This is a genomic window from Enterococcus sp. LJL90, from assembly GCF_056924355.1.
In genome coordinates, this window is the sequence record NZ_JBXPBQ010000011.1 from 1 (window position 1) to 85,242 (window position 85,242).

At 39.7% G+C, this 85,242-nt stretch carries 78 protein-coding genes, 12 tRNA genes, 1 rRNA gene, 2 pseudogenes and 1 riboswitch; of the genes and pseudogenes, 19 read left to right on the forward strand and 74 right to left on the reverse strand.

From position 1 onward, the window contains the following. Positions 1-143 precede the first annotated feature (143 nt). From AC1Z3S_RS17525 to AC1Z3S_RS17600, 16 genes are all read right to left on the reverse strand, one after another. On the reverse strand, positions 144-548 hold the full coding sequence (locus tag AC1Z3S_RS17525; protein ID WP_461741430.1) for an acetyl-CoA carboxylase biotin carboxyl carrier protein subunit: 405 nt from the start codon (positions 546-548) through the stop codon (positions 144-146). A gap of 16 nt (positions 549-564) precedes the next feature. After that, positions 565-900, reverse strand: coding sequence for a hypothetical protein (locus AC1Z3S_RS17530; RefSeq protein WP_461741431.1), 336 nt, complete (start codon positions 898-900; stop codon positions 565-567). Positions 901-1,099: 199 nt separating this feature from the next. Next, positions 1,100-2,464, reverse strand: coding sequence for a citrate:proton symporter (locus AC1Z3S_RS17535; RefSeq protein WP_461741432.1), 1,365 nt, complete (start codon positions 2,462-2,464; stop codon positions 1,100-1,102). 23 nt (positions 2,465-2,487) lie between these two features. Further along, positions 2,488-3,099, reverse strand: a complete 612-nt coding sequence (ttdB, locus tag AC1Z3S_RS17540; RefSeq protein ID WP_461737257.1) for a L(+)-tartrate dehydratase subunit beta — start codon at positions 3,097-3,099, stop codon at positions 2,488-2,490. Further along, positions 3,096-4,022, reverse strand: coding sequence for a L(+)-tartrate dehydratase subunit alpha (gene ttdA, locus AC1Z3S_RS17545; RefSeq protein WP_265460117.1), 927 nt, complete (start codon positions 4,020-4,022; stop codon positions 3,096-3,098). Before ttdA ends, ttdB begins: the two co-directional genes overlap by 4 nt. 324 nt (positions 4,023-4,346) lie before the next feature. After that, positions 4,347-5,369, reverse strand: a complete 1,023-nt coding sequence (locus AC1Z3S_RS17550) for a helix-turn-helix domain-containing protein (protein ID WP_461741433.1) — start codon at positions 5,367-5,369, stop codon at positions 4,347-4,349. A 227-nt stretch (positions 5,370-5,596) separates the two neighbouring features. Next, positions 5,597-5,980, reverse strand: coding sequence for a hypothetical protein (locus AC1Z3S_RS17555; RefSeq protein WP_461741434.1), 384 nt, complete (start codon positions 5,978-5,980; stop codon positions 5,597-5,599). A 25-nt stretch (positions 5,981-6,005) separates the two neighbouring features. Beyond that, on the reverse strand, positions 6,006-6,800 hold the full coding sequence (gene lepB, locus AC1Z3S_RS17560; RefSeq protein ID WP_461741435.1) for a signal peptidase I: 795 nt from the start codon (positions 6,798-6,800) through the stop codon (positions 6,006-6,008). Continuing rightward, entirely contained in the window at positions 6,769-7,458 is a 690-nt protein-coding gene (locus AC1Z3S_RS17565; RefSeq protein ID WP_461741436.1) for a hypothetical protein, read from the reverse strand. The genes lepB and AC1Z3S_RS17565 overlap by 32 nt, the downstream gene beginning before the upstream one ends. 38 nt (positions 7,459-7,496) lie before the next feature. After that, a complete protein-coding gene (locus tag AC1Z3S_RS17570) occupies positions 7,497-8,591 on the reverse strand; it encodes a WxLIP family cell surface protein (protein WP_461741437.1) in 1,095 nt (364 codons plus the stop codon). 119 nt (positions 8,592-8,710) lie between these two features. After that, positions 8,711-9,532 (reverse strand): WxL domain-containing protein, encoded by an 822-nt coding sequence (locus AC1Z3S_RS17575; RefSeq protein WP_461741438.1) that lies wholly within the window; start codon positions 9,530-9,532, stop codon positions 8,711-8,713. Between the two features lie 66 nt (positions 9,533-9,598). Then, positions 9,599-10,414 (reverse strand): WxL domain-containing protein, encoded by an 816-nt coding sequence (locus AC1Z3S_RS17580; protein WP_461741439.1) that lies wholly within the window; start codon positions 10,412-10,414, stop codon positions 9,599-9,601. Continuing rightward, positions 10,407-10,733 (reverse strand): LPXTG cell wall anchor domain-containing protein, encoded by a 327-nt coding sequence (locus tag AC1Z3S_RS17585; protein WP_461741440.1) that lies wholly within the window; start codon positions 10,731-10,733, stop codon positions 10,407-10,409. The genes AC1Z3S_RS17580 and AC1Z3S_RS17585 overlap by 8 nt, the downstream gene beginning before the upstream one ends. A 14-nt stretch (positions 10,734-10,747) precedes the next feature. Further along, entirely contained in the window at positions 10,748-13,969 is a 3,222-nt protein-coding gene (locus tag AC1Z3S_RS17590) for a pectate lyase-like adhesive domain-containing protein (RefSeq protein WP_461741441.1), read from the reverse strand. Between the two features lie 119 nt (positions 13,970-14,088). Further along, entirely contained in the window at positions 14,089-14,835 is a 747-nt protein-coding gene (locus AC1Z3S_RS17595; protein ID WP_461741442.1) for a winged helix-turn-helix domain-containing protein, read from the reverse strand. Between the two features lie 310 nt (positions 14,836-15,145). Then, positions 15,146-16,267, reverse strand: a complete 1,122-nt coding sequence (locus tag AC1Z3S_RS17600; RefSeq protein WP_461741443.1) for a tyrosine-type recombinase/integrase — start codon at positions 16,265-16,267, stop codon at positions 15,146-15,148. A 789-nt stretch (positions 16,268-17,056) separates the two neighbouring features. Between AC1Z3S_RS17600 and AC1Z3S_RS17605 the strand changes: the two genes are divergently transcribed. From AC1Z3S_RS17605 to AC1Z3S_RS17625, 5 genes are all read left to right on the forward strand, one after another. Beyond that, complete coding sequence (locus AC1Z3S_RS17605) at positions 17,057-17,596, forward strand: response regulator (protein ID WP_461741444.1); 540 nt, start codon at positions 17,057-17,059, stop codon at positions 17,594-17,596. Continuing rightward, positions 17,593-17,826, forward strand: coding sequence for a LytTR family transcriptional regulator DNA-binding domain-containing protein (locus AC1Z3S_RS17610; RefSeq protein ID WP_461741445.1), 234 nt, complete (start codon positions 17,593-17,595; stop codon positions 17,824-17,826). Before AC1Z3S_RS17605 ends, AC1Z3S_RS17610 begins: the two co-directional genes overlap by 4 nt. A 16-nt stretch (positions 17,827-17,842) precedes the next feature. Next, positions 17,843-19,117 carry a sensor histidine kinase gene (locus AC1Z3S_RS17615; protein WP_461741446.1) on the forward strand — a complete coding sequence of 425 codons (1,275 nt, stop codon included), beginning with the start codon at positions 17,843-17,845 and terminating at the stop codon, positions 19,115-19,117. A 430-nt stretch (positions 19,118-19,547) separates the two neighbouring features. After that, positions 19,548-19,826, forward strand: a complete 279-nt coding sequence (locus AC1Z3S_RS17620) for a hypothetical protein (protein WP_461741447.1) — start codon at positions 19,548-19,550, stop codon at positions 19,824-19,826. A 230-nt stretch (positions 19,827-20,056) separates the two neighbouring features. After that, positions 20,057-21,037, forward strand: a complete 981-nt coding sequence (locus tag AC1Z3S_RS17625; RefSeq protein ID WP_461741448.1) for a tRNA dihydrouridine synthase — start codon at positions 20,057-20,059, stop codon at positions 21,035-21,037. A 76-nt stretch (positions 21,038-21,113) separates the two neighbouring features. On the opposite strand, the gene AC1Z3S_RS17630 is transcribed toward AC1Z3S_RS17625, so the two are convergent. Beyond that, positions 21,114-21,887 (reverse strand): MerR family transcriptional regulator, encoded by a 774-nt coding sequence (locus AC1Z3S_RS17630; protein WP_461741449.1) that lies wholly within the window; start codon positions 21,885-21,887, stop codon positions 21,114-21,116. A 228-nt stretch (positions 21,888-22,115) separates the two neighbouring features. Here AC1Z3S_RS17630 and AC1Z3S_RS17635 point away from each other — a divergent pair, with 228 nt between their 5' ends. The 3 genes from AC1Z3S_RS17635 to AC1Z3S_RS17645 all read left to right on the forward strand — a co-directional run bounded on the left by AC1Z3S_RS17635 (position 22,116) and on the right by AC1Z3S_RS17645 (position 26,276). Next, positions 22,116-23,882, forward strand: coding sequence for an ABC transporter ATP-binding protein (locus tag AC1Z3S_RS17635; RefSeq protein WP_461741450.1), 1,767 nt, complete (start codon positions 22,116-22,118; stop codon positions 23,880-23,882). After that, positions 23,872-25,692, forward strand: a complete 1,821-nt coding sequence (locus tag AC1Z3S_RS17640; protein WP_461741451.1) for an ABC transporter ATP-binding protein — start codon at positions 23,872-23,874, stop codon at positions 25,690-25,692. The genes AC1Z3S_RS17635 and AC1Z3S_RS17640 overlap by 11 nt, the downstream gene beginning before the upstream one ends. A 200-nt stretch (positions 25,693-25,892) precedes the next feature. Further along, entirely contained in the window at positions 25,893-26,276 is a 384-nt protein-coding gene (locus AC1Z3S_RS17645) for an MmcQ/YjbR family DNA-binding protein (protein ID WP_461741452.1), read from the forward strand. 40 nt (positions 26,277-26,316) lie between these two features. Here the strand turns inward: AC1Z3S_RS17645 and AC1Z3S_RS17650 are convergent, their stop codons facing one another. The 7 genes from AC1Z3S_RS17650 to AC1Z3S_RS17680 form a co-directional block, all read right to left on the reverse strand. After that, entirely contained in the window at positions 26,317-26,787 is a 471-nt protein-coding gene (locus AC1Z3S_RS17650) for an N-acetylmuramoyl-L-alanine amidase (RefSeq protein WP_461741453.1), read from the reverse strand. 76 nt (positions 26,788-26,863) lie between these two features. Further along, positions 26,864-27,601: a tRNA (guanosine(37)-N1)-methyltransferase TrmD gene (trmD, locus tag AC1Z3S_RS17655; protein WP_461741454.1), complete on the reverse strand. Its 738-nt coding sequence runs from the start codon at positions 27,599-27,601 to the stop codon at positions 26,864-26,866. Beyond that, positions 27,591-28,115 (reverse strand): ribosome maturation factor RimM, encoded by a 525-nt coding sequence (rimM, locus tag AC1Z3S_RS17660; protein WP_461741455.1) that lies wholly within the window; start codon positions 28,113-28,115, stop codon positions 27,591-27,593. The genes trmD and rimM overlap by 11 nt, the downstream gene beginning before the upstream one ends. Positions 28,116-28,318: 203 nt before the next feature. Continuing rightward, complete coding sequence (locus AC1Z3S_RS17665; protein WP_461741456.1) at positions 28,319-29,092, reverse strand: hypothetical protein; 774 nt, start codon at positions 29,090-29,092, stop codon at positions 28,319-28,321. 137 nt (positions 29,093-29,229) lie between these two features. Beyond that, positions 29,230-29,475, reverse strand: a complete 246-nt coding sequence (locus AC1Z3S_RS17670) for a KH domain-containing protein (RefSeq protein WP_461741457.1) — start codon at positions 29,473-29,475, stop codon at positions 29,230-29,232. 11 nt (positions 29,476-29,486) lie between these two features. Continuing rightward, entirely contained in the window at positions 29,487-29,762 is a 276-nt protein-coding gene (gene rpsP / locus AC1Z3S_RS17675) for a 30S ribosomal protein S16 (RefSeq protein ID WP_265460143.1), read from the reverse strand. A gap of 203 nt (positions 29,763-29,965) precedes the next feature. Then, positions 29,966-30,793 (reverse strand): GNAT family N-acetyltransferase, encoded by an 828-nt coding sequence (locus AC1Z3S_RS17680; RefSeq protein ID WP_461741458.1) that lies wholly within the window; start codon positions 30,791-30,793, stop codon positions 29,966-29,968. A gap of 209 nt (positions 30,794-31,002) precedes the next feature. Here AC1Z3S_RS17680 and AC1Z3S_RS17685 point away from each other — a divergent pair, with 209 nt between their 5' ends. Next, a complete protein-coding gene (locus AC1Z3S_RS17685) occupies positions 31,003-31,557 on the forward strand; it encodes an NADPH-dependent FMN reductase (protein ID WP_461741459.1) in 555 nt (184 codons plus the stop codon). Between the two features lie 154 nt (positions 31,558-31,711). On the opposite strand, the gene AC1Z3S_RS17690 is transcribed toward AC1Z3S_RS17685, so the two are convergent. Together AC1Z3S_RS17690 and AC1Z3S_RS17695 are read right to left on the reverse strand one after the other, a co-directional pair. After that, a complete protein-coding gene (locus AC1Z3S_RS17690; protein ID WP_461741460.1) occupies positions 31,712-32,692 on the reverse strand; it encodes a dipeptidase in 981 nt (326 codons plus the stop codon). A 119-nt stretch (positions 32,693-32,811) separates the two neighbouring features. Continuing rightward, complete coding sequence (locus AC1Z3S_RS17695) at positions 32,812-33,366, reverse strand: DNA-3-methyladenine glycosylase I (protein ID WP_461741461.1); 555 nt, start codon at positions 33,364-33,366, stop codon at positions 32,812-32,814. Positions 33,367-33,504: 138 nt separating this feature from the next. Between AC1Z3S_RS17695 and AC1Z3S_RS17700 the strand changes: the two genes are divergently transcribed. From AC1Z3S_RS17700 to AC1Z3S_RS17710, 3 genes are read left to right on the forward strand one after another with little or no spacing between them, the layout of a single operon-like run. Continuing rightward, positions 33,505-33,897: a GntR family transcriptional regulator gene (locus AC1Z3S_RS17700; RefSeq protein ID WP_265460148.1), complete on the forward strand. Its 393-nt coding sequence runs from the start codon at positions 33,505-33,507 to the stop codon at positions 33,895-33,897. Next, positions 33,887-34,774, forward strand: a complete 888-nt coding sequence (locus AC1Z3S_RS17705) for an ATP-binding cassette domain-containing protein (protein ID WP_461741462.1) — start codon at positions 33,887-33,889, stop codon at positions 34,772-34,774. The genes AC1Z3S_RS17700 and AC1Z3S_RS17705 overlap by 11 nt, the downstream gene beginning before the upstream one ends. Before the next feature lie 11 nt (positions 34,775-34,785). Further along, a complete protein-coding gene (locus AC1Z3S_RS17710) occupies positions 34,786-36,000 on the forward strand; it encodes a hypothetical protein (RefSeq protein WP_461741463.1) in 1,215 nt (404 codons plus the stop codon). 150 nt (positions 36,001-36,150) lie between these two features. On the opposite strand, the gene AC1Z3S_RS17715 is transcribed toward AC1Z3S_RS17710, so the two are convergent. From AC1Z3S_RS17715 to AC1Z3S_RS17755, 9 genes are all read right to left on the reverse strand, one after another. Beyond that, the gene (locus tag AC1Z3S_RS17715) at positions 36,151-37,305 is read right to left on the reverse strand and encodes an ABC transporter permease (protein ID WP_461741464.1); all 1,155 of its coding nucleotides are present in this window, start codon (positions 37,303-37,305) and stop codon (positions 36,151-36,153) included. Beyond that, on the reverse strand, positions 37,286-38,182 hold the full coding sequence (locus tag AC1Z3S_RS17720) for an ABC transporter ATP-binding protein (protein ID WP_461741465.1): 897 nt from the start codon (positions 38,180-38,182) through the stop codon (positions 37,286-37,288). Before AC1Z3S_RS17720 ends, AC1Z3S_RS17715 begins: the two co-directional genes overlap by 20 nt. Positions 38,183-38,226: 44 nt before the next feature. After that, positions 38,227-39,522 (reverse strand): hypothetical protein, encoded by a 1,296-nt coding sequence (locus AC1Z3S_RS17725; RefSeq protein WP_461741466.1) that lies wholly within the window; start codon positions 39,520-39,522, stop codon positions 38,227-38,229. Positions 39,523-39,537: 15 nt separating this feature from the next. Further along, positions 39,538-40,845: a hypothetical protein gene (locus tag AC1Z3S_RS17730; protein ID WP_461741467.1), complete on the reverse strand. Its 1,308-nt coding sequence runs from the start codon at positions 40,843-40,845 to the stop codon at positions 39,538-39,540. A 14-nt stretch (positions 40,846-40,859) separates the two neighbouring features. Then, the gene (locus AC1Z3S_RS17735) at positions 40,860-41,462 is read right to left on the reverse strand and encodes a hypothetical protein (protein WP_461741468.1); all 603 of its coding nucleotides are present in this window, start codon (positions 41,460-41,462) and stop codon (positions 40,860-40,862) included. 29 nt (positions 41,463-41,491) lie between these two features. After that, positions 41,492-42,169, reverse strand: coding sequence for a hypothetical protein (locus AC1Z3S_RS17740; RefSeq protein ID WP_461741469.1), 678 nt, complete (start codon positions 42,167-42,169; stop codon positions 41,492-41,494). A 293-nt stretch (positions 42,170-42,462) separates the two neighbouring features. Then, complete coding sequence (locus AC1Z3S_RS17745; RefSeq protein ID WP_461741470.1) at positions 42,463-42,816, reverse strand: hypothetical protein; 354 nt, start codon at positions 42,814-42,816, stop codon at positions 42,463-42,465. 721 nt (positions 42,817-43,537) lie between these two features. Next, the gene (locus AC1Z3S_RS17750; protein WP_461741471.1) at positions 43,538-43,864 is read right to left on the reverse strand and encodes a hypothetical protein; all 327 of its coding nucleotides are present in this window, start codon (positions 43,862-43,864) and stop codon (positions 43,538-43,540) included. Between the two features lie 14 nt (positions 43,865-43,878). Further along, entirely contained in the window at positions 43,879-44,442 is a 564-nt protein-coding gene (locus AC1Z3S_RS17755) for a sugar O-acetyltransferase (protein WP_461741472.1), read from the reverse strand. A 166-nt stretch (positions 44,443-44,608) separates the two neighbouring features. Between AC1Z3S_RS17755 and AC1Z3S_RS17760 the strand changes: the two genes are divergently transcribed. After that, positions 44,609-45,487 carry a MurR/RpiR family transcriptional regulator gene (locus AC1Z3S_RS17760; protein ID WP_461741473.1) on the forward strand — a complete coding sequence of 293 codons (879 nt, stop codon included), beginning with the start codon at positions 44,609-44,611 and terminating at the stop codon, positions 45,485-45,487. A 129-nt stretch (positions 45,488-45,616) separates the two neighbouring features. On the opposite strand, the gene AC1Z3S_RS17765 is transcribed toward AC1Z3S_RS17760, so the two are convergent. The 4 genes from AC1Z3S_RS17765 to AC1Z3S_RS17780 form a co-directional block, all read right to left on the reverse strand. Continuing rightward, positions 45,617-46,108, reverse strand: coding sequence for a GNAT family N-acetyltransferase (locus AC1Z3S_RS17765; RefSeq protein ID WP_461741474.1), 492 nt, complete (start codon positions 46,106-46,108; stop codon positions 45,617-45,619). A gap of 136 nt (positions 46,109-46,244) precedes the next feature. Further along, positions 46,245-47,666 carry a signal recognition particle protein gene (gene ffh, locus AC1Z3S_RS17770; RefSeq protein ID WP_461741475.1) on the reverse strand — a complete coding sequence of 474 codons (1,422 nt, stop codon included), beginning with the start codon at positions 47,664-47,666 and terminating at the stop codon, positions 46,245-46,247. Positions 47,667-47,682: 16 nt separating this feature from the next. Continuing rightward, the gene (locus AC1Z3S_RS17775) at positions 47,683-48,021 is read right to left on the reverse strand and encodes a putative DNA-binding protein (RefSeq protein WP_461741476.1); all 339 of its coding nucleotides are present in this window, start codon (positions 48,019-48,021) and stop codon (positions 47,683-47,685) included. After that, positions 48,011-48,493, reverse strand: a complete 483-nt coding sequence (locus AC1Z3S_RS17780; RefSeq protein ID WP_461737487.1) for a 2-thiouracil desulfurase family protein — start codon at positions 48,491-48,493, stop codon at positions 48,011-48,013. Before AC1Z3S_RS17780 ends, AC1Z3S_RS17775 begins: the two co-directional genes overlap by 11 nt. A gap of 199 nt (positions 48,494-48,692) precedes the next feature. Between AC1Z3S_RS17780 and AC1Z3S_RS17785 the strand changes: the two genes are divergently transcribed. The 3 genes and pseudogenes from AC1Z3S_RS17785 (at position 48,693) to AC1Z3S_RS17795 (ending at position 52,630) form a co-directional block, all read left to right on the forward strand. Beyond that, entirely contained in the window at positions 48,693-49,409 is a 717-nt protein-coding gene (locus tag AC1Z3S_RS17785) for a response regulator transcription factor (protein ID WP_461741499.1), read from the forward strand. Beyond that, positions 49,406-51,172 (forward strand): sensor histidine kinase, encoded by a 1,767-nt coding sequence (locus AC1Z3S_RS17790; protein ID WP_461741477.1) that lies wholly within the window; start codon positions 49,406-49,408, stop codon positions 51,170-51,172. Before AC1Z3S_RS17785 ends, AC1Z3S_RS17790 begins: the two co-directional genes overlap by 4 nt. A 162-nt stretch (positions 51,173-51,334) precedes the next feature. Next, positions 51,335-52,630, forward strand: a pseudogene (locus AC1Z3S_RS17795) (ISL3 family transposase). Positions 52,631-52,925: 295 nt separating this feature from the next. Here the strand turns inward: AC1Z3S_RS17795 and AC1Z3S_RS17800 are convergent. After that, positions 52,926-53,822, reverse strand: a complete 897-nt coding sequence (locus AC1Z3S_RS17800; protein WP_461741478.1) for a phosphate ABC transporter substrate-binding protein PstS family protein — start codon at positions 53,820-53,822, stop codon at positions 52,926-52,928. A gap of 378 nt (positions 53,823-54,200) precedes the next feature. On the opposite strand from AC1Z3S_RS17800, the gene AC1Z3S_RS17805 reads away from it, so the two are divergent. Then, positions 54,201-54,401 (forward strand): hypothetical protein, encoded by a 201-nt coding sequence (locus tag AC1Z3S_RS17805; protein ID WP_461741479.1) that lies wholly within the window; start codon positions 54,201-54,203, stop codon positions 54,399-54,401. Positions 54,402-54,450: 49 nt separating this feature from the next. Here the strand turns inward: AC1Z3S_RS17805 and AC1Z3S_RS17810 are convergent, their stop codons facing one another. The 18 genes and pseudogenes from AC1Z3S_RS17810 to AC1Z3S_RS17895 form a co-directional block, all read right to left on the reverse strand. Beyond that, positions 54,451-54,720, reverse strand: coding sequence for a carboxymuconolactone decarboxylase family protein (locus AC1Z3S_RS17810; protein ID WP_461741480.1), 270 nt, complete (start codon positions 54,718-54,720; stop codon positions 54,451-54,453). 190 nt (positions 54,721-54,910) lie between these two features. Beyond that, the gene (locus tag AC1Z3S_RS17815) at positions 54,911-56,380 is read right to left on the reverse strand and encodes a UDP-N-acetylmuramoyl-L-alanyl-D-glutamate--2,6-diaminopimelate ligase (RefSeq protein ID WP_461741481.1); all 1,470 of its coding nucleotides are present in this window, start codon (positions 56,378-56,380) and stop codon (positions 54,911-54,913) included. A 180-nt stretch (positions 56,381-56,560) separates the two neighbouring features. After that, positions 56,561-57,157 carry an ECF transporter S component gene (locus AC1Z3S_RS17820; protein WP_461741482.1) on the reverse strand — a complete coding sequence of 199 codons (597 nt, stop codon included), beginning with the start codon at positions 57,155-57,157 and terminating at the stop codon, positions 56,561-56,563. A gap of 129 nt (positions 57,158-57,286) precedes the next feature. Further along, a riboswitch (FMN riboswitch) is annotated at positions 57,287-57,412 on the reverse strand. A gap of 83 nt (positions 57,413-57,495) precedes the next feature. Then, positions 57,496-58,212: a pseudouridine synthase gene (locus AC1Z3S_RS17825; protein ID WP_461741483.1), complete on the reverse strand. Its 717-nt coding sequence runs from the start codon at positions 58,210-58,212 to the stop codon at positions 57,496-57,498. Positions 58,213-58,491: 279 nt separating this feature from the next. Then, positions 58,492-59,061, reverse strand: a pseudogene (gene scpB, locus AC1Z3S_RS17830) (SMC-Scp complex subunit ScpB); the annotation flags it as partial. Then, a complete protein-coding gene (locus tag AC1Z3S_RS17835) occupies positions 59,054-59,812 on the reverse strand; it encodes a segregation/condensation protein A (RefSeq protein ID WP_461741484.1) in 759 nt (252 codons plus the stop codon). The gene AC1Z3S_RS17835 and the pseudogene scpB, both read right to left, overlap by 8 nt. 36 nt (positions 59,813-59,848) lie before the next feature. Next, positions 59,849-60,739: a site-specific tyrosine recombinase XerD gene (xerD, locus tag AC1Z3S_RS17840; protein ID WP_461741485.1), complete on the reverse strand. Its 891-nt coding sequence runs from the start codon at positions 60,737-60,739 to the stop codon at positions 59,849-59,851. A gap of 97 nt (positions 60,740-60,836) precedes the next feature. Further along, positions 60,837-61,328 (reverse strand): ferric iron uptake transcriptional regulator, encoded by a 492-nt coding sequence (gene fur, locus AC1Z3S_RS17845; protein ID WP_461741486.1) that lies wholly within the window; start codon positions 61,326-61,328, stop codon positions 60,837-60,839. 107 nt (positions 61,329-61,435) lie between these two features. Beyond that, positions 61,436-62,299 (reverse strand): CvfB family protein, encoded by an 864-nt coding sequence (locus AC1Z3S_RS17850; RefSeq protein ID WP_461737206.1) that lies wholly within the window; start codon positions 62,297-62,299, stop codon positions 61,436-61,438. Positions 62,300-62,315: 16 nt separating this feature from the next. Continuing rightward, positions 62,316-62,636, reverse strand: coding sequence for an AzlD domain-containing protein (locus AC1Z3S_RS17855; protein WP_461741487.1), 321 nt, complete (start codon positions 62,634-62,636; stop codon positions 62,316-62,318). After that, entirely contained in the window at positions 62,629-63,336 is a 708-nt protein-coding gene (locus AC1Z3S_RS17860; RefSeq protein ID WP_461741488.1) for an AzlC family ABC transporter permease, read from the reverse strand. The genes AC1Z3S_RS17855 and AC1Z3S_RS17860 overlap by 8 nt, the downstream gene beginning before the upstream one ends. Positions 63,337-63,574: 238 nt before the next feature. After that, on the reverse strand, positions 63,575-67,096 hold the full coding sequence (locus AC1Z3S_RS17865) for a cell division site-positioning protein MapZ family protein (RefSeq protein WP_461741489.1): 3,522 nt from the start codon (positions 67,094-67,096) through the stop codon (positions 63,575-63,577). A gap of 198 nt (positions 67,097-67,294) precedes the next feature. Next, the gene (locus AC1Z3S_RS17870) at positions 67,295-68,731 is read right to left on the reverse strand and encodes a hypothetical protein (RefSeq protein WP_461741490.1); all 1,437 of its coding nucleotides are present in this window, start codon (positions 68,729-68,731) and stop codon (positions 67,295-67,297) included. 145 nt (positions 68,732-68,876) lie between these two features. After that, positions 68,877-69,986, reverse strand: coding sequence for an RNA polymerase sigma factor RpoD (gene rpoD, locus AC1Z3S_RS17875; protein ID WP_461737201.1), 1,110 nt, complete (start codon positions 69,984-69,986; stop codon positions 68,877-68,879). A gap of 25 nt (positions 69,987-70,011) precedes the next feature. Then, positions 70,012-71,859 (reverse strand): DNA primase, encoded by a 1,848-nt coding sequence (gene dnaG / locus AC1Z3S_RS17880; RefSeq protein ID WP_461741491.1) that lies wholly within the window; start codon positions 71,857-71,859, stop codon positions 70,012-70,014. 160 nt (positions 71,860-72,019) lie between these two features. Continuing rightward, complete coding sequence (locus tag AC1Z3S_RS17885; protein WP_461741492.1) at positions 72,020-74,311, reverse strand: cation-translocating P-type ATPase; 2,292 nt, start codon at positions 74,309-74,311, stop codon at positions 72,020-72,022. A gap of 215 nt (positions 74,312-74,526) precedes the next feature. Then, positions 74,527-75,369: a DUF368 domain-containing protein gene (locus AC1Z3S_RS17890; protein WP_461741493.1), complete on the reverse strand. Its 843-nt coding sequence runs from the start codon at positions 75,367-75,369 to the stop codon at positions 74,527-74,529. A gap of 29 nt (positions 75,370-75,398) precedes the next feature. Beyond that, complete coding sequence (locus AC1Z3S_RS17895) at positions 75,399-76,040, reverse strand: lysozyme family protein (protein WP_461737197.1); 642 nt, start codon at positions 76,038-76,040, stop codon at positions 75,399-75,401. Positions 76,041-76,240: 200 nt separating this feature from the next. Here AC1Z3S_RS17895 and AC1Z3S_RS17900 point away from each other — a divergent pair, with 200 nt between their 5' ends. Next, positions 76,241-76,978, forward strand: coding sequence for an alpha/beta fold hydrolase (locus AC1Z3S_RS17900; RefSeq protein ID WP_461741494.1), 738 nt, complete (start codon positions 76,241-76,243; stop codon positions 76,976-76,978). Further along, complete coding sequence (mprF, locus tag AC1Z3S_RS17905) at positions 76,966-79,503, forward strand: bifunctional lysylphosphatidylglycerol flippase/synthetase MprF (RefSeq protein WP_461741495.1); 2,538 nt, start codon at positions 76,966-76,968, stop codon at positions 79,501-79,503. The genes AC1Z3S_RS17900 and mprF overlap by 13 nt, the downstream gene beginning before the upstream one ends. Positions 79,504-79,565: 62 nt before the next feature. Here mprF and AC1Z3S_RS17910 read toward each other — a convergent pair whose 3' ends face one another. The 16 genes from AC1Z3S_RS17910 to rrf all read right to left on the reverse strand — a co-directional run bounded on the left by AC1Z3S_RS17910 (position 79,566) and on the right by rrf (position 85,239). Then, a complete protein-coding gene (locus AC1Z3S_RS17910; protein WP_461741496.1) occupies positions 79,566-81,908 on the reverse strand; it encodes a helicase C-terminal domain-containing protein in 2,343 nt (780 codons plus the stop codon). Between the two features lie 271 nt (positions 81,909-82,179). After that, positions 82,180-82,791 (reverse strand): histidine phosphatase family protein, encoded by a 612-nt coding sequence (locus AC1Z3S_RS17915; protein WP_461741497.1) that lies wholly within the window; start codon positions 82,789-82,791, stop codon positions 82,180-82,182. 502 nt (positions 82,792-83,293) lie between these two features. Next, positions 83,294-83,896 carry a protein adenylyltransferase Fic gene (gene fic, locus AC1Z3S_RS17920; protein WP_461741498.1) on the reverse strand — a complete coding sequence of 201 codons (603 nt, stop codon included), beginning with the start codon at positions 83,894-83,896 and terminating at the stop codon, positions 83,294-83,296. A 130-nt stretch (positions 83,897-84,026) separates the two neighbouring features. Then, a tRNA-Leu gene (locus AC1Z3S_RS17925) sits at positions 84,027-84,110 on the reverse strand. Between the two features lie 21 nt (positions 84,111-84,131). Beyond that, positions 84,132-84,202: transfer RNA gene (locus tag AC1Z3S_RS17930), tRNA-Cys, on the reverse strand. A 27-nt stretch (positions 84,203-84,229) separates the two neighbouring features. Beyond that, positions 84,230-84,301 (reverse strand) — tRNA-Gln (locus tag AC1Z3S_RS17935). Positions 84,302-84,308: 7 nt separating this feature from the next. After that, positions 84,309-84,381, reverse strand: a tRNA-His gene (locus AC1Z3S_RS17940). 27 nt (positions 84,382-84,408) lie between these two features. After that, positions 84,409-84,482 (reverse strand) — tRNA-Trp (locus tag AC1Z3S_RS17945). A 4-nt stretch (positions 84,483-84,486) separates the two neighbouring features. Further along, positions 84,487-84,567: transfer RNA gene (locus tag AC1Z3S_RS17950), tRNA-Tyr, on the reverse strand. A gap of 3 nt (positions 84,568-84,570) precedes the next feature. Continuing rightward, positions 84,571-84,643: transfer RNA gene (locus AC1Z3S_RS17955), tRNA-Phe, on the reverse strand. A 20-nt stretch (positions 84,644-84,663) separates the two neighbouring features. Further along, positions 84,664-84,737, reverse strand: a tRNA-Asp gene (locus tag AC1Z3S_RS17960). Positions 84,738-84,742: 5 nt separating this feature from the next. Then, positions 84,743-84,815 (reverse strand) — tRNA-Val (locus AC1Z3S_RS17965). 12 nt (positions 84,816-84,827) lie between these two features. Beyond that, a tRNA-Glu gene (locus tag AC1Z3S_RS17970) sits at positions 84,828-84,899 on the reverse strand. Between the two features lie 10 nt (positions 84,900-84,909). After that, positions 84,910-84,998 (reverse strand) — tRNA-Ser (locus AC1Z3S_RS17975). Positions 84,999-85,039: 41 nt separating this feature from the next. Further along, positions 85,040-85,113, reverse strand: a tRNA-Asn gene (locus tag AC1Z3S_RS17980). Positions 85,114-85,123: 10 nt separating this feature from the next. Beyond that, positions 85,124-85,239 (reverse strand): 5S ribosomal RNA (gene rrf, locus AC1Z3S_RS17985). Positions 85,240-85,242 lie beyond the last annotated feature (3 nt).

The following is an 85,242-nucleotide window of genomic DNA, read 5'->3' on the forward strand; positions in this document are numbered from 1 at the left end:
ATGACAATCCGGCCGGGCTCTTGTCCCATGCCGATAAACCCTTCAATCAATGTTTCCACAAATTTCACTTCCTCAACTTAATTTCACTTCTACATAGCTTCACTTTTAAATTTCTATATAAATAGAAATTTTTTCAAATTTATTTAGGCAATGGTAATCAATGGATCACCAGGATTCACATTGTCACCAGGTGCTGCATGAATACCCATAACGGTGCCTGCATGTTGTGCCACAATTTCGTTTTCCATCTTCATCGCTTCTAAAATCATGACTGGTTGGTTTTCAGCAACCGTATCACCGACATTTACTAAGACCTTTAAGATAGCGCCAGGCATCGGTGCGGTAATCGCATCGGCACCGGCTGGAGTTGAAGCAACGGGCGTTGGTGCTGGTGCAGCTGCAGCGGGTGCTGCTTCTGGAGTAGGAACTGCGGGCGCAACGGGTGCAGCCGGCGCAACAGGTGCGGCTGGTTGTGGCACGCCACCGATTTCTTCCATTTCTACTAAGTATTCTTGGCCATCGATTGAAATTTTAAATTTACGTAACATTGTGTAACCCTCCGTTTTATTTTTTCTTTTGAATGGACGTGACGACAAGCTGACTGTCTTCTGCGGTGCCTGCGGCAAGACTGGCGGCAACTAAAGCTACCGTGCGAGCTTCTGGATTGCGTTTTAAAATTCGTCTAACCACAAATTGACTGTCGCTGTTTTCGCCAGCCGCAATTGCGGTGGCAATCACACTCACTAACTGATATTCTTTGGGACTTGTTGGAATAAAAGCTGGCAAAGCTTCAAAAGATTTCGTTTCTTCAGCAACTTGTTTGATTGTCTGCTGATAATTCGTTTTGATATCTGCCTGATTTTTCGTTGATTCTCTGCGTTTTAAAAATGGAAACAACATTCTCCCTCCTCTTTTTAAAATTTCAAAAAGAAAAGACGCTGTAGCATAAGTTCCCTCTGTCAAAATTCTGAACACCTTGATGCTTCTACTAAACAGTTTATCTTTGTAATTTCTAAAAATTATTTTTTGAAATTAGACGAGCTGCTGAATAGGTCAGATTTTTGACCGTTCGTTGGACTTATGCCACAGCCTCTTCTGTTTAAAGCGGCAATGACCCGGTTGCTGCGTACACAGCAAGATAAATGATTAAAATTGGCCAGCAATATTTGATATATTTCTTCTGAAAATCAACAAAATTGAGTTCAGTCGAAGCTGTCAGCATAAATAAGGCTGGAATAACTGGCGAAATCAAACGGAAGGATTGTCCTACCATCGATGCAACTGCTGCTTGGGTAGCCGTTAAGCCATAGGATTCCATCACCTCAGCAACAACTTTGGCGATACCGAAGTAAAAGGCATCCTGTGGTAAAAAGGCAATTGCCGGTGCAGAGATGACAGCGTAAATCGATGCCATGTGGGCGCCTAAATTTTCGGGAATAATCATGGTGATGCCTTGAGCTAAAGCATTTGCCATCCCACTGCCGGATAAGACGCCTGAGAAAACACCTGCAGCAAAGGTGGCTAAAGCTGGAGCTAGCGCGTCGGCGGCAATGTCATCAATCCGCTCATTGATGATACTAACTTTGCGATAATTCACCGTCAATACTATAGCGCTCCCAATCATAAATAAAACGGCACCGTGGGCTACATCTTGAATCAGCAAATATAAAATGCCCATCGTCAACAACAGATTAAACCAGAATAATTTAGGCCGTTTTAATTCTGGATCTTTATCTTGAATCGAGGCTAGCATTTTTGCCATCATAATGTCATCAATCGCTGAATCAGAACCATCGCAAAAACCTAAGCGCTTACGTTCTTTTAAGCCCAAACGATAAGCAAGAAAAATGACAAATACTTCAGCTACTAGCATCCCTGGTAGCAGGGCATTAAATAGTTCCGTCACCGGCACACCAATGGCTGTACTGGCAGCAATCGTCGGTCCGCCCCAAGGAAGCTGATTAAAAATTCCAATGGGGGCAACAATTAAAATTGCTAAATAACTGAGTTTCATATTCATAAATTTATACAATTCCAAAAAGGCTGCTACACAGATAATAATCGTCGTGGTAGTGTCCCCGTTCATTGTGACTACCGTGGCCGTTAAAACGGTGGCCATCGTCACTTTTAGCGGGTCCCCCTTGGCTTTTTTTATAAAAAATTCGCACAAGGGGTCAAACAAGCCCACATTTAACATTAAATCAAAATACATCACTGCAAATAAAATTAACAAGCCTGGGGAGATAACGCCCATGGAAACACTGCCGGATTCATCATTGACACTAAAGAACAGCGCATCCGTAATCCATTGAAATAAATCAGCAAAAGTGGCATCTGTTAGAACAACCACAATTAATCCGAAAAACAGTGGCACTAAAACCAGAGCGCCGACAATTGAAAGTTTATTTTTCGCCAATAAAACGACAAATGAAACAATCATTAACAATGCCAAGAATAAAAGCATAAGGCTTCCTCTTTTCTATAAAGCTATTTGATGAAACGTACTTCCTGATAAATTTTTTCTAGTTCTGCATCTTTGCGTCGATTAAATTCAATTTTATTTTTTTCAAATAAATTGTCTCCTAGAGTGTCGATTGAAACGATTAGCGGACCGTATTCTTTTACTTGATTCACCCATAGAGTTTCCGGCATCCCTAAGTCTTTCCACTGCGCATCGATAATTTCTTCGACTTTTTCAGCGGCATAAACGGCATTGCCCGCTGGATAAACGAGATGCAAGGCTTGATATTTTTTACAGCCGGCTTGCGTGCCTGCTCCCATGCCACCTTTGCCGACAATCAAACGAACACCGGTTTCTTTGATAAAATCCTCTTCAAATTTTTCCATCCGCATGCTAGTCGTCGGTCCAACAGAAATCATTTGATAGCTACCATCTTCGTTTTCTTTGACAATTGGGCCAGCGTGTAAAATTGCCTTGTCTTTGACATCCACCGGCAAAGGCAGTCCCTCTTCGACAACTCGTCGATGGGCCACGTCGCGACAAGTGACTAAAATCCCTTCTAAATAAACGATATCCCCTACACGAATATCGGCAATATCTTCAGCGGACACAGGTGTTTTTAAATGAAATTCTCTCATAGTTCTACCTCCTGATGTAACGGTAATGAATAATTTAATTCACTATCAAATAAAATTTTTCCTCGGCGATGGGACCAGCAGCCGACATTAATGGCTACGCCAATAACGGAAGGATGGCGGGCAGTGTTAATAATATTAACCCCCATGACAGATTTTTTTCCGCCAAACCCCTGTGGTCCTAAGCCAATATTGTTGATGCCATCCTCTAGTAAATGTTCCATCTTGCGGGCATTTTCGTTCGGACTTTCACTACTGACTTCCCTCATCAAAGCTAATTTAGAATTCATAGCGGCAACTTCTACAGACGTTCCAATACCGATACCTACTAATAATGGCGGGCAAGCATTAATCCCGTAGCTGGTCATCTGATCCATCACAAATTTTGCGACACCTTCATAGCCTTCGCCTGGCATTAAAACTTTAGCCGCCCCTGGTAAGGAACAACCGCCCCCTGCCATGTAAACATACATTTCCAATTTATCGGAGTCGCCTTCAATTTCTGTGAAAACACTAGGTAAGCCAGAACCAATATTTAATCCTGTATTGTATTCATCAAAGGTTTCCACTGCATTGTGGCGCAGTGGTGCTTTTTGTGTTGCTAAAAAAACGGCTTCTTTTAAAATGTCATTCAATTCGCTTAATAAGGGGAAATGACTGCCACATTTGATAAAAAATTGTAATGCCCCGGTGTCCTGACAACTTGGCCGTTCCAATTTTTCAGCTAGCATTTGATTTTCCCACATGGTGTTATACACCAATTGTTGCAATGGGTCGACTTCAATTTTAGAAAGCTCACTTAATTTTGCTGTCACGTCATCAGGTAGACGCCGGCTAACCACGGCAATGTAGTCAACTAAAATATCCCGCATCTGCTGAGCCTTAGGTGATAAAGTTTTTTCTTGGTAAGTATATTTTGTAGTCATGATACTCCTCCTTGCTGTTATCTGTATTATCTTTGGAAAAGCCTTTTTCAACTAGCCAATAATTATCGAGATGCAGCTTCCTTGTGAAAGTAATAACATTGAATAAAGTCCTTATTTTCTCTCCTCCAACACAAAAAAAGCCACTGCTGTTTGCGACAGCAGCGGCAATTGTTTCCGTTTTCATAATGTTGGATAGCAAAAAAAAGGTATCCCGATTTTTGTGATAGCCTAAAAATAAATCCTCAAAAATCAACACTGAAAACCAAAAATTTGCATAGAATTAAATGCTTTTTGAAAACAGACGATTTTTGAGGAAATGGTTTTTTAATCAGCAGTTGAAGTGATCGCTTTTAACTTGGCTAAAAGCTCATTGTATTTTTCTTGGTAATCATCTCTGGCACAATAGCTGCAGGGATTAACCTGCTGTGTTTCTTGGCTAGCAGCTTGATCCTGCAAAATTGCCAGCGCCGCTTGTTGATCTTCAGGTGATAATTCTTCTTTAAAGGATTGATCAATTATCCGCAAATCAGGGTTTAGTTGCTTTCGATACTCACTAGGAGTCAGGGCAAAATGTTTTTTAAACATTTTATTAAAGGCTTTGATATCACTAAAGCCATTTTCATAAGCAATATCGGCAATTTTCAACTGGGTGTCTGCCAATGCTTTAACTGCATGTTGCAGGCGACAGCGGGTTAGATATTCGTAAAAGTTAATTCCCAACTCGCTTTTAAATAATTTTGACAAATAGGTCGTGGAGTAATTGGTCGCTTGGGCCAACGACTCCAGTGAGACCTCTTTTCTAAAGTTTTCCTCAAGATAGGAAATTGCATCGTCTAATAAAGATTGCCGCTTAGCTAGTGGCGTCTCTTTATTATTCTCAGCGGGAACAAAAAATTCCAATAGCTTTTGGCTAATTGCAAAAAAGAGACTATTTTTTTGAAAAGCGGCACTCGCCTGATGGCCCAACAATTGCAGCTGCGCCATATTTTTTCTAAAAGACGCATAGTGGGGATTGCGCTGGTCACGGCTAGAGTCCAATTTGAAGCTGCCCCCGCCCAGCTCCACCCCTTGATTAATAAAAAAATCTGGCGAAAGATACAGCCGCAAACAGGTGCTATCAGGATCAATCGCAAACGTCGCATGCCCACTATTGGAATTGATTACATATAAATCCCCTGTTTGCAGCTCATGAATGCTGCCGTCCACATTAATTTCAATATGACCTTTTAACAGCCACAATAACTCGATTTCATAATGCCAATTGTAGTGATAGCTGCCAACTCGATACACCAGCTGGTCAAACTGAACACTTAAATTATCAAATTGATACTGCTCTCTTAAATTCATTGTAAAACTCCAAAAATGACACTTTTTTTCTTGATTATAGCATTGTTTTCCTAATAGGAGTACTCACTGTTTAGTGGCTAAATCAGATGTTTCCAGTCATTTTGAAAAAATCCTTATCCAGAGTTTTAAAAATTACTAAAGCGTTAAGGCGGCAATCATATTATATTTACTTCGACAATCTAAGCAGCTTTTCGCTAGAAAGATGTAATTTTTGCTAGTTTTAGGAATTATTGTTTAATTTTCCATCTCAATTTGAAGTACAGATACTCATAGAGTGCCAATTTCCGCTTTTCAAAATTAAATAAAAGAATAGCGACTAGCAATCCTAAAGAGCCTAAGATGAGATATAAAATTAGTGCTGTATAAGGTGAGATGATTCCCACCAATCCAGTTACAATAAAAATTGAACTGATTATTATGGTGTAAATAAGAAATAAGCCCCAGGTTCTTTTTTGATTTTTTAAAGTGAAGTAAGCAAAATAAAACTGTTCCACATCCATTTTGAAAATCTTCTGAACCTCTTTTGCTGGTCCATATTTATTACTTATTATTTGCTTCTTTAAAGATGTCCCCAACATAGTCTCAACTCTTTTTTCTTTAACAGCAGCCATCATATCCTCCATCGGGTAAATCATTTCATGTTTTTAAATCAGAAAAATTGATTGTTATCACGCCTATAATTTGGTTTTTATTCACCAGACCATAATCACGACTATCAGAACTGTACTCTCGATTATCCGTTAAGACGAAATATGCTTCTTCCGGTATCTTCGAAGCCCCAGAGATATCTATGAGACTAAAATCCTTCGTAAAATTTCCACCAGATTGTTGTGCCTCATTAATTTGATTGATTAAAAATCTTTCAACAACCATTTCTCCGTCCACATACAAGCTATCATTTATATATTGAATATCTTCTTTTGGCAGACCTATTACTCTTCTAATCTGATAAGTAGTACCACGTTTTATTAGAACCAAGTCAAAGCGCTGAACACTTTTCTCTTTTTTTATCAGCACCAGATCTCTGTCCCTTAAAGTCGGTACCATACTATACCCGTTAACTCGATAAATTTCAAAAAAGAACGAACTAACAAATATACATGTAATCAAAGTCATACTGAATATAATAAAAAGCACTTTAAAACGCTGTTTTGACCTACTAACCTGCTTTTTCTTTGATAGCGAGTTTTGAGGCTTAAATCTTTTACCTTTTTTTCTTGTTTTTCTTTTAAGGCGTGATAACGGCTCCTCACCTTTTCTTTTAAGAAATTCAGCTTTGCTACTTTTTTTAAGCAAAGCTGATTTCTGTGGGACTGTCTGAGCACTTGATTTCTTTTTTCGTGTTTTGTGCTGCTTAGCTGAATCAACCGTTTTTTTCGGTCTTTTCCTCAGCCTCTTGCTATTCTCCATTGGAATTTTCACTAGCCTCATCTTCTAGTGCCTCTTGATTGACGCTATAATAGTCAAAAGCTTTACTTTCAAGTTCTTTAAGTCGTTTTATATCCCCTTCATAGGTGACAACCAGCTCACTATTATTGTAAAATTCTGTCACCTGACGACTTGCGTTCATTCCAAGTTCTCCTAGTGCTGCGTAATACCTATTTAAAACAGTTTGACCGTCTGCGGTATTTGCCGAACTCGCTGTCTTACTCGCATAGCTTGCTAGATTAGTCGCTAAATACCGAATATCTCTATTCACCGTATCCGCTTCTTCTGTTGCATTTGCGGCATCATTTATTTTCCCTTCAAAATCACGCAGTAACAAATATGACCGTACAACCAAATCGGAATCTTCTGTAGATAAGTTTGTGGCTTGATAATAACTGAGGTAGGCTGTTCCGCCACCAAATAGTAGGGCCAAGAAAGAAAAAAAGACGACCATTTTTACATCTTTTTTTCTTTTTAAATAGATTCTTTTTCTTACTACCCGCCATCTTTTTTTTAGTTTAGAATTTTTTGGGGGAGAACTCGGAATACCTGCCAGCTTTTTTGTTTGTGATAGCATCGCTATAAAAAAATAAATAGTGAAAAAAATCAGAATCAGTGTAATTGAAATTCCAATGATGACACCCCATTCTATGATAGACATCATATCCCCCCTGAATTGTGAATTCTGTTAAATAGTGACTAGGATTTCTTTTTGGATTTTTTAGCCAACTTTTTTTTCTTATTTTTTCTTCTTGTTACAATGAAAAAGATGATTCCAACCAAGGCAATAAACCCTATTACAATCGTAGCAATCAAGCGCCAGTCAATTCCTCTTTCTTGGACCAAGCCTGCATCTCTTTCATTATATTCATTTGCTTCTTTTTCAGAAATCTCAAAATTTTCATGCCATTCCCACTTCTGATCCCCAATATAAGCATTTACGTGGGCAGTGTATTGTCCCGGCTCCATCTGGCTGCCAGCCATGCTGATTGGAAAGTCTATGAAGCTATTGGGAGCCATCCGCATTGTCGTTCTTCGTGTTTCCCACAAGACTTCATTTGAACCCTCTGCAGTAATTTGAGCGTCTACTGTTAAATTATTAACATAGGTTGCAACGACATTTGAAAAACTAACAAAAATCGTATTTCGATAATTTTGCTGACCCGCATAAGCTTTGTTGAATTGTAAATCAGGCTGTAAATCATTATTTCCTTCCCTCAACAAAATGGAGACTGCATATGCATATTTATTATTCACATAGGACCCTGCTTCGGAATCAGAGCCTTCTGTCTCGTCAACAATTCTTTGCATCGTAAGTCCACCCGCAATCACACCATCATAAGCTGTTTCGGGCATTTGAATTGAAATATCTAATTGTTTAGTCTCGCCAGCAGCTAAATCAATCGTCTCTGGTACGGAGACTAGCTGATTAAAATTAAACTGCAGTGAGGGATCATTTTCGATATCTGGGCGATTATACTCAATCACGCCGTTATTGTTGGTCTTTGCAGCATTAAGTTTTAACCCAACTTTTATAGCTTCTTCTCCCGGATTAGTCAGTGTCATCGATATAACCTGCTGTTGGCTTGGATTCATAGCTAAATCATAATAGCCTAAACTCGAATCTATTTGATTTTCTGGAAGCATAACTTGATAATTAAAGCCTGTCGCTGAACTACCATTACCTTGATCAGCAGTGGCCAAAGCTTTCTCATTACCCATTGTTACGCTAATCATTCCTAAAACGAATAGAAAAAAGAGTTTTACAAATTTTTTTATATGTCTAAACATCATTGCTGTCATACCACCTTCAAAATAAATTGTCATGAATATATGTATATGTTTACAAAACTAATGAGCTGATGAGAGATGCTCTCATCAGCTCATAAAATAGTAAAACCAAAGAGCTTAAATTATGCTAATGCACCAATTGTCCAAGTGATATCAGCAGTATAATCTCCTAAGACCATTGATGAAGCAGTTGCTGCTGGTACTGTTAGTGTAACAGCTTTGTCATCAGTCTCTTTAGTACCGGTCATCCCTAATACAGTATTTGCACCTGTGTAGTCTTTACTTTGACCAAATTCTAAAACATAAACCCCTGCACCACTGCCTTGAGCAGCAGACACAACTGTAATCGAATTGCCAGCACTTGCAGTAGAATCATAGCCCAATGCGTCTAATGATGTAGACATTGTGCCTGGTGTTGCCATATTGTCTGCACGAGTTTCCATGATTCCATAGTTGTATTTGATTGTCGCGCCGTCTAATTTTTTAGTAGTATCAGTTTTCAGTTCAAAAGGTCTGGTAATTTGAGCGGTTACTGTGTAACCAGCGTTTGTACCACGAGTATCACCAAATTGAACTAAAGCTCCACGAGTTTCTGTGGTGGCACCAGTGTCATCAGTTTTAGTCACTAAAGCAGCCGCATTTGCAGTCACTGCTTTAGAAGCAGTTTTAATTGTTCCAAAATTTAATTTAGATACGTTTGTAATTCCTAATGTACCTGGATCTGTTCCTGGAGTGATTTCTGGATTATCCGGATCAATATCTTTACCTGGATCTTCTGGGTCAACGATTGGATCTGTAGGATCTAAATCACCCGCTTCAACCGTCACACGGCCTTCAGAGATTGCAGAGTGAGTTTGAGTTGCTGCACTAGCTAATACTGGAGCTGTTGCCCCTACAGCAATGACTGATAATAAAGTTGTTGCACATAAACGTTTGAATTTCATTTTTTATTTCCTCCTAATAGTTCTTCCTTTATTACAAAAGAGGGATTCCTCTATTTGCCAAAAATATTAATTTGTGGGACCAGCAGTAAGAATCCATGTCAATGTCGTGGAATATTTTACTGGCTGAATTTTAGTTGTCTTTGGAACACTCAAAGTAATCGCTGAATTACTGTAAGCTGGTTTATTGAAAACTTCATCAATTACCGGATTTCCTGATTTATCAACTAAAGGTGATAATGTGTTCGGTTGGTTATTTTTATTTCCGCTTGACGCACCAAATTCAATTGTCCAAACTCCAGTGCCTGCCCCTTTAGAAGAAGTCGCTACGGTATACGCCGAGTTCATTTCATTAATCGCGATTGTGTCGCGAGTAACGAGGGGAGCTTCAGCCGTACTGACGGAGTTCGCCCAGCCATGATCAAAGGATAAGCTGGCTCCCTTCAGTTCTTGGCCATCTGTTGATTGAATAATTGAGTTACTAAATTGATGGTCTTGTGAGACCTGCAATTCCCAACCACTGGAGTCTCCGCGGCGATCAGTAACTTGAATGTAATACCCTCTTGCATCTGTTTCATCATGAAACAACTGGGCTAAAGAGGTATATACTCGATTTTCTTTAGATAAATCATTTAAGCCAAATTTTAATTCCGATACGAAATCAATTCTTAAAGGTCCCTCAGTCGAAGGCGATTCTCCTGGATCCACCTCATTTTCAGGATTCTCCGGATCAACTGGATTCGTCTTACCGGTATCCTCAACAGAAACAGACCCCTTTGAAACAGTACTATGGGCCAAGACGGATTGATTCCCTCCCAAAAAGAAAATAAGAAAAGTTAGCAAAGTAGCAAAAGCCATGAATGATTTATGATATTTTTTAACCATTTCCCTCTGCCTCCTTTTTTTTCTTATAACGCAAGAAGACTATCAATAAACTAAACAGTATCAATCCCCCGCCGATGAAACTAAAATTACGTACGGTTTCACCAGTCTGCGGAAGCTTGCCACCAGGTTCTTTTCCCGTTGGCTCTGAAGAAGTGGTACTACTTTCAGAAGTTGTGGTTCCTTCGTAAAACGTAATCCCACCATCTACCGTGACCTGACCACCTGCATCTTTTGCGGCGTGAACACTCGCAACCTGTACTGTAAAGCCCAACAGCAGAACCAAACAACTGAGGAAAACCAAAAATCTTTTATTTTTCATCCTACTAACTCCCCCTATGGTCCTGCTGCAATCGTCCAAGTAATTTCTGCTGAATAACTGCCGATATTAGAAATCGTCGTTTTGGATGGATCGGCTACTAACTTCAACCCTGGTGTGGTCGCAGTCGTCCCCCAAGTACTAGAAACATCGACACTGCCTCCACTAGGATTAACGACAATGTCTGACGCATTGGTATCCAATGTGATATCCGTACCATCTTCGGTAATATAATGGAGCGCCTCATTCATAATCGATTGGGTACTATTATTTTTCATCTCTTTGCTTAGCTTGGCGGTTAATGTCCAACCGCCTTTGCTTCTAGAGCGTGTATCCAAAATTGAAAGACTCTCATTCCCTAAGTTAGGATTGTCTACACGTTTTACAGTCGAGTCATAAATAATATTGCCAAAATCGATAACACTCGGTGCTGATTTAATAATCAGAATCCCATCGAAAACGTAAGTTACTTCATCTCCATTACCTGTAATGGTTACTTGTTCAGAGCTTGGACGTTCCTCTAATTGATAGTTTTGTGTTTCAATTAAAGCAATTGCATCTAATACATCTTGCTCTTTTGTTAAATCAACGACTTGATTCAGGCTTCCAGAAATAACAACCGGCTCATGAATCACTTCACCGTCAAGATTTTTGAAATTAACTGTCAAGGTATTGTCTAAAATAGGATTAGTTTCAGACTTGTTTGAAGCAATCTCGAAGGTTTCATCAGATGCTGTTTTCCCTGATAGATTAGCTGTGTTGACGATGGTACGACCAACTGCTTTTCGGTTCACAGAAACATTAAATGATAAGACTATCTTATTCTCACCGGTACTGGTTACTGGCAAAATATCTCCCAGCGAAACACTCAATTTCCGTGTCTCAGCGTCAAATGTACTAGTCGCACTTACACCGTTGATTTGAACATCGGCACTAGAGCTGTCAAAGTCAAGACCTTCATCTAAAATGTCAGTTAACACCACATCAGACCATAAAATACCGCTGCCTTCCGCTTCATCGTTAGTTACTGCGACAGAATACCGCAAGACTTCACCTGTTGAGACATTGGCTGCCCCGCTCGAAATAGTAAAACTTTTTTTCGCAGATGCAGTATCAATAATCGACTTCTCAACAGTATAGGTGGCAGCCGGATTGAAGGTGGCGTCTCCGTAGTTTAAAGCATTATCCGGATTGATATTTCCTATCGAATCGTTAGTAGCTGGAGCTACATTTTTTAACCCTGTAGGAGCAAGGCCGGCATCGTCTTGTAAGTACACTGTGACTTTATCTCCAATAGTTAGCTTGTTTGGCAGAGTAATTGAAAATTTTCCGTCAGTGCCAACAACAGCAGTCGAACTGAGTAAGCTTCCGTTAACTTTAACGAGAACGTTTGCTCCAGCCTCTGCACCTTCACCCTTCAAATACAAGTCGATATCTGTTACTTTTCCGCCATTGATTTGGACCGGCTCAGGTGGTGTGATATCAAATACTGGCAATGATGCTGTAGTATCAGAAATCAACTTGCCACGTGTGGCTACTGCACTTAAAATCGTACCCGCTGAATAAAAATTATCGACTGTCGTGGAAATATACCCATTCGCATCAGTTACTAAATCTTTTTCATCAGAAGAAACCGAATCCGTTACTTTCACTGGTAAGCCAGAGTTTGCAAACACGTCAATATAATGTAAATCACCGTTCTCATCTAACCCTGTATTATCCGGCACAGAGCCTAGTCGAATACGAGCTAAGTTTGACAGATTTTTATCCGCATCTGTCAATTGATACTGCCAGAGAACATCAGGTTTGGAATTTAATCCTGAAATCCGTGAAACATTACTTCTGGTGTTCGTTTTAATCGCCGAAAGCTTAGTTTGTAACTCTGTTTCACTAGAAGTTGGAACATTTAAATCCTGATAAATAAAACTTGTAACATCCGGATAATCAAACGTTGCGTTACCAAAAATATCTGAGCCAACTTGCCAGAAGGACAAATTACTATTTATTACGTTAAAAGAATTCACTTTGCTTCGATTAACTTGGACGGCATCTTGAGACCCAGTGTTTCTAATGTCAAATTGCAAAGGCGAGTCCAATGTAATCTTGTTATTACTACTATTCGTTGCTTCACCTAAAGTAATCAAAGCATCATTTCTACCGGTACTCCCAATGACAAAGAAGGAAGAACCTGGCTTAAAATTAATCGATAGATTTGTAGCATAGCCACTATTAAATGGAATACGTCCTTCGTTTCTACCAACGATGGTTGAATCGCCACCCATCGTCGAACTATCCCGCAAACTAATGTCAGAAGCCAAGCTGGTTAGTGTAACTACTGAGCCATTTTCAGCGGTCATTGTTTGGCCATTTCCGTGAAATTGTAAAGATGAGCCTGGTACTGTGGCGGTAAATTTACTGTTCTCACCAACATTGATTTTGGAAAAATATTGATAGATAGCTGGATAGGTTGTGTTACTAAGACTCCCAACGTTTCTCAACTTGATATCGCAATTCGCGCCAATATCAAACTCTGAACTACCCGTGTCAGTTGGCTTTGTATTATGTCGATACCAGATTACTGAATAGTTTTGCTTCGTTATATCCCCATAATATTCGGTTCCATCTTCAAATTTCATACCACCGGTGTAGAAATTTTCACCCCATGTACTAACCTTGTTTTTTCCATAAATAGTGACTTGGCCTCTAGTGAAACGTGCCACACGTTCTGTATCACTCTTAGGTACAACAATATTTCCCAATCTTAATGTCCAATTTTTTGTATAACAGTTCGCATCAGTTGGTGTATAGTTGGGTAGTCCAAATATGGATGAAGAAGCAGCCGTGGTTCCCGTACTATAATTAGAGATGATGACATCATGGACATGAAGCGTTGCGTTAGTTTCACTAGCAGCTGGATTTACAACCCCTAAATAGGTCCTGCCTATATAAAGTTGATAATGGTCATAATCATCTACTGGATTTGGCTTCGTGCCATCAATTTCAAGAGACGTGGAACGCTGGGTTTGAATATTATTTGACGCAGAAGTATCTGCTCGGATGATGTCATTATTTAGCTTGATTTTCGTAACGTTTGGATCTTCATATGCAGTCTTAAAGCTACTCCAATCAGAAACCGTGACTTCTGTCGCACTGACCGCAGATGGTCTAAAAAATAAGCTAAGTCCCAACAACAAACCTAGAAAAAGAACACTAAATAATTTTCTTTTTCTGTTTCTCATATTTTCACCTCCCTTCATTGCTTAAATCTTAAGTGACATTCTCTAACCCAGGATATGAAGGTTGTCTTCGTTCAATAATCCTGTTGCGGCATACCTTTTTAAGAATGAAACTACTTAGTTTACTCAACAAGCCTTACAGGGATATAATCTTGAAAAAAAGTTTCAGAGAGTGTATAGCCTTTTTTCCAATGAGTGATTAAATATGAACTATTTGATTCTGATAAATTGATAATATTGTTTTTCTCCATCTTTACTCGAATTCTGCTGATAATTTGAGAAAGCTGAGCCAAATTCGATGAAGAACTTGAGTTCCAAATATGCGAGGCGAGGCTTTTTCTATCAATATAGTCCCCCTCTGAATCAACCAATACCCGAAAAACTTGGCGCTCCTTGGCTGACATTGATGATGTGAAGTTTTCATAGTATAGTTTTTTATCCCCATGCTGAAAGTTCTGTTTTTGATGCAAATATTGATCTAAAGGATATTTTTTTTCACTGACTTCAGCTTCGTCTTTTTTTGATAGAACTTCTCTCAATGTTTTTAAAGAACAATCCTCATCAATATAATCAATTGAATGACACTTCTGAGACTCTATCGGTGCATTGTCATCCCCTTCAAAATTTTCTAGCCGCAAAAATCTGACATTTTGAAAACCAATGCTCAGTATCGTCTCAACTTCTTCTTCACTAATACTCGAACTGATAATTACGAGATTAAAGATTGGTGTAATCTTTATTTTGAATCCCAATAAAATTTCATTGAAAATTTGGGATGAGGAAAATACCTCATACCCTAAACTTTTTAATTTCTGTTCTAATTCCGATTCGACTAGAATGTTTTTAGTCAAGATCATGATAGACTTCAAAAAATCAACTTCTTTCTAAAATAAATATATTGTTTACTCTTTTTAATCCATCTGTACAAATTACATATAGTTCAGCTTCACAGTTGTTACTTCACAAAAATTAAAATTTAAAACAAAACAGAAGGAACGAATGTTTGTTATTATCGATTTTTTTGTTATAATATTGTAGGCAGACTGTTTTAATCAGCCCTTTTAAAAAAACAGCTAGTTATTTTTCTCAATTCTCTCACAATTGAGAATTTTCCTTTCAAAGGGCTGATTCTGAGAGTTTTTTTGCTTTTTGACCATTCTCTCTGACGCTTAATTATTCTCAGACAATTTCTAAAAGAGTATCCAATTGGCTGATTCCTTTTCTTCTGGTCTCCATTAAGGAACCCGCATAGGTATCCAAAGTCATCTTCGTTGACTGATGTCCTAGTATTTTGCTGAGACTCGCAATATCCATTCCCTGCTCCAAGCAACGAGTGGCGAAGGTGTGTCTTAATGTATGAAAATTGATATTTTCCAAATTGGTCTCTTCTAAAATTCTTTTAAAGCGATTGGTAATGGTTCTAGGTTCTGTTAATCCCTTTGATGATTCGATTACATACTCCGATGCTGCGTTTTTTCTTTTTTCTTGTAGATAATTTTTCAAATTTTTAGCAATCGGAATTTTTCTAATTGAGCTAGCCGATTTCGGACTACCAACTGTTAATTCGGTTTTGGTTTGAACCGAGTCAAGGGTGAAAATTCTTGAGACAGTTCTTCTGATATAGATCATGTCTTCATCAAAGTCGATATCTTTCCATTGCAAACCGCTAATTTCGCCAATGCGCATCCCAGAATACAAGGCAATGATAATAGCTGAACAGCCTGACTCTTTTAAAGCGGTGCATTCCAATTTTTTTTGCTGGGCTAAGGTTAGGGTATTAACCTCATGCTTGACAAGTTTAGGTAATTGCACGCCATTGGCGGGTAATTCGCGAATATAACCTTGTTGATACGCATCGACTAAAGACTTCTTGACAACATTAAAAATATTTCTGACAGTACCAGGAGCTAAATCCTTCTCCTGCAGCTCCTCCAAGAACTTATCAATTTTCTTTGAGGAAATCTCATCTAACAACAGTTCGCCAATAGAAGGGTTGATATGCACTTCAACTAGTCGCGAATAAATTGACAGAGTGGTTTTTTTCACCCTTTTCTTTTCAATCTTATCTATCCAATAAGCTAGCCATTCAGAATATTTTTCTGCCTTTATAGTTCGCTTGCTGATAGTAAAGTCACTAATTTGCTCGACTTTTTTTTGAAGTAGTTTTCTTTTAACGTCTTCATATTTTTTTCCATAAATAGAAGAGTATTTAGCTTTTCCTGTGGTTGTTCGAGAAGAAATATAGCGACCTTCCCAACGTCCATCTTTTCTTTTGTAGATATTTTCACCTTTTCTGGCCATAGTAATCCCACTTTCTTTTGACGATTTAATTGACGGAAAACAACAATAAAATAAAGCAGCCTGCAGTTAAACTGAAGAAAAGAATCATTTTTTAATAATATTTCTTTGCATTAAAAATAAAATGTGCTACAATATTTTGTATCACAAAGGTTATCAAAAATAATCCTTATCAATAGCCTTTCTCAATTGTGAGAGAATTGAGAAAATTACATTCATGAAAATATTATGATTCATATTGAAGTCATATTATAGCCTTCAAAAAGAAAGTTTGTTGCCTGTTGGAGTAACATTCTTGTTGATTTGAATAATTTAATACATAAAAAAAACAGTTATTTTATCAATTGAAAAATAACTGTTTTTGTTTTGTTTTTTTCTGCAACTAGAAAAAAGTTTCTTCTATTGTGAATCAATGTAGCAGAAGTCTAATTTACTTTTGAACCTTGATGGAAAACTTTGTAACTTTGTTTGACTAAAGTAGATTAAAATAACAAACTTTCTATCCTTTAAGAGCTCTCAATATCGGCTGGTACTTTTTTATTTTTCTCTGATATTTAAAAAAAATCAAACTAATCTGCATGTCTGAGCCTACTATTTGCTGTGACCTTTCTCGTAGCAATTTTTGTATTTTAAATCTGAATAGAGTTAACTTTGCTGAGCTTGAAGTTAAACTTCAACAATACTTATTTTTACAAAAACGACACCAAAGCTATATAACATTGACTTCAAAAAAGCTTTTTTCTTGAAAAAAAGTTTGAATCCACTTAAATTGTTATCGATAGGGGTGACAGAATGAAATATGATGCTAATGTGTTTATCATTGAGGATGAACTGGCTCACAGAATGGCGATTTCCAAATGTTTGCTTGATTTTACTGAGAAAAGTGAATACATCAACCTGTGTATTGATGATACCCTCAACTACATCCAACTTTATCGCGATGTTGAGAATTTTACCATCTGTGACAATGATGTCTTTCTTATTGATATTCATCTTAATACGGATTTCACTGGGATTCAGCTGGCCAAATTATTACGTGGGAGGAACTCAAATGCTTTTATCATATTTCTGACAAGCGATGATACTTTGAGTCAATTTTCGATAAATCAGCAAATTTATCCATCTGGTTATCTTACAAAAAATATCTCTGAAAATATCATGACTAACGATGCACTATTCCCTATTTTAAATGAAATTCAAAATACCATCTTAAACAGACTTGAAAAAAACGTGGTAATTGAACTAAAGACGTCAGAAGGCATAACGCTCGTTAACCCTTTTGATATTTCTTACATTACAACGGTCTCAGGCCTGCAAAAAAAACGGTTGTGAAAACTAAGGATATTGAGTTTATCGCAAATGAAAGATTAGTTGATATCAGAAAAAAGCTCAATTCACCTGCATTTTTTAATTCTCTTAAATCGTATATAATTAATCTTTTAATGATTAGCTCACTTAATCAAAGCCAAGGGATGATTTATTTCAAAGATAAGCGGGAATTGTTTATCGGCTCAAGACACATCGCTAAATTGAAAAAACGTTATAAAAATTTGGAGGCATAGAGAGGCTGTTCAGACAATGGATTATCCAAATTTATTCAGATTAATGACTATGAGCCACCTTTGGCTGCTCCTCCAGTGCGACTATGAGAGTCTGCTACCTAAGAAAAAAACAGCAATCTTAGCGTTGATGCTCGCGATTATCTTTTTGACTTCATTTATGTCCGTTTTTTACAGCTTACTAGTGCTATATATTTATTTTATTTTGAAATTTTACTTAATTCGGACTTCCTTTAATACTTGGCTCGTGTCGGCATACTCTTCCCTTAGAAGTGGCCTGATTTACTCGATAGTCTGGTTAGTCACCTATAGCATTTCAAGAATCTTCTTTGGTAGCAATATTCACGATGGGGATACCCACTGGTCTGTATTTATCCCTCTCCATCTAGTATTGCTAGTTCTGCTAACGCTGATTTCTAATAAGGTTCACAAAAAATATCACCTGACCCAACGATTTATTGCAATTAAAAAAAAGTATCTCCAATACTCGATTATTAGCAGTGTTGCGTATGTTATTCTTTTTGCAATTAACCAGTATTATATTTACCGAATGACTTTTTCTGCAATCGTCTTAAGTTTTGCATTGATGATTGTCACCGCCTTACTTTTGACAGCTTTTACAGTAGTGTTTACAACTTTTTCTACTAACGATCCAAAGAGTGATTATCTTGATAGCTCAATTGTTTCGATCAATAAAAGTTATAGTGAATTACAGAATTTTCGCCATGACTACAAAAATATTTTGATTAGCTTATCACAATATTTAGAAAATGATGATTTAGAAAGTGCCAAGGATTACCTAGCAAAAATCGTTGTCTATTCCAATAAAATAATTGATTCGAAATACTACTCCGTTACGAATCTAAATAATTATCCATTGCAAGCTTTAATTATTTCTTTTATTAATCGTTTAGAGTTGGTCAAAGAGGTGTCAGAATTAAACTTGAAAATTGAAAAAATTAATCAAGAATTTACTGTTGAAGTAATTGATCTTGTGCGGTGTCTATCAATTCTTTTGGATAATGCCTACGAAGCCATCCAGCCAGATGAGTATACAGCTATCTGGATAAAAATTTTTCGCAATAAAAATGCGCTAGTTTTTGAGGTCAAAAATACCATTCACGAAAAAGTCTCCCTTGAAAAAATCTTTAAGAAAAATTTTACGACGAAAACCAATCATAGTGGTCGAGGGCTCTACTCTTTAAATCATATTATTGCAGACTACACTAATCTAGATTTTAAAATAGAAATCTCTGCTAATACTTTTTCAGCCAAAATTATTATGTCAGTTTAAGTCAGCGAGCTTTTAGTTAGCATTTACATTGAAAAACCAGCTTGCGTAAAAACGTATCTGATGCCCAGAACTAGCTTATTAAAAAGTAAAAAGTGCCGGTGTTAATAAAATTTCAACTTAGCTAATAGCAAACTTGATTCCTTCAATAGAATTTCACTATACAATTAATTATAATTAATTGTGAAAATGTTCTTTTAGTCTTTAGCTTTTTTCCTCGTATCTACAGTACGTTATACTTGTACAATTTATGAAGACTTTTCTAATGCAAACTGTAGATTTAGCAGCATAATTTATAATTCATCAACTAAAGGAGGAGTTCAAAATTAAACAGCAGTTAAAAGAAATCTTTATTATAATTCCCGCAATTGTCCTCTTTGCTTTTTTGATTTTGCTGGCGGACCGCAGCGGCAAACTAGGGGTTTTAGGTACCTTGATTACCCTTTTAATTAACCCAAATAATTATGAATTACGCTATGGCAAGAAAATCAAAAGAGCTTTAAAATTAAAAATTATTTACCTACAGGATGTGCTACTGAGCTTTTTTTGTAGCTGTTATATCACCTACATTATCACCCATAATCTCAGCAATCAGCTGTTGAGAATTATTTTGGATTTAAGTCTGCCCAGCTGCTTTTTTATCATCATCTGGCTTTATGTCAGAGTTTTGGTTCCCAAAGTCATTCATCACTATAACAATCTGAGTGAGTAAATTAAGGCTTCTTTCGAAACATTAAGGCGCAAATGCCTCATCTGCTTTTAAAAAAAAGTGAAACTTTGTCAGACTAAAAAATCTCCTTTAATTTTTTATCTAGACTTCTTTAATTATCTAGCTTGGAAAATTTTTTCGTTTCTGATTAACCAGAAACTTTGCTTCTTTCAAATTTTCCTAGTACAATAGCTATGTTTTGAAGGAATCCGTGTACTGAAAGGAAGTCAATCATGTCAAAAAATTTCTGGGCTGATTTGCCAAAGCCCTTTTTTATCTTAGCACCAATGGAAGATGTCACAGATGTTGTCTTTCGCCATGTTGTCAAAACGGCGGGGGCACCGGATGTTTTCTTTACGGAATTTACTAATTCTGATAGTTTTTGTCACCCTGAAGGCATCGACAGCGTACGGGGCCGTTTAGTTTTTACTGAAGATGAACAGCCGATGGTGGCTCATATTTGGGGAGACAAACCAGATTTTTTTAAAGAAATGAGTATCAGCTTAGCCGAGATGGGTTTTCAGGGAATTGATTTAAATATGGGTTGCCCAGTTCCTAATGTGGCCGAACGGGGCAAAGGCAGCGGCTTGATTTTGCGGCCTGAGGTGGCGGCTGAGTTAATTCAGGCTGCCAAAGCTGGCGGCCTGCCGGTGAGTGTGAAAACCCGCATCGGCTTTGAACAAACTGCTGAACTGGAGCCTTGGATTACCCATTTGCTGCAACAAGATATCGCGAATCTTTCCGTTCATTTAAGAACGAGAAAAGAAATGAGTAAAGCAGCCGCCCATTTTGAATTTATTCCCAAAATTGTCGAGCTGCGAGATAAAATTGCCCCGCAAACTTTGATTACCATTAACGGCGATATTTTAGATCGGCAAATGGGCCTAGCCTTAGCTGCAGAATATGGTGTTGATGGTATAATGATTGGTCGGGGGATTTTTAAAAATCCTTACGCTTTTGAAAAAAAACCACAGGAGCACACCCCTGCTGAATTAATTGAACTGTTAGAGCTGCAGCTTGATTTACAAGATTATTATGCACAGCTAGTTCCCCGCTCAATTGTGGGCCTGCATCGCTTTTTCAAAATATATGTCAAAGGCTTTGCCGGTGCCAACGATTTACGGGTTCAATTAATGAATACTAAATCAACTGATCAGGTTCGTGAGATTTTAGCCGCTTTCCGTCAGAGCAATCCAGAAATCTTCGCTAAATAAACTAAGGTTGTTCCGAGTTTCCTCTACCCTAAAGAATTTTCTTCTTTAGATATAGTAGGAAAACTCAGAACAACCTTTATTTTTCCTCTTTTACCTCAACCCATAATTTATAAAATTCTTGCTTACCGAGATTTGCATCCTCTACTGCCGCAAATAAATACCGCCCAAAAATTGTTGCCCCAATCTGATAGCCCATTTTTTTTATAGCCGTTAGCTGACTATCTAAATCGGTTTGCGCTACCTGCATATCTGTCATCGTCAATAAACAAGTGACAAATGTTTTAGCGGCTGCCTCTTGGCTGGTTAAAATCACCCGTTGCCCTTCATCATTTTTTAGACTATGAACAACACTGCCTGAATAAAAGGCTTGTTTAGCTGCCTTAAAATAAATTGCCGAATTATAAGAATCCTCAATAAAAAGCTGAGTGCCTTCAATTTCACTGACGGCAGAATCAATCAAATACTGAATATCTGGTTTCTCCAATTGATATTGGTGGTCTTTTAAATAATTGTATTTTTCAATGTGTTGCATATTCGTATCAATTTTCATAACTGTTTTTTCAAGATTTTGAATTTCTGTCAGCAGGTCCTCACGTTTATTTTGCAGGACTTCTTTCATATTTGCTGAGCTCATCTGGTCGATTTTCCGCAACTGTTCAATTGCAATCCCTAACTTGCGATAAAAAACAATGTCACCAATCTCCAATAAATCTTTAATTGTGTATTGCCGATAGCGACTGGAGGCATCACGAGTAGAGCTTATCAAGCCCTCCGATTCCCAATATCTTAAAGAAGATTTTGCGACATTAAAAATTTTTGCAACATCATCAATCGAAAAAATTTCCTGCATCTCAGTCCTCCTGAAATTTTTTTTAGAAAAAGCCTTGACATTAAAGCTACTTTAAAGTTTAGACTAGAGCTACTGGAAAGTAAAGACCTTCCAGAAAAATTTCATTTTTTGATTTTCAAACCTGTTGCCGGCTGCTAGTACTACAAGTGGTTCGCTGGTATTTTACTCGAATGAAAATCAAACTATTTTTTTGCAGTGGCTTCATTGCAAATCAATCAGGAGGATATCATGTATTTATTAAAAGAGTTTTCTAAAAAGAATAAGGGCTTATTGGCAATCAGTATTTTCTTTATCACCATCACCACCTTTGCGACACTCATTATTCCCTTTTTAGTCGCCCATATGATTAACGAGGGGATTTTATTGAAAGATGCTGGAATGGTCACAAAAGTCAGTATTCAGATGGTCTTTATCTTGATTTTGGGAACTTTGGCGGGTATTTTAGGCAGTTATTTTTCAGCAGACTTTTCGGCAAAATTTGCCAAAGAAAATCGCCAACAGCTGAGCCGCAGCATCCAAAGATTATCGATTAAGCAAGTCGATGATGTGGGCGTGGCCTCATTGGTCACTAGAATGACCAATGACAATGTCAATGCCCAACAAATTATTTTGACCTTTTTGCAGCTGATTTTACCGAGCCCGATTATGTCGATTTTTTCTTTAATTTTAACGATTCAAATCAATCCGTTGCTCGCGCTGATTCCGCTTTTTTCAATTGTGATTTTTGGAGCGGTGATTTATGTCACTATGAGCCGTTCCGTGGAAAATATTATCCAGATTCAAATTAAAATTGATCGAATGACTTTAGTTCTACGGGAATTTTTCACCGGCGTTCGAATTATTCGAGCCTTTGACAATTCCCATAAAGAGCAGGAACGTTCAAATAAAACCTTTGAAAGTTATACCGATAATAATATTGCGATAAACAAGCACTTCGCCATTTTAACGCCCTTAGCTTTTTCTTTGATGGTGATTGTCATGGCTTTAATTATTTGGTTTGGCTCGCAGCTAGTCTCACAAAATGCTTTAGCGGTCGGCAGTATCACAGCACTAGTCGAATATACCGTCACGACGATTTCGACCTTGATTACTTCAGCTCTAGTATTGTTCCAGTTTCCAAAAGGGATTGCTTCAATTAAACGTATTAGTGAAATAATCACTATGGAAAGCAGCATTTCAGATCAAAAAGATCAAGCAACTGGTGTCAAAAAATTAGCCAAAACAGCAGGCGTTTCAATTCAACAATTAGAGTTTAAACAGGTTGATTTCCGCTATACCGGCGCCGAAGAGAGCGTCTTGACGGATATTAATTTTTCGATTCGCGCTGGCGAAACGCTCGCGATTGTCGGCGGCACGGGTTCCGGCAAAAGCTCTCTTTTAAAAGTTTTGTTGCGTTTAGAGGACACTACTGGCGGTGAAATTTTAGTCAATAATATCAACACCCGCAAACTGCCTTTAAAGGAACTGCGAAAAAAAATTGCCTATATTCCGCAAAAGGCTTTCCTATTTAGCGGCACCATCAAGGACAGTTTGCAATTTTCAAATCAATACTTAGGGATGGATAAAATTATTGAGGTAGCTAAAGTAGCGCAAGCCCATGATTTTATCACTTCGACGGCTGAACAGTTCAATTCTCCGGTAGCCCAAGGAGGCACCAATTTTTCTGGCGGGCAAAAACAACGGCTAGCAATTGCCCGTGGATTAGCTAAAGAAGCGGATATTTATATTTTTGACGATAGCTTTTCAGCCTTGGATTATGAAACAGATGCCAAACTGCGACATCAACTGAAAACTTATCTAAAAAATAAAATAGCCATTATCGTGGCTCAACGCTTAAGCACGATTGCCGCGGCCGATAAAATTGTTGTCTTAAATGAAGGCCAGGTTGTTGGAGTTGGCCAGCACAAACAATTGCTTCACGAAAATAAATACTATCGTGAACTCGCCTTAACCCAAGGCCTGATTACTGATGGAGGAAAGAAAAATGTTGTTTAATAAACGAAAAAAAATTCCTAAAACAGCCTTAGCGGATACCCCAAAAGATACAAAGCGGGCCGCCTTGTTGTTCTGGAAACTTTTAATGGAAGAAAAAGTTAAGGTTGTGACGGTCTTTTTCTCAAATGTCATTTCCACGATTCTCTACATGCTAGTGCCCTGGATTGCTGCAATATTAATTGATAAAGTGATTGCCGTGATGAGTGACGGCAGCATTTCAAATAAATGGGCCGCCATTCAAACAGAGATTATCAGTGGCATTATCGCTTTGGCAGTCATTGGTCTTTTAGTTTTTATCATGAACTATTTCCAAGAATATGTGATTGCCAGTGTTTCAGAGAATCTCAGTCTCTCGCTACGGAAAAAGCTGACGGAAAAAATGACGAAGCTGCCGATGAATTTTTATGATACAACCCAGGTCGGTGAGCTTTTAAGTAAAGCCACCACCGATATTGACAAGATTTCTGATATGATTGTCACCGGTTTTAATCAGATGGTCTATTCAGTCGTCTGTATTCTCTTAGGTATTGGAATTCTCTTTACAATTCGGGTGGATATGACCTTTGTAATTTTAGCCGTTTTAATTTTAGGCGGCGTGGGCACGGCGATTATTTCAAAAATTAATAATGAGCTTTTTGAAAAGCATATGGCCACCCTGAGCGCATTAAGCTCTACCACAGAAGAAACATTGGCGGGAAATTTAGTGGTCAAGGTCTACGGTCAAGAGGAACGTTTCATTCAAACGATTGACCAAGACATTGAAGCCCAGTATCAAGCCAACAAATTTTCTCAGTTTGTCGTCTACTCGATTTATCCGGCAATCCGTTTTATCAACCAAATCGCCTTTATTCTGGCGGCTTTAATTGGTGCTAATTTAGCTATTCAAGGAATTTTAACGGTTGGCTTGGTGCAGGCTTTCCTGCAATATGTCACTCAGATTTCCGAACCGATTACAAACTCATCTTATATGATCAATTCATTTCAAGGAGCGCTAGTCGCAACCGAAAGAATTTATCAAATCTTGGATTTACCAGAGGAAGTGCAGGTTAGCGATGAAGAATTAATCACTTTAGATCAACCAAAGGGCGCCATTCAATTCGACCATGTTTCCTTTAGTTATACAAAGGAAAAACCTTTAATGAAAGATGTCAATTTAGCCATTAAAGAAAGACAAATGGTGGCAATTGTCGGTCCTACCGGTGCCGGCAAGACGACGCTTGTTAATTTGCTGATGCGTTTTTATGACGTCAATGCCGGACAAATTACCTTTGATGGCCAGCCGATTACCAAGCTCTCCCGGAAAGCGTTACGTCGCAATTTTGGTATGGTTCTACAGGATACTTGGCTCTTTCATGGCACGGTTGCCGAAAATATTGCTTACGGCAATCCCAAGGCAACACAAAAAGAAATCGAAGCTGCTGCAAAATTAGCCCGCTGTCATTCCGTTATCAAAAAGTTACCAGAAGGCTATCAAACAATCATTTCAAGTGAAGGCAGCACCTTATCCCAAGGTGAGCAACAATTGATTACCATTGCTCGGGCCATTTTAACTGACCCTCGCGTGATGATTTTAGATGAGGCGACCTCAAGTATTGATACGAAAACTGAAAAAGATATTCAAACGGCGATGAATCAAGTGATGCAGGGCCGGACGAGTTTCGTGATAGCCCATCGTTTGTCGACAATTAAAAATGCCGATTTGATTCTCGTGATGGACAAAGGCAATATCATCGAACACGGTACCCACAGCCAATTACTCAACCAGCCTTCTCTGTATGCCCGTCTTTATAATAGCCAGTTCCAAGCCTAATTAATTTAAAAAAATAACCGCTGATTTTCAGAACAATTCTAAAAAATCAGCGGCTATTACTAGTAAACACTGGGATTTGATTTCCAACGAAAATTAATTTCACGAAAAAAATGCAGTTGCAAAAAAAATTTCTACACAAAATTTACTTGCAGCCCAACTTTTTTCATTATATTCTTGAAGAAAAGCTAAGGAGTATTAAGATGGAGACACAGCTGATTACAAAAAGAATCGAGCATTTTAAAGACTATGGCAATTCTCTACCTGGGGCCAAGGTTTATTTTCGTGACGACTGGGGTACGATTTATTTTGATTTATTAGGCAAACAGTTTGGCATGATGAGTCCAGAAGCTAGTGCTGAGAGCTTGATTACCTTAAAAAATCTTCCTGAAAAAAATGAAGAACTGCGGGAAATATATCCAGACATCATCATCCCGGGATATTATGCTAACAAAAAACATTGGAACTCGATTCGCTTAACGGCTCCTGAAATTTCCGATGAAATGATTGAAGCGATGATTAAAACTTCATATGAGTTAGTTTTCGCTAAATTAACGAAGGCCCAGAAGTCAGAATTAAATAATTAGTATCAGTGCCGGCATTTTGAAAAAATTGCCGGTCTTTTTATTACAGCCCCACCCGCTGACGAATTTCTGCTAGTCTGGGATAAAGAGATGGTCCCGGGCAGGCGGTCTCATTTCCCGGCGCATCGCAATGGCCTTCAATTATTTTAATATCATAACGAGTCTGGATATCTTGAATTAGTTTTACCAGACTGGCAACTGTCGCATCAGACACTAACCAATCAGGTTCCCCGCTGACATTGCAGCACTCAATGCCAATCGAACGACTATTTTCATCTTTCGCGTGCCATGCACGTTTTTCTTCGTCAACGTAGGCCCGGATTTCGCCAGCCGGACCGATGCCATAGTGAGCAGATGCTTCCCGTTCACGCCAAACATCCGGCACACCGTCAAAATCGGTCATCGCCATATGATGAACGACAATCGTGTCGACCACGGTTCCTTCACGACTCCCCCAACGGACAACGCCCCAATTTTCAAATTGATATTTTTCTGCTAATGAACTAACTGTCACGTCTATTTACCCCCTTTTATAAAAAAAGACTCAGCACAAAAGCCGAGCCTTGAGAAATCTCTTTATTAATTTTGCTTCAGGCTTCTTCTTTTTTAATTTCAGCCAACAATTTTTCCATTTCATCCGTTAATGTCAGCTTAGCCAACATATCCGGGCGCCGCAGATACGTGCGCCGCAAAGATTCTTTTAGCTGCCACTCCGCAATTAGTTGATGATTGCCGTTGGTTAAAACGGCCGGTACTGCCATGTCGTTAAAGACTGCTGGGCGAGTATACTGCGGGTGTTCTAAAAGGCCCGTGGAATGAGAATCGGTTTGCGCCGAAGTTTGATTGCCTAAAACCTCTGGCAACAAGCGCACCGTGGCATCAATCATCACCATTGCACCTAATTCTCCGCCGGTCAAAACGTAATCTCCTAAAGAAACCTCATCTGTCACCAGACTGCGGATGCGCTCATCGTAGCCCTCATAATGGCCGCAGATAAAAATCAAATGCTCTTCATTTGAAAATTCCTCCGCCATTTTTTGGTCAAACTGTTTCCCGGCTGGATCGAGTAAAATCACCCGCTTTTTGGTCGCGGGATTTTCTTTTTGAATGGCTGCTAAATTATCATAAATCGGCTGAACTTTTAACAGCATGCCGGCACCGCCGCCGTAAGGATAATCATCGACTGCCTGATGTTTATTGTCAGAGAACTCTCTGAAATTAGATACCTTAATCTCCAATAAATCTTTTTCAACAGCCTTGCCGATAATCGATTCGCCTAATGGCCCTTCAAACATTCGGGGAAATAAGGTTAACACATCAATCTTCATCGTCTAATAATCCTTCTGGTATTTCCACTTCAACTTCACCGGCAGCTAAATCAACTTTTTTAACAACTGATTCGATATAAGGAATCAACGCATCCTTTTTCTTTGGCCGCTGTACGACCCACACATCATTAGCGCCGGGGGATAAAATTTCTTTAATTTTGCCGATTTCTTGGCCTTGACCATCCACGACTTTTAAGCCGATAATTTCGTGGTAATAAAATTCATTATCCTCCAACTCACCCATGTCAGTGGCAGCCACTTTTAGAATGCCGTCACGATATTTTTCCACATCATTAATATTCGGGTGGCCTTCAAAACTTAAGATATCGAAATTTTTATGCTTGCGGTGACTTTTCACCGTTAATTCAAGCGGTGCTTTCTTTTCTTGAAACAAGGTTAGAACAGCGCCCTTTTGGTAGCGTTTCTCAGGGAAATCTGTTTGGGAAATCACCCGCACTTCTCCTTTGATGCCTTGTGTATTGACAATTTTTCCAACATTATAATAGTCCGTCATAAGCTTCCTCGCTTCTTTCATTATCTGCTATATTTTAGCAGAATTGAGCGGGGAATTCTAGGGTGAGTATCAAGACGCCTTTTTACATTTCAATAAATGATTTTAGTAATCCCGCCCACTTTTCTATAGAAGTAAAACGAACTCTTTTTCGATAGAATACTGTAAAAATTTTCCAGCCAAAAACGAATTGCTACACAAAAAAATTAATTTGCCATAGAAACCGCCATCTTCAAGCCATCTAAGTAATCGAGATTTTCAATTGTATAGACTACTGTTCCCTCCTGCCAGCTGATTGCCGTCATCGTGTAATCAGACACTGCCATATCAATTGTCACTTGGCCGTCGGTATCAGGAGCCGGCAGCAAGGCTGTCTCAAGATAATTGACGATTTCTTTGGCAATCGGTACGGGATCTTGATTGGCATTGTTGTTGGCACGGATATTAAATGACCAGTTGCCTTCATCCCAAGCTAAATAAGTTGAACCGGCTGCTCCTTCTAAAAAGCCGGTTATGTTGTAACCCAAATCGACTTGGCTCGCCCCGTCAGCCGGAATTTTACTGACTGCTGCTTGAGCCTCGGCTGTTGTGGAAAAATTATCCTGTTTGAAGGCCGCAAAAGGCTGGGCATCATTTAAATGATGATCGTTCAGTACATAGGCTTGAGGTAATTGATAATATAACACCGAAATATGATTTTCTTCAATATCCGCTGCAATATTTAAAAAATTGGTCTGATCATAGGGAATATCTGTTGGAAATAATTGGTTGGGGTATTGCTGTTGCAATTCCGCCAGTGCCGACGTGTCTTCTGCCACTGTATTTTCACTAGAGCTTGAGATTGTCGTAGAGTCATTGGTTGATGTTGAACTAATTTCGTTGCTGACACTTGCTTCTTCAGTTGTTGCTGTTTCTTGATTAGTTTCAGCCGAACAACCGGCCAATAAAATCAGTCCGCAGAGTAAAACGATTTTTTTCATATGACTTACCTCCTAGTCATTTATGATACGCTTCATTTATTAAGAGACCAAAAAAATCGCTTGCATTTTTTTCAGCAGTCATTTTTTCAACACCATAAAAAAACACCTGACTGTCTAGACAATCAGGTGTTTTCGTATTAGGATTTATCTACAATATTTAGTCGAACTCTCTTGGGGCCATTGGTGCGAACCGAATAGACGATAGTCCGGATTGCCTTAGCAACTCGACCTTGCTTTCCAATCACGCGGCCAATATCTTCAGGATCTACAGAAAGATTGTACTCATAAAAGTCATCTGATTCTGTAACTTCTAAATGAACCCGCTCAGGATGAGTGACTAATGGTTGAACGATTGTTAAGACTAATTCTCGCAAATCTTTCATTGAGACTCACCTTATTTCTTTGTAAATTTAGCTTCATGGTGTTTTTGCATTACGCCTTCAGTTGAAAGCAAATTGCGAACTGTATCAGAAGGTTGCGCACCTTTAGATAACCATTCTAAAACTAAATCTTCTTTTAAAACTACTTCTGCAGGGTTTTTCAAAGGGTTGTAAGTACCTACAGTTTCGATGAAACGTCCATCACGAGGAGAACGAGAATCTGCTACGACGATACGGTAAAAAGGTTTCTTTTTAGAACCCATACGTTTTAAACGAATTTTAACTGCCATTTTTTAATTACACCTCCATTAACTTAATCACAAAAGCTAGTTTAACAGGTTTCTACGACCTTGTAAAGAGTTTTTTCTTGACACCTCAAAATTAATTAAAAAAACTCTCAAAAAGCAGCCGCCTGTGCTAAAATAAAAGCACCTTGGCAGGGGCAACTCCTCAAGTCCGAGGAGTACCTTTGAGTAGTTTGCTGATTAGCAGACTACTCTTTTTTAAAATAATTAAACTGAGCTATTTCACTAAAGCCTAAACTTTGATATAGATGTTTAGCTGGACCATTATCTTTTTCCACTTCTAAATAAAGGGGCAGCTGATATTTTTTCAAGTGATTTATCATTGCCGCTAAAAATAAGCGGCCGAGGCCTTGTCCTCGCACCTCTTCTTTGACGACAACCCCATAAATTCCGAGCCGTTCTTTTCCATGGTCGACCCGCATTGACGCTAAAACCTGCCCGCCTTTTTTCAAAAGATACGTTTTTAAGATATCCGCTTCAGAAAAAATATTCTCTGCTGTTTCAGCTTCTGGCTGCCAAAATTTCAGAATGGTTAAATCATCTGCAAGAGTGGCGGGTGCGATTTCATAATCTTGCGGCAATTTCGTTTCAGTAAAAGCCGCCAATTTTTCGATATCTAAAATCATTGCCAATTCTGTAAAGGCATATTTAAAACCCGCTTGGCGGACAACTTGCTCTTGTTGGACATCCTTTGCCTCGATAATTACTAGAATACTTTTAATCAATGGCGACTGACATGCGGCTAAAACAGCCGCTAATAATTTTTCAATGATTGATTTGTCATTAATCGTAACTAGTGTGATTTCACTTTCACTGGGATCAAACTGGCTTAAAACACCCAGTCCGAAAATTTCATCGGCAGCTTCTGCCACGAAATAAGTGTACTGCTGACTTTCTCCCTCAACTAATTCTTCTAATTTATATTCCTGCTGAAATTTTTGTTTCATCTTTTTAAGAAACTGGGTCAGCTTTTGCTGCTGGGTGATTGTTAAGGCCGCAATTTTTTTAATTTCCAAATTTTTTTCTCCCCTCGCTAGTTTTATCAAATTTTTTTTACTTATTTTTCGCACACTAAAGGCTGTTAAATCAGCATTTTCAAGTTTATATCTTCTTCAAAACAAATTCCCTTACTTTTTGTAAGTCGTTTTGTTTGAATTATTTCCGATTCTTTTTTATTATAGGTTCATAGCAAAACAACAAACAAAAAAACAGGGGGAACTTACTCATGACAAAAAAAATTGGATTCTTTATCGGTAGCTTAAGAAAAGACTCATACAACAAAAAGGTTGGCGAAACAATTGCTAGTCTTTTACCAGCAGGATACGAAGCCGAATTTATCGAAATCGGCGACCTGCCATTTTACAATGAAGACCTTGACACCGACGGCAATGTGCCAGCAGCTTGGACTCGCTTCCGTAATGAAGTGAAAGGCTTAGATGGCTTTATCTTCGTCACACCTGAATATAACCGTTCAGTCCCAGCGGCTTTGAAAAACGCTCTTGATGTTGGTTCTCGCCCTTATGGACAAAGCGTTTGGGATGGCAAACTAGGTTTAGTTGTCACTGTATCACCAGGTGCAATCGCTGGATTCGGTGCTAACCACCACTTGCGTCAATCATTAGTCTTCTTGAACGTACCTACTTTGCAACAACCAGAAGCTTACATCGGCGGCATCCACACTTTAATCGGTGAAGATGGCGAAATCGTTGCTGATACAAAAGGTTTCTTACAAACAATCGTAGATGCGTTTGTACCATTCTTTGAAGCAAATTCAAAATAATACCGATAAGCAAACCATTTTTCAAAAATAATCGAGAGGGTTCATCAGCGTTAGTTGATGAACCTTTTTTTTGTTGTCAGAAATTATTGTAAGGTCTTGACTACACAAGAGACAGTAAAAAAAATTATTTTTTTATACCTCAAGCAGCTATTAATTATTTTAAAACGTCTTGATACATGCGCAAAACATTTTTTGAAAATACTTTTTCAATTTCTCCATCGGAATAACCAGCCTGTGACAGTTTTAAAGCTAATTGTGGCAGATAGCTGGCATCCTTGAGATCGGAGTTTAAGCGAATCCCGTCAAAATCTGAACCTAAACCGACGCAGTCGATACCGCCGACATTTTTCAAATACGAAATATGGTCGACTAATTTAGTTATCAGATGGGTTTGGTCATCTGCTGCCCGTAAAAATTTTTCATAATAATTCATGCCGATAACCCCGCCACGATTAGCAATTGCTTTAATCAAGTCATCTGGCAAATTACGATAATGATTTTTTACTTGGCGGCCATTGGAATGGCTAGCAACAAAAGGTCCTTTGGTGGTGGCCAGCACATCTTTCACCAATTGATCAGAGCCGTGGGAAACATCAACAATCATCCCCAACTCTGTCATCCGCTCCACAATCCCAAAGCCGGTTTTAGTTAAGCCGGCTTGCTCCAGTGTTACGATTTGCTCCGCTTCATCAGCGTAAATTGCATTGGGATAGCCGATTTCATTTTTAAAATTCCAAGTTAAGGTCAGCATCCGCACCCCTGCTTGATAAAATTCCTCCAATTTAGAAATTTCTCCCTGCAAAGGCGCTCCTTCCTCCATAGTCAGCATGCTGCTGATAAAGCCCTGTTGTTGATTGGCCAAAATTTCGGCAACCGTTGTGACCGGTCTTAGCCAATCTTGATTTAAAGATAATTCCTCTTGGTAGCAGGCAATCATTTCCTTAGCTGTTTGGTAGGGATTTTTGGCGGTTTCAAGATCTACATAAATCGCAAAATTTTGAACCAGATAATCTCCGGCTAATAATTTTTGCCGGTCAATTTGAAAATCATTTTCCCGCAATCCTTGGTAATGACCATCTAAATGGCTCTGATAGATTTTTAAAATAGTATCACAATGCATATCTGCAACTTTCATAACAGCACTCCTTTGAGTTTCAATAGACTTATCATACCACTTTTTATTCACTAGACAATCCTACTGACAAGTTTAAAAAAGAAGGACTAGCTCACGCCGCCCTTCTTGTGTCCAACAGATTAGTTTTGGTGATAACGAAAACAGCTTTGAAGATGGTCGTTGACGATGCCCACGGCTTGTAAAAAAGCATAAATCGTCGTGGAGCCAACAAATTTAAAGCCGCGTTTTTTTAAATCCTTGGCAATCTGATCAGATAACGGCGTATTCGCCGGAACTTCCGCCAATGTCTGATAGTCGCCATAGATGACTTGATTATCGGTAAAGCGCCACAGATAGTCACTCAAACTGATTTCCTTTTGCAGCTCTAAAACTTTTTGAGCGTTGTTAATGGCCGCCTCAATCTTACGACGATTGCGGATAATGCCGGGATTATCCAGTAGCTCTAAAATTTTTTCCTCATCGTAATTGGCCACTGTTTCAATATCAAAATGGTCATAGGCCGCATCAAAATTTTCCATTTTATTTAAAATCGTCTGCCAGCTTAGTCCCGCCTGATTGATGTCTAACATTAATTTACGAAAAAGATTTTGGTCATCGTAAACCGGCACTCCCCAGACCGTATCATGATATTCCTGCATTTTTTGATTAGCATCTGCCCAACCGCATCGGGTCATCTCCGTCACCTCGTATAATTTCTATTTGTTTTCTCTAGTGTAGCAAAACTTTTCAAAAAATACTTTACAAACTTTAGTGTACTATTTATACTAGTACACAAGAAACAGTTGCTTTTTAAATTTAGAAAGGAGCTTCTAATGGTTTCAATAAATAAAAATAGTAGCAAACCCTATTATGAACAATTAATGCTGAGTATCAAGGAAGATATTTTGCAGGGGATTTTACAGGCTGGCGACCGCTTACCTTCTGTGCGGGAACTGGCAGCTCAATTGATGATGAATCCCAACACAATTAGTAAAGCCTATAAATTACTAGAGGGGGAACAAGTCTTGACCACTGTGAAGGGTAAAGGAACTTACGTCAATAATCTTGACGACATTCAACGGGATGAATACAAGGTGTCCCAATTAAAAAAGCGTTTCAACGATTTAGTAATTGAAGCCGGTCATCTCTTGGTCTCCCAGGATGAAATCATCGACTGGCTGCAGGAATCAGAAAAAAGTCTGGGGGGTGCTCTCCATGAAGATTGAACACCTGACTAAAAAAATTGATGGCCAACTGGTCTTAGACGATATTTCGGTTGACTTGACTCCTGGTGAAATCATCGGCTTAATCGGCCGTAACGGTTCGGGGAAAACGACAATGTTTCGCACGCTAGCCGGCCATTATTTAGCAGATGGCGGCGAAGTTTTACTTGAAGGAGAAGACTTATTAAAAGCTCCTCACCTGCAGGAACGACTTTTTTATTTGGATGAACAGTATCATTTCTTGAACCACTATTCATTGATAAAAATCGGTCGCTTTTACCAGACAATCTATCAGGAATTTGATTTTGATTTCTTTTTAAATCTGCTACAAAAACAGCAATTGCCACTGCGGAAAAATTATCGTTCCTTGTCAAAGGGAATGCAGGGCCTTTTCAATATTATTTTAGCGCTGGCCTCCAATGCACCGTATCTTTTTTTGGATGAACCCTTTGATGGCTTAGATGTGATTGTCAAAAAGAACGTGATTCGGTTACTACTGGAAAATATGGGGGCCGCTCATCGGACAGTTTTGATTTCTTCCCATAATTTAAATGAGCTGGAAAGTCTGATTGACCGGGCATTGCTGTTAAAAGACAATCAAATCGTCCAGGATTATCGGTTAGAAACGATTCGCCAGCAATCCCGCAAGCTGCAGTTAGTATTTCAGAAAAAACAAGTCCCAGAGCTGGTGAAGGCCAATAGTAAGGTCGTAAACATTCAAGGCCGCGTGGTCACAGCGGTCTTTGAAAATTATACGCCAGAATTAGAAGCGCAAATCAAACAATTAGAGCCAATCGTTTTTGAAGAGTTGCCTTTAAGTTTAGAGGATTTATTTGAAGCCAATCTCAGCCGGGAAGCTGATTACCAACTATTTATGTAAAGGAGCAGAAGATGGATAAAAAAGTTTTTACGCTGATGAAACAGCGTTACGGGAAATTTGTACTGATTGCTGGCTTGCTGATTGTGCTATTTTATATCTTTTCAGCAACAAATTTTATTGGCAACTGGCAATCTAATCACGAGTATTATTTTTCAAAGGATTTTAGTGAGTACTATCTGCCTAGTGATAATATTGAAACCATTTTTGATGAACAGGGGAACATCCTCTCAGAAGAACCTACATCTTTGGAGGATTATCGCAACCAGCAGCTTTATGTTTTTGAAAAGAGCAATAGCTCAAGTTATAGTGATAAGCTCTATGAAAAAAATTATCAGTCTGGCGGGCAATATTATTACAATGCATTTCGCCCTCTTGAATTAAATGGGATGATTTTTCTCGCCTTAGGTTTCTTATTATTCTTTGTCGATTTAAAAACATCTTTTAATACCTTTTTATTTTCCAGCGGAATTTCCCGCAAAAAAATCTTTATGGGAAAATTACTGGCAGTTGCGCTACCAATTTTGTTCGTTTTTATTGTGGCAACTTTAATCCAATTGGCTATTATCAGTCTGAATATTCCAGACCCGTATTTTAATAGTGAACTTGGGCCGCTGCTTTCCAGCTTGATTAGCACTTGGGCGCTAGCCTTCCTCAACTTGATTATGGGGATCTTCGTTGGAATTTTGACCGGCAATTTAATTTTGGGACCTTTGACCGTGCTAGTATACGGCACGATGTTTTTAGGAATTCCTGAGCTGCTTAATAATCTACAGCGTTTAATCTACGGTGTTACCGAAGTGACGCCGATTGATTTTTCAAGTTATTTCAATTTCGGTCTGGCTAAACAAACGAATCCGGTCTTGCTACCGGTTGTGTTAATTATAGTCGGTTGTTTATTTATCTTTTTAGCTGTCAAAGCCTTCCAAAAAGTGTCCTTAGAAAACAATGGTCATTTTCTCTTAGTGCCTAAATGGCGGCTGCCGATTTTCATTTTTATGGCCCTCTATGCAAATCTAATTGTGAGTTTCTTAATTGCGCCACCCTTGTTGAATTATCAATATACCGTAGCATTTTATGAGGCCAATGCCTCGTTGTTACCGTATGTAGTGCAGTTGCTTATTCAACTAGTCATCGTCACTTTAATTTGTGGGCTTTTGGTTTACTCAGATACCCTCATTCAACGTCTGCAAGAGCGGCGGGAGAAAAAATTTGCTAGGCTAGGTTAAGCAGATTTTGCCAGCTGATTTATCATACATTTCTTCTACTTAGCGAATAAAATACAAAATAGCACTAGTCAATAGGCAGTTACGCCTCTTTTGACTAGTGCTTCTTTTTTTGTAAAAATTTTTTTCCTGCCTTATACAAGTTAGATTTGTTTAATTAATTTTAATAGCCATGTCATTGACTGTTCGTTCTTTTTTTATTTGATAACTCAAAAGAACTCCTAGAATCAGCGTAGTGAGTAATAAAAGTACCCCACCTTGTAACAGCACTGCCCCCAAGTTGTCGGCAATTGCTGCTTCTTGAATAATTGCCGGCATCTGTAAATAATAATGGGGAAACCAGCGCCATAAGCTGCCGCCATCATCCAGCATTTCAATAAAAGCATAAGGCGCTGCTAATAAAAAGATGCTTAACACAATGGTCAGTAGGCTGCGTTTAGTCACCAGCGACAGCCAAGCGATTAGCAAAATAACTAAGACACTCCATAAAACAGCTGTCCCAAATAGTAAAAGCAGATATTGCCATAATTCAAGAACAAAGTCTTCAGAAATCACGATTGGGTATCGCAGGATTCCGAAATCCTGCGAGTAGAGGCTGCCTCCTGAAACTATTACGATTGTTAGAGCAATACTTAGTCCCAACACTAGAAAAAAGGCAAACTGAATTTTGCTTTTGATAAAAGCGCTCCGCTTAAAGGGCTGTGTATATAAAAACTTGATGCTCTGATTTTCAAACTCACTGGTAAACAAATCAAAAAATAATAAGACCAACACCAAAACTAAGACAATGCCAATCGCGCCTTGATAAAACAATTGCAAGGTATTCAACCCACTAATCTTTTTCTGATAGCGCAGTGGCTCAATCTTTTGGTCAAGAAAATACTGGTTCACCTGCAAATTCATTTCAACTTCTGCCTGGTCAACTTCGCTGCCGACATTCTCCCCTGCAGCCAGCAACTCTAGCTGATTGCTTTGCCAAGCAAGATACCCACTAATGGCCCGCTGCCAATCATCTTGATTAATCCCGAGATATTCTTCATCAATTGCCTGCATCCCTTGATTGTAAAGGCTGATGGTCGCAGCCACTTCCTCGGTCACTTCTTCGTTGACCATTTGCAGGCTCATCATATTGTCATAATAGCGATTGTACAGCACTGACAACTCTTCTAAATGGGTTTGCCGCTGCTCTTCATTTTGCTGATTGGAGATAAAAATAAAGCCAAGTGACGCTAATAGTAGCGCAATCACCAACAGTTTATTTTTTAATTGCCGCAGCCATTTAACACCTTCAAACTTCATCAGTTTCATAATCTTTACTCCTAAACAAGTCGAAATAAATATTTTGGGTACTCTCTTCACTGATTGCCGTATCATGAATCAGAATTTCATTAAGCTGACAATACTCTAAAAACTCTTGGTATTCGTCTTGTGTCAAGGTTACTTCGATTTTCTTTGGAGCCAGCTGTTCAAAAGTCAGCTGCTGTTGAGCAAGATAAGCAGCAGCTTGGACAATCTCCTCTAACACAAAAGTATAATCTAACCTCTGGGCGTGATAGTCTTTAGCAGAAATAAAATCTCCCTCATGAAGAAAATAAATATTATCCGTCAAACGATCGATTTCATCTAAATTATGAGAAGAAAAAAGTACCGTGGTCCCCTCTTGATACAGCTCCTTTAAAATTTCCCGAACCCGCAGAACACTGGAGGGGTCTAAGCCATTTAGCGGTTCATCCAAAATAATTAATTGCGGTTTAGGCAACACCGCCATCGCAAATAGCAGATGCTGCTTCATTCCTAAAGAATATTTTTTGACCTGCTTTTTCAAATAGCCAGTCATCTGCAAACGATCGGTTAAAGCCTGCTGTGCTTCCTTTGAAATTTCATGAATGCTGGCGACAAAGTCTAGATGATCTTGGCCGGTCAGCTCCCCATAAAGCACTGAATTATCCTGCAGATAGGTCACCTCTTTAAAAATACTAGAATCTGTATGCTTTTTGTCTAAAATAGTAATTTCTTGGTAACTGGCCGATTCTATATTTGTAATGATATTTAAAAAAGTCGATTTCCCCGTTCCGTTGGGGGCCACCAGCGCCATAATTGTCGGCTCGCTAATTTCTAAGTCAACCTCATCTAATACACACTGATCTTTAAAATATTTTGTTAACTGACTGATTTTAAGAATCATCTCGCTGCTCCTTTTTACTCCGAAATATTTATTTTTTGACTGTCTTAACTACACATTTTTCTTTTGTAAATTTGCCCGCACACAATTAACATTACACCGTTAAAGATTGTTAAACTCAGCAGACCCTTTTGCCAGCTGATATCTGGATTCGATGTTCGCCTAGCTAAGCTGAAATTAGAATAGTAGCCGATATTCTCAGCATCAAAACTATAGTAGTCATGCTCATAATTGGGAGCTAGCGGATCTGTTGAATAACCACCCTCTACCAAGATAGGTTCCTCGTTACTATTACTGAAAAAAATATCACTAGCAGACACATATGTACTTGGACTGTAAGCTGCTAATAGTCTAAGCTGTGCCGGAAGAGTCAATTGGCTGGCAAACAATAGATACGCAAACAGCGCCAAACTCAAAAAGATGCTGACAAAACTTTTCCGCAGAAATAGAAAAAATAACTGGCTAATTATATAAAACAGCATTAAATTTAATAAAAATATTCCGCTGGCAACTAACAAATATTGCCAAACTGGGATAATGTGATACTGGTAAAATTCCCCTTTCATTAAAACAGGAAATAGCCAACTACTCCTACTGCCAAACAGCCATGGGATAGCGTAAGCAAAACAGCCTAGTACAACTAAAAAAAGGAGACTGCGAATCAGAAATTCTAGCAGGTCTGCCAAAAAAACTTTGACTCGAGGAAGTGGTTGAACTGCAAAAAAACGATAATTATTGGCTTCGTTAAATTTCAAGTTTTGAAAACCAAAACAAAGCATGAAATAAACTAAACCAAAAATACTCAACAAATAGGTTGAAAGTGACATCAAGAAAGTTTGGGTGTTCGTCCCATAGCGAATAGAATCATTGGCAATATTTTGTTCCAATAAATAGTCATTGACTAATTTGCGGCCATCGACATAAAATCCCGGTTCAAAACCATAGAGTTCCATAGGAGTGGGCCCATAGACACTAAGTTGAGGCGAAAGCCGATAATAGCCATCAAACCACTGATTTTCTATTGCTAAGCGGTCGGTAGAACTCCCATTGTGAAATAATTCAAGTTCATCAATGACTTTTTGAGTAGACTCATTGAAAGCCTCTTGATTTTCTGGCAACACATCTTCTGGACTGTCTCTGTAATCTACTAGAAATTGTTTATTATGTTTAATTATTTCTTGATCCCTTGCCCAGAGCTGGTCTTGTTCCCGCTGACGCAGCGTTTGATTTGAGAAAAAGAGCAAGACAATCAAAAGGAAAGGAATAATCAGTAAAATATTTGTCGTCAAATCCTTGCGACTCAGTTTTCGTTTAAAAAATAAATAAGTTTTAAATGTCTGCATAAGTTCTCCTAAAGATTAATCGCACATTCGCTTGTTAAACAGTCCGATACTCAGTAATAATAATAGACCATTTATCACAACTAAACTAAGCACACCTTTCTCCCAGCTTATCTGAGAATTACCGGTTCTAACAATCAGATTATGACCCATATAATAACCTGCATTTTCAGTAATAAAGGCGTAGTTTTCAAATAGAAAAAAATCGGTTTCCCAATTAGATTGCTCATAGGTCTCCATCACTAGTTGCTGTGGCTCATGACTTTGACCAATCATTATCTGACTGGGATTAACATACGTTGTTGGCGAGTAGGCAGCGACTGGCTGTAAATTTTCTGGCAAAATAAGCTGGCTAAGAATAAAAAAGTACCCAAATATAGCCAGAGTAAGCCCCACCACCACAAAACTTTTACGCAATAAGCAAAATAACAGCTGCACACAAAAATAGAAAAAGCAAAGATTTAGTAAAAACAACCCCGAGGTAATAAAAAGATACTGCCAAACAGGTAAAATCGATAGCTGCCCTACCTGATTTCCTGTAGCAATCAGTACAGGATAATTCCAGCCCTGTGACGATCCCAAGACTTTAGCCAGTAGATAGGCAAAAGCCAAGAGCGCCAGTAAATAAACAAATGCCTTCAAAATAAATTCAAAAAAGTCCGCTAAAAAAATCCGACTGCGACCCAATGGCTGAACGGCAAAATAGCGATACTTGCCAGCTTCATTGCGTCGCAGATTACTAAAGGCAAAGCACAGAATAAAATAAACAAGACCTAAAATTCCCATCAGATAACTCGATAATGATACGAGAAAAGTTGCTGTGCCAGTCCCATAGCGCATGGAATCAGCTTTCATATCATTTTTCAACAAGTAGCGGTCAGTTAATAGCTTGCCGTCAACAAAAAATGTCGGATAAAAGCCATAAACTTCTTGTTCCATATCTGGATAGCGCCACCAAACTCGTGGGGCCAATTGATAGTATTTTTCCAGTTCAGTAATTTCTAAAGTTAATTTTTCAGAAGTCGTTCCCTGATGATACAAGGCAAATTTTGCAACGAGGGCTTCTGTTCCTTCACGAATCACCTGCATTGTTTTTGGAAACGAAGGATCATCGTATAAATAATCCGCATCAATCGTAAATTGCTGATACGCCTCCTGCTCTTGATAACTCCGCTGAATCTCAGCCTGTTCTCGATTATTTAATAATTGATTCGAAAAAAATAGGCCAGTGATGAGCAAAAAAGGCAGCAGCAATAATAATTTTGCAGGTAAATCGTGTTTATTCAGCTGACGTTTAAATCGTAAATAACTCTTCACATCCCCCATAGCGACTCCTTTACTTAACTACACATTTTCTTTTTAAATAGCCAGCTGCTAATGGCCGCCATTAAACCAGTAAAAATCCCCGAACTTAACCATCCTCTTTGCCAACTAATTTGCCCATTGCCAGTTTTCCTCGCTAAATTAGCTACGGTATAATAGCCACCGTTTTCTATCGTAAATAAAAAAGAAAAAAGCGAAAAAGTATCGTCTTCAGGATTTCCCCTTGAACCACCACCACTGATTAATTGTTGTTCTTCATTACTTTGGCCGATTAAAATAGCAGATGGTGTAACATAAGTTGTCGGACTATAGCTGATTGCCTCCTGCAGGTTTGTCGGCCAACTTACCTGACTCAAGACAAAGAAGTAAGCAAAGATTGCCAAACTGAAAAAAATACTCACAAAACTTTTGCGGATAAGTAAAAAAATCAGCACTGTGATAAAATAAAATCCGCAAAGATTAACCAGAAACATTCCAAATACTATTACTAAATAATGCCAGACCGGGAGTATAGTAAGACTGCTCATTTGGCCGCTGACCGTGGTCAATACCGGATAGTCCCAACTACTGGCTTCACCAAAAAGCCAAGCCAGAGAATAGGCAAATACGATTAATAACAATAGGTAGCCAACCGAACGACCTAAAAACTCTAAAAAGCCGCTAAAAAAATAGTTCGCCGCTGCAAAGGCTGGACTGCTAAAAAACGATATTTATCGTTTTCATTTTGTTTTAACTGATTAAAGCCAAAACACAGCATAAAATAGCAAAGTCCGCCAATTCCCGTCAAGTAGACCGAAAGGGAAATTAAAAAAGTTGCCGTGTTAGTACCATAACGAATAGAATCATCAGCAATCTGCTGGTCAATTAAATAATTATTGACCATTCTTTTGCCATCAACAAATGGTTTTACGTAAAACCCATACGTTTCCACTTCCTCTTCTGGATAATCCCATTCCTGTAACGGCACATTATAAAAAGTATCAAATTCCTGATTTTCCCTCTTTAAGCGTTCTAAAAATGTCCCGTGTTCATACACTTCACTTCTCTCTAGATTATCTTGACTACTCTCAAACCAAGCCTGATAATACTGGTCTGAATAACCGTAGTCATCTTGAGAAGTGTCTCTATCTGAAAATTCTTGAGCATTTTCAATAATCATTTGATTCCGGGCAGAAATTGCCGCTTGCTCTCTTTGAGCCAACGTTTGGTTTACAAAAAAGAGACCAATAATCAATAAAAAGGGCAAAAGCATTAAAATTGTTGCTGACAAATCTTTTTTTCTCGTTGCCCGTTTAAATTTTAGATAGTAACCTAAATTATTTTTCATATTGTCTCCAATAATCTACCAGCTGCATGTGAGCCAAAGCAGTTGTCTTCTTAAAATAATGATACCGTATTAAAAGAAGATAAAATAGCAAAAATCGCTACTTTTTTATGGAAAAACAAAAAAATGCTTTTATATAAGAGTTGGAATTCATAATTTTTTGTGGATGAGTAGAAACGCTCCTCAATTTTTTTATTCTTTGAGACATAAAAAAACTACTTAAGAACTTGCTAATGCAAATTTCTAAGTAGCTTTCTAAGTAGCTTTAAAAGTAGCTTTCACGGCTATTCTTCTGATTAATCTAGCACATCATCACTTTCAGCAATTTCGCCAGCCTCCAACTCAAAGTCCGCTTCCGGATGTAGTGGCTCTGCTTGATCAGTCACCAGGCCAGTCGTTGCGTTCGCATCATCTGGTTGCATCACGATAGTTTCAACTGAATCTGGCAGCTCGTCATCCAAGCGATAGCCCTGCGCTTGGGTCGCTCCTAATAATTCTAGGATATGCTGCCATTCATCATTGGCAATCACCATCACGTCTGTGCCGTTTTCAGCCTCCAATTTCACAACTGCTTCAAGCTCGTCTCCCAGCTGCTGTAAAATTTTCTCCAAAGGCCATTCAGTATTATCCAAATTTATTCTTGTTACCATTTATTTTTCCTCCATCAGCAAAATTTATCGTCTTAGCGATAACTTCCTTTCACTATACGGGGGAGCTTTATGGATGGAAACTGTTTTGCTTGAACTTGCTAAGCTGAAAGATACTAAAAGTTTTCCTGTTGAATGTTTTAAAACAGTTTAGAAATTTTGTACATCCCTTTTGGCCTATTTAATCAAGATATTTTTAGCTTGAAAACAACATCCCTTTGCGCCATAATCTACCTCTTCAAATTAAAAACAACTGGTGAAATTAATGAAATTCTTTTGTGATTGTGTAGCTGACAGAGATGAGCCATTAATTTTTTTCAAATTAAAGGTGCCCAAGCAAATCTAGTTTCAAGAAAAGACTGTAAGATTACGTTTTCATAACTCGTCATTTGCTAGATTAAATAGCTTTTGTTATAAGCAATTATTTTTAAACTAAGCCAAGTTGAAAATTTTTGATTGTCTAATCAGGAAATCTTTTTCTGTTAAATCGTATTTTTATGATTTCCAGCAGAACTCCAGTATGATTACTGCTGTGAGTGTTATATGGTATTCTGCTCAAAAATAATTCTAAACGATTATGATTGTTGGCGTTATTTATAGAACAGTGCGGGTTCGATTCCGGCCACTCACGTAGTCTTGATAAATGAAAAGTGAAATCAGTTGCCCATAAACTGATCTCACTTCGTTTTCATGATATATTGCTGACTAAATCATCTTTTTCACATCAGCTTGTCAGTAGCATGTCCTCTAATTCCGCAAACAATCTTTTTGCTTCTCCCATAATATAAACTTCATCAGGAATCACTTTCACAGGCACCTGCTCCTCTGTCAAAATCCCTAAATCATGTTTTAAAAAGCGCAATGACGAATCTAAAACAACTAAATTGGCTTTAAGTTCTGGTTGCTTGCGTTGTTCTTTAGTGATTTTTTCAATTGTATAAAGACTTCCTTCTTTTTGGACAGTATCTTGAAATTCTCTGTACAACCGATTCATCACAGGTCTTCTATTCGCTGCATCTTCTACAACAAAAAGTATTTTCTTCTTAGTCATCCGATTCTCTCCTTTTATATCTCATCTATTCGTTTTTTGATTGGACGGGCCGGCACGCCTGCAACCACCGTATTACTAGGGACATCTTGGGTCACGACTGCTCCAGCTGCGATGACAGCTCCATCACCTATTTTGACCCCCGGTAAAATAGTACAATTACCTCCAATCCAAACATCATTGCCGATAATCACCGGCTGTGCCTGAGCCAACTTTCTCCTTCTAGCTTGGGGATTTAAGGGATGGCCGACTGTCGTAATCAAGGTGTTCGGTCCAATCATGCAAAAATCGCCAATCCTCACAAGTCCACAATCTAAAATCGTCACGTTATAATTCGTTAAAAAGTCTTTGCCGACATGAATATTTAAGCCGTTATCACAGAAAAAATTAGGCTGCATATAAACTGGCCCCTTAGTCGAGCCAAATATCTCTTGAATTTTGATATTCTGGCTGGCTGAATCAGTTGGATCAATCTGATTAAACTCCTGACAAAGTTTCAATGCACGCTCTTTCGTTTTTACTAGTTGGCTATCAAAAAAATCATATGCCAAACCTGCCGCCTGTTTGTCTAGTTCATTCAAAAACTTCCCCCCTTATCAAGCAGAATTTTTTATCTGCTTGTTTTCATTCATCATAGCAACTGCTAAAATGAAGTGAAATGGGTTAACTTTAAATTGGAGCAGCGTTCTAAAATCGCCTGAAAATTGAGGGCTATTTTTGAAACACTGTTCTAGAAAAGAGGCCACTATGTTAATTCGGGAGCGTTTAGAAACTTTTTCTTTTACGGCTGGTGAACAAAAAGTTGTCGACTATCTGTTAGTTGAAGGAGACAATATTGCCGATAAATCCACCAGTCAAATTGCGCTGGCGACTTTTTCTTCAAAGTCGACTTTAGTGCGGATTGCCCAGAAATTAAATTATTCAGGCTGGAGCGACTTTAAAGCTGACTATTTAAGAGAAATTGATTATTTAGATAAGTTTGTTGCCAAAGTCGACGCCAATCGCCCCTTCACAAAAAATGATTCTTTGATGTCAATCGCCGCCAAAATTGCCGCTTTAGAAGAAGAAGCGATTGCAGATTCATTGAGTTTGCTCAGTCATAATCAATTGCGGCAGGCACTGACGCTGCTTACTGACGCCAAAACAATTCATCTTTTTGCCGTCAGCAACAATCTTTTACTCGCCCAAGAATTCGCCCATAATATGGCTCGCATAAAAAAAGATGTTCGCATCCATGCCCTGCAAAGTGAGTTAATTTTTCAGGCAGGTTTGGCTGAGGCAGATTCTTGTGCCATTATCATCAGCTATTCTGGGGAAACGGAAGTTCTAAAAGATGTCAGTCAGTTATTAAAGCAAAAACAGATTCCAATTATTCTTTTAACGAGCCTCGGAGAAAACAGTCTTTCCCGAGTAGCTGACTGCCTCTTGCATTTGTCTACGCAAGAAAAGCTGTACTCAAAAATTGCCTCCTTTGCGACAGATTATTCAATCACTTACATTTTAGATGTTTTATACAGCTGTGTTTTCGCCCAAAACTACAATGAGAATTTTAAATTGAAACAAACTCTTGCCGCTCAAGTTGAAAAACATCGCTCCTCAGATTCCGCCATTTTGAGGGAGGAATAAGAACAGCCAGTTTAGACAAAATCAAAAAATGAAGATAATAAAAACAGCAGCAAAAAAACTTTTCTGGTTTTTGCTGCTGTTTCTGGTGATATCATCAAGTTATCATTTTTTAAAATTATAACAAGTAATTTAAAATTCCCTCATTAACTCTAGCTCAACTGATAAGGTCAAAGAGTTTTCCTCTGGGGCCTCTACATAAATAATGCGGTCGTAACCAACGCTTGTCCAAAATTTCAATCCAAAATAATTTGAAGCTGAAACCATCAGCTCAGAGCGCTTAATATTTTGTTGGTGAAATAGCTCATCTAATTGCTTAACTATCTCCTTGCCGACACCTTTACGCTTGAATTTGTCAGCAATATAAAAATGCAAAATATAGTAATACTGTTGTGGTTTCACTAAAATCCAAGTATAGCCAGCTACTTGCTCGTTGAAAAAAATCGTATAGCAACTGACTGTTTCATCTGGTGGCGGATTGCCGATTTTTTTACGGATATCTGCTAAAGGCTCAAGAGGCTCTCTTCCCTCCACCTGTATAAAATAAGGCTTTGCTTCAGCAAAAAGCGCCATAAGCTTTTCTTGATCTGCCATTTGAGAAATCTTCATGTAAATTTGATTCATCCTTAGCCCTCCTCTTCTAATAGCCTCTAAAACATCTTCTCTTAAAAAGACAAGCCTACAAAACTCATTCAACTAAAAAGCACCCACTCTTTTTATCTCGAGTGAGTGCTGATTGAACGAAATCACTGAACTTAGCTTATTTCCGTTTCTTTTTCTTCTTTTTATTTTTCTTGACCATCCGATTCATAGCCATTTTCCCAAGCTTACCTTTGACCCCACCGCCGAACATTTGATCCATGCCGGGAATATTATTCATATTGCCTTTAGACATTTGCTGCATCATTTTGCGGGATTCTTTGAATTGCTTAATCATCCGGTTGACTTCGACGACAGAATTCCCAGAACCAGCGGCAATCCGTCGGCGACGACTTGGATTTAATAAATCTGGATTTTCCCGTTCTGCTGGAGTCATCGAAAGGACCATCGCTTTTTTGCGGGCAACATCTTTCGGGTCAACATTGATATTTTCAATGCCGGGCATTTGATTCATGCCGGGAATCATTTTCATCAAATCTTCTAGCGGCCCCATGCTCATAACTTGATCTAATTGTTCGATGAAGTCATTGAAGTCAAAGGAATTTTCCCGCATTTTTTGGGCTAATTCTTCGGCCTTTTTCTCATCGTAATCCTGCTGGGCTTTTTCAATTAAAGTCAGCATATCCCCCATACCGAGAATTCTAGAACTCATTCGATCTGGATGGAAAATTTCTAAATCTGTCAGTTTTTCACCGGAACCGATAAATTTAATTGGTGCACCGGTCACCGAACGAATTGACAGCGCCGCACCACCACGAGTGTCCCCGTCGAGTTTGGTAATGACTACCCCAGTAATACCCAGCTGTTGGTTAAAACTATCTGCTACATTGACAGCATCTTGACCGGTCATCGCATCGACAACCAAAAGAATCTCATTTGGCTGGGCAACTTCTTTGATTTGCTTCAGTTCATCCATCAGCGTTTCATCGATATGCAGGCGACCCGCTGTATCAATGATGACATAATCATTTTTCTTTTCTTCGGCTAACGCCATCCCTTGGCGGACAATTTCCACTGGGCTGACATCGGTACCCATATCAAATACTGGCACATCTAACTGTTGGCCTAAAACCTTCAACTGATCAATCGCCGCTGGCCGATAAACGTCACCAGCAATCATTAAAGGCCGGGCATTTTCCGTTTTGATTAAATGATTGGCAAGTTTTCCGGCAAAGGTTGTTTTACCAGCACCCTGCAACCCAACCATCATAATGACTGTTGGAATTTTAGGTGATTTATTCAAGCCAACGGTTTCTGAGCCGAGGGTTTTGGTTAATTCTTCGTCAACAATTTTGACAATTTGTTGGGCTGGTGACAAGCTGTCTAAAACTTCCACTCCGACTGCCCGTTCGCGAACATTTTTGGTGAATTCCTTCACCACTTGCAAGTTTACATCGGCTTCTAATAGAGCGAGCCGAATTTCTCGCATCATTTCTTTGACATCAGCCTCGCTGACTTTTCCTTTGCGCCGCAGCTTGCTTAAAGCACCCTGCAGGCGTTCTGTTAAACTTTCAAATGCCATGACTTAATTCCATCCTTTATTCGTCAATTTCTTGGATTGCTTCGATAATTTCTTGAATTTTTTGATCTTTTGGATAGGTCTCACTGATGTATTCACTCAGTTTATCTAATAATTCTCCCCGAACGATGTAATCGGAAAACATCGACAGCTTCCGCTCGTAGTCCTCAAGAATTTTTTCCGTACGCTTAATATTATCATAGACGGCTTGGCGACTGACCTGATACTCTTCGGCGATTTCCCCCAACGAAAAATCATCCGCATAATACAGCTCCATATAATTCATCTGCTTTTCAGTCAGCAGTGTCGAATAAAATTCAAATAGCGCATTCATGCGATTTGTTTTTTCAAGCTCCATGGATACTCGCTCCCTCAGTCGTTTTTTTTAGCCAGTCTTCATCAGACAAAACCGTCAAGCCTTGATTGATAAAATAGGCCGTCGCTACGCCAACGCCGGCGACTTTTACACCGGAAAAACTACCGTCATAAATTAGACCGCAGCCGCAACTAGGACTTTTCGCCTTTAAGACCACCGTGGTTATGCTGGCCTCCTGTAATTTTGCAAAAGCTTTGATGGCGCCAGCTTTAAAGCTTTCTGTGACATCTTCGCCGGTTTTTGTCATAACTTTGGCTTGATTTTGCCAAACCGCAAAGCCATCACCGCCGACAATCTCCGCTGGTGTTCGCGGCGTTTGTAAACCGCCGATCACCTCAGGGCAAATCATCACAGCTTCACCTTGTTGAACCAAAGTCTGCAGCTGAGCAACTGGATTACTGCCGCCATCATAGCGACACTTGACTCCGCCCAGACAGCTGCTGATTCCCATGATTGGCTTTTTCATTTTTAGCTGGCCTCCTTGGCTGATCAACGTCTAAAAATTGCTTTTTTATTATAACATTTATTCCCGCTGAACAATAGTCCTACTCTTTACTTCTATGTTAAAATGGGCATAGAACTATCCAGTTTTACTTATTACATTTAAAATTAGTTCAAGTCGAACATAAGGAGTAAATTGAGTGAAGGAAGATGTGAAAAAAGTATTGGTAGTGGATGACGAGCCGTCAATCTCCACTTTACTAAAATTCAATTTGGAAAAAGAAGGCTATCACGTCACCACTGCTGAAAATGGCCGTTCAGCATTGGAGCTAGCGTTGAGTGAACCCTTTGATTTTATTATTTTAGATATCATGCTGCCAGGCTTAGATGGTATGGAAGTCACTAAGCGCTTGCGTCAAGAAAAAATTGATACACCGATTTTGATGCTAACGGCTAAAGACGACCAAATTGACCGCATTTTAGGCTTAGAAATGGGAGCCGATGATTATCTGACCAAGCCCTTCAGCCCAAGGGAAGTTTTAGCCCGCATGAAGGCCATTTTTCGGCGGGTAGAGCCGCGGGAAACGGCATCAGCAGAAAAGCCCTTTGATGAAGAAGAGGAGTGGCTACAGGTGGGCGGTATCAGGGCTGAACTCTCAAATTTCAAAGTGTTAGTTAACAATCAAGAAATCATTTTGACCCCAAAAGAGTTTGAACTTTTGGTTTACTTTATGAAGCGCAAAGACCGGGTAATTGACCGAGATACTTTATTAAATCGAATTTGGCAATTTGATTTTGCCGGACAAAGTCGAATTGTCGATGTCCACGTCTCCCACCTGCGGGAAAAAATCGAAAAAGATCCGAAACATCCAGAATACCTACAAACCGTTCGCGGCTTCGGCTACCGTTTTCAGGAGCCGAAAAAATGAGAACTCAGCGGAAACGTTTTGAGTTTGTCCTCAGTCTAGTCGTCGTCTTACTTTTGTTTATCGGCAGTTGGCTGACCATCAATCATTTCTTTAAAGAAGAAGTCATCCAGCAGCAAACCGAATATTTACAAAAAAACGGCAGCTTGATTGTCACTCAGCTAGAAAATCGAACGATTGATGAAGGCCTTGAGGTGACTGACGAAATCAAACAAATGCTCAATGATTTTGTGACAGATGAGACCGAGCGCATTACCTTGATGGACCGTGACGGCACTATTTTATATGACAGCTACGACCCAACGCTAATGGGAGAGCGCAATGATCGACCAGAGATTCAGGCTATTTTATCTGGAAATTCTTTAGGCTCCTCATTGCGCCAAAGCGCTACTTTAGGAGAAGAATTACTTTATGTTGCTCTGCCAGTTACCCTGGATAATCAGCGCATCGGTATTTTAAGAATCTCTGAGACTACTGTTGGCTTTGCCAGTTCAGCGGAAAATTTTCGGCGATCCATTTTATTCGTGCTGACGATTGCATTTATCATCATCGCCCTGATGGTCCTGTATCTAATCCGCCAAAAAAATCGGCCGATGGAGACTGTTCTGCCGGTCTTAAAAAAAATGGTGGACCATCCCGAAGTTGCCAGTAATATTTTAGAGGCTTCCAATCAATGGGAAGAATTATATTTGACGATTAATCAGCTGAGCGAGAAGATGAGCAGCACTTACTTAGCCTATACCTCCACAGAAAATCAATTTTATACTTTATTAAATGATTTAATGATTGGTGTTTTCATCATTGATGAAGAGGACCAGTTGAAATTTGCGAACCCAAAAATTCGCGAGCATCTGGGTCTCACAGCAATTGATGAAACGACAGTCTACACAGATGTAATTGAAGATCCACAATTAATTCGACTGATTCACCAAGCGACCAGTGAGCATCCCCTCGTCCATGAAATTTTGAAATTAAAATTTCCAAAAGAGCAAGTCTTAGACATTTCTATACGCTATGTCCAAGATGAAAATCAGGCACCGCAACTGATTGGTATTGCCTACGATTTAACCCGCGTCAAGCAGTTAGAAAAATTGCAACGGGATTTTGTCGGCAATGTCTCCCATGAATTAAAGACACCGGTCACTTCTTTGATTGGTTTTACCGAAACTTTATTAGACGGTGCGAAAGATAATCCCGTGACCTTAACTGAATTTTTATTGATTATGCAAAAAGATGCCAAACGGCTACAGCAGCTGATTCAAGAAATTATTCAGCTGTCACAAGATGGTAAAACAGTTCTGGCAGAACCCGAAAGTGTTGAGCTGCATCAATTATTTACGACAATCAGCAGTAATTACCGCCGCAAGATTGCTGAGAAAAATTTGACCATCACGATCGATGGCCCGGAGCCTGCTTATTTTGTGACCCAGCCAAAATTTTTCCAGCCAATTGTTAAAAATTTAATCGAAAATGCCATTAATTACTCCTTTGAAGAAACTACAATTACAATTGCATATCAGCTGACAACCGCCCAGTTAACTTTTTCCATCACAGATATTGGGATTGAAATTGACGAAGAGGAACAAGAACGTATTTTTGAGCGCTTTTATCGCGTCGACAAAGCTCGTGGCCGTGATTCCGGAGGCACCGGTCTTGGTTTAGCAATCGTGCAGGAATATACAACAGCCCTTGGTGGTCACGTTACTGTCAGCAGCCGCATAAAACAAGGAACAATTTTTACTGTCACTCTACCTACTCATTTATAAGGAACACTGTGATGGGAAGGAAATTTTGGCTCTATAATTTATGGGACTGATGAATCAAAATTGATTCTTCAGTCCCATTTTTATTTTTAGGCATTAAAAACATATCGTTCTCTAGTATGATTAAATCACGACAAATAATTAACTGAGAGGACAATATGTTCTATGAATAATTCTATCAAAAAAATGCTTCGGATTACAGATAAACATTTAGAGATTACAGATATTTCTTACGAAACATTAAAGGACAAACAACACATAGTGATCGAAGCGACGCTTTCTCCTCCACCTCATGCTTGTAAAAATTGTGGCTCTTCTGTGACAGATGGCGAAGGGAATATGATTATCGTTAAAAATGGCAAGAAGAAGACAAGGATTCGTTTTGATGAATTCAATCATCTTCCTATGGTCATGCATTTGAAAAAGCAACGCTATACATGCAAAAATTGCCATAGTCACTGGACCGCACAAAGCTATCTGGTGGTACCGAGGCATTCCATAGCGAATCATGTAAAGTATAAAATTATCGCTCTATTGGCTGAGAAGGTTTCCTTAACCTTTATCGCTAAGTTTTGTCACGTCTCTTTATCAACTGTTATTCGTATCTTAAAAGAGCTGAAATGCTACTTACCTAATCATTCAAAAAGGCTCCTTCCGCAAGTTCTCATGGTGGATGAATTTCGTTCCCACACCTCGACTGAAGACAAAATGAGTTTCATTTGTGCCGATGGCACAGATGGCAAGTTAGTGGATATTTTACCCACACGCAAGTTGCCACAGCTAACTTCTTATTTTGAAAAATGTGTCAATCCAGAAGAAGTAAACTATTTAGTGACGGACATGAATGCAGCTTACTTCCAGCTCACAAAAAAGGTCTTTCCAAATGCAAAATTAGTCATTGATTGTTTCCATATCGTCAAACATATGAATCAAACATTCCAAGATTTTCGTATTCAATCAATGAAAAAACTAATTGATACAGGTCATAAAGCTGAAGCACAAAAGTTAAAAACAAACTGGCGCTATCTTACAAAAGATAGACAGACAATTAATCATTTTGAATATAAATCTTGGCGTAGTTTTCGTTTGCCTCGGTATCCTTATCTCACAGAGGCAATGATGATTGACCGATTACTTTCCAGTTCACCGTCTCTTAAAGAAGCTTATGAAGCTTTTCATGAACTACAAGATGCCTTTCGAGGCAAGGACCATGAATTGTTTTTCACTTTATTAAAAGGGCTGCCTGAAACATTGGATTAAGAATTCAGACTAAAACTTCAAAACCTTCTTAACTATGAGGAAGGCATTCGTAACGCCATGATTTATACCTATTCTAATGGTAAAATCGAGGCAAAGAATACGCATATTAAAACACTGAAACGTGTATCTTATGGATTTAAATCATTTGAGAATATGAAAATAAGAATCTTTATGATTAATCAGTTGATTAAAGTAAAATAACCAAAAATCCAAAGTAGAAAGAGTCTGCTTCCTACTTTGGATTCATTTTAATCGAACTCATCAGTCCTTTTTGACAAAGAGCCGAAATTTTTTGTAGCGACAACAAAGTTAGCTTTTTAATCTAACTTTTGGCGTCGTTACAGTTAATTTCCTTTGCATCTTTTTTTTGCAATGCTTTTATTTAAAATTAGTAATGAACTCCTAATTTGTTTAACCAACACGTAAAAAGACGCAACTACCACTTTGGGTACTTGCGTCTTTCAGGTTTTAACAAAACTATTTTCGGGGGTGAAAATTAGTTTAATTCAGTAATATCGCCATCAACAGAACGTTGAACTTGCATTGAATTCACTGGCAGATAGCCTAAATCTTGTACGATACCGTTTTGAACATCATCACTCATGATGTAATCGATAAATGCTTGCACATCTTCATCAGGTTCGCCATTAGTATACATGTGTTCATAAGACCAGATTGTCCAGCTGTTATCTTCAACATTTTCGGCAACTGGTTCAACACCATCAATTGATAAAGCTGTTAAAGAGTCATCAAAGTATGAAAAAGCTAAGTAGCTGATAGCGCCAGGTGTTGAGCTGACAATTTGACGAACTGTACCAGAAGAATCTTGTTCCTGTGATTCAATTGGAGTTGCGCCGTCTAAGCCCCATTTTTCAAAAGTTGAACGCGTACCAGAACCACTAGCCCGGTTAATGACAACGATTTCTTGATCTGCTCCACCGACTTCGCTCCAATTAGTAATTTCGCCGGTAAAGATTTTGACTAAATCATCTTTAGAAAGATCCGTCACACCAACTTCAGAGTTGACAACTGGCCCCATGCCGACAATCGCTACTTGATGGTCCACGATTTTGCTGGCATCCACGCCGTCTTTTTCTTCAGCGAAGACATCAGAGTTCCCAATTGTCACCGCTCCGCTCTCTACTTGGCTCAAGCCAGTTCCGCTGCCGCCGCCTTGAACTGAAATTTGATAGTTTGCATTATTTGCTGCAAATTCTTCCCCAGCTGCTTCGACTAATGGTTGTAACGCTGTTGAACCAACAGCTGTGATTTGAACTGTGTCGCCGCTTCCTGTTGCTGATGACCCACTAGATGAATCGCCGGTTGCTCCTGTTGAACCACAACCTGCTAATAGAACTCCTGCAAATACTAAACTAAAAATTGTTTTTTTCATTATTTTGTTTTCTCCCTTTCTTTATTACAAAACAAAGTTTAGCAAACCCATGTAAAGAGAGAATAGACTTTCTGTAAATTAGCAGTAAACTCGTGTAAATTTTAAGTAAAGAAAACTAGGTCCTCTTTACAATACGAAATTTTCGTATAATTTTTAGGCTGGTGCTATACTCATCTTGTAAGGAAGAGGCTGAGCTATTAGTTGAAACAAAATCGAACTTTACAAACAATAGCTAATAAAAACCGCTTGATATTGTCAATTTGCGAAGAGGACCTACTGGAGCATAGGACCGCATAGACAAATACAATATAGTTGAGGGTTTCATCTGTTAAAAGACTAATATCACAGTCTCAAATAAGCTGAAGGAAGTTGATTTAAATGTTAGAAATCCATTATATCGTTGCCGGAAATGAACAAGTTAAAACCTATAAGAACCCCACTGAGTTTGTCGCTCGTCAACAGCTGGAAGTCCCCGATATTGAAGACTACTACACTATTTCCAAAGTTACTTTAGATGGTCAAGAAGTAGCTCTACCTGAAAAAACAATTGGCGGTTTGTTTAATTTCTATAATAAATAAAAAAAGTGGTGTGTGACTTTAGCTGGTCACACACCATTTTTTTTTCAATCTATTTCTGACTAAATAAATACTCAGCAATTGAGAGCGCCTTGGCACCATAAGCAGTTGCTGGACCGCCCCCCATTAAAATAGCAACCTCAACTGTTTCAGATATTTCTTCGAGAGTTGCGCCGGCTTTGATGGCATCTCTGACATGACCCAAAATACAACCTTCACAACGCACGGAAATGCCAATCGCTAGAGCCATCAATTCTTTAACCTTTGCCGGCAAATGTTTTGGGGCTAATGCTTCTTTGGCTACCTCACTAAATTTCCCCATTAGTTCAGGGGCGTTTCTTCACAAAGCACTTTGGGTTTTCGCTAAATCCTTGTAATCCTCTTTGTAATCCATTTTCATCACTCCTTATAAATTTTCCTTGCTTAAATAGCTAAGGTTTTAAACAAAATCCAAAATTTTAAAAAAAAGATTGAACCAAAATAGCCACCTATTTCAGTTCAATCCGAAGATTTTATTCCGCTAAAAATTCTTCAATAACTTTGACATCATCAAAATCATATTTAATAGTGCCGATAATCTGATAAGTCTCATGGCCTTTACCAGCAATTAGGATAATATCATTTTTATCTGCTGCTGTCAGCGCTTTTTGAATAGCTTTGCGGCGATCAACTTCCGTTTCAAAATCGTCGAAGTCTAATCCTTCAACCATATCATCAATAATCGCCTGAGGATCTTCCGTGCGCGGATTATCTGAAGTGAAGATAACATAGTCACTTAATTTTGCGGCAGCCTGAGCCATTTTAGGCCGCTTCGTTTTATCCCGATCCCCACCAGAACCGACAACTGTGATAATTTTGCCAGTTTTAATCGTGTTTAAAGTGTCTAATACATTTAATAACCCATCTGGTGTATGAGCAAAATCAACAATAATTGTCTTTTCTTGGTCATTAGGCACCAGCTGCATCCGTCCCCGAACACCGGTGAAGGTATTCAACGCTGCCACAATTGTTTCTGGAGCAATCCCTTTAACAATCGTCGCACCAACCGCTGCCAAAACATTGTAAACATTAAAATGACCAATTTGCGGCAAACGAACTGGATAGCTTGCGCCGTTGACTAATAAATCAAAATGAGTTCCATCGACTTTCGTTACAATATTTGCCGCTTGCACATCCCCGACACCATGACAGCCATAGCTGACAATCGTGGCACTAGTCAGAGGCACTAACCGCTCACCATACTCATCATCAATATTAATTACGGCAAATTTTTCTTTGCCGGCATATGAACTGCCCAGCTGAGAGAACAATAAACTTTTTGCTAAGAAATAATTATCCATCGTTTTATGGAAGTCCAAGTGATCTTGGGATAAATTAGTAAAGACTGCCACATCAAAGTCAACGCCCCAAGTCCGCCCTTCATATAAAGCATGGGAGGAGACTTCCATCACACAATCCGTGACCCCTTCATCCCGCATTTCTGCAAATAGACCCTGTAAGGTTACGGCTTCCGGCGTTGTATTGACGGTTTCAATCACTCGGTCACCAACTCGATTATAAAGCGTGCCGATTAGACCAGTTTTACGCCCATCTTCACTTAAGATATGCTCAATCATGTGGGTAACAGTCGTCTTGCCATTAGTACCAGTCACACCATACATCTTTAAAGCTTCACTTGGGTAATCATAAAAGGCCGCTGCCAATTGCGGTAATGCTTTATTGGTATCTTTGACATAGATTACCGGCACCTCTGTTTCAATCGGTTTTTGGGCGACAATTGCAATTGCGCCTTCTTCCACTGCTTGTTTGACAAATTTGTGGCCGTCAACAGTATAGCCCTCAATGCAAACAAATAAAAAACCTTGTTTGGTTTTGCGGGTATCCTGAGCCACGCCTTTAATATCCAACATATCTAGATTTTCTTCAGTGATATTTTCTAGAGAATTGACTAAAACCCGGGACAATAATTCTGATAATCTCATTTCCATTCACCTAATTCTAATTTTTGATTTTTATAGCTTCCATTATACCAAAATTAAAGGGAATGAGTAGTGTTGATTTTTTTCTTGAAAAAGTTTTTAAACCTGGAAAGTTTCATCACAAAATAAAAAACTCAAAAGCCAAGTCACGGGACAGGTGATTAGCTTTTGAGTCGCATAGATTTATTTAATCATACTATGATTTTTAATTGTTTTTTGTTGCCGCGATAACCATGGAAATAGATTCGTGTATAGTACCAAGAAGACGGCGCTGACGATACCACCCTTAATCATATTAAATGGTACAACACCAACTAAAATGTATTGGCCAATGCTCATACCTAGATTAAGACCGAAGAAGTGTAGATACATCGGCGTAATCACAAAATAATTTGCGATACTCATAAAAATAGTTAAGCAAAGGATACCGGTAAATACTCCAGCGGCTTTATTTTTAATTTTGCCCGCACCATGATTAAAGAAATAATACATGGGTAGCGTGAAGACTGTTGTTGCAAGGAAGGATGCTGCATCGCCAATCATATTGGGAACGCTGAATCCTGTAATTGATAAGTGGACGATTGAACGAATCAGTGCCGTTGCAATGCCCGCCATTGGACCAAATAAAAACATACTAATCATCACTGGTAAATCACTAAAATCAATTTTCATAAAACTGAAGGCTGGAATGACTGGAATTTCCAGTACGGTTTGTAACACTGTCGCCATCGCCGCCAACATTGCGACAACCACCATTTTTTGAACACGATTGCTTTTCATTGAAATCCTCCTAGTGCAAGGACTCATCTTCAACGAACCTATCAAATCAGTCGTAAATCAAAATAAAAAACTCCATTTTTTCCACAGGAAAAAATAGAGTTATCTGATTAACAATCTAATTCAAATAAGCCCTATCTTCTTTATCCAGACTATACTGTCGGTATCGGAATTACACCGATTCGGCCGCTTTGGTAAAAAGCAGCTCGTGGACTATAACCACCGGTCGGGAATTACACCCTGCCCCTGAAGACGAACCTCGTTCATATTTTATTTTTATTACATCTTTAATTATACAAGTTGTCCAAAAAATTACAACCTTTTTGTTTCAAAAAAGTGAATTATTTCACTTGCTCCTTAAGTTGGTTGACTTCTTTATGACTTAATTCGCGAAATTGGCCGGTTTGAACTCCCTTAAGTGTCAGCGGACCGTATTGCTCCCGTTTTAATTTTTGAATGGGAAACCCAACTGCCTGCAGCATGTTTTTCACTTGATGGTTGCGGCCTTCGTGGATGGTCAGCTGCACAATACTCGTGCCAGTCTTATGATCGGTAGAAATAATATCAAAACGTGCCGGCGCTGTTTTCTTCCCTTCGATGCGCACACCTCGGGTTAAAGGCATCAAGTCTGGCTTAGTTGCAATGCCTTTGACTTTTGCCACATAGACCTTGTCGACTTCATGTTTCGGATGGGTTAATAAATTGGCCAGCTCGCCATCGTTGGTTAATAATAACAATCCAGTTGTATCATAATCCAAACGCCCCACTGGATAAATCCGACGCGTTTCATCTGGAATCAAATCAGTGACAACTTTGCGTTCCTTGTCATCTGTAACTGACGAGATATAGCCGCGAGGTTTATTTAGTAAATAATAAACGTAATCTTCTTGAGTAATCGGCACCCCATCGACTTCTACTTGATCACCTTTTGCGACTTGGACACCAAGCTCGGTCACTAATTTGCCGTTAACTTTGACCCGTCCTTGTAAAATATATTCTTCAGCTTTGCGTCGTGAAGCGATACCCGCATGAGCGATAACTTTTTGTAATCTTTCCATATTCATTTTCCTCCTCAGGAATTTTATTGCGTTTTGTTTTTATTCTTCCTCAGAAGTTTCTTCAAGTAGGTCAGATTCGAGCGGGTCCTTTTTGCTCGCCACTGTCTGAATAGAATTTGCTGTGTCAGAGGCATTGGCTTTGTCCGTAACATTTTTTGTAGTATCCTCGTCAGCCACATTCTCGGCAATTTCGGTTCCATCGGTTGTATCAGAGTTTATTTCTTCTGCCACAGCAGTAGTAGTTTGTTCATCCTTCACTGCGTCCTCTTCATAAGCTAAGTCGCTTTTATTATAGCGCTCAAAGAATAAATCAAAGGGCATCTCTGCCTCCAATTGTTCTTCCATACCATCGATAGGCGGTAATTCCTCCAAAGATTTTAGCGCAAAATAGTCCATAAAGAACTCCGTTGTCCCATATAAAATTGCTCGACCGGGGCCCTCCACACGACCTTTTTCTGCGATTAATTGATTAGCTACTAACTTTTGAACGGCCCCGCTGGATTGAACTCCGCGGATTTCATCAATCTGCACCCGGGTAATCGGCTGTTTGTAGGCGATGATCGATAATGTTTCCAAAGCCGCTTGGGATAATTTATTGGAAGCAGGGGATTGAGCATAGCGCTTCAACAGCGGCGACATTTCTTTTTTAGTCGTCAAGATAAAATGATTGCCGGTTTCTAAAATATTCAACGCACTGTTTTTATTCTCATAATACAACTGCTTTAACTCATCTAAAGACTGATAGACATCGGCAGTATCTATTTCCAACAGATAACTAAGTTCCTCTAAGCCAATGCCCTCCTCACCGACGACAAATAGCAGGGCTTCCAAATCTCGTAATTTACTCATTTTCTATACTCCTATCAATCGGAAAAAGGGTAATTTGACTATAATTTCCCGATTGTTCAGCGCGAATCACGCCGCCTTTCATCAATTCCAAAAGAGCCATAAAAGTTGTTACAATGTCAGCTTTGGTAAAACTAGTAAAAAATGTTTCAAATTTCTGACCGGTCTTGGGCACTTTTTTTAACTTGGTTTCAATATAAGCCATCTTTGCTTCAATCGAAATATTATCCGAGGTAATGGTGGTTTCCAACGGCTGCTTTTTCCGACGTTTTTCCAGCATTTGATGGAAGGCAAAAAACAGGTCTATTGTGTTCAATTGGACTGTTGGCCGCTGATCTGGTTTTTCTTGATAAGAAGAAATATCCATCGGTTCTTTAGTAAAATACAAACTGCGTTCTTCGGCCTTTTCAGAAAGGACCTCCGCTGCATATTTAAATTTGCGATACTCCAAGAGTTGCGCCACTAAAGCATCCCGCGGATCTTCCCCTTCGATTTCTTCATCGGGATCAATTTCCAATTCGGGTTTTGGCAGCAGCATTTGACTTTTAATCGCCATCAAAGTTGCCGCCATCACGATATACTCGCCAGCCAATTCCAATTCCAAGGTTTTCATCGTATGAATATAATGCATATATTGTTCCGTTACCTCGGCAATCGGAATATCATAAATATCAATTTCAAATTTTTTGATTAAATGTAAAAGCAGATCCAGGGGACCTTCAAATACATCTAATTTTACTTTTATTTCTTCCACAGTAAACTCCTTTTGGGCTTGGGACTATTGCAACCTTCAAGCCCGCGGAAAATATTCTTTATAGACATCTGTCATTCGTTTTTTGGTAATATGCGTATAAATTTGCGTCGTAGAGATATCAGCATGACCTAACAGCTCCTGTACCGTCCGCAAGTCAGCTCCATTTTCCAGTAAATGGGTAGCAAAACTATGGCGTAAAGTATGGGGCGTGACTGTTTTCGTGATGCCCGCCTCCCGCACTAGCGCCTTTAAATTTTTCCAGATACCTTGCCGCGATAATCCCGTTCCATGACTGTTAACAAAAAGAAAAGTTTCATCAGGATGCTTTTTGGTTAAGAGCGGACGAGCTTCCTGTAGGTAACGCTCCACCCAGTGAATCGCATAATCCCCTAGTGGAATAATTCTTTCTTTATCGCCTTTACCAATCGTTTGAATTAAACCCATCGCCAAATGTAAATTGCCTAAGCGCAGGCCAATTAATTCACTCACCCGCAAACCGGTGGCGTACATTACTTCTAAAATGGCCCGGTCACGAATTCCTAATGTTTTGGTTGTATCCGGCGTTTCAATCAACCGTTCAACCTCTTCAATGCTAAGAGTATTGGGTAATTTTTGATTTTTTTTTGGTGAATCAATGTGTTGCATCGGATCGTGATCGACAAAACGCTCCTGCCGCAAAAATTGATGAAAACGCCGCAAGGTTGAGACCATACGGGTAATCGAAGCCGCAGCCAAACCATCTTCTTTTAATTTTTGCAAAAAATCTAGCACCACAAAGCGGTCAACCGCTGACCAAGTCGCAATGTTTTTTTCCTGCAGGAACTGATAATAATGTTGCAAATCTCGTTGATAACTGACACGAGTATTTAGCGACAAGCCCCGCTCAATCGTCAAATAGTGCAAATAATCTTTAATCTGATCCTCCAACGCCTTCACCACCTTCAACCTTTCTATTTTAGCAAAAAAAAGTCAAAAAAAATAGCACCCTCAACGATTTGTCGGCAAATAAAAACATCTGCCTGAATTAGACAGATGCCTCTTGCGTTTTTGCAGCTAATTTCGCCGCTGCTTGTTTTTGCTGGCAATCTTGACAAATACCGTGGAAGGTTAGCCGATGATCTTTCACAAGAAAATGAAAACGCTCCTCGACAATTTGTTCAACACCTAAAAGTAAGTCTTCTTCCACCTCTTGAATATTTCCACATTCTAAACATAAAAGATGATGATGGAAATGTTGGGCGCCCTCTTTTCGCAAATCATAACGGGCCAAGCCATCATTGAAGCTGACCTTATCGACAATTTTTAAATCCGTTAAAATTTCTAAAGTCCGATAGACGGTGGCTAAACCAATCTCAGAATTTTTTTGTTTGACTAAAAAATAAATTTCTTCGGCAGACATATGATCTTTTTCATTTTCAAGAAGTACCAGTAAGGTGGCTTCTCGCTGAGGAGTCAACTTAAAGCCTGATTCATGCAATTGTTTTTTGGTTTTTTTCAAGGCTAATGCTGTATTCATCTTTCTCCTCCGGTTTCCAGATTATAATTATTTTAAATTAATTCGAATAATCTCGTTGATAGATTAAAACAATTATAAAATAAGCGCTGATAAATAGCAAGCAATTCTCAATTAGATTTTTCAATTAAAATAGTGAAGCCGTCTTCTTGTTTGATTTTTTTATTCTTCAATAAATTGCCAATAGCTCGCTTGAATTGGCCTTTACTGATGCCAAAGGTCCGTTTAATTTCTTCGGGATCAGATTTATCTGTAAAGGGAATTCGTTTTTCAGCCGAACGCTCTAAGACCACCAAAATCATGGCCGCATCATCACTAATTGTTTCATGAGCCCGTGGTTTTAAGGACATGTTTAAAACACCATCCGGGCGCACACCAATCACTCGCCCTTCCACCACTTGACCTAAGCGGGGTTCAGTAAAGCGTTCTGAAGGATGTACAAAACCGATATAAAAATCATCGGTTAGCAAATAGCTGCCGATTAATTTCAAACGATAGATGGTTCCTTTAATGTCTTTATTTTTCAGTTCCTCGGTCCCCCGACGGCTCATTGCGGTAAACATTTTCTCCTCAGCTAATGTTGCCCAGATGCGATCTTTGGCATCAACTTTTAAACCGACCATTAAACGATCGCCAGTTTTAGGCCATAATTCCCGCATCGTTGGCAGCTCGTCTAAGGAAACAACCACATCTTTATCTGGTAAGCCAATATCCACAAAGGCCCCTAAATCTTTTCTTGTGCCCGTCACTTCGCCAAAGGCATACTTGCCAATGCCGGCAGCCGGAATTTTCGTTGTGATAGCTGCCTGATGCTTTTGATTAATAAAGCCAAAGCCCTCTACTGCATCCCCAAGTTGGTGGCTGCCTTCTTTTTTATCTAATTGAAAAGTCATCCCATTTTTTTGTAGAAAATAATAGTCTTCATTTTCATCGGTAATCAGTCCAGTGAAGACCGTCGCTAACAATTCGTTCATTTTTAATCCTCCGCTTTTATAAAATAAATCTCAATAAGGCAATCGTCACAATCCCGACAATCACCGTTTTCATCAAATCCTTAGTCCGCATTGCAACAATTAAAGTCGGCAGACAAGCCAGAAATTCTAAGCCCTTTAAGCCTGGAAAGGCGCCTTCTCGATAATCCAGAACACTTTGCAGCAGCAACGCTGTTAAAATACACAGGGGCAGGTAGCTTAAAAATCTTTCTAGCCAGTTGGGGAAGACCATTTTTTTAGAAATTACAAATGGCACGACCCGTGGTATCCAAGTCACTATACAACAGCCCACCAACATAATCAAAAAATAATTACTCATCGCCGGTCACCGTCCCTACTAAACAACCGATTAAAGTCGCTAAAATGACAGCTAATTCTGCTGAGACAAAGGCCATCGCCACATATAAACTAACACAAACAACTAAAATAATCATCAAGGTTTGTCTGGTTTTTTGTTTGAGGGGCGTTACGGCCTGTAGGGCAAACAAGCCGACAAACATCGCAGTCAAGGCAAAGTCTAAGCCTAATATTTCTGGATCAGGTAAAATCCCCCCTAAAAAGCCGCCTAAGCCGGTTGCTAAAATCCAAGCCAAATAAGCTGTGACATTTAACCCATTGGTCCAGGCTACTGAAACCTGATTGCCTTTACTGATTACCGTTGCCAAAACTCCGTAAGACTCATCCGTCAGCAAAGTCCCAATGCCGATACTTTCTAACAAAGGGGCTTTTTTAAAATGATTGGCCACCGACATGCTCATCAAAAAATGCCGTAGATTCACTAAAAAAGTCGTTAAAATAATGGCTAAAACTGGTGTCTGAAGCGCTAGCATGCCGCTAATTATAAATTGAGCACTGCCTGCGTAAATAAAAACCGACATCAGCATAATTTCCATGACGGATAAACCGACACCTTTTCCGACGACGCCAGCGGCAATCCCAATGCCGATGTAGCCTAAAACAGTTGGCAGACAATCTTTAATTCCCTGTTGAAACGTTTGATACTCCTTTGTTATCTCCATTTAAACAACCCTCTTCTTCCCGTTATTTCCATATATTACCGAAGAAAGATGGTGTGTGCAAGAAAAAACCGATCAGATTTTCACAAAAAGAAAAGACCGCAACATCAGCCCAGACAACAGATAATAACCAATTGCTCCATTTACCAGGCTGTCTACTTCTTTTAAGGTAAAAACATCCATAAGCAGCCCTTGTGTTAGCTATCTATTTTGACTAATGTCACGATCTTTAAACTTATATTTAATTCACTCTGGTGTTGGGACCACCAGGACCATTTCCTTTAAACCAACTTGTCTTACAGTTAACTGTGACTAGATAGGTTCTGGAGCCGTTGCTTTCAACACGATATAGATTATAAAAGCCATCGCCATCCACAATTAAGGCCGGTTCAAACGCATAATTATCACCGCTGAAATAGCCTCGTTCACGGCAGACATTCAAAACTTTTTCTTGAATGCCACTGCCCCAAGTCCAAGCACTATCTGTTGTGTTGGCAATGTCAGTCGGATTTGATTCGACAATCGGTTGACCATTATCATTCATCACAAAACCAACTAACGCGCCGCCGTCACCAACCGTATAAGATGTGTTTCCGGAATAGGATGGTGTGCTGGCCGCATTTGAGCCGCTAGCTGAGTTTGAACCAGAGCTGCCACTACTTGAGCCAGAGCTTGCAGAGCCGCCAGAGGTTGAACCGCTGGCACTTTCTGATGAACTGCTGCCACCAGAAGTCGTACCAGAATCGCTAGCCGTGCTACCTCCGTTATTATCGCCTTCATTTGTTGCGCCGTTTAAAGCAGTGTTGACTTCTTCTAATTGGCTCAATAAATCTGTCACCAATTCTTGATTTTGAACGGCTGCCACAGCTGCTGCAGCGTTGTTAAATTGTTCCGTTGTGGCACCACTGACGACTGCGCCATCAGCATAGACAACTGCCACTGCTTGAATAGCAGCCTGTAGGGTTTGATATTGACTATTAGCTTCAGCTAAAGCTTGATTCAATAAGGTACTCAAGCCATCTGTTCCGCTAGCTTCGGTAACTGTAATCGGACTATTAGAAGCTAATAAAGGATTTTCAGCCAAAGCATCGCCATTAATAATTGGCGTGGTGAATAAATTATTGATACTGCGAATGCTGCTGACTTTTTCTGCTACTTGATCATAATCAGCAACTAAAGCGTCGTAACGATCTGAGCTTTCATATTCATCAATGCTTGCCTTCAAGCTGTCTAAATCATTGCTGACCATCTCAGGATTAATAAACTCTTGGCTATCATCTGTATAATAATCTGCCAATTGTGTTTCCAAGTCATCAATTGCATTGGTAATCGACTCTTGAGTGGCTTGCTCTTGATTCGCTGCATTTTGCTGATAGGCATAGCCAGCACCAACTGCTCCTAATAAAACAACTGCCGCAACTCCAGCATAAATCCATTTTTTCCGATTAGCACTACTGGTACGTTTCGGAATAGCATCCTCTGTCACAGTCTCAGAAGCTTTGCGTTTAGGCTGTTTATCAGAATCATTGTCTGAAGCTTTGCCCATCTTCTCAATCTTACGCTCAGAATCAGCTTTCCGTTCAGGGAAAACCGATTTTTCTGGTGCTGAGCTTGGTTTTTGCGGTGTTTCTGTTGATTCAATTGGCGTTGGTGTCGCATCATCCATCGGCTGCTGCGCCTCTGCCTCAGCTTTGGCCTGCTCTCTAGCCAGACGAGCTTGTTCCCGTTCTGCTGCAATCCGGGCATCCTCAGCTTCTTTTTCTTGAATCAAACGTTCAAATTCTTTTTCACGTTTGACGGTCTCCGCATTTTCGACGGCTTGGGCCACTCGTTTCACCTTGGCTTTTTCCGCTTCTTCGGTTGCTTTTTTTGCTGCCGCTTCTTTGGCAGCAATTTCGGCTAACTCAGCCTCAACCTTCGCTTTTTCAATGGCCAATTCTTTTTCGCCAAAAACTGGTAGCTTGTCTTTAATTGAAAACTTAGGTGCTTGATCAGCCGATGTCTCTGACTTGTCAGCCGCCGACTCTTCCTGAGATTCCTCAGGTGTGACAGATGCAACCTGGTCGGTATCAGATAAATCTTGGATATTCACCTGTAAATTTTTATCTGTTTTCTTCGCTAGAGTATCGCCTTTTGGCTCGTTGTTCTCATTTTGAAGAGGTTCAACTGTTGGCTTTTGTTCAGAAGATTCGCTTGTTTCACTGGCTTCTGTTACAGAGTCCTCAGTTTCAGCAGCTACTTCGCTATTTTGCTCATCGCTGTCATCTGAAGCTGAACCTACTGAATTACCCTCTTCAACTGATGCAGAACTTTCCTCTGAAACTTCTTGAACATCTTTTACATCCGTAATTTCAGTCATTTCTACTGCTTGACTGTCATTGTCTGTCTCGTTAACTGCTACAATCTCTTCACTACTGATTTCTGCTGAACCTGAAGGAGTGAGGGATTGTTCTTTTTCAGCCACTTCTTCATCGAGCTTAGCTTCTAAACTACTTTGACGATTCTGAGCGGCTTGCTCTTCTTCAATTTCAGCAACTTCTTCGGCAGTATATTCATGGCGATGTTCCTTCATGTACTGGGCTAAGATATGGTTCGCTGACTCTTCTTCAGTATCCTGCTCACTTTGCCGCATTTGAGCTTGGGCGACAATTTCTTTGGCTGTCAGTTTTTTAGGCTTTGCTGATGCTCTGTCAGCTGGCTTGGGCTCTGATTTTGCGCCCCGCTTTTCCAGATTAGCAGTTTCTTCGGTTTCTTCTTCCACAGAAACCTCTGGAGAAAATTTGCTTAAGCCGTTTTCATTAGCGGCGGATTCTTTAGTTTCAGAATCATTTAAGTCTTCATCAAGAATTTCTTTAACAGAACCAATTGGCATCTCTTCAAATTCAGACCACTGAATATCATCATTAATCGGTGTTTCTTTCATTTCAGAGTCTTTGTCTGAATTAGGATCGTTTGGCGCTTTTGACTCAAGATTATCTTGGGCAGCCTTTGTATCAGTCTTAGATGCATCGGTTTGATTTTTATCGGTCTTATCAGCAGCTGTTTTGTTTTCTTCTGACTTCAATTCCTCTGGAGTCTTCGCTGCAGCTTTCTTTTTCTTCTTACTCATCTGGCGGAGTTCACCTTCTTTTTGATTTTCTACTATATTATTTTGGCTATGATGTTCCACTGGCTGCCCATTCTTACTGTTAGCAGCTTCTTGCATCCCACCAAACAAGCCGGGGGGATTCGTTTGAATAACATCCGCTTTTTCCCTGCTATCTGCTTCTTCAGCAAAAAGAGTTGGCGGATAAAGTTTGCGTTTAACAGGCAGTCTGTTTACCGGCAGGTGCTCAAATAGTGCTTTTTGGGCGGAAATCATTTGGGCAGCCAAGGTAATGTCTGCTGCATTATGTACCAAATCAACTTTTTCTGACTCTTCAGTTTTCTTAACCTTTTGCCCATCAGAAAATTTTGCTGACGGTCGATTGCCCACACGTTTATGAGGATTAATTGCGATTTTTTCAGGTAAATCGGTGGGCGCTGTATCCTGCAGACTATTTAATAAACTGCTGGCTTGGATCAGATCGTTATCTGACCAAGAGACTTGATCAGGAGTCGGCGCTGGCTTAGTCACTGCTGGAGCAGCTGGCTTAATTTCGCTGAGGACTTCATTGTCATCAGCCGCCGTTAATTCCCATAAAGGATAGCCGCAAATCGGACAGTAAGCTAAATCGCCAGAATATTCATAACCACAGGCTGGGCAATAATTATCCTGCAACACTATGCGCTCCCCTCATCACTAATTTTTAATGTAGCATAGTTTTTCTGGTCTATAAAGTTGCTTTAAGATAATTTAAAAAAGACCTGCTTTGCTGCATTTGAAAAAATATCCAAAAGAAAAACCAGAAAACTCCTGGAAGCCTGCTGGTTCATCCATAGATATTAAACAGTATAACATTTTTTTAGTGGATAAAAAATGTTACCGTGAAAATTTGAAGAACTTGATTAAATCTTTAATACCGCTAGTCAGAGCAATCACCAAAGGAACAACTAAAACGATTAAAATAATCAGTAAAATCCCGTTGGAGATACTGAGCATCCAAGTGACATCTAAATAGCCCCATTGTTGACTTAACAGCAATAATTCAGAGGTGAAATGTGACAGGATAAAATATTGTAACGCTAAAATTCCCGCAGCAATCACAAACATCAGCATCACATTCAATAATAGATTGTTAACAATCGCTAAATGAACTCCGCCACTAGCTGCCTCAATTTCTTCAATCCAATCCTCTTCCTCATCTGAAGAAAGCGCCCGCTCCTTAGTATCAGCTGACTCATTGACTACATACTCCTCCACCATCGCCTCAATTTTTGTGGCAGCCGGCTGCTGTGTAGTAGACTCATTAGCTATTAGTGAAGTATTTTCTGAAGATGAAGCTTGTTGAGTTGAGGCTAACTTTTCTTTTTCAGCCTGTAATAAGGCTTCAATAACTGCTAATTCTTCTAAAATCCGGGAAATAGTTCCTGCTGTTATTTCAGGCTCTGCAACTACTGCCTCACCTGATAGCGTATTTGATAAATCTTCAGAAACTTCGACTAGTTCAGTAGTGTCATCCGTTACCTTTTCTTCTGAACTATCCGCAACTGCTTCCTCAGTTGAAGTGACAGCTTCTTCTGAAACTTCTTCAGGAATTTCTTCAATGATTAATGACTCATTAGCCTCAGCTGATTCGTCATCCTCCTCAACATCATCTGCAACTATCGCCATCTCTGCTAAATCTTCAGCTGCCTCGACTTGAGTTTCCTCATCAGAATTATCTGATTCAGTTGTTATATTCACAAGTTCAAAAGCTGAGGCTTCATCAGTTTCTGGTTCTGGTTCTGGCGTTTCTACGGCAGTTTCACTGTCTGAAGCAAGCAAATCAGCATCGACTTCAGTTGTTGCCTCTATTTGCTCTTCAGTTAAGCCATCATCATCTGAAGCTGCCATAGTGTCCTCCTCAAAAAAATCCTCCGTCAAAACAGAAGAATCCACATCTGTTAAGGACGCCATTTCTTCAATAGCAACAGCTGAACTCGAATTATTGTTTTCCTTCGCTAACTCTTCTTTTTTCCAAGGTAAAATGACGCTCTCTTGGATTAAATCGGCATTAGAAACTGCTTCAACTGTTTCAGTTTCAGCCAACTTCTCCCCAAAGCCAGCTGGAAAAGCAAAGATTACCTGACTGCTGCTGGCAATCGGTTCTTCGCGATTTATAATATTTTCGGGAATCTCTTCATCAGAAATTCCAGCATTGGGATGATTGGTTCCGCTGGTTCCCCGCAATTGAAAGCCGCAATTTGGACAGTAATCCAATAATTCTAGATTTACGTAGCCGCATTTTGGACAAACTGCATCTACCAATAAGCTCACCCTTTCTTTACTACTTGTTATTATTATAAATTTATCATAAAGCCGGCTGACTTCCAACTGATTTTCATGACTTTCTCAACTTTTTGCCACAAAAGTAAAAAACCTGAATGCTTTTTAACATTCAGGTCCTTGAAATTTATGCTTTTTATTCTAGAAAATCTCGTAATTGTTTAGAGCGAGATGGGTGGCGTAATTTCCGCAACGCTTTGGCTTCAATTTGGCGAATCCGTTCTCTAGTTACACCGAAAACTTTGCCGACTTCTTCTAATGTTCTCGTCCGACCGTCATCTAAACCAAAACGCAAACGCAGCACATTTTCTTCACGGTCGGTTAAGGTGTCTAAGACATCTTCTAATTGTTCCTTTAATAATTCATAGGCAGCATGTTCTGCTGGACTGGTTGCTTCTTGGTCTTCAATGAAATCACCTAAGTGGGAGTCATCTTCTTCACCAATTGGCGTTTCTAATGAAACTGGCTCTTGGGCAATTTTTAAAATTTCCCGAACTTTTTCAGTCGGCAAGTCCATTTCAGCACCGATTTCCTCTGGTGTTGGTTCCCGGCCTAAGTCTTGCAGTAATTGCCGTTGAATCCGGATCAATTTATTGATGGTTTCTACCATATGCACTGGAATCCGAATCGTCCGTGCTTGGTCGGCGATTGCCCGGGTGATGGCTTGGCGAATCCACCAAGTTGCATACGTCGAAAATTTGAAACCTTTGCGGTAATCAAATTTTTCAACGGCCTTCATCAAACCCATATTTCCTTCTTGAATTAAATCAAGAAATTGCATGCCACGGCCGACATAACGTTTGGCAATACTAACTACCAGACGTAGGTTAGCTTCTGCTAAACGTTGTTTTGCTTCTTGGTCGCCTTCTTCAATCTTCAGGGCTAAGGCAACTTCTTCTTCGGCATTTAACAGAGATACCCGACCAATTTCTTTTAAATACATCCGTACTGGATCGTTAATTTTAACGCCAGTCGGCGCAGATAAATCTTCTTGTTGGGCCTTTTCGGCTACTTTTTCATCTTTTTTCAAGCTGTGGGTCGAAGGGTCGCCATTTTCATCGACAACACTGATGCCGGCATCTTCAACTTGTTGAATCAGCTTGTCCATTTCTTCAGCACCTAAGGAATAAGGTGTAGCCAATTGGTTTGTTAGTTCATCATAGACCACTTGACCTTTTGGTTTGTTTTCTTTGATAAAATTGGACAGTGCTTTTTCATAGGTTAATTTTTTTGTTTCTTCAGCCATCTAAAAAGGGCCCCTTTCAAAAGCATTACGCTTGCTTTAATTGTTTAATCAAATTAAATATTTCAATCTGCAATTCCACTTCCAACTGCCGGTTGCCTTTTTGGCTGGCTTCTTGCTGCTGTCGTTTTTTTTGATTGATTTCATCAGCAATGCTGGCCTTGGCGATCACCTGCAGCAGATCGTGAATTTCTTGGGGAGAACTTTCCTCCGACAGATTGAGATAAGCAATTTCAATGGCGAACTGTTTCAGTTGCGGATCTTTTAAAAAATCTAAAAAATCAGCAAAGACAAACTCGTGAACAGTTGCCAGATAACCTTCTAATAAAACATATAATTCTTGATAACTATCATGGGCAAAATGAAACTCGACTTGGCTCAACTGCCTGCGCACTGTAATCTCATTGAATAAGCGGTACAAAAGCATCTGCTCAGCTTTTTCCACTTGACTCAGTTTTTTCTTAGGTGCTGGAGCGGCTGTTGGCAGCTCATCTGGAACTGAATACTGCTCTACTTGAACTTGCCGCCGCTGTTCTTGCCGCTGGGTTTCCTTCAATAAGCGCAGCTGCTGTTGCAAGGTGTCCCGCCCTAGATTAAATTCCTGGGCCAATTGCGTCAGATAGCGATCTTGTTCAATTGGGGAAGAAACTTCTACTAGTGCTGTCAACACATCTTCAATGTATTCCAGTTGTTCTTTTTCATTTTGCATATTGCGATTGTGGCGCAAATAATTTTTCTTAAAGGCAAAAACCGTTTCCTGACCGTGTAATAAAACCTCAGCCAAGGCCTCGTCGCCATATTTTTTGCGGTATTCATCCGGGTCAAGCTTCTCCGGCAAACTAACAATCGTCACATCGAGACGGCTATTACTTTGCAGTAATTGAATCCCCCGGTTGGTCGCTTCGACACCTGCAGCATCTCCATCATAGGCGATAACCACTTGCTTAGCGACTCTTTGAATCCCGGCAATCTGCTGGTTTGTCAAGCTGGTCCCCATTGAAGCAATGCCGTTTTTGACACCGCTTTGCCACGCTGAAATGACATCCATAAAGCCTTCAAATAAAAAAACCGTCTGAGTTTTACGAATGGTTGGTCGCGCTGCAGCAAAATTATAGAGGACATCCCGCTTGTTAAATAAGACTGTTTCTGGGCTGTTTAAATACTTTGGCTGATCTTCACCGGAAAAATCTTCCGTCGGCAGTAATCTGCCGGAAAAGCCAATCGTGCGTCCTTGAAAGTCTTGGATGGGAAACATAATACGCTGGTAAAAGCGGTCTAAAAAGTTTCCATCACTTTGCTGGACAAATAGACCTGAGGCTTCTGACAATTGCGGATCAATTTTTTCATTCTCAAAAATTTTTGCTAAAAAAATCCGCTGCAAAGGGGCAAATCCTAATTTAAAATCCGTGATTAACTCTTTGGTTAAGCCACGCTGATACAAATATTCCAACGCCTCTGCGCCGGCTTTCGTGTTCATCAACATGTGGTGATACAACTCTTGGGCTTTTTCATGAAGCTCAATCAATTGTCGTTGCTGTGAATTTTGGGTGTCTTCCCTTGGTGTGGCCTGCTGCCATGCTTGATCAATTGGAAGGTTCTCTAATTCGGCAACTTTCACGACTGCTTCAGGAAAACTCAATCCTTCGATTTCCTGAATAAAGCCAAACACATTTCCGCCTTTACCGCAACCAAAGCAGTGAAATATCTGCTTGTCCTCCGCCACTGAAAAGGATGGTGATTTTTCATTGTGGAAGGGACACAATCCAAGATAATTCTTCCCGGATTTTTTCAACTGGACATATTGTCCAATCACTTCGACGATATTGGTCTTTTGCCGAATTTCATCGATTTTGGCATCGGGTATTCGACCGGCCATACTTTCACCTCCAACGTTTGGAAATGATGCAACCTATGACTCGAAAAATCGCACCAATCAGAAATCAGCGCGATTTAAAAATGGACATAGATATACATTATTATTCTATCACAAACATGGTGTTTTTCCAAACTGATTAACTGCTTTTTTTAGCAAAGTTTTAGATTTTGGTTATTTTCCAAATAAGCAGCCGTAAAACAGCATTTAAGACCATCATAATCGCAAATATCGGCAGCGTAGTCATCGTTAAGAAACCAATTTCCAAAAGCGAATGAAATAACATAGCCGCTACATAGATTCCCACCACCGTTGTACTCGCCAAGAAAATGCGCAACGGATTAAATGGTAGACAGGCTTTAATCACAGCTAAACAGCTAATCCCTATCAGCAGATAATACATCAACGTTGTGGTGTCTAACTGACTCCAGCCATTACCTTGACCCAACAGATAAATGGTCACTACATTCAAAATAACCAGTACCGCGTTAGGCAAAGCTGACTTTAAGGCCGTCGTTAAAAATTTACCATTGATGCGGCGCTTATCCCCTTCAAAGGACAAGAAGAAGGAAGGATAGCCTTCAATCGCCAAATCAATCAAAGTGATTTGAATGGGAATAAAAGGAAAGGCAATAGCCGTCAATCCGCAGATAATCGAAAGAATAAAGGAATAAATCGTCTTGATAAAGAAAATTCCCGAGACTTTGGTGACATTGTTAACTACCCGGCGGCCTTCAAAAAGCACCTGAGGCAACGTAGTAAAATCCGAATCCAATAAAACTAAATTGGAAATTTGGCGTGTGGCGCCATCGCCTTCTGCCATGGCGATGCTGACATCGGCTTCTCTCAGCGCCAAAACATCATTGACCCCATCACCAGTCATGGCCACCGTCCGGCCTCGGTCTTTTAATTCCTTAACTAAAAGTTTTTTCTGTTGTGGTGTTACTCGCCCAAAAACTGTATAGTAAGTGGCAGCTTTTCTGACCTCATTATCCGTTTGACAAGTTGATAAATCAATATAATTCTCGTAATTCGGCAAGCCAGCACGACGGGCGATGTTAGAAACGGTTACGGGGTTATCCCCGGAAATAACTTTTAAATCGACCCCTTCTGCGTGGAGATAAGCCAAAGTTTCTTCGGCATTTTGGCGGATGATATCTTCAATTTCAAAAATAGCTAGAGGCTCAAGATGCTCAAAATTTTCCTGCAAATTTTGATTGGGAGCAATCGCCAACATCAAAATCCGGTAGCCTTCTTTTTGGGCGGCGACAATTTCCGGAAATTCTTGCTGAGGCACTAATTTCTCTGGCGCGCCCAAATAAATGGTTCCAAGCTCCTTAAATTCCATAGCGCCCCATTTGCGCTCTGAAGAAAAACCGAGTTTTTCACCGGCACCATAGCGATTCGAGACTGAAAAATAATCCCGCAACGCCTGCATCGTGACATTATTATCTGTCGATTCAGCTAAATAACTGCCGATAATTGCCGGCAGCTGGTCTTCATAGACTGGATGCAAGGATCGAACATGCTCAACTCGCATGCGGCCCTCGGTGATTGTGCCGGTTTTATCCAAGCACAAGGTATCAACATGGGCCAGCGTTTCAACAGCATACATGTCCTGCACTAAAATTCTTTTTTTCGCCAACTTGGTCACACCGGTGGTCAAAGCAATACTGATCAATAGAACCAGTCCCTTTGGCAGCATTCCCAATAAAGCTGCCGCCGAGACAACGACTGAATCTTTAATACCGCTGTCCCGCAAAAAGAAAGCTTCAATAAATAATAAAATCCCTAAAGGAATAATGACAAAGCTCGTAAAGCGAGAAACTTTTCTAATTGAGCGGACCAATTCAGAATCCAATGGTTTATGGACCTTGGCTTCATTGGCAAGCTTCATAGCATAATTATCTAAGCCGACGTGAATCACCTTGGCTGTTAAACTACCACTGGCTAAAAAACTACCAGATAAAAGTTCATCACCCGTGTGTTTAACTACCAAATCCGCTTCACCGGTTAATAACGATTCATTGGCCTCTCCCTGTCCGTCTAAAACTTCGAGGTCAGATAAAATTTCGTTCCCTGCCTTCACCAAGACAACATCATCTAAAACCAGCTCACTGGAATCAATCGTTGCCACTTGTCCATCTCGAAGCACCTCAACACCCTGCTTTGAGACAATTGACAATTTTTGGACCATATTACGGGCATGGATTTCTTGATAAATTCCGATGGTGATATTGACTAAAATAATCACCAGATAAAACATATTGGAGTATGCCCCAACAAAAAATAGGCAAATCCCGATTAAAATATTCAGCAAATTAAAGAGGGTTAAAATATTATCTGAAAAAATTGCTTTTGTCGATTTGCTAGCATTTTCCGTGTGATTATTTTGCAGCCCTTGAGTTTGACGCTGGGCGACTTCCTGGGCTGTTAAGCCAGTTTCATTTTGCATATCGATTCCTACTTTCCAAATTATCAGTATCCAGTCTACCACGGCAGCAAAGAAACTCAAGAAATAACCGACTCATTTTCAGAAATTTTATAAAAACTTTTTTCTTTTGTGAAGCAAACCTCTTAGAACATTTAACTATCTAGCCTTTTCCCTAAAAAAATACGCCGAAAGCAATCAAGCACCGGCGTAAAAAAAATTGATTCAAAGGAAAATTTTTATTTGTATTTTTCTTCTAAGCTACTCATCCACCAGCCTAATGCTGCCCCAGCAACACACAGAGCAAAGCAGGCTAGATAGCCCATAATGCCCATTCCACTGTAATTCGTTGGAATAATCATCACTGTTGAGGCAAAGACCACCCCTAAAATAAAATGGAACAGCTTTGCATAGGCCTTGCTAAAGATATAATCCATCACTTTTGACAGGCCTAGCACACAGACCAGTCCGCCAATGGCTAATGGTATAATCACGCCGAAATCCATCGTCTTAAAGCCATCACTCATGGCGGTATACATTCCCATGTAAACTAAAAAGTTAGATGGGCTTAAGCCGGGAACAATCATCCCTAAGCCAATCAAGCCACCGGCGATCATCCAAGTGAAAAAGTTTTGATCGACTTGGCCGCCGAAAAGATCTGCGCCAAACAAAAGGAAGATAAAGGCCACCACAAAGGTAATTGCCATCAAAACCGTATCCCCTTGACTGCGGCCTTCTTTGCCGGCTTCTTTCCAAAGGGCCGGCACTGTTCCTAAAATACAGCCGACGAAAAACCAAAGAATCGGTGTTTCATAATTCGTCAATAAAAAACTGATTGGAAACGAGAGTAAAAAGACGCCGGTAACTCCGCCGATACCGACAGGAATAAAATACAAAACATTTTCTTTAAAGTTTCTAGTTAAATGGGCCAGAAACGAAATCATTCGTTCATAGATGCCGAAGACTGCCGCCAGCGCACCCCCACTGACTCCCGGCAAAATAAAGCCTGATCCAATAAACATCCCTTTGACAAAACGTAGTAGCCAGTCTTTTAAAGAAGACTGGTCCTGTGATTTTTCCATTTTTCTCCACCTATCTTAATTTTTAATTATTACCCAAAAATTGATTCGTAAAATTCAATCAGCTTTTGATTGTCTTGGACAATTTGGCTGTAAAAGAAATTCCCGCCGTTACTGTATAGATAGCCACCATTATACAAAATCGCCTGCCATTTATAATAACGGTAAGTTTCTGCCGTCTGATTTCCCAAAAGGGGCGCCAAAACGTCCCGAGAATAAGTCTCAGCTAAGTTGACAGTGCTGGTACCGCCGTTTTCACTGACATAGGCAATATAATCATGGCCAAAATTATAAGATTGAATCGCTGTTGACAGATTGTCGCCGGCAGCCTCAGTCGTTTCAATGGCGCCGGACAGGTAACTAATCCCCTGTTCAATGCTATCTGCTTGTGTTTCAATAGAATCGGGTTCTCCTGATAAACTCTCCGAACTCTGCATCAAATCTGTGCCACTGCCTTTAGACTCCGTATAAATAATCGCTAAAATCAATGTCTCATGGTCACTGATTCCGTATTGACTAGCCAGCGTTTCGACTTCTGGCCGGAAACTTTCCACTCGTTTAATAATTGTATAAGTTCGATAGCCAATAAACAAAGCTACTAATAGACTAACTAAAATAATTAATTTTATCAACATAAAAAGGCAACCTAATGGGCCTCGACGTTTTTTTCGCATAATTTCCATCCTTTTTTTCAAGGTTTTTCTATCATACCGAAAAAAAGCGCCGTTGAAAAACCTTCTTAAAGATATTTAAAATAACTTAACAATCAACTTTAGATTTTCTGTTGGCAGCTTACAGGCCTTACAATTTTGATAGCGGTCAAAAACTGTTAAAATAAAGAAAAGCCGTTATACTATTTTTAGAAGGTGCCCTTATGGAATTCAGACAACAAACTGCCATCATGTCAGACGGCAGCCAATTATATTACGAAGTTTACGGTACAGGCTTTCCCGTGGTCCTGCTCCACGGAAATGGCGGCAATGGGAAATTCTTTTCCAAGCAAATTCCTTTTCTCAGCCGTTATTTTCAATTGGTGATTATTGACAGTCGTGGTCACGGCCGTTCTGCTAATTACGCTGATACTCTCAGCTTCAGCTTGATGGCGCGGGATATTTTTGAAATCCTCGAACAGGAAAAAATTGCCCAAGCGGATTTTATCGGCTTTTCTGACGGGGCCAATTTAGCGATGGTTTTTGCGGTCAACTATCCGCAAAAAGTGCACCGGCTAGTTTTAAATGCCGGCAATTTAAATTTTGCCGGTTTGCGGAAAATCTCCCAGTGGACTAGTTATTTAATTGTTGCAGTAAGTCACGTTTTAGCCCTCTTTGGTAGCAGGCTGAAGCGCCTGAAGACCGCCAGTGATTTATTATTAAAAGACACGGACTTAAGACCAGATGACCTGCAAACAATTCAAGCCCCTACTTTAATAATCGTCGGAGCCCATGATGTTATCAAAAAAAGTCATTCCCGCAATCTAGCACACTGGATACCTAATAGCCAGTTTATCGAGGTGCCAAAAGTCGGGCACCAGTTGGCCCGTCAAGCACCAGCCGCATTTAATCAGCTTATCTTAGCTTTCTTACAAGATCGGAGGTCCTCATGGAAAAAATAATTGCCTGGTTCAAAAAAAGATTACCTGTTTTCAAGTTTTTATTTCTACTATCAGTAATTATCGTCGTTATTTTTCAATTAGTCACCCTCAGTAAAACCATCACGCCGGAGCAAATTGTGGATGTGTTTCAAAGTATTCCCCTGTGGAAGCTGGCAGTAATGCTAGTGATTGGTCTAGTCGCTATTTTGCCAATGCTGAACTATGATATTGTCCTGAATAAACTGCTGGGGCAAAAGCTTAAAACTAGTTTTTTATTGGAGTCCAGCTGGTCGATAAATACTATTAACAATATGGTCGGCTTCGGTGGTGTCTTTACCATCGGCTTGCGAACTGAATTTTTCGGCAAGGAAATCGATGGAAAAAAACTGCTGCAGCACCTGTCCAAGCTACTTCTGTTCTTAATGTCAGGGCTCTCGGTTTTTAGTCTCGTTAGTTTTATTTTACTATTTACAATGCCGATGAACCATTACATCACAGATTATTGGATTTGGCTTTTAGGTGGCAGCCTGTACTTCCCGGTTGTTTTACTTGTCACTAAGTTAAAAAAGGAAGGCATCTTAGGAGGCTTAGCCGCAAAATACCGCTGGCAGCTCCTGTTAACATCGACCCTTGAATGGGCAGGTGTTCTAATCAGCTTTCTGGCCATCGGCGCTTTGATGGACATCAAGGTTAACTTTTTTGCGGTCATTCCACTATTCATTGCCTCTTCTGTTATCGGGATTGTCTCGATGATTCCCGGTGAGCTAGGGAGCTTCGATGTGATGATGATTTTTGGATTAGCATCGCTTGGTGTTCCCCATGATGTAGCTGTCACTTGGATTTTATTGTATCGCCTGTTTTATTATGTGATTCCTTTTATTATCGGCGCGGTCTTTTTATTTAAAAATCTCGGCGGTGAAATTGATAGCCGCTACAATGGAATTCCAAAAGAATTGCTCCAGGAAATTGCCCATAAAGTGTTGGTTTTTGCCTTGTATTTTTCTGGCAGCATGATGGTTCTATTAGCGACAATTCCTGAGGCCTTCAACCATTTTCAATGGTTGAATCATATCAATCCTTGGCGTTTACATTTTATCAGTCAGTTTCCCAGTCTGCTTTTAGGCTTTTTATTACTGGTGATGGGCCGGGCAACCGCCAATCGCAGTCAAAAAGCTTATCTGCCAACATTAATTTTACTGGCACTGGCTAGTGTCTATATTTTCTTCAGTGAATTTAACACGGCAACATTAGTCTTTTTAGTATTGCTATTTGTTTTAGCAGTCTTTTCCAAAAGAGAATTGTATCGCAAACAATTTGTTTACTCTTGGGAAAGCATGACGATGGACGGCTTATTATATACTGCATTATTTATTTTATATATTGCGATTGGCATCTATAATTTGCCAGCTTTTCCTCATCACAACCATCATACAATCGATTTCTTTTTATTTCCCTCAGAGCGCACTTGGTTGACAGGCTTTATTGCAATTGTCGTCGTGGCATCGATCATTTGGCTCTTCATTAAATATCTACAGGGAGAGAAAAAAGTCCTTGGTGAAAAAGTTGCAGATGAACAGGTCTATCAAGTCCTTAATAAATATGGCGGCAATCCCGAAAGCCAATTGGCCTTTTTAGGGGATAAAAATATTTATTTTTACAATGATGGTACCGAAAATACCGTTTTCCTTCAGATGAATACCCACAACGATAAATGTGTCATCATGGGGGATCCAGCCGGCAAGGAAAGTGATTTTGCCGATGCGATTCAACAGCTGATTCATGACGCCGATATTCTCGGCTATCATCCGGTCTTTTACGAAGTGAGCGAGAAGTTGGTCATGCTACTCCATGAGTTTGGCTATGATTTTATTAAAATGGGAGAAGCTGCCGAAGTTGATTTAACAACCTTCACGATCTCCGGAAAAAAAATGAAGGGCCAACGAGCTACCATGAATCGTCTCCAAAAAGAAGGTTATCAGTTTGAAGTCCTCAAGCCGCCTTTTAATCAAGAGACAATGGCTAGCTTGCGGGAAGTCTCAGATGCTTGGTTAGCTGGCCGCAAAGAAAAAGGTTTCTCTCTAGGCTTTTTCTCTGAGGATTATCTGCAAAAATCGCCAATCTCGGTGATTAAAGACCAGACAGGTGCAATTGTTGCCTTTGCCAATATTATGCCGACTTACACAGAGACGATCGGCACAATTGATTTAATGCGCCATAATCCCGAAACGGCGCCTTCAGGGACGATGGATTTTCTTTTTATCAATCTGTTTGAGTATATGCACAACGAAGGCTTAACCATCTTTGATTTAGGGATGGCGCCCCTCTCAAATGTCGGCACCTCCCGCAAAAGTTTTACGCAGGAACGCATCGCATATCTAGTCTATCAATTTGGTTCGCATTTTTATTCCTTCCAAGGTCTGCGGGATTATAAGGAAAAATATGCTGCCGAGTGGGTGCCAAGCTATACCGCCTACTCCAGAGATAGTTGGATTATTTTTGTCATGAGCGCTCTGTTAATTATTGATAATGCACCCGTTGAAAAATAACGAAAAAGCCCACCACTGCGGTAAGTTTCCCGCAGTGGTGGGCAATTTTTATTTAAAGTTTTTTAGTTGTCGTCATGCCAAAAATCCTGTAGTTTTTCTGGCAATTCTTCCGGTCGATTAAAGCCAAGATAGCCCCGCCAATGCTCGGGAAAATACTGCTGATAGCGGGTGGTGACAAAGCGTTGGTCTAATAAAAGAACCACCCCTTTATCGGTCATCGTGCGAATTACACGACCGGCCGCCTGCAAGACTTTATTCATCCCGGGAATTTGATAAGCATATTGGAAACCTAACCCTTTTTCATCGTAATAGTTTTTAATCAAATCCTGCTGGTGACTGAGCTGCGGTAGACCAACACCCACAATGCCGACACCAATCAGCCGGGTCCCCTTCAAATCAATCCCTTCAGAAAAAATCCCCCCTAAGACACAAAAACCAATTAACGTTTCTTTTGGTTCTAGCTCAAAGTTAGCTAGAAATACTTCCCGTTCTTCTTCACTCATTTGATTTTGCTGAATCAAAGTCCGCAATTCTGGATAAGCTTCAATAAACAGTTGATATACATCATCTAAATAACGGTAGGAAGGAAAGAAAAAAAGATAATTACCGGTTTTTCCCTGAGCTAATTTTGCCAGCTCAGCCACCACTCTAGGCAAACTAGCCTCCCTTTGACGATAAGTCGTCTGAATCTGTTGGTCAACCAATAACAATTGCTTTTTTTCATCAAAAGGCGAGGCTAAACGATAAGTCAACCGTTCTTCATTGCCTCCTAAAACCTCACTATAATAATCTAAAGGCGTCAAACTAGCCGAAAATAAAATCGCTGCCCGTCCTTTTTCTAAGCTCTGATTTAATAAAAAAGACGGGTCAATACAGTATTGCTTGATGATGATATCATGATTGCGCTGCTCCAAATAAGTTACAAAATGGTCATCGTAAAATTCGCTAATTCTAGTATAATTCAACGCTTCAAAGTAAAAGCTTAAAACCATTTCCTGCAAATCATCATTAGGATTTTCCGCTAACCATTCCTTCGCCACCTCAGTAAATTGGTAAACCCGGCTTGTCAAACTCTCCACCGGAGCCGCTTGCGCAAAAAAGTCAGTCTCCTTTTCCTCTAAGACTTTCCGCAGTTGAATCATTTCTTGATTTAACTTAGTCAAAGCTTTATGTAGCTTCTTGTGGTTTTTACTTTGATTTTTTAAGGTCAAAATCGTATTTTTGTTTAAAGACTGGGAATACATCTCCCGTCCCCGATCAACTAAATTATGGGCTTCATCTACTAAAAAAAGACTTTGACCATCGGGATTTTCAAAAAAGCGCCGCAGATAGACTCTAGGATCAAAGAGATAATTATAATCGCCAATCACAATATCACAAAAATTACTCAAATCCAAAGATAGCTCAAAGGGACAGACTGTGTGCTTTTTGGCATAGGTCTCAATCACTTCACGAGTCAGCTGATTCTCCTCGTGAAGCACATCCCACAAGACATCGTTAATTCGATCATAATACCCCTTGGCAAAGGGACAGGCCTCCGGAATACAATTTCGTTCTGTCAAAAAACAAATTTTGTCTTTGGCAGTCAAGGTGACACTCTTGACCTCAGCTTGCTTTTCCTTTAGTGCAGTAATCCCCTCTTCTGCGACCGTCCGTGTAATCGTCTTGGCCGTCAAATAAAAAATCCGTTGCGCCTTCCCCTCACCAATCGCTTTAAGAGAGGGAAACAATGTCGAAATCGTCTTACCGATACCAGTTGGTGCCTCCACAAACAGCTGACGTTCACTTAAAATCGTCTTATAAACCGCCACCGCCAATTCCCGTTGTCCTTTACGATAATCAGGAAAAGGAAATTCCAGTTGCTTCAAAGACTGGTTTCGTTGCTCCTGCCACTCCTCTTGAAAAATCAACCATTTCTCATATTCCGTCACCACATGTGTAAAAAATTCAGCCAGCTCAACAGCAGAAAAGGTCAATTTCTGGCGAGTAATTTTTTTCTCAGTCGTCTGAAAATAAGTTAATTGTAAGGTAATCTGTTCCAGATTTCCCTTTAAACAGTAGATATGTCCATAACATTTGACCTGATTCCAAAACATTTCAACCTGTTCAGGTAATAAGTCCTCAAATTCCGGCTCAGAAGTTTTTATTTCATCGATTATGATCTGTTGATCTTCTGTAATTACCCCATCTGCCCGGCCTTCAACTGTTAACATCCGTTCCGTTAAAGGTACCTCTAAAGACAGAAAAACTTCTTTTTGATAATTTTCTCCACCAGCCTTTTGTAGTTGGCGATGAATGCGGGCCCCCTCTTGCGCCGTGTGGTCACTAGTATGCCGCTCGTCAATGCTGCCTTTGCGCAAAATAAATTCCACCAAATTGCGCACTGAAATTCGTGCTGTTTTCATGGGCAACCTCCTAACTTATCCATTATAGAACATCCATTCGCATTTCACTAGTCAAAATACGGAGAATACTAAAGACAAATCCAGAAATCTCTGAAGATTTCCAACTTCATAAATGCTTTTGTACAAATTATTTTTGATTACCCACGAACTTTTACAGCTCATAGATTGGCCACAAAGTATCAACAGATTTTATGTGGAAATTAAAGTCAACAAAAAAACGCCTATCAAACTTAGCTGGTAAGCCAATTTTTGATAGACATTTCAATAATCTTTAATAATCAGTAAAATTCCATAATTTTTCTTGGAACTCAATGCCGTTATTTGATTCAAAAATGCTGAGACTAGTGTTCCCCAATAAGCCCGCCTCTCTAACATCAGCAACTGTTTTCCCCTTAAGCAGCTGCATTAGCGTCATCAAAGTAACACCATGGGCGACGATTAGATACTTTTCATCATTACTATAAGCTAACGAATCGCTAAAACGCTTCACTCTTTTTGCTAAATCAAAAAAACTTTCACCATGGAACGCTGTTGGATCATATTTTTCCGGCACATGTAACAAATCATGAAATTCCGGCTCCTGCTGCTTCTCTTCAATCCGCAGCCCATCCCAATCACCGAAGTTAATCTCCTGCAAGTCATCGACAACTTCAATCACCGGTTTTGCTGTCTGAGGCAGCAAAATATTATTTAACGTTTCCTGTGCCCGCTGCAATGGACTGACATACGCTTTGGCAAATGTTTCCTTTGCCAAATACTCTCCCAGCAACTGCGCTTGCGCCACCCCTTCCGGCAACAACGGCGGATTTGACTGACTGCCATTAAACCGGCCTTCATGATTATTAATCGTCAACCCGTGACGTACAAAATAAAGCTCTGCCATGCTTTTCATCCCCCTGAACTTTAGAATAATCAAACATCAAACTTTCTCTCTTAAGCTTAACGGAATCTAGCGGGTTGTCAAATGGCGATGGACAGAATCGGCGAGTATCTTGGGCAAAACTTACGATTTCGCCTCCTGCGCAGCTTTGATCCTTATGTTATACATTTTAAAGTCTTTTCAAGGCGAATAATTTTGACTAAATTCAGCTGATGATTGATTCAAAATATGTTAACTCAGAGTTAGAGGTGCTTTTATATATAGGAACAAGTGTGTTACAAAGTTTACACCTAATTTAAACAAATGGCTCCCTAAAAGCAAATTATTCTTGATTTTACTTTTGAGGGCCTCTGCAAAACTGTTTCTGTCTCGTAGACCTACTGGATTCACAAAGACAATATAATTCGGGATTCCATTTGTTAATAAAACTAATGTCACAACCATTTTTATGTTTACCTTAGCAGATAAACTATATAATCTTTTTCTTAACTGCTATTAGTTAACTTTATAAATCCTCAATCCAATACTCCATATATCCTTCATAAAAATAACTCGTATCAATTCCTTTCATGAAAATTTCTCTGTCGTTAACTTTATCTGTCAAAGCCTCTTTTAGCAAATAACGAATTTCTAAATCATTTATAGGGCTACGTTCCATCGCTGATAGGTAAGCCTCTTTATCGATTAGAGACCAATCAACAACTTTTCCTAATTCTTTTTTTAGAATCAAGTCCAACCATATGCGCATACTGCGACCATTGCCTTCTCGAAAAGCATGCGCCACATTCATTTCGACATATTTAGCGATAATCTCTTCAAAAGTACTTTGAGGCATTGAATCTATATTTTCCAATGCCGGTTTCAAATACATCACTGAAGCAAATCTAAAGTTTCCTTTTGCAATGTTTACATCTCTGATTTTTCCAGCAAAATAATAAATATCTCCAAATAAATTTTCGTGAATATCAGAAAGGCTTCGAAATGTGCCTATCTCAAAATCATTAATCTTACCTGACTCAAACAAATCTTTAGCCTTTTTTTTGCTGAGCTTTTCTTCGGTTTTGGCTAAATCAATTTGGTTAGTTATATTTAGTTTGTTCTCTAGCATGGCTACACTCCCAGATAATAGTGACAAAAATTTATTTCAGATGAAAGCACCTATTTTTTATCACCATTTTAAATCTACAAAACAATACAAAAATAGCAACGAATCCTTAGAATCGTTGCTACAATTTTTATACCGGCGGCCGGGGTCGAACCGGCACGCCCTCGCGGGCACTGGATTTTGAGTCCAGCGCGTCTGCCAATTCCGCCACGCCGGCATGTTGTATAATTTTGTGAAAAGGCGGTAACCGGATTTGAACCGGTGATGAAGGTTTTGCAGACCTCTGCCTTACCACTTGGCTATACCGCCATTATGCAATTTCCCTTAAAAAAGGAACTGGGGTAGCTGGATTCGAACCAACGCATGAGGGAGTCAAAGTCCCTTGCCTTACCGCTTGGCTATACCCCAATAAGAGGGCGAACGATGGGAATCGAACCCACGAGTGCCGGAGCCACAATCCGGTGCGTTAACCACTTCGCCACGATCGCCGTAATACTAAACTAATTAAAAAATAATGGCAGGGGTAGCAGGAATTGAACCCACACTAACGGTTTTGGAGACCGCTGTTCTACCTTTAAACTATACCCCTACAATGGAGGAGAGTGGATTCGAACCACTGAACCCTAAGGAACGGATTTACAGTCCGTCGCGTTTAGCCACTTCGCTACTCCTCCAAATGGCGCGGGACAGAATCGAACTGCCGACACATGGAGCTTCAATCCATTGCTCTACCAACTGAGCTACCGAGCCAAAATTATTCAAAAGATAAACGGTCTGGACGGGACTCGAACCCGCGACCTCCTGCGTGACAGGCAGGCATTCTAACCAGCTGAACTACCAAACCGTAAATGGAGGTTAACGGGATCGAACCGCTGACCCTCTGCTTGTAAGGCAGATGCTCTCCCAGCTGAGCTAAACCTCCAGTGTAAAACAATGACCCGTACGGGAATCGAACCCGTGTTACCGCCGTGAAAGGGCGGTGTCTTAACCGCTTGACCAACGGGCCAGGAAATTAACGGAGAGTAAGGGATTCGAACCCTTGAGACAGTGGTTACCGTCTACATGATTTCCAATCATGCTCCTTCGGCCTCTCGGACAACTCTCCAGAGAAAAAGAATCCTACTCAATTCATTAATTTGAAGCTAACTCCGGCAGTAGGACTCGAACCTACGACATCATGATTAACAGTCATGCGCTACTACCAACTGAGCTATGCCGGAATAAACAACTGCGTGGCGACGTCCTACTCTCACAAAGGGCAACCCTTCACTACAATCGGCGCTAAGAAGCTTAACTTCTGTGTTCGGCATGGTTACAGGTGTATCCTTCTCGCTATCGCCACCACACAA

Coding starts and splice junctions, on each gene's coding strand:
- AC1Z3S_RS17805 (WP_461741479.1), top strand. CDS start 54,201: ATGTTAGAAATCCATTATATCGTTGCCGGAAATGAACAAGTTAAAACC.
- AC1Z3S_RS17895 (WP_461737197.1), bottom strand. CDS start 76,040: ATGCGAAAAAAACGTCGAGGCCCATTAGGTTGCCTTTTTATGTTGATA.
- AC1Z3S_RS17765 (WP_461741474.1), bottom strand. CDS start 46,108: ATGAATCAAATTTACATGAAGATTTCTCAAATGGCAGATCAAGAAAAG.
- AC1Z3S_RS17555 (WP_461741434.1), bottom strand. CDS start 5,980: ATGGCTGCTGTTAAAGAAAAAAGAGTTGAGACTATGTTGGGGACATCT.
- AC1Z3S_RS17740 (WP_461741469.1), bottom strand. CDS start 42,169: ATGAAAAATAATTTAGGTTACTATCTAAAATTTAAACGGGCAACGAGA.
- AC1Z3S_RS17745 (WP_461741470.1), bottom strand. CDS start 42,816: ATGGTAACAAGAATAAATTTGGATAATACTGAATGGCCTTTGGAGAAA.
- rpoD (WP_461737201.1), bottom strand. CDS start 69,986: ATGGCTGAAGAAACAAAAAAATTAACCTATGAAAAAGCACTGTCCAAT.
- AC1Z3S_RS17790 (WP_461741477.1), top strand. CDS start 49,406: ATGAGAACTCAGCGGAAACGTTTTGAGTTTGTCCTCAGTCTAGTCGTC.
- AC1Z3S_RS17695 (WP_461741461.1), bottom strand. CDS start 33,366: ATGACCCGATGCGGTTGGGCAGATGCTAATCAAAAAATGCAGGAATAT.
- AC1Z3S_RS17585 (WP_461741440.1), bottom strand. CDS start 10,733: ATGAAAAATAAAAGATTTTTGGTTTTCCTCAGTTGTTTGGTTCTGCTG.
- fur (WP_461741486.1), bottom strand. CDS start 61,328: ATGAATACAGCATTAGCCTTGAAAAAAACCAAAAAACAATTGCATGAA.
- dnaG (WP_461741491.1), bottom strand. CDS start 71,859: ATGGCCGGTCGAATACCCGATGCCAAAATCGATGAAATTCGGCAAAAG.
- AC1Z3S_RS17710 (WP_461741463.1), top strand. CDS start 34,786: ATGGATAAAAAAGTTTTTACGCTGATGAAACAGCGTTACGGGAAATTT.
- AC1Z3S_RS17580 (WP_461741439.1), bottom strand. CDS start 10,414: ATGGTTAAAAAATATCATAAATCATTCATGGCTTTTGCTACTTTGCTA.
- AC1Z3S_RS17690 (WP_461741460.1), bottom strand. CDS start 32,692: ATGAAAGTTGCAGATATGCATTGTGATACTATTTTAAAAATCTATCAG.
- AC1Z3S_RS17860 (WP_461741488.1), bottom strand. CDS start 63,336: ATGGAGATAACAAAGGAGTATCAAACGTTTCAACAGGGAATTAAAGAT.
- AC1Z3S_RS17640 (WP_461741451.1), top strand. CDS start 23,872: ATGTTGTTTAATAAACGAAAAAAAATTCCTAAAACAGCCTTAGCGGAT.
- AC1Z3S_RS17575 (WP_461741438.1), bottom strand. CDS start 9,532: ATGAAATTCAAACGTTTATGTGCAACAACTTTATTATCAGTCATTGCT.
- AC1Z3S_RS17815 (WP_461741481.1), bottom strand. CDS start 56,380: ATGAGATTATCAGAATTATTGTCCCGGGTTTTAGTCAATTCTCTAGAA.
- AC1Z3S_RS17800 (WP_461741478.1), bottom strand. CDS start 53,822: ATGAAAAAAACAATTTTTAGTTTAGTATTTGCAGGAGTTCTATTAGCA.
- AC1Z3S_RS17615 (WP_461741446.1), top strand. CDS start 17,843: ATGGATTATCCAAATTTATTCAGATTAATGACTATGAGCCACCTTTGG.
- ttdA (WP_265460117.1), bottom strand. CDS start 4,022: ATGACTACAAAATATACTTACCAAGAAAAAACTTTATCACCTAAGGCT.
- AC1Z3S_RS17720 (WP_461741465.1), bottom strand. CDS start 38,182: ATGATTCTTAAAATCAGTCAGTTAACAAAATATTTTAAAGATCAGTGT.
- AC1Z3S_RS17885 (WP_461741492.1), bottom strand. CDS start 74,311: ATGCAAAATGAAACTGGCTTAACAGCCCAGGAAGTCGCCCAGCGTCAA.
- lepB (WP_461741435.1), bottom strand. CDS start 6,800: ATGAGGCTAGTGAAAATTCCAATGGAGAATAGCAAGAGGCTGAGGAAA.
- AC1Z3S_RS17635 (WP_461741450.1), top strand. CDS start 22,116: ATGTATTTATTAAAAGAGTTTTCTAAAAAGAATAAGGGCTTATTGGCA.
- AC1Z3S_RS17915 (WP_461741497.1), bottom strand. CDS start 82,791: ATGGCAGAGCTTTATTTTGTACGTCACGGGTTGACGATTAATAATCAT.
- AC1Z3S_RS17700 (WP_265460148.1), top strand. CDS start 33,505: ATGGTTTCAATAAATAAAAATAGTAGCAAACCCTATTATGAACAATTA.
- ttdB (WP_461737257.1), bottom strand. CDS start 3,099: ATGAGAGAATTTCATTTAAAAACACCTGTGTCCGCTGAAGATATTGCC.
- AC1Z3S_RS17760 (WP_461741473.1), top strand. CDS start 44,609: ATGTTAATTCGGGAGCGTTTAGAAACTTTTTCTTTTACGGCTGGTGAA.
- trmD (WP_461741454.1), bottom strand. CDS start 27,601: ATGAAGATTGATGTGTTAACCTTATTTCCCCGAATGTTTGAAGGGCCA.
- AC1Z3S_RS17910 (WP_461741496.1), bottom strand. CDS start 81,908: ATGAAAACAGCACGAATTTCAGTGCGCAATTTGGTGGAATTTATTTTG.
- AC1Z3S_RS17725 (WP_461741466.1), bottom strand. CDS start 39,522: ATGCAGACATTTAAAACTTATTTATTTTTTAAACGAAAACTGAGTCGC.
- AC1Z3S_RS17820 (WP_461741482.1), bottom strand. CDS start 57,157: ATGAAAAGCAATCGTGTTCAAAAAATGGTGGTTGTCGCAATGTTGGCG.
- AC1Z3S_RS17825 (WP_461741483.1), bottom strand. CDS start 58,212: ATGGAAAGATTACAAAAAGTTATCGCTCATGCGGGTATCGCTTCACGA.
- AC1Z3S_RS17730 (WP_461741467.1), bottom strand. CDS start 40,845: ATGGGGGATGTGAAGAGTTATTTACGATTTAAACGTCAGCTGAATAAA.
- AC1Z3S_RS17705 (WP_461741462.1), top strand. CDS start 33,887: ATGAAGATTGAACACCTGACTAAAAAAATTGATGGCCAACTGGTCTTA.
- AC1Z3S_RS17570 (WP_461741437.1), bottom strand. CDS start 8,591: ATGATGTTTAGACATATAAAAAAATTTGTAAAACTCTTTTTTCTATTC.
- AC1Z3S_RS17670 (WP_461741457.1), bottom strand. CDS start 29,475: ATGAAAGATTTGCGAGAATTAGTCTTAACAATCGTTCAACCATTAGTC.
- AC1Z3S_RS17900 (WP_461741494.1), top strand. CDS start 76,241: ATGGAATTCAGACAACAAACTGCCATCATGTCAGACGGCAGCCAATTA.
- AC1Z3S_RS17750 (WP_461741471.1), bottom strand. CDS start 43,864: ATGACTAAGAAGAAAATACTTTTTGTTGTAGAAGATGCAGCGAATAGA.
- AC1Z3S_RS17645 (WP_461741452.1), top strand. CDS start 25,893: ATGGAGACACAGCTGATTACAAAAAGAATCGAGCATTTTAAAGACTAT.
- AC1Z3S_RS17685 (WP_461741459.1), top strand. CDS start 31,003: ATGACAAAAAAAATTGGATTCTTTATCGGTAGCTTAAGAAAAGACTCA.
- ffh (WP_461741475.1), bottom strand. CDS start 47,666: ATGGCATTTGAAAGTTTAACAGAACGCCTGCAGGGTGCTTTAAGCAAG.
- rpsP (WP_265460143.1), bottom strand. CDS start 29,762: ATGGCAGTTAAAATTCGTTTAAAACGTATGGGTTCTAAAAAGAAACCT.
- AC1Z3S_RS17590 (WP_461741441.1), bottom strand. CDS start 13,969: ATGAGAAACAGAAAAAGAAAATTATTTAGTGTTCTTTTTCTAGGTTTG.
- mprF (WP_461741495.1), top strand. CDS start 76,966: ATGGAAAAAATAATTGCCTGGTTCAAAAAAAGATTACCTGTTTTCAAG.
- AC1Z3S_RS17605 (WP_461741444.1), top strand. CDS start 17,057: ATGAAATATGATGCTAATGTGTTTATCATTGAGGATGAACTGGCTCAC.
- AC1Z3S_RS17525 (WP_461741430.1), bottom strand. CDS start 548: ATGTTACGTAAATTTAAAATTTCAATCGATGGCCAAGAATACTTAGTA.
- fic (WP_461741498.1), bottom strand. CDS start 83,896: ATGCTAGAGAACAAACTAAATATAACTAACCAAATTGATTTAGCCAAA.
- AC1Z3S_RS17535 (WP_461741432.1), bottom strand. CDS start 2,464: ATGCTTTTATTCTTGGCATTGTTAATGATTGTTTCATTTGTCGTTTTA.
- AC1Z3S_RS17550 (WP_461741433.1), bottom strand. CDS start 5,369: ATGAATTTAAGAGAGCAGTATCAATTTGATAATTTAAGTGTTCAGTTT.
- AC1Z3S_RS17850 (WP_461737206.1), bottom strand. CDS start 62,299: ATGAACGAATTGTTAGCGACGGTCTTCACTGGACTGATTACCGATGAA.
- AC1Z3S_RS17775 (WP_461741476.1), bottom strand. CDS start 48,021: ATGGAGCTTGAAAAAACAAATCGCATGAATGCGCTATTTGAATTTTAT.
- rimM (WP_461741455.1), bottom strand. CDS start 28,115: ATGACGGACTATTATAATGTTGGAAAAATTGTCAATACACAAGGCATC.
- AC1Z3S_RS17625 (WP_461741448.1), top strand. CDS start 20,057: ATGTCAAAAAATTTCTGGGCTGATTTGCCAAAGCCCTTTTTTATCTTA.
- AC1Z3S_RS17855 (WP_461741487.1), bottom strand. CDS start 62,636: ATGAGTAATTATTTTTTGATTATGTTGGTGGGCTGTTGTATAGTGACT.
- AC1Z3S_RS17630 (WP_461741449.1), bottom strand. CDS start 21,887: ATGCAGGAAATTTTTTCGATTGATGATGTTGCAAAAATTTTTAATGTC.
- AC1Z3S_RS17665 (WP_461741456.1), bottom strand. CDS start 29,092: ATGAAAAAAATCGTTTTACTCTGCGGACTGATTTTATTGGCCGGTTGT.
- AC1Z3S_RS17600 (WP_461741443.1), bottom strand. CDS start 16,267: ATGGCCAGAAAAGGTGAAAATATCTACAAAAGAAAAGATGGACGTTGG.
- AC1Z3S_RS17530 (WP_461741431.1), bottom strand. CDS start 900: ATGTTGTTTCCATTTTTAAAACGCAGAGAATCAACGAAAAATCAGGCA.
- AC1Z3S_RS17890 (WP_461741493.1), bottom strand. CDS start 75,369: ATGGAAAAATCACAGGACCAGTCTTCTTTAAAAGACTGGCTACTACGT.
- AC1Z3S_RS17565 (WP_461741436.1), bottom strand. CDS start 7,458: ATGTCTATCATAGAATGGGGTGTCATCATTGGAATTTCAATTACACTG.
- AC1Z3S_RS17810 (WP_461741480.1), bottom strand. CDS start 54,720: ATGGGGAAATTTAGTGAGGTAGCCAAAGAAGCATTAGCCCCAAAACAT.
- AC1Z3S_RS17715 (WP_461741464.1), bottom strand. CDS start 37,305: ATGAAACTGATGAAGTTTGAAGGTGTTAAATGGCTGCGGCAATTAAAA.